At 46.1% G+C, this 115,343-nt stretch carries 79 protein-coding genes, 2 tRNA genes, 1 other RNA gene and 1 riboswitch (1 of these 83 only partly in view); of the genes, 41 read left to right on the top strand and 41 right to left on the bottom strand.

The genetic code is table 11. The features are described 5' to 3' along the window. Positions 1–829 precede the first annotated feature (829 nt). The 8 genes from HMPREF1254_RS02945 to HMPREF1254_RS02910 all read right to left on the bottom strand — a co-directional run bounded on the left by HMPREF1254_RS02945 (position 830) and on the right by HMPREF1254_RS02910 (position 12,237). Positions 830–1,492: a thiamine diphosphokinase gene (locus tag HMPREF1254_RS02945; RefSeq protein ID WP_023057085.1), complete on the bottom strand. Its 663-nt coding sequence runs from the start codon at positions 1,490–1,492 to the stop codon at positions 830–832. Then, a complete protein-coding gene (gene pnuC / locus HMPREF1254_RS02940; protein ID WP_023057157.1) occupies positions 1,489–2,073 on the bottom strand; it encodes a nicotinamide riboside transporter PnuC in 585 nt (194 codons plus the stop codon). Before pnuC ends, HMPREF1254_RS02945 begins: the two co-directional genes overlap by 4 nt. A 309-nt stretch (positions 2,074–2,382) precedes the next feature. Continuing rightward, a complete protein-coding gene (locus HMPREF1254_RS02935; RefSeq protein ID WP_023057066.1) occupies positions 2,383–4,689 on the bottom strand; it encodes a TonB-dependent receptor in 2,307 nt (768 codons plus the stop codon). Between the two features lie 79 nt (positions 4,690–4,768). Beyond that, positions 4,769–4,868, bottom strand: a riboswitch (TPP riboswitch). Positions 4,869–5,062: 194 nt separating this feature from the next. Next, entirely contained in the window at positions 5,063–6,475 is a 1,413-nt protein-coding gene (gene dnaA, locus HMPREF1254_RS02930; RefSeq protein WP_023057175.1) for a chromosomal replication initiator protein DnaA, read from the bottom strand. A gap of 427 nt (positions 6,476–6,902) precedes the next feature. Next, entirely contained in the window at positions 6,903–7,805 is a 903-nt protein-coding gene (locus tag HMPREF1254_RS02925) for an MlaD family protein (RefSeq protein ID WP_023057168.1), read from the bottom strand. 26 nt (positions 7,806–7,831) lie between these two features. Beyond that, the gene (locus HMPREF1254_RS02920) at positions 7,832–9,217 is read right to left on the bottom strand and encodes an N-acetylmuramoyl-L-alanine amidase family protein (protein WP_023057005.1); all 1,386 of its coding nucleotides are present in this window, start codon (positions 9,215–9,217) and stop codon (positions 7,832–7,834) included. Positions 9,218–9,261: 44 nt separating this feature from the next. Continuing rightward, the gene (gene folB / locus HMPREF1254_RS02915) at positions 9,262–9,642 is read right to left on the bottom strand and encodes a dihydroneopterin aldolase (protein WP_023057026.1); all 381 of its coding nucleotides are present in this window, start codon (positions 9,640–9,642) and stop codon (positions 9,262–9,264) included. 9 nt (positions 9,643–9,651) lie between these two features. Further along, complete coding sequence (locus HMPREF1254_RS02910) at positions 9,652–12,237, bottom strand: adenosylcobalamin-dependent ribonucleoside-diphosphate reductase (protein WP_023057079.1); 2,586 nt, start codon at positions 12,235–12,237, stop codon at positions 9,652–9,654. Positions 12,238–12,444: 207 nt separating this feature from the next. On the opposite strand from HMPREF1254_RS02910, the gene HMPREF1254_RS02905 reads away from it, so the two are divergent. The 3 genes from HMPREF1254_RS02905 to HMPREF1254_RS02890 all read left to right on the top strand — a co-directional run bounded on the left by HMPREF1254_RS02905 (position 12,445) and on the right by HMPREF1254_RS02890 (position 17,364). Further along, a complete protein-coding gene (locus HMPREF1254_RS02905; protein WP_023057038.1) occupies positions 12,445–13,182 on the top strand; it encodes a nitroreductase family protein in 738 nt (245 codons plus the stop codon). An 845-nt stretch (positions 13,183–14,027) separates the two neighbouring features. After that, positions 14,028–16,409, top strand: coding sequence for an outer membrane beta-barrel protein (locus HMPREF1254_RS02895; protein ID WP_023057121.1), 2,382 nt, complete (start codon positions 14,028–14,030; stop codon positions 16,407–16,409). Positions 16,410–16,419: 10 nt separating this feature from the next. Continuing rightward, on the top strand, positions 16,420–17,364 hold the full coding sequence (locus tag HMPREF1254_RS02890; RefSeq protein ID WP_023057019.1) for an OmpA family protein: 945 nt from the start codon (positions 16,420–16,422) through the stop codon (positions 17,362–17,364). Between the two features lie 399 nt (positions 17,365–17,763). Here HMPREF1254_RS02890 and HMPREF1254_RS02885 read toward each other — a convergent pair whose 3' ends face one another. The 6 genes from HMPREF1254_RS02885 to HMPREF1254_RS02860 form a co-directional block, all read right to left on the bottom strand. Continuing rightward, positions 17,764–18,543, bottom strand: coding sequence for a hypothetical protein (locus HMPREF1254_RS02885; RefSeq protein ID WP_231385791.1), 780 nt, complete (start codon positions 18,541–18,543; stop codon positions 17,764–17,766). Between the two features lie 236 nt (positions 18,544–18,779). Then, positions 18,780–19,352 (bottom strand): hypothetical protein, encoded by a 573-nt coding sequence (locus HMPREF1254_RS02880; RefSeq protein ID WP_023057143.1) that lies wholly within the window; start codon positions 19,350–19,352, stop codon positions 18,780–18,782. 22 nt (positions 19,353–19,374) lie between these two features. Then, a complete protein-coding gene (locus HMPREF1254_RS02875) occupies positions 19,375–22,845 on the bottom strand; it encodes a hypothetical protein (protein ID WP_023057080.1) in 3,471 nt (1,156 codons plus the stop codon). A gap of 30 nt (positions 22,846–22,875) precedes the next feature. After that, complete coding sequence (locus HMPREF1254_RS02870) at positions 22,876–24,360, bottom strand: hypothetical protein (RefSeq protein ID WP_196806282.1); 1,485 nt, start codon at positions 24,358–24,360, stop codon at positions 22,876–22,878. Between the two features lie 105 nt (positions 24,361–24,465). After that, positions 24,466–24,912, bottom strand: a complete 447-nt coding sequence (locus tag HMPREF1254_RS02865; protein WP_023057162.1) for a hypothetical protein — start codon at positions 24,910–24,912, stop codon at positions 24,466–24,468. Between the two features lie 67 nt (positions 24,913–24,979). Next, the gene (locus tag HMPREF1254_RS02860; protein ID WP_036890880.1) at positions 24,980–26,473 is read right to left on the bottom strand and encodes a hypothetical protein; all 1,494 of its coding nucleotides are present in this window, start codon (positions 26,471–26,473) and stop codon (positions 24,980–24,982) included. Positions 26,474–27,633: 1,160 nt separating this feature from the next. On the opposite strand from HMPREF1254_RS02860, the gene HMPREF1254_RS02850 reads away from it, so the two are divergent. Then, positions 27,634–29,064 carry a type II restriction endonuclease Alw26I/Eco31I/Esp3I family gene (locus HMPREF1254_RS02850; protein ID WP_023057055.1) on the top strand — a complete coding sequence of 477 codons (1,431 nt, stop codon included), beginning with the start codon at positions 27,634–27,636 and terminating at the stop codon, positions 29,062–29,064. A 59-nt stretch (positions 29,065–29,123) separates the two neighbouring features. Here the strand turns inward: HMPREF1254_RS02850 and dcm are convergent, their stop codons facing one another. The 16 genes from dcm to rlmN all read right to left on the bottom strand — a co-directional run bounded on the left by dcm (position 29,124) and on the right by rlmN (position 47,676). After that, on the bottom strand, positions 29,124–30,296 hold the full coding sequence (dcm, locus tag HMPREF1254_RS02845; RefSeq protein ID WP_023057086.1) for a DNA (cytosine-5-)-methyltransferase: 1,173 nt from the start codon (positions 30,294–30,296) through the stop codon (positions 29,124–29,126). Then, on the bottom strand, positions 30,283–32,172 hold the full coding sequence (locus tag HMPREF1254_RS02840) for an SAM-dependent methyltransferase (RefSeq protein WP_036890877.1): 1,890 nt from the start codon (positions 32,170–32,172) through the stop codon (positions 30,283–30,285). The genes dcm and HMPREF1254_RS02840 overlap by 14 nt, the downstream gene beginning before the upstream one ends. Next, positions 32,165–32,383 carry a helix-turn-helix domain-containing protein gene (locus tag HMPREF1254_RS02835; protein ID WP_036873461.1) on the bottom strand — a complete coding sequence of 73 codons (219 nt, stop codon included), beginning with the start codon at positions 32,381–32,383 and terminating at the stop codon, positions 32,165–32,167. The genes HMPREF1254_RS02840 and HMPREF1254_RS02835 overlap by 8 nt, the downstream gene beginning before the upstream one ends. A gap of 280 nt (positions 32,384–32,663) precedes the next feature. Further along, entirely contained in the window at positions 32,664–34,994 is a 2,331-nt protein-coding gene (locus HMPREF1254_RS02830; protein WP_023057011.1) for a GH92 family glycosyl hydrolase, read from the bottom strand. A gap of 452 nt (positions 34,995–35,446) precedes the next feature. Further along, positions 35,447–36,340: a glycosyltransferase family 2 protein gene (locus tag HMPREF1254_RS02825; RefSeq protein ID WP_023057042.1), complete on the bottom strand. Its 894-nt coding sequence runs from the start codon at positions 36,338–36,340 to the stop codon at positions 35,447–35,449. A gap of 567 nt (positions 36,341–36,907) precedes the next feature. Further along, positions 36,908–37,351: a lytic transglycosylase domain-containing protein gene (locus HMPREF1254_RS02820; RefSeq protein WP_023057070.1), complete on the bottom strand. Its 444-nt coding sequence runs from the start codon at positions 37,349–37,351 to the stop codon at positions 36,908–36,910. A 405-nt stretch (positions 37,352–37,756) separates the two neighbouring features. Further along, positions 37,757–39,394, bottom strand: coding sequence for a leucine-rich repeat domain-containing protein (locus HMPREF1254_RS02815; RefSeq protein WP_155945413.1), 1,638 nt, complete (start codon positions 39,392–39,394; stop codon positions 37,757–37,759). Positions 39,395–40,174: 780 nt separating this feature from the next. Then, positions 40,175–40,250 (bottom strand) — tRNA-His (locus HMPREF1254_RS02810). Positions 40,251–40,346: 96 nt separating this feature from the next. Further along, positions 40,347–40,757, bottom strand: a complete 411-nt coding sequence (secG, locus tag HMPREF1254_RS02805; RefSeq protein WP_196806281.1) for a preprotein translocase subunit SecG — start codon at positions 40,755–40,757, stop codon at positions 40,347–40,349. A 7-nt stretch (positions 40,758–40,764) separates the two neighbouring features. Continuing rightward, positions 40,765–41,517, bottom strand: a complete 753-nt coding sequence (locus HMPREF1254_RS02800; protein ID WP_023057113.1) for a hypothetical protein — start codon at positions 41,515–41,517, stop codon at positions 40,765–40,767. Positions 41,518–41,541: 24 nt separating this feature from the next. After that, positions 41,542–42,009, bottom strand: coding sequence for an LptE family protein (locus HMPREF1254_RS02795; protein ID WP_408939361.1), 468 nt, complete (start codon positions 42,007–42,009; stop codon positions 41,542–41,544). 67 nt (positions 42,010–42,076) lie between these two features. Next, entirely contained in the window at positions 42,077–43,342 is a 1,266-nt protein-coding gene (locus tag HMPREF1254_RS02790) for a sigma-54 interaction domain-containing protein (protein ID WP_023057182.1), read from the bottom strand. A gap of 116 nt (positions 43,343–43,458) precedes the next feature. After that, positions 43,459–44,523, bottom strand: coding sequence for a lysylphosphatidylglycerol synthase transmembrane domain-containing protein (locus HMPREF1254_RS02785; protein ID WP_023056994.1), 1,065 nt, complete (start codon positions 44,521–44,523; stop codon positions 43,459–43,461). Continuing rightward, a complete protein-coding gene (locus tag HMPREF1254_RS02780; protein WP_023057108.1) occupies positions 44,513–45,637 on the bottom strand; it encodes a PdxA family dehydrogenase in 1,125 nt (374 codons plus the stop codon). The genes HMPREF1254_RS02785 and HMPREF1254_RS02780 overlap by 11 nt, the downstream gene beginning before the upstream one ends. Positions 45,638–45,706: 69 nt before the next feature. Beyond that, a complete protein-coding gene (locus HMPREF1254_RS02775) occupies positions 45,707–46,648 on the bottom strand; it encodes a DUF4837 family protein (protein WP_023056998.1) in 942 nt (313 codons plus the stop codon). Beyond that, positions 46,645–47,676, bottom strand: a complete 1,032-nt coding sequence (rlmN, locus tag HMPREF1254_RS02770) for a 23S rRNA (adenine(2503)-C(2))-methyltransferase RlmN (protein WP_023057131.1) — start codon at positions 47,674–47,676, stop codon at positions 46,645–46,647. Before rlmN ends, HMPREF1254_RS02775 begins: the two co-directional genes overlap by 4 nt. Before the next feature lie 950 nt (positions 47,677–48,626). Here rlmN and HMPREF1254_RS11630 point away from each other — a divergent pair. The 12 genes from HMPREF1254_RS11630 (at position 48,627) to buk (ending at position 69,529) form a co-directional block, all read left to right on the top strand. After that, on the top strand, positions 48,627–52,421 hold the full coding sequence (locus HMPREF1254_RS11630) for a DUF4922 domain-containing protein (protein ID WP_023057144.1): 3,795 nt from the start codon (positions 48,627–48,629) through the stop codon (positions 52,419–52,421). Between the two features lie 232 nt (positions 52,422–52,653). Continuing rightward, entirely contained in the window at positions 52,654–53,982 is a 1,329-nt protein-coding gene (locus tag HMPREF1254_RS02760) for a membrane protein (RefSeq protein ID WP_023057133.1), read from the top strand. A gap of 151 nt (positions 53,983–54,133) precedes the next feature. Then, positions 54,134–54,685 carry an RNA polymerase sigma-70 factor gene (locus tag HMPREF1254_RS02755; protein WP_023057150.1) on the top strand — a complete coding sequence of 184 codons (552 nt, stop codon included), beginning with the start codon at positions 54,134–54,136 and terminating at the stop codon, positions 54,683–54,685. Positions 54,686–54,720: 35 nt separating this feature from the next. Continuing rightward, a complete protein-coding gene (locus tag HMPREF1254_RS02750; RefSeq protein ID WP_023057063.1) occupies positions 54,721–55,704 on the top strand; it encodes a FecR family protein in 984 nt (327 codons plus the stop codon). Positions 55,705–56,487: 783 nt separating this feature from the next. Beyond that, complete coding sequence (locus HMPREF1254_RS02745) at positions 56,488–59,805, top strand: SusC/RagA family TonB-linked outer membrane protein (protein ID WP_155945417.1); 3,318 nt, start codon at positions 56,488–56,490, stop codon at positions 59,803–59,805. A gap of 15 nt (positions 59,806–59,820) precedes the next feature. Then, a complete protein-coding gene (locus tag HMPREF1254_RS02740; protein ID WP_023057148.1) occupies positions 59,821–61,599 on the top strand; it encodes a SusD/RagB family nutrient-binding outer membrane lipoprotein in 1,779 nt (592 codons plus the stop codon). A 34-nt stretch (positions 61,600–61,633) separates the two neighbouring features. Then, positions 61,634–62,653 carry a glycoside hydrolase family 18 gene (locus HMPREF1254_RS02735; protein WP_023057071.1) on the top strand — a complete coding sequence of 340 codons (1,020 nt, stop codon included), beginning with the start codon at positions 61,634–61,636 and terminating at the stop codon, positions 62,651–62,653. Next, complete coding sequence (locus tag HMPREF1254_RS02730) at positions 62,650–63,849, top strand: DUF1735 and LamG domain-containing protein (RefSeq protein WP_231385790.1); 1,200 nt, start codon at positions 62,650–62,652, stop codon at positions 63,847–63,849. The genes HMPREF1254_RS02735 and HMPREF1254_RS02730 overlap by 4 nt, the downstream gene beginning before the upstream one ends. 443 nt (positions 63,850–64,292) lie before the next feature. Then, on the top strand, positions 64,293–66,473 hold the full coding sequence (locus HMPREF1254_RS02725; RefSeq protein WP_023057025.1) for an alpha-galactosidase: 2,181 nt from the start codon (positions 64,293–64,295) through the stop codon (positions 66,471–66,473). A 46-nt stretch (positions 66,474–66,519) separates the two neighbouring features. Continuing rightward, complete coding sequence (locus tag HMPREF1254_RS02720) at positions 66,520–67,419, top strand: FimB/Mfa2 family fimbrial subunit (protein ID WP_023057106.1); 900 nt, start codon at positions 66,520–66,522, stop codon at positions 67,417–67,419. 97 nt (positions 67,420–67,516) lie between these two features. Continuing rightward, the gene (locus HMPREF1254_RS02715) at positions 67,517–68,425 is read left to right on the top strand and encodes a phosphate acyltransferase (RefSeq protein ID WP_023057129.1); all 909 of its coding nucleotides are present in this window, start codon (positions 67,517–67,519) and stop codon (positions 68,423–68,425) included. 39 nt (positions 68,426–68,464) lie between these two features. After that, complete coding sequence (gene buk, locus HMPREF1254_RS02710) at positions 68,465–69,529, top strand: butyrate kinase (protein ID WP_023057067.1); 1,065 nt, start codon at positions 68,465–68,467, stop codon at positions 69,527–69,529. A 148-nt stretch (positions 69,530–69,677) separates the two neighbouring features. Here buk and ssrA read toward each other — a convergent pair. Further along, positions 69,678–70,076, bottom strand: a transfer-messenger RNA (tmRNA) gene (gene ssrA, locus HMPREF1254_RS11625). Between the two features lie 189 nt (positions 70,077–70,265). On the opposite strand from ssrA, the gene HMPREF1254_RS02705 reads away from it, so the two are divergent. Further along, positions 70,266–71,114, top strand: a complete 849-nt coding sequence (locus tag HMPREF1254_RS02705; protein ID WP_023057128.1) for an alpha/beta hydrolase — start codon at positions 70,266–70,268, stop codon at positions 71,112–71,114. Positions 71,115–71,431: 317 nt separating this feature from the next. On the opposite strand, the gene HMPREF1254_RS02700 is transcribed toward HMPREF1254_RS02705, so the two are convergent. After that, positions 71,432–72,454: a family 43 glycosylhydrolase gene (locus HMPREF1254_RS02700; RefSeq protein WP_023057048.1), complete on the bottom strand. Its 1,023-nt coding sequence runs from the start codon at positions 72,452–72,454 to the stop codon at positions 71,432–71,434. 5 nt (positions 72,455–72,459) lie between these two features. After that, on the bottom strand, positions 72,460–72,696 hold the full coding sequence (locus HMPREF1254_RS11430; RefSeq protein ID WP_023057089.1) for a hypothetical protein: 237 nt from the start codon (positions 72,694–72,696) through the stop codon (positions 72,460–72,462). 235 nt (positions 72,697–72,931) lie between these two features. Between HMPREF1254_RS11430 and HMPREF1254_RS02690 the strand changes: the two genes are divergently transcribed. The 15 genes from HMPREF1254_RS02690 (at position 72,932) to aspA (ending at position 92,749) form a co-directional block, all read left to right on the top strand. Further along, the gene (locus tag HMPREF1254_RS02690; RefSeq protein WP_231385789.1) at positions 72,932–74,137 is read left to right on the top strand and encodes an FN3 domain-containing metallophosphoesterase family protein; all 1,206 of its coding nucleotides are present in this window, start codon (positions 72,932–72,934) and stop codon (positions 74,135–74,137) included. A gap of 929 nt (positions 74,138–75,066) precedes the next feature. Beyond that, positions 75,067–77,679, top strand: a complete 2,613-nt coding sequence (locus HMPREF1254_RS02685; RefSeq protein ID WP_036890875.1) for an SLBB domain-containing protein — start codon at positions 75,067–75,069, stop codon at positions 77,677–77,679. Positions 77,680–77,731: 52 nt separating this feature from the next. After that, positions 77,732–78,763, top strand: coding sequence for a chain-length determining protein (locus tag HMPREF1254_RS02680; protein ID WP_231385788.1), 1,032 nt, complete (start codon positions 77,732–77,734; stop codon positions 78,761–78,763). 17 nt (positions 78,764–78,780) lie between these two features. Next, the gene (locus tag HMPREF1254_RS02675) at positions 78,781–80,334 is read left to right on the top strand and encodes a lipopolysaccharide biosynthesis protein (protein ID WP_023056999.1); all 1,554 of its coding nucleotides are present in this window, start codon (positions 78,781–78,783) and stop codon (positions 80,332–80,334) included. Next, positions 80,331–81,095 (top strand): glycosyltransferase family 2 protein, encoded by a 765-nt coding sequence (locus tag HMPREF1254_RS02670; RefSeq protein WP_023057132.1) that lies wholly within the window; start codon positions 80,331–80,333, stop codon positions 81,093–81,095. The genes HMPREF1254_RS02675 and HMPREF1254_RS02670 overlap by 4 nt, the downstream gene beginning before the upstream one ends. 5 nt (positions 81,096–81,100) lie before the next feature. Then, positions 81,101–82,345, top strand: a complete 1,245-nt coding sequence (locus tag HMPREF1254_RS02665) for an O-antigen ligase family protein (RefSeq protein ID WP_023057149.1) — start codon at positions 81,101–81,103, stop codon at positions 82,343–82,345. Position 82,346: 1 nt separating this feature from the next. Then, positions 82,347–83,405: a glycosyltransferase gene (locus tag HMPREF1254_RS02660; RefSeq protein ID WP_023057045.1), complete on the top strand. Its 1,059-nt coding sequence runs from the start codon at positions 82,347–82,349 to the stop codon at positions 83,403–83,405. Between the two features lie 422 nt (positions 83,406–83,827). After that, a complete protein-coding gene (locus HMPREF1254_RS02655; RefSeq protein ID WP_023057029.1) occupies positions 83,828–84,637 on the top strand; it encodes a glycosyltransferase family 2 protein in 810 nt (269 codons plus the stop codon). An 80-nt stretch (positions 84,638–84,717) separates the two neighbouring features. Next, entirely contained in the window at positions 84,718–85,473 is a 756-nt protein-coding gene (locus tag HMPREF1254_RS02650; protein WP_023057130.1) for a glycosyltransferase family 2 protein, read from the top strand. A gap of 18 nt (positions 85,474–85,491) precedes the next feature. After that, a complete protein-coding gene (locus tag HMPREF1254_RS02645) occupies positions 85,492–86,355 on the top strand; it encodes a LicD family protein (protein ID WP_023057012.1) in 864 nt (287 codons plus the stop codon). A 289-nt stretch (positions 86,356–86,644) separates the two neighbouring features. Continuing rightward, positions 86,645–87,238, top strand: coding sequence for a sugar transferase (locus HMPREF1254_RS02640; RefSeq protein WP_155945416.1), 594 nt, complete (start codon positions 86,645–86,647; stop codon positions 87,236–87,238). Positions 87,239–87,562: 324 nt separating this feature from the next. Continuing rightward, positions 87,563–88,909 carry an anaerobic C4-dicarboxylate transporter family protein gene (locus HMPREF1254_RS02635; RefSeq protein WP_023057109.1) on the top strand — a complete coding sequence of 449 codons (1,347 nt, stop codon included), beginning with the start codon at positions 87,563–87,565 and terminating at the stop codon, positions 88,907–88,909. A gap of 32 nt (positions 88,910–88,941) precedes the next feature. After that, positions 88,942–89,994, top strand: coding sequence for an L-asparaginase 2 (ansB, locus tag HMPREF1254_RS02630; RefSeq protein WP_023057068.1), 1,053 nt, complete (start codon positions 88,942–88,944; stop codon positions 89,992–89,994). Positions 89,995–90,030: 36 nt separating this feature from the next. Continuing rightward, positions 90,031–91,224 (top strand): porin, encoded by a 1,194-nt coding sequence (locus HMPREF1254_RS02625; protein ID WP_023057064.1) that lies wholly within the window; start codon positions 90,031–90,033, stop codon positions 91,222–91,224. Positions 91,225–91,339: 115 nt separating this feature from the next. Further along, positions 91,340–92,749 carry an aspartate ammonia-lyase gene (gene aspA, locus HMPREF1254_RS02620; RefSeq protein WP_023057111.1) on the top strand — a complete coding sequence of 470 codons (1,410 nt, stop codon included), beginning with the start codon at positions 91,340–91,342 and terminating at the stop codon, positions 92,747–92,749. A gap of 507 nt (positions 92,750–93,256) precedes the next feature. Here aspA and HMPREF1254_RS02615 read toward each other — a convergent pair. The 4 genes from HMPREF1254_RS02615 to HMPREF1254_RS02600 all read right to left on the bottom strand — a co-directional run bounded on the left by HMPREF1254_RS02615 (position 93,257) and on the right by HMPREF1254_RS02600 (position 98,601). Then, a complete protein-coding gene (locus tag HMPREF1254_RS02615) occupies positions 93,257–93,499 on the bottom strand; it encodes a hypothetical protein (protein WP_023057059.1) in 243 nt (80 codons plus the stop codon). Between the two features lies 1 nt (position 93,500). Next, positions 93,501–95,828 carry a leucine-rich repeat domain-containing protein gene (locus HMPREF1254_RS11425; protein ID WP_023057156.1) on the bottom strand — a complete coding sequence of 776 codons (2,328 nt, stop codon included), beginning with the start codon at positions 95,826–95,828 and terminating at the stop codon, positions 93,501–93,503. Between the two features lie 750 nt (positions 95,829–96,578). Further along, on the bottom strand, positions 96,579–97,019 hold the full coding sequence (locus HMPREF1254_RS02605) for a lipocalin-like domain-containing protein (protein ID WP_023057033.1): 441 nt from the start codon (positions 97,017–97,019) through the stop codon (positions 96,579–96,581). Positions 97,020–97,032: 13 nt separating this feature from the next. After that, positions 97,033–98,601 (bottom strand): capsule assembly Wzi family protein, encoded by a 1,569-nt coding sequence (locus HMPREF1254_RS02600; protein ID WP_023057118.1) that lies wholly within the window; start codon positions 98,599–98,601, stop codon positions 97,033–97,035. Between the two features lie 1,243 nt (positions 98,602–99,844). Between HMPREF1254_RS02600 and HMPREF1254_RS02595 the strand changes: the two genes are divergently transcribed. Next, positions 99,845–100,903: a hypothetical protein gene (locus tag HMPREF1254_RS02595; protein ID WP_023057000.1), complete on the top strand. Its 1,059-nt coding sequence runs from the start codon at positions 99,845–99,847 to the stop codon at positions 100,901–100,903. Between the two features lie 43 nt (positions 100,904–100,946). Here HMPREF1254_RS02595 and HMPREF1254_RS02590 read toward each other — a convergent pair whose 3' ends face one another. Next, on the bottom strand, positions 100,947–101,456 hold the full coding sequence (locus HMPREF1254_RS02590; protein WP_036890871.1) for a histidine phosphatase family protein: 510 nt from the start codon (positions 101,454–101,456) through the stop codon (positions 100,947–100,949). Positions 101,457–101,542: 86 nt separating this feature from the next. Here HMPREF1254_RS02590 and HMPREF1254_RS02585 point away from each other — a divergent pair, with 86 nt between their 5' ends. The 3 genes from HMPREF1254_RS02585 to HMPREF1254_RS02575 all read left to right on the top strand — a co-directional run bounded on the left by HMPREF1254_RS02585 (position 101,543) and on the right by HMPREF1254_RS02575 (position 104,802). Then, positions 101,543–102,253 (top strand): HdeD family acid-resistance protein, encoded by a 711-nt coding sequence (locus HMPREF1254_RS02585; protein ID WP_023057176.1) that lies wholly within the window; start codon positions 101,543–101,545, stop codon positions 102,251–102,253. A gap of 39 nt (positions 102,254–102,292) precedes the next feature. After that, entirely contained in the window at positions 102,293–103,591 is a 1,299-nt protein-coding gene (locus tag HMPREF1254_RS02580) for an MFS transporter (RefSeq protein ID WP_023057152.1), read from the top strand. Between the two features lie 212 nt (positions 103,592–103,803). Then, the gene (locus HMPREF1254_RS02575; protein WP_023057032.1) at positions 103,804–104,802 is read left to right on the top strand and encodes a glycoside hydrolase family 130 protein; all 999 of its coding nucleotides are present in this window, start codon (positions 103,804–103,806) and stop codon (positions 104,800–104,802) included. Between the two features lie 137 nt (positions 104,803–104,939). Here the strand turns inward: HMPREF1254_RS02575 and HMPREF1254_RS02570 are convergent, their stop codons facing one another. Next, the gene (locus HMPREF1254_RS02570; protein WP_023057122.1) at positions 104,940–106,025 is read right to left on the bottom strand and encodes a TlpA disulfide reductase family protein; all 1,086 of its coding nucleotides are present in this window, start codon (positions 106,023–106,025) and stop codon (positions 104,940–104,942) included. Between the two features lie 228 nt (positions 106,026–106,253). On the opposite strand from HMPREF1254_RS02570, the gene HMPREF1254_RS02565 reads away from it, so the two are divergent. Genes HMPREF1254_RS02565 through HMPREF1254_RS02555 form a run of 3 tightly spaced genes read left to right on the top strand, consistent with a single transcriptional unit; the run spans position 106,254 to position 109,666 of the window. After that, on the top strand, positions 106,254–106,943 hold the full coding sequence (locus HMPREF1254_RS02565; RefSeq protein ID WP_023057097.1) for a queuosine precursor transporter: 690 nt from the start codon (positions 106,254–106,256) through the stop codon (positions 106,941–106,943). Between the two features lie 20 nt (positions 106,944–106,963). Further along, positions 106,964–107,422 carry a preQ(1) synthase gene (gene queF / locus HMPREF1254_RS02560; protein ID WP_023057049.1) on the top strand — a complete coding sequence of 153 codons (459 nt, stop codon included), beginning with the start codon at positions 106,964–106,966 and terminating at the stop codon, positions 107,420–107,422. Positions 107,423–107,443: 21 nt separating this feature from the next. Further along, on the top strand, positions 107,444–109,666 hold the full coding sequence (locus HMPREF1254_RS02555; protein ID WP_036877956.1) for a patatin-like phospholipase family protein: 2,223 nt from the start codon (positions 107,444–107,446) through the stop codon (positions 109,664–109,666). 92 nt (positions 109,667–109,758) lie between these two features. Here HMPREF1254_RS02555 and asnA read toward each other — a convergent pair whose 3' ends face one another. Next, positions 109,759–110,796 (bottom strand): aspartate--ammonia ligase, encoded by a 1,038-nt coding sequence (gene asnA / locus HMPREF1254_RS02550; protein WP_036878002.1) that lies wholly within the window; start codon positions 110,794–110,796, stop codon positions 109,759–109,761. Between the two features lie 834 nt (positions 110,797–111,630). Then, positions 111,631–113,859 (bottom strand): glycoside hydrolase family 3 C-terminal domain-containing protein, encoded by a 2,229-nt coding sequence (locus HMPREF1254_RS02545; RefSeq protein ID WP_036877954.1) that lies wholly within the window; start codon positions 113,857–113,859, stop codon positions 111,631–111,633. 319 nt (positions 113,860–114,178) lie between these two features. Here HMPREF1254_RS02545 and HMPREF1254_RS02540 point away from each other — a divergent pair. After that, a tRNA-Arg gene (locus HMPREF1254_RS02540) sits at positions 114,179–114,252 on the top strand. A gap of 37 nt (positions 114,253–114,289) precedes the next feature. Beyond that, on the top strand, positions 114,290–115,343 hold the 5' portion of the coding sequence (gene pepT / locus HMPREF1254_RS02535; RefSeq protein WP_023057146.1) for a peptidase T. Its footprint extends 170 nt past the window's final position; 1,054 of the gene's 1,224 nt are visible here — the first part of the coding sequence; it begins with the start codon at positions 114,290–114,292; its stop codon lies beyond the right edge, outside the window.

The raw sequence follows: 115,343 nt of genomic DNA, 5'->3' as shown, positions 1-115,343 counted from the left end.
ACGGTTTTCATTAGGTTAGGTTTAATTTTAAAAAAGTACAGTTCGTATTGAACCGTGACAAAGGTAAATATATATTTAAGAATAACCAAATAAATAATTATATTTATATGTCTTTTTAATTATAAAATATTTAATAATTATTTGTAGGTTATTTAATAAGTTATTTTATTTAATCATATATTTATTATTATAATGTTTATCGTTCAGACAGCAAAAGTACAGGCTGAATGGGTTCAACGTTGTGCAACCGGAAGACTGCTGTCTACAACCACAGCTCTTTTAATGAAGAATTATAATTTGCATTTTTTAGTTCAAACAGAAATTTCTTCGTTAAGTTTTCTTCTGCTGCAACGTCTTTTTTAACACAAATGCCGAACGTTTTTTCAAGCAGCTTGTTCATGTCACGGAAATACATGAAATATGAGAGAGTTTGGATTATCAAGTTGATTATTAGCAGGTTATGTCTTTTTTGAATCTAAAACGTACTCAAAAAGACCATGTGTTTGGGACAAAATCTCCTTATTTCATGCAAAAATAGCCTGCTATATGATACATATTGGGCAGGTAAAGCATGCCAATTGGAAGGCAAAAGCATACATATTGGACGGCAAAAGCATGATGATAGCCGCTTTGTTGTATGTGAATGTGGTAAAAGATGATGCTTTTAAGGTTTTGAACTCCTTAAAAATCCCCTTGTATTATCTATTTTGCAATTTTATTTTGTCAAATAAAAAGAATCGGTTTAACAAACAAAAGGTTTGTTAACATATACAAGTGTCGTTGCTTGAAAGCTAAGAAGTACGCATTGCTACTGTATAGAAGCACGGGGTTATCGCACGGCCGATTTCGCCTCGTGGGTTCGGTAAACCAGGTAACGGCCGTCAGCATGGAGGGTAAAGACATCGGCGAGCGCCTCGTTGAGCGTGCCTTGCCACCAACTTTGATAGGCGTACGATTGCCAGCGCAAGCCCTCACTTTCGATACGACGGCATGAAATATTAAAAATACTTACTTGCTGTTTGGCAAACGACTCGAAGGTGCAATCGCCATGGCAAGGCACAAACGTGCCGTAATCGGTGACCATGACAGGCTGCACACCGTAGGTTTGAAAATAACGCAGCATGAGGGAGATGTTTCCCAAGGTATGATCCTCGCGCTTGCCCGTCGCTCCCAAATAAGCAATACGGTTGTAGTTGCGGCTGACACAATAGCGGGTAGCCTTGGTAAGGTCGTTGTCTGCCTGCTCATGCTCAATATGCAGCACGTCATGAAATTGCAGTTTGGCTGCATCAGACATCGAATCACCGTCGCCAACAACGGCTTCCACCTTATTATATAGCGAGGGATGCAGCAACTCGATGGCACTGTCGCAACACACGATGCGTGGTGCTTGCTGCAGGATTTGAGTGGGAACGGCATGCTGCGGATAATCTCCGCTCGCTAAAACCACCACGTCAAAATTGGTTGATGAGTTGATGAGCTGATAGTTCATGACGTTGCTTGTTTCATCATCGACTTCCACTTAAAGTACCCTAACACGGCAATAACGACATAAAGTCCGTACAGTCCTGCCTTGAAAGGAATGCCTTTGTACACATACAGAGCGGTGCAAACCACGTCGACCGCAATCCAAAAGAGCCATTGCTCCACATACTTGCGTGCCAAAGCCCATAAGCCGACGAAGCTGAGTGCATTGGTGAAGCTGTCAAGCAGGGGCACATTGCTATTGGTAAAGCGCACCAACACATAATAAGTGGCGCACCATGCCAAGGCGAAAAACAAGAAAACAGGCAGATAACGCTTGCCGGGCATGTGCGTAATGGGCAGTTCTTGCTTTTTTTGATTGAAGAGTTTGCTGCCCCACTTCCACGCAATATATCCGTAAATGGCTGCCAATGTGTAATACACCGCCATGCCCGCATCGCCGTACAAACCGTATCTCCAATACAAAAACACGTCCATGGCAGGCATCACAATGCCCACTATCCACAGCCAAATGCTGGCTTTATATTCCAAATAGATATAGACAAGTCCCAAAATGGTAGTGACTATATCCAACCAATCGAATGTCATGTTGTTATTTGTTAGAATGGGAGTTAAAGGGAGTAAATGGGGAATTAGGTCAGGAGTTAATGAAGATTAAGTAAGGAGTTAATAGGAGTTAATAGGAGTTATGCAAGGAGTTAACAGACATTACCATATTTATAGAGAGGGAAAGATTCGACTTATTTCTTTCATTGCAAAGCATTTGTCCGATAACTCCCATTAACTCCTTAACTAACTCCCATTAACTCCTTAACTAACTCCCCTTAACTCCTAATCAACTTCCCTTTTCTCCCTTATAACTTCCATAAACTCCAACTCCTCTTCCGTCAACTTTTATCAGAACGTCAATGACAAGTTTGCCATGAAGTTGATAGGAGCCTGTGGCGCAAAGCCAGCCATATACTGTCCTTTACCAGCATCGGTAGCTACGACGTTGCCTTGTGCATCCTTCTTAAAACCAGGTGCTGCCCAACCGTTATTGTCGTATTTGGCACTGAAAAGGTTGTAGACGGTACAGCCAACGGTAGCCTCTTTCAAGCCCAACTTGTGACAGGCAAAGGTGTAAGCCACGTTGAGGTTGGTGGTAAAGATGCTGCCCAACATCATGCTCACGTCTATATCTTGACCTTTGGCGTCTTTGGTTTGATAGTTTTTCAGACCTGTATTGGTGAGATACTGCTCACCAATGTACTGCGTATGAACATTGGCTGATAAACCTTTGTAGTTGAATGAGAAGATGTTGTTGAAGATAAGTTCTGGAGAAAAACTGGTAGGTGTGTCGCCCAAAGAAACGTTCTTCTTATCGTCCAACTTCACCATCCAGTCCTTAACACGGTTCTTGCTGAAGGTAGCATTGACGTTCCAAGTGAACCAATCGACAGGTTGCCAAGCCGATTCCAACTCAATACCCATGCGATAGCTGCGACCTACATTCTTTGTCTTCATCTCACCGATGGCATCCAGTTCGCCAGTGAGCACAAATTCGTTGCTATAATTCATATAATATAGGTTGACACCTGCACTGTACTTGGCACTGGCAAACTGATAACCTATTTCCAAATCGCCTAATTTCTCTGCCTCCAACTTGGTGTCAAGGTTTTGTTCAAAACTGTTACGGGTAGGCTCTTTGTGCGCAATGGCATACGATGCATACACGCGGTTGTTGTCATCAGCCTGATAATTGAGTCCAAACTTAGGATTAAAGAAATTGAACTTTTGGTCGAGATTGAAGACAATCTGCTTGTTATTATCGTCCCATGCGTCGGAAGGACCCGTCATCTTAACGCCCACATGACGATATTGTAAGTCGGCAAAGGCACTCAAACCCTTTACAAACTCCCAGTTTACCTTTCCGTAAACGTTGCCGTCCACCTTCTTGGTATCGTTGTTGTAATACTCGTTATCAGGCTCCAATGTGGAGGGTCCCATTTGATACACCTTCTTCTTTTTGCCGTTGGCATCTTCTATCTGATAGAAAGGAGCACCCGTCCAAATAACTTTTCCAAAGTGACCCCCCACATATTTGTTCCAACCGCCACCGATGTTGGCTGTCAAACCGCTGTTGTTGTCATAGTTAATGGAACCTACAGCACCATAAAAATCGTTGTCCATCTTCTTTTGGCGAACCAAGTCGCCCAACAACTTGGTGTCTTTAGACAGATGATATTGGTACCAATTGCCTTTTCCCTTGTACTGTTCGTAGTAGCCGGCACCCTTGGTATAGTGCAAGGCAACGTTGAGTTTCCATTGGTCACCAAGCAGTTGACTCCAATGCAGCTGGTAGTTTTGCTGGTGATAGTTATCCGTTTGTCCATCGTAATATTTCACTTTGCCCTTGGCATCTTTATACTTACCGGCCGAATTGTAGGTGCGCCCGTACAAACTTTGCTCGTATTTGGAAGCGTAGTACCATGCGTGATAAGTACGCTCCACGCCATTGAAGGTGACAAACTTCACCATGGTGTTGTCCGAGAAATAGCCAGCTTGGATGAAATACGAATTGAGTTTGGTGGAAGCACGGTCCAGATAGCCGTCGCTACCGATGTTGGAAAGGCGTCCTTGTATGCCCCAATGCCCCCCAATGAGCCCTGTTCCGAAGCGCAAAGTCTCCTTGTGCGAACCGTAACTACCGCCCGAAAGGTCGATGCCGAAGAATGGTTTGGTACCGATGTTCTCGGTCTGCATGTTCAAGGTAGCACCAAAAGCACCCGCACCATTGGTAGACGTACCTGCTCCTCGTTGCAGCTGCATGCTCTGCAAGCTCGAGGCAAAGTCGCTCATGTTCACCCAAAAGAGGGTTGCACTCTCGGCATCGTTCTGGGGAATGCCGTTCACCGTGATGTTGACGCGCGAGGGATCTACGCCACGCACACGCAGCGAGGTGTACCCAATACCATTACCCGCATCGGAAGTAAGGGTAATCGACGGCAACGTAGAGAGCAAGAACGGAATGTCCTTGCCGTAGTTCATCTGCTTGATTTGCTTTTGTGTCAAGTCCGAATGCGCCATAGGCGTTTTCTTGTTGGCACGGGTAGAAATTACTTGTACATCCTGTAACTCGTAAGTATGCAAGGTGTCAATAGGTTGCACCGCATACACATTGGCGGCAGTCATCGCAAACACTGCCCATAAAAACTTTTTCATTGTTTTTTTATATATCAAAAAAAATACATAAATAAGGGAGAGAGCAAGTGCGAAGTTATGCTGTTGAAGAACTTCGCCCACTTGGCTTCTTGGTCAATTCCTACGCTGGTATTACCCAGATCAGGTCAGAAGGTTTGTTCTCAGCCCACAAATAAAAGTGAGCACCCTTAGCTTACTGTTTGTAAACCGACGGCAAAGGTATGACTTTTCAACAAGACCAGCAAAGAATATCCGCAAAAACTATCCTACGTCAAGCAATTCGATGGAAATGGAATCAAGGCAAAAAAAAGTCCAAAGCTCAAGGGCCTTGGACACGATGTCTATTTCATTCTAAATATTAAAGTGGATGACAAACGGGGATTGATACAGCCTGTTATTGCTTCAGCTTGAACGAATTTTCAATGCTCATCACCTCATTGGAGAACATGGAGTCCAGCTTCAGGCGCTGTTCGATGCGCGTACAGCTATGAATAACGGTGGAGTGATCGCGCCCTCCCACCAGTTTTCCAATGCGAGAGGCAGGCATCTTGGTGTACTTCTGCGCCAGATACATGGACAATTGACGAGCCGTTACCAACTCTTGTTTGCGACTCTTGCTGTTCACTTCCGATACAGTGACGTTGAAATGTCGGCAAACGGTATCGAGAATCTCATCGATGGTGAGCGGTTTGTCATCGATCTTCACGGCACGCTGTATGACTCTTTGGGCCAAACGCATATCCACCACGCTGTTGTAAACCACCGAATAGGCCAGCAACGAGTTGATGACTCCTTGCAAATCGCGCACGCTTCCATTGGCCGTCTGTGCGATATACTGTACCACGTCGTCGGGAATTTGAAGACCATCGCGCTGTATCTTACTGTTCAGGATGTCGATGCAAAGCTGCAAGTTGGGCTTCTCCAACTCGGCAATCAGTCCGCATGCGAACCGTGTCAGCAACCGTTCGTTCATTCCTTTCAAGTCAACAGGTGGTCGATCACTGGCCAAGATGATGCGCTTACCATTGCGGAACAGGTGGTTGAAGATATGGAAAAAGGTGTCTTGGGTCTTCGTTGCCGTCATCCACTCTTGTATATCATCGACTATCAACAAGTCAATGGTCTGGTAAAAGTTGATGAAGTCGTTCACAGAGTTCTGCAAAACGGCATTGGTGTACTGCACCTGAAACAACCGCGCGCTGACGTACAGCACCCTTTTCTGCGGGTAGAGCTGCTTGGAGAGCATGCCGATGGCGTTGATCAAATGGGTCTTTCCACAGCCCGACGGACCGTAGATGAACATGGGATTGAACTGTGTTTTGTTGGGATGTTCGGCAATAGACATGCCAACCGAGCGCGGCAACTTGTTGCTGTCGCCTTCAATATAATTATTAAAAGTAAGGTGTGGATTCAAATTTGGGTCCAACTGTTGCGGCTGGGCAGCGTCAAGTGCCGACGGAGGTTGATTGGCACGAGTTTTCTTCTGTGGCTTAACGCCAGTCACATCGGTTTGTTCTGCCTCTACATCCTGTGTCAGATGATGCTCCTGATCGGTGACAATACGGTATTTCAAACGAATGTTGTCGCAAAAAGAACGCCTGAGTACCTTGCTCAATAAGTCGATATAATTCTCTTCCAAGTACTCATACACAAAAGGACTGGGTACCTGTATCAACAACGTGCGGGTCGTTTCGTCGAACGACTCGTAGGTGATGGGCTGAAACCAAGTATCATATTGTTGCTTGGAAACATTCTCACGGATGAGCGCAAGGGCTTGGCCCCAAGCTTGATTAGGACTTACATTCATTGAATCAGGTAGTATTTTACTTATGTCTTTCGATCAATTCGATGATCAATCGACTGCAAATTTATAAAAGAAAACTTGATTGAGCAAATGCATGTTTCTATGTTTCAATAGGAGAAAAATCGTAAGTACCTAACTACCCGCATATTAGCAACTTTCTTAAAGAAATCTCATTGCTTTTGATGTTGCTTGTTCATAAAGCTCTGAGAACAAGAAAGTTAAGATGAATACCATCAAGATACTTACTTGAACGGTGAAACATGAATGAAATATCTATTATCGGCTATGCTGTTAATGCATTATGCCATTTCGGTCAATGTGAAACAGTCTATTTTCTTATTTATACCAATTTTAATTAAAGGCACATCGCATTCGACAGATGATGATTGTTCATAAATAGCGTCATCGCAGTCATGTGATGTACGACACCTTACTTATCTTTCCTCCCGAAGATAGAGAAATGGACGTAACGTTTAGGATGTTGACGGATGTTGACCATGAGAGAATCAGCACTACGCACAGTGGTATTGAGCTGATTGTAAAGAGATGGGTCGCGCATCAACAATCCCAGCGTACCCTCATTGCTGTTGATTTTGGCCGTTACCGCCTTGACATCAGCCATAGCCTCATCCACTTTTCGCATGGTCGTGGCCACGTCTACCTGTGAAAGATTGGCCGTGAACGTTTCAGAATGATCCAAAATGCGATTTGTTTTCGTCACCACACCCGGAATTTCACGGTTTAATTTTGCAACGACGGCGTTCAGTTCGTGAGAGGATTTGGTGAGATTGGCCGTCATGTCCTGCACATTGTGTACGGAACTTGCGATGGCTGGGTCGGCCAAAAGCTGATTAAGGCTTAGCAAAATGGAATCTAATTTAGGCAACATCTGCTTCACCGAGGGTATCATGGACGCCACTTCACCCATGGGTCCTCTATCGATATCTCCCGGAATGAGACCGCCTTCCTTGATAAACTCGCCTCTATTGGGGGCGATGTTCAAAGTTACTTTGATGTTACCCAGCACGTCACTGCTGATAAAGGCCGTGGTTCCCGTTGGGATTTTCATCTGCTTATCCATCTCTGCAATAACCTTGGTCTTGTTCTTATGGCTATAATCGAAAATGATATCCTTAACCAATCCCACCTGATAACCAGAGGCGTAGATAGGACTCGACTTGGTCAAACCGCTGATATCATCGAAAGCAAAACAGTAAGTCTTGCTGCCTGTGAACAGATGTGTGCCCTTCAGAAAGTTCATTCCGATGAACAAAGCCACGATACCAGCGACCGCGACGAGGGCAATTTTTATTTCATTTCTTACTTTTATCATATCCGTTGGAACTTAAAAAAACAACCTTATTTCTTATTATTCTGCAAAAACGTGCGAATCGCCTCGTTCACATCCATGCGCTGTCCATTCTTGAATGCAATGATGAAGGCATCAGGGAAACGATCGATGATTTCTTTTCGAAGTCGACGTATCTCATTGTAATCGACCGACGAACCGTAAGTGTATTTCAAATCACCACCAGCTTCGTACCACTCGCACCCTTTGAGCCCTTTCAAAGCAGCATCCGTTAATGCCAGTTTTCGATGGGTCGTCAAGATTTGAATCTTGAACACGGGAACATCCTGAGCGGCGTTTGCAACGGGGGATGTTGGGGTTTGAGCGGACGTGCGAACCTCATTTTTCGCATTAGGAGTCGCTTCAGCCTGTTGAGGCATGGCTGGAGTCGACTGTGTACCAGGCAGATTGGCTGTCATCTGAGGCGTTTGCTGATTGGTGGATGTGGCTTCTGTCACCTTAGGTTGTGGCACGTTGGCGGCAAAAGACGCCTCATTTGCCTTGACATTTTTCGCAGATACAGCTTTTTGACTCTGCTCCTTGTAGACCTCTGGAACAATTTTAGGCACCTGTGGCTCTGGCACAGCCGGAGCTTTGTAAGGCACAACCAGTCCTTGATGATATTTGTTCTTGTATTGTACGAATGCGTTGAAGATGCCACGGGCATACATATCGGCTACTCCGGCGGCATTCATGAAGTTTTCTTCCTCGGGGGTTGAGATGAAACCCAATTCCAATAAGCATCCCGGCATGGACGACAGCCGCAACACTGCCAAATTGTTTTGATGCGCACCCATATCATTCAACCCCGTGGCAGCACAAATATGGCGCTGCATGTAACGCGCCAATTCCACGCTCTGCTGCATGTTCTTGTCTTGAATGAACTCAAACATGATGTTGCTTTCGGGCGAAGAGGGGTCAAAACCTTGATACTTTTGTTTATAATCTTTCTCCAAAAAGATGACCGAGTTCTCGCGTTTGGCCACCTCCAAGTTTTCCATAATGCCTTTTTTACCAGTGTTCTGTCCCCGTCCGAGGGTATAAGTCTGCACACCTCTCACCCTGCGTCCACCCGACAAGGCATTGATGTGAACAGAGATAAACAAGTCGGCACGATTCTTATTGGCGATTTCAGCGCGTCTGGCCAGCGGGATAAAGACATCAGTCTTACGCGTATAGATGACCTTGACGTCGGGACAATTGCGTTCAACCATTTGCCCAAAAGCCAGCGCAAACTTCAGAACAAGATCTTTTTCCTTTGAATAAACGCCTGCCGCACCATGGTCTCTACCGCCATGTCCTGGGTCGATGACCAGCGTAAACTTTTTGTTTGCAGCCAAACCCACTGACGCAAACAGCAAGAAACAAAGCAAACAGTGCCAGACCTTCTTATTCATATAGTTGCAAAAGTAATGCTTTTAGATGGAAAAGCCTTTATCTTTCAATCGGTTTTTTCATTTATTAAGTGTATTTCCACACCAGCACCGTCGCAATCGGCACCCATGGGGGGATTAACCTTGGTGAGTTTTAAGTCGATAGCCTTAATCAACGGGAATTCCGCCAGCAAGCGCTTCCCTATCCTACCCGCCACATGTTCGAGCAAGTTGGAAGGCTGTTGCATTTCCTGTTGAACGAGTTGATACACGTCGGCATAACTCAAGGTGTCGGCCACATCGTCGGTTTCCATGGCTTTACCAAAGTCGTAAGCCAGCCGAATGTTCACAATGAAGTCGTTGCCTTCAACGCGTTCCTGCGGTAACACGCCGTGATAGGCGCGAAACCGCAGGTTGCTTAAATAAATATAACTTGATTGTTTAATCATAAAGGTCGATTATCCACAACGGCTGGCACCGCAGTTTTTGCAGATCAAACAGCCCTCTTGATACACAAGGGTTTCATGTCCGCACACCGGACACTTCTTTCCTTTGGCTTCGGTGCCGTCGTCTACGTATTTCTTTAAGGCGCGCTCCACACCATTCTTCCAGGTGTTGATGCTCTCGTCTTTCAACTGTAATGAACTAACCAGATTAATAACGCGGTCGATGGGCATGCGATAGCGCAGCACACCACTGATGAGTTTGGCGTAGTTCCAATACTCTGGGTTGAACTTCTCACTAAGTCCCTCCACTGTAGTCTTATAGCCACGCTTGTTTTCAAACTGGAAGTCGTATCTACTGGGGCCGTCATCCTGTTTCTGTTTGATGATTTTTCCCTTGACAACCGACTTGGGCAGTACGATTCCCTCATCGTCATCTTGCAAACCAGTGAAGATTTCGTAAGGATAGCCATCAAGCAATCCAACCAATGCCACCCACTTCTCCTTATTGTTTTGGAAGCGAACCACATCGCACTCCAGCACCTTTGGCCTTACCTCAATCACCTCAGGCTGCTTGCAGAGTGGCAGTGCGTTCTTGTCAATGGTATTATCCTTGGCTTGCTCCTTGCCTTTCTGGGCCTTGTCACTCTTAGAAACAGAAATCATAACGCCTGCTCTGGACCCGTCTCGATAGATGGTGCAGCCCTTGCAACCGCTCTTCCATGCCTCTACATACAAGCAATTAACCAAGGCCTCATCCACGTCGTTGGGCAGATTGACGGTCACACTGATACTATGGTCCACCCATTTTTGGATGGCACCTTGCATTTTAACCTTCTCCAACCAGTCAACATCATTGGCCGTAGCTTTATAATATGGTGACTGTTCCACCAACTTATCAATCTCTTCCTGGGTATATTTCTTAGTAGAATCAATGCCGTTGATGTTCATCCACTCCAGGAATTTCTTGTGGTACACGATGTATTCTTCAAAGCTGTCACCCACCTCGTCCACAAAGTCTACATGCACGTCGGCATCACCAGGGTTTACCTTGCGGCGACGCTTATACACCGGCATGAACACGGGTTCGATACCACTGGTGGTTTGCGTCATCAGCGAAGTGGTTCCCGTAGGCGCAATCGTCAGACAAGCGATGTTGCGACGACCATACTTCTGCATGTCGGCATACAACTGTTCGTCAGCCTCCTTGATGCGGAGCAAGAAGGGATTGTTCTTCTCGCGACTGGCATCAAACACGGCGAAAGCACCGCGTTCTTTCGCCATGGTTACAGAAGAGCGGTAGGCGCTCAACGCTAAATTCTTGTGAACGTTGACAGAAAACTCGGTTGCTTCTGGCGTTCCATAGCGCAATCCCATGGCTGCAATCATGTCACCTTCGGCCGTAATGCCGACACCTGTACGGCGTCCCTGGCTGCTCTTATGTTTAATTTTCTCCCAAAGATGATATTCTGCTTCTTTGACCTCATCACTTTGCGGATCTTCTTGTATCTTCTGCAAGATGCGTTCAATCTTCTCCAGCTCCAAATCAACGATATCATCCATGATGCGCTGTGCTATTTGAACATGCTTTCTGAACTTCTCCATGTCAAAATAGGCATCCTTGGTAAACGGATGAACCACATAAGAATAGAGGTTGATGCTCAACAACCGGCACGAGTCATAAGGGCACAAAGGTATTTCGCCGCATGGATTGGTGCTCACGGTGCGGAAACCCAAGTCGGCATAACAGTCGGGAATGCTTTCACGGATGATGGTATCCCAGAACAGTACTCCTGGCTCTGCACTCTTCCAGGCATTGTGAACAATCTTTCCCCAGAGAGCCTTGGCGGAGATTTCTCGTTTCACAAGCGGCTCATCACTGTCCACAGGGAACTGCTGTACATAAGGCTTGTCGCTGGTAGCTGCCTCCATGAAAGCGTCGTCAATCTTGACCGATACATTGGCCCCGGTGACCTTTCCCTCGGTCATCTTGGCATCAATGAACGCTTCGCTGTCGGGATGCTTGATGCTCACACTCAACATCAGTGCGCCACGGCGCCCATCCTGCGCCACCTCGCGGGTGGAGTTGCTGTAACGCTCCATGAAAGGCACCAGGCCGGTGCTGGTGAGTGCCGAGTTGTTTACCGGTGAACCCTTGGGGCGGATGTGGCTCAGGTCGTGTCCAACGCCTCCTCTACGCTTCATCAGCTGCACCTGCTCTTCGTCAATGCGCATGATGGCACCGTATGAATCGGCATCACCATCCAGCCCAATCACAAAGCAGTTGCTCAAACTGGCCACCTGATAGTTGTTGCCAATGCCGGTCATCGGACTGCCTGCCGGTATGATATACTTGAAATGATCCAACAGATCGAAGATTTCGCGCGCAGTCATCGGGTTCTTGTACTTTTTCTCAATGCGCGCAATTTCATTGGCGATGCGCCAATGCATGTCCTCGGGTGACTTTTCATAGATATTCCCGAAACTGTCTTTCATGGAATATTTGTTCACCCATACTCGTGCAGCCAATTCGTCACCTGCAAAGTATTTCAAGGCCTCTTCGAAAGCTTCCTCGAAAGCGTAGCTTTTTGATTGCTCCATTTTTTAGTCTAAAAAAATGTTATATGGTTGCGACTTAATATCCAGTATTATTTGCACAATTATCAGTGAATGATGATTGTTTTGCAAATCTACAACTTATTTTCGATAAAAGAAAAATATTTTTGGGTTATTTATTTGAAAAACTTGGAGCATAAAATATTTCTTTTTGAAAATATTTATATCTTTGTGAAACAATAAATTTCCAAAATGAAAACAATCAACACACGCAGGAGCATTCGCAAATATCAATGCAAAGAGGTAAACAACGAACTGATAAACAGATTATTATCAGAATCTGAACGCACGCAGACCATGGGCAACTTGCAACTTTACTCAGTCGTTATCACGCACAGCGATGAACAAAAAAGAAAACTGGCACCAGCTCATTTCCATCAACCCATGGTGACACAAGCACCTGTGGTGCTGACCTTTTGTGCCGATTTTAGGCGAACCAGCTCATGGGCGGAATGCAGAAAAGCGCAACCTGGCTATGACAATTTCTTGAGTTTCATCAACGCTGCCACCGACACCTTATTATATTGTCAAACCTTCTGCAACCTCGCCGAAGAAGCAGGGCTGGGTTTGTGCTTCCTGGGCACAACGCTGTACAACCCCAAGAGCATTATCGACACGCTCCAACTGCCCCGACTGGTGATGCCCGTAGCCACCATCACTCTGGGATGGCCCGACGAAACTCCTGACCTTACTGACCGTCTTCCTCTCTCGGCCATCGTACATGACGAAACTTACCACGACTACACACCCGAGCGGATAGACCAATTTTACCTCGAAAAAGAAAGCCTGCCCGAGAACATCCACTACTGCCAAGTAAATGAGAAAGAAACTTTGGCACAAGTTTTCACAGACATACGATACACCAAAAAGGACAACGAAGCCATGTCTAAAAACCTGTTAGACGCACTCAAGCAACAAGGATTTTTGTAGAAGTCGATGTTGAAGACTTTTTTAACACGTCGGCAAGGGGCGGAAAGTGAGTAAAAACGGTCCGTCTGAACAGCGTGTTCAAGCTGGCCAAGCTTTCTGAATTTTCTTGACAACACATCCCTTCATATTTGGCGTATTTTCAAACAGCCATGCTGCTGGTCGCAAATACGCCAAGCATGCATTATTTCCGTATATTATTGACACGCAACCTATTACCTCTTTATACATACCATCATACGTCTGTTTCTCAAACTTATCTGGCCAATAGCAATGCTTTAAGCTACTAATAGGCATGCTTTTGCCGTGCAATGTCATGCATTTTGACCCCGAAAGTGATACATCTGAGCACATAAAAGCGTCACTTTGAGGCAAAAATTTGCTTTTTATGCCATCATTAACTCAAATTTGAACCCTGCAAGCCTATCGTTTTTTTCCAGATTAAAAGTTTTGAAGTGCCATTTTAGGGGCCATAATTTGTCAAAATATCAAACAACTCATGAGGCTACGACCCTTTCCCATCATAGGGTCACACCCTTACAATTTTTGCAGATTTTTCGTTTACGTTGAACGGAAGGTGATGACTGCACCCTCAACGACATTCATCACTTCTAAGGAGTGAAGAGCAATATTAATATTGTAAAAAATACAAGAAAAATTCCCATATCTAAAAAAAAATCGCTATCTTTGTAAAAATTTTATAAGATTCTTAAAAGTTTATTGGCTCGTACGAGTTAGAAACTAAACGTAATATAATATAATAGATGCGCATTGACATAAAGCGCTGCACTTATTTACGTAGATTCTTTTTATTAACATAAATAAATAATTCAACAATGAAAAAAAACATGACGAAAACACTTTCCATCATAGGCTTATTGCTATTGGGAAGTCTAAAGTCCACGGCACAGGTACATGACGTGTCGTTCATCGTATCTCCCGCCGCAGAGTACATCTGGTGGGACAAAGATATTTCCATCGACAACATGCCGCTGTACGGAGGAAAGCTGGGATTCGGCTTTGGTCCACTCTTCGAACTGCACGCATTCTACTTGCGCGGTGACAATGTGAACGCAAAAGTACGCGGCCAGAACTGGCTTACAGATGAAGGATGGGCCGGCCACATAAGAGACACCAAAATGGATCTGACCAAATATGGTGGTGAGATGAGGCTTAACTTAGGCAAGAACAGCTACTTCGCTCCTTTCCTCACAGCTGGTGCTGGTGTACAGCAAATGAAGTACAACAGCTTCACCGGAGATGCAGAGATGAAGGAAGTTCCACTGAAAGACGAACAACTCTTTGTATCACTCGGTGTGGGCGCTAAGATTAACTTGAGCAGCCGTGCCGTGCTCTCACTCGAAGCAAAGAACACCATGTTCAATGCCAGCAAGGGCAGCTACCTGATGAGACCAGAATACAACAAGGAGGATGGCGGCAACCATTTGTACAATTGGGGAGCATCCGCTACACTCGACTTCTATCTGGGTGGCAGGGCTGAAAACAGCGACGACGCCATCAGCCGCGAATACCGCAAACTATTCTCTAGTGGTTTCAAGGGATTGAAGTTCGTGGTTGAACCTGCCATGGCCTATATGAATTTTGACAAGAATATGGCTTTGACCGACACCTATCTCGCCGGTGGAAGCGCAGGATTTGACTTGTCTTCACTCGTAGGTATACGCGGATTCTACTATCAGGCAACCAAAGACGCCGACAAGCTGTCGCTGTCGTTCAACAAGAACCTGGCTCTGTATGGTGGTAACATCATCACCCGCCTGAACTTCCCAAGAGGCATCAACCCCTACTTGCAACTCGGTGGAGGTTACATGCGCGTGGGTGATAAATATGCTGACAAGCATGGAAACACTGATGCAGAGAGTGCACCATTCGCATTCGGAGGTGCCGGCGTCGAGATTCCATTGTCGAGATATGTCGCACTCTTCGGTTCGGCAAACGCAGTATTCACCGCACAAAAGGGTATTGAAGAAGAAAACATCCAGAATCCTGACCACATCAATACCAGTGTGATGTACAATGCCGGTTTAAGATTCAATCTGGGTCTGGCTGCAAACGGTGAAAAGAAATACAAAAGGTATCTCAACCGCCGATTGGATGACGAACGTGAAGCCTCTAACGAAAGACTCAACGAGCTGAGATCAAAATACGACGAACGTATTTCTGACTACGACGATCAAATCGCAAGTTATGACGAGAAGATTGCTGACTACGATGATCAAATCGCAAAATACGATGAGCGCGTTAACAAGCTCAAAGCTGAATACGAAGCACGCATCGACAAACTGGACAAGGATTTGGACAAAGCTCTCAAGGCAAACGATACCATTCGCGTAGCTGAGATTGCACGATTGAAAGATCGTCATCAGCAAGAACTCGAAACGATAGAGAACGACGAGATGGCCATGAAGCGCAAGTTGGTGAACGAACTGGGCGAGAACAGCAGTAGCAACGTGAAGATGACTCGCAGTCAACTCAACGATTTAGTGAGTCGTATCACAAGGGAAGCTCGCCAAAGCGCACGCAGCTATGACGATGGCTATGACTACGACAATAACTACAACAACTACAATTACGAAATGCCACAACAGCCAACTCGTACCGTTGTGCCGATGCAGAGAATTCAACCAGCTCAGAATAACGCTGAAACAGAACAACTAAGAAGAGAACTCCGCATCATGAACGAGAAGTTGAACAAGGTTATCAGCCAACGCAACGCAGGCGAAACAACGGTTGTTTACGATACCAATGGTGCCATGGGCAACCAATATGTACCGGGAACAGCAGACGGTGAAACAGCCGGATACCATCCTACCACAGGCAAACGATTGAAGCTGAACCGTCTGGGATTCATCACAGGTCTGGGATTCGGCGACCTTACTGCATGGAATTTCGGTGTTCGCGGATACATGCAGATTGGTTCTTCCAATCTCGACTTTGTGCCAGAGCTTTACGCAGCAATGGCTAACGACAGCGGAATGGGCATCTCTGGAAACGTTATCTACAACTTCAAGAGCGACGCTTTGGGCAAGTTTGTACCATACGCAGGCCTTGGTCTTGGCGTATTCCATGGCAAAGACACCCACTTTGGCTCTAACATCATCGTTGGTGTAAGCGTAGATATGCTCAACGGAAAAGTATTCTTAGACTACTCCGCACGCAGCCTTACCAAGCAAAATCAGGTTGCCTTAGGCTATTCGTTCACATTCTAATCTAAAAAATATGTTGAAAAAGTACGGTCTGGCAACACTTGCCTTCCTAACACTACCTATCTCCTACACAGGTGCAGCGCCCATTTTGGGTGCGGCACCTGCAACGGATGACACCATCGTAGTTGACAGAAACGAACTGATGGAGGTGCTGAGAGGTGTGGCTGCCAGAGAAATGAGAAAACAATACAGACCGACCAGAAATGCCAGGCCACAGCGGAGAGGATACTACTACCGCCCATCCCCGCAGGGACAGACGGTACCTGTATACAACTCCTCGTCCAGAAGAGTGGAGTACATTCCTGTGTATGTTCCACAGAATGGCGCACACCCCATCTATCCGCCATATCCACCGGTACAAAATCTGAGGCCGGAGAACGCAGAATCGGAGAACTCAACACAAACTGAGCAATTGCAAGAACAGATTAATCAATTGCAAAAGCAAATTGAAACCTTGAGTACAACCGTTCAGGATCCAGCTGTTAGGCAACAGATAGACGCCATGGCACGACAGCTTAACAACCTCCGTGTGCAAAAAGACACGGTGATTATGGCTGCTCCTCTTGAGGAAACTGTCACAGAGAGTGTTCACAATCATGAACCGGTTCAGCCAGCACAGACAGTAAAAGTTGCTACTTTTGACACCAATATCAGACAGGTATTCTTTGAAATATCGTCGGATGCATTGTCAAAAGAGGCGAAGCACACGCTCGATGACTTGGCAAACGCACTGAAAAGTTACCGCAAACTGAAAGCCGAACTGACAGGATTTTCCAGTCCAGATGGGCCGAAGGCGTTCAATCGCGACCTTGCTATGCGCAGGATGAACAGCGTAAGAACCTACTTACTGAAGAATGGTGTTCATGCCAATCAAGTGTCTGTGCTATCTTACGGCATCGACAAACATTCGGAAATGAACACGTATGCACGTAGAGTTGAGGTGTGCGTATCACTCTAAAAGATAAACAAAACTGAATAGATAGTGTGGCGAGAATCAAACAGGTCTTGTTCCGATTGAGGAAACAAACACCTGATTCAGACCGTCACCAATATCACATAAACCAACAACCACTCGTGGTTTTGCACATATCGATAGTTAGGATGGATGAATCCAACTAACATCGACAACAAAAGAAGCAAAACTATGAGTGGTTGTTTTATTAGGAAGTCACGCACCCACATGGCGACTCCCGCATAGGTAATCAGCAGGTGCGAGTTCATGTAGCCCACTTAATCATCTCAGAAGCTACATGATCCGGCTATGTCAGATAAGAAATCAAATCTATGAAATCAGCACTCTCCCCTACTAAGATGAAACAGATGTGATAAAGTTGTACTGCGATGCAACGGCAACAGCCTACGGTTCTTTCTCCATGAGCATGCCGTTGCCGGCATCAATCTGCTGACGTTCGGTGTCAAGTCGGTAAACTGTGATATTGTTGGGATCGCCAAAATCGCAGACCAACCGTCTGTTTTCATAATAAAACGTTCCACTTACGGTCTCATCGCCAATGCTCTCCGTGATTTTTTTATCGTTGATGGTCAACTTGATGACCCCATAATCTGTTCCGTATGTCCATGTTCCTTGTATCCAACTGGGTGCTTTTCCAGGATGAACCTCTTCGAATGGGTCAACCTCTGCATGTGAAGATGGCACGTCATGCTCCTGATCAAGGCGGTATTCCGTATTATCATCGGCCAAGGAAGAGCTGTCCAACCGATCGGTGCGAGCTGATTTCCAACAACTTCTGACAGTCAACACCAGTACCAAAAGAATAACAAAGAACAGGAAGAAACATGAACGGAAGAAGCCACCTCGCTTTTGATTCTGCTCGTTGCCGGTGCCTTTCATGGGTGTATGATACGCTCCGGCAGACTTAGCAGAATGCGCATCTGCATGCTGCCAATCCAGATTTTCGGGGCTACTGGCAGGTCTTTCTGTTGAAGTGCCCATCTCTCCTACCGCATGAGTACCGGTTGGCGTGCCTGTGTGCGTTGCCTTAGCATCACTTGTCGCACCCTCACCATCCGTATTTTGATCGGATGTCGAGGGTTCAGTCTGCTCATTCGCAGCGTCCTCCATGAGATAAGTGAAAGGCTGTCCACATCTAGGACACACACAGGCTATCTCAGTCATACCGCTTGGGGCTGTGATGTCATATCGAAATCTACACTTGGGACATTTTACTTGCATATCAATGGGTTTACTTTTAAAATGAGTTTTCTAACTAATTGTGCATCAAGGAGTAACCAATAGCTATCTAATAGGAGTTCAATAGCTATGAGTTTGGCAAACAATTGCTATGAGTTTGGTGTCCAAAAGCAATGAGTTTGGCAACCAATAGCAAAGAGTTTGAAAAAACGAGTCAATAATTAATCAAATTTCACCACCGCCTTGTTCACCACACGCCATATTCCATTCTCGAACACGGCCGACCCTTCGTCAACCGTTTCGATAGACCGAGGATAGACACTGGCGTTGCCAACGACCTTGCACACCGGCTTAACAAACTGCGATACGCTAATCATGGCCGTGGCAATGGCATCCGGACTGTTCAACATGATGAACGTTCCGTTCACACCGTCTGTGGTTGTGAGCTGATAGATGCTTTTGCCAATCTGCTCGGTAGGCGATGCATTGTCGAAACAACCGTCACTGCTTGGCGCCGGCAAATAGCAGACACGACTGGCTGAGGTTGAGGATGTGCCCATCTGGTGGGGTTGTGCGCGCTGAAGCTCTACACCTGTCTGTAGTTCCAACGAATCGGCGGTGTCACGTTCGGTCGTGGACTTTTGCTCCTGCTGTTCCTGCATTTGTTGCAGTGCAGTGGTCAGCTGTTTTACCTGATCCCGCAACGCAACAAGGTGCTTCTCCAACTTTGCGATGCGCTCCTCGTATGGTTCGAGTTGCTGTTGTATCTGCCGTTCAATCTGTCCTTCAAACATAAGCCTTTACCTTCCCGCGTTTTTATAGGTTCTCTATCAAATTATCCCGAATGCTGCCAATAATCGGATAGAAGAACAAAGTGTCCTCAATGGGGTCACTACCGTTCTTGTCATCTTGATTCTTGTTAACGAAGTTCCAGCCATTCACCAAGTGATGCATCAAGTCTTTGTTAACCAATTGCTTGAACAGTTGCAGACTATGGTTGTCAACCAACAACCGGTCTACCACATGAATGTCGTCGCAGAGCTGACAGAAGAAGTCATTGAATTGGCGCACCTGCTCAACGATAGCGGCACAAACTTCCTCTTTGTCCATGTCTTCGTAGCGCAGCGTTTCCTGACTGAGCATGGTGTAATTGTACTTCACGGAGCTGTCAAAGCTGTCCAGCAGTCGGTTCAATTGGTGAACATGTTCGCAACCGGTGCTGTCAGCCACTTGCATCAAGGCACCCCGGCAGGTAATTTGTTTCGGTTCTTTCTTCTCCATGACGATGTTGAACCCATCCTCATCGTACTTTTGGCCATACACTCGCTCGATGACCGTCTGTGCAATGAGGTCAAGGTCGCGCTGCGTGCCAACGATGTCCAACACCTTCGAACCCGTACCAGAGAACATGATGCTGCGAGGCATGTCGAGATTGCGGTGCTTCATCATCTTGGCCACATAGTAAATGAGCGTCACGAAGAAGTAAATGAAGATGATTTTTCGCTGTCCATCTTCGTTGAGTCGCATGTTGTAGGAGAATACATCGTTGTCACCAACCACCTTATTATTAATCACCGAGAACAAGAATACGTTGATATCTTCAGACTTTCGCTTGGCCGTGATGTCGTCCAAGATACCGTTCAACTCGCCATACTTGTCGTCATCGGCATCAAACAAGCGTTTGAAATAATCAACATATTTCACGAGCATGGGGTTGGTATCACCGTGAGGAACATCCGAGAAGCCGTCACCGAAGAGTACGTTGGCTGCAAACCTGAACGATGTGAGAATAGTAGGTTGCTGTGCATTGCTCGCATAAACCACCACATCGCTGGATCCACCACCGATGTCAATGCTGGCTACGGTGCTGGCTGCACCTTTGAACTGACTTGAACTTTTGTAGAAATAATAGGGTGCCACGCTCTCGGGCATCTGTATCAGATTGTCTTCTGTCACGGGGATACCAAAAACTTCACTGAAAGTTTTGGCCCACATCTCGCCCAATTTGCGCACGTTGCCCACCTTCATGGACAGCGGATAGAACCAAACCAGGCGCGTCTTGGCCATGTCGCCGTTTTCCAAGAACACCTTGGTGCGCATCAGTAAGACCAACTCCATCAGGTAAGCGCGCACCCGTTTGCTATTAGCCACCTCTGTAGACCATTTCAGGTTGGGCACAATTCGGTTGCCATAGCCGATAGATTCCTTCTCATAGATAAAGGGAATGTTGGCATCACCCAACGCCACGATTCGGTCGACATTGATGGCATCAAGGCGTTCACACTCGGACAAGACGGTGCGTTGTGGGAATCCATAGTTCTCACCGATGACTTTTGGCAGGAACTCCTGCTTCATAATCACGTCATACAAGATGCTCTCTCCGTTATACGAAGTGGCCAACAGCCGTTCACGCGCAGAAGCACTGACACCCAAAGGCTCGGGCATATCGCCGTTTTTCATCGACTCAACGTGCGTGTTGGTCGTACCAAAGTCTACGGAGAACGTAAAGGCCTCGTTGCCTTGGACGTGCGCCGGCCATCGTGGACACAGCACTCCTTCGGCCGCCAGGTTACCATGATCGTCGGTAAGGGTGACGTTGAGGTAATCGAAATCATCCTGCAAGCGATAATATTTGGACCCTACTCGCTTCTCTGCCTTGAGGGATCGGTCACGCATGACCACGTCATCGGGGTTCATCCCATTGCGATAGCCATCGTGATAGAATGACAAATCGATGCGGAAGTTCTCCAACATGCCCAGCGCACGGTCAACCAACTGCACGTTATATTGTTTCAATCCCGGCGTACGCATGAACGGGAAAATGCTCAATGCGAAAGGTACGGTGACGAAATAGCCATGGTCGTTTGTCCTATCATAAGCCAAATCGACATTTCTACTCGACACATAGGTGCGCTGCAGCGTGATATAATGGCGCTCTTTCTGCACAGGAATGCGCAGCGTGGCGGTCAATGTTTCGACATTTCCCCTCATGCCATGCGTCATTTCGAAGCGTGGTCTGCCATTGATGGTACCCCACAAGTCGCTAACATTGAAATACTTGAAGTAAAGAGGTTTCAAGGGTAAGATGAAGTTGTGGTCATCGGCATCGCGCGATGCACTGGTGAGATTGCCGTCAAAGAAGCAATCACGGTCGAGGGTATAATCGAGTTTAATCAACGCAGGTTGGAAAAAATCATCGTCAGTCAGCCACGGATACTGGTGCGTGGTGGCTGGTAAGATGCGCTTTTCCGGCTCTACGGAATAATCATCCGGCCTGATTACGGTGTTGTCATCCCATGTTCCGGTGATGTAAGTGAAGGTGTCCGTCTGTGTCGCATTGAGATGATTCTGCAGCACCAGCGGCACGATGCCATCGACAGGTCGTGAGGGTTTCATCCTAAAGTCACTGGCTGCAATGGCCGCCAGAACGTCTTCAGGGCGGGCACCGTAGAAGGGAACGCCCAACGCCTGTACGCCTTCTTCCATCTGCATGAAGTTGGTTTCGAGGAAAGCGCGTGCCCGGTCAGCGTTTGCCAGGTCCATGGCGGCAGGATTTCCTATCTCTTTCAGGATGTCATTCTGCAGCGTAGTGGGCAACAAAGGCAGATTGGCGATGAGGTAACTGTTCACCTCACCGCAACGACGCTTCAACTCTGGATAGGCCGTGAACAAGGCATAGATGTACTTAACGAAGCGTTCGCTGCGCATATACAACGGGCGCCACAGGCTAAAGAGCTGAACATTCTGCTCCACGGGGATGTCGCAAATCCCTTCTTGCGCATTGGGTGATGCCATGAAGAGCGTGATTGGCGAGGTAGAACCAATGACCTGGTTGCCATAAACCAAAAAATATAAGCGATCCAACTGGTCAAAATTGAAGGCTTCTTGGTCTTGATGCAAGAACATCTCGATGGTTTCGCCCAACAAACTGTGCTGTGGTGAGTCTTTCAACTTCTCCAACTCGGTGGCTCGATTCCATTCCACAATCTGCAATTGATTGCGCAATTCAGAGTAATTAAAGAACAATTGGGCGATGTCCAACGCATTGGAAACCAGCTTTTCGTCCATCACTTCGCCTTGCAGACGGGCATTCATGGACAGTCGTTTGAAAGCGTTTTTCACCAAATCCATCTGTGCGAACGGAGAAGGAATGGCCGTACGAGGCTGTTGTGACAACCCCGCATTGGGGTCAGCGATCATCTCTATCTCATCAGCGTTATATTGACTGCTCAACGGAATCCAATCTTCACCGGATGTTTTCTTATTATAGGATAATATCTTTGACATGAATTGACTTTGTATTTACGTTCAACAATGCTAAACCACCGAGTTGTATTTTTCTTCAACCAGCTTGTCCAGCGTCTCATCCAGCAGGTTCATCAGCTTGTAAGCCACGCGGTCGGTGCCGTATTTCTGCGTCTTGACAGCCTGCTGACTCATTTTGTTGAGGGAAGAAAGCAAAGACTTATAGTCGATGGTTGACTTGAACAAGCCGCTCTTGGGCGCGATGCCGTTCAACGCATCAGACAGCTTGTCGGTTGTCAGATGGAAGGGTTCAAAACTGCGCTGATTGAGTTTGAGTTCCTTCAGCCAGGTAAGATAAGCCACATAGAAATCGCTTGTCAGCGTGTGGAAGAAGCTTGTGGAGAGGAAACCGCTGGTTATTTCCGGTTTGTCCTCGGTGTAACCTCGTCCCACATCGCTCTTCAATTGATTGGTGATGTACAGGTATGCTAAGTGAAACTTCGACAGTTGCTTGTTGACATGCAAACGTGTTGACGTGCCAAAGTCTTTCAGTGACAGCGTCATCTTGTCGTTGGCCAACCCATATTCCTTGTAGATGGGGTTCACGGCGTTGCCGTTATCCGTGTGCAACTGGTCGTCTGGAATCTGAAGAAAATCAAGAACTGCCAGCGCACCTACATATTCCACGACATGTGCATCGTTGCGCTGTCCGTTGCCACCCGGGTCGTTGAAGTAAGGATTGCTGGGTATTTCGTCCCCCAGATAATAGCAAGCGTTTACTTTCGACATGGGCAAGTCTACCCCATTCTGTCGAATTCCCGTAAGATTGTCATGATAATAGAACAAGGCCGACTTGGTTTTTGAAATGAAATCGGCCCGCGAAATCGGACTGTTCTCATCCTGTTGGATGTTGAAATAAGGCAACACGGTGAGCGCACCAATCCTTGCATCGCGCAAATCGCCACGGTTGTTGATTTGGATGTTGTTGCCAGCATTGCGAATATTCTTCACGATGATGGGATAGCCGGCAGCTCCCGTTCCGCCAAAAATACTGCTGACAACAAAGATGCGGTCGTTCTTTTGAAACACATTGGAGAACTGCTTGAACTCTTCCGAATCCTTAAACTGGTTCAATGCGACCGACCCTATGTTAGGTGATCCCACAAAACCGATGTCCATCTTGGTATCAAGTTGATCCTTGGAAAACATCATTGAGCACAGGGCTTGATTGCCTGTATCCAACGTGGAATAAGAGATGAAATCGCTGAACTTCTTCGATGCGATGGAACCCATGTTGAAGAGGAACGTATCACTCAGGTTACTGCCATTGGGCAGGATGTCACTCAGGGTAGATATCTTGACCGAAAAGAATCCTTTGGTCACGTCCATACGGTCGCCATACAGTGCTTGTCGTATCTGCTTATACCACCGCAACAGGTTGCTGGTGCGCTTCAGGTCCTCGTTGGCCTTGTGGGGATCCACGATGATAGGCACCACTTCAAGCGGCTTGGGCTGTCCCGCTTCGTCCAAAGGATGAATGCCAGCAGCAAACTGCATGATGAGTGGTCGCATGACACGCGAACCTGTTCCGCCCACTAAAAATAAGAATAGTCTCACTATGGTAATGTTCTAATGATTCTTGATAATGCAATATTCACCACCCTACTCTGGGATTGGCGTGTGTCGGCAGTTGGATGACCACCAACGAATGGAGAAACTGGCAATGACAAACAGCACGGCCGTCACCGCAACGTCAACTAGACAGAAGCTGAAGAGCTGCGCACTGAAGTCGAGTCCATCTGCCGAAAACAAACCACTGGGATAGGTGTAGTTGATGACAGGAGCCACGATCATGGCAGCAAACAGCACAATGAGCCAATGGTACCACCGGGAGAAGCTCACCGAGTTGATGACATAATAGTAAATACCGGCAAAAGCCCAGGCTATCAGGGCTGTCACAATGGCTACAATGAAATAAAGATTGGCCGAATACATCTCATTGGAGAACTCTCTTTCATAGAACAGTGACTCAAACAAAGATGTGGCAAAAATGATGAACAGCAGGGTAATCACGGCACCTGCCAGCAACAATATCGTATTTTTTTTCATAACGTGGTTCTATCGTCATGCCGCACAAAGGCTGCAACCAAGCCGGTTAGCATTCGTGCGAAGCATGCTATTTGCTAAACTTCAATTCCATTTCAAAATAATAAGGTTCTCCATCCGAATTCTTCCGGTAGCTATTGTAGATGCCTCGCAGCAGATATTTCAACCCAAAAGTAGTACTGCCGTCCACCTTAGTGTCGTTGTCATTAGATGAAGCCTCAATCCATCGAGGCATCCTATTGAGCAACTTGATTTCAACTTCTTGGTCGTGTTTCAGCTCATTCGCAGACAACACGAACAGATGGGTGGCCGATTGAATGTATTTTCTTTCAGCCGGTGTGACGTCCGACTTGTTGATAGGACGAATCTCCTTGATAGTAACCGCATCGTCAGCGTCAACCACATAGTTGTTCACATCCGTGAGATATTCGTCCGCAATGAGCATCTTGCTCAGGTCTACCGCCAATACCAGCCTGATATCTCCACTGTTGCGATCCTGCTTGAGGCCTTCCAACTTCGTCACCTGCGTACCCTGTCCGCGTTCAGGTTGGAACCTTCCGCGTATCTGGGGATGACTCAACAGCAAAGAATAATAAGGTTCGTACACATCATCTGTCTCGAAGAGATACATGTTCTCATAGCCCCGCAGCTGTGACAGGTGGGCAAATGCCTCATAGTTTTCATCCTGCGTCAGTCGGGCGATGTTCTCATTGTTGCCCACTATCACAATGTAATAGGGTCGCTTGCCGTTGTAAGGCACCCCTTTACTGGGTGAATTGTATGGATAATACAGGCCGTTGTACGAACCCATCATCTTCACAATGAGCATCGACTTCTTCTTCACCTCACTCTTGAAAACCGAGTTGGTCATGCCTTGCGCTTCAGCAAACACCTTCTGTGGATTGACACCTGTCATGTCCTTGGTAGAATAAATCATGTCGGTCACCAAGATACTCAGCTCATCATCCTTGGTATTGTTCAGGATTTTGTCGAAGATGGAACCGAAATCTGTAAAGCTCGGATTACCAATTCCTTTGGTAGCCTCGAAGATGTTGCTGTCTTTCACAAACTGGTCGAACCCTTTGGGATAGGCGTTTATCGAGTTGTTAACCACATAAATCTTATGATCCGCATTGTTTCCCGGCAGGTTGTTCAGCATCTGAACAATGGCTGCCTTGAACGAACCGTCACCGGCTGGCGAGTCGTAGGCGATCATTGAACCCGAACGCTCAAGGTAAAAATTCACTTTGAGCGGCTCAACAGCCATACCCGAGAAGTCAATTTTCTTGGCATCACGGCGATGACTGAAAAAATCTTCGATGTATTCGCGCACCTCATCGGGGTCAAGTTTTCCATCATCATAGAACTCTGGGAAGTTTGCCTTCTGTCCATCCAAATAGTTTTCGAGGGTCATCCAGTCATCGTGGTCGATGGTGTAATCTGTTCCCGCCAGCTCCATGAGCAGGTGGTTCAAATCTTTTTTGGCCCTGTTGCCACAGCTGCTCACAAAGAAGGCAATGAGCATCAAAGCGATTAAAAAAGGGTTTCCAAATATTTTTTTCATTCCATTAAGACGTTTTATGGGCCGAGATAGTTGCAATGCCCTACCGTTGAGCCGATAAGCATGCAACATTTTTGATACATCAGATAGCCTACCACACAGCCAACCACGCAGTGAAGCTAATTGATTGTCTTTGTTTTCATTTCGCTCTCTATCTCTTGCAAAGATAATGTAAAGCGGTGGGAACGACAAATAAATTAAGTCTTTTTTGCCGTTCCCAAGCCCCTGGTTGACTTGACATAGGCCATATCACCATGGTATTCCATCCCTGATGTAGGTGAACTTTCATCACAGCCGGCCCAGAAAGACACGGCGCACATAGCATTCATCATCATTAACGATTGTTAGATGTTCATCTCCAACAACACCTCATGGTGATGAATTTTCTTGACATCCAACCTCTTCATAGCTGGCGAATTTGCGAACAACGATACATCTTGCGGCAAATACGCCAAGCATTTGATTCTTTTGTATTCAACTGATAAACAAAATATTACATATTTCTCATGCTGTTTTGTAGCTATTTTCAACTCCATTTTTCGTCAAAAGCATTGAGTTAAGAGCTCAATATGCATGCTTTAATGGTGCAATAGCATGTTGATTGTCCACTAATAGCATACATCTAAGAGCGTTATCTCCATGCTTTTGCGGTAAAATCCAATTTTTGTGGCTAACCAATCTCCTATTTGCTCCGCATCTGCCTATTGATTTTTTCTAGATTGAAAGCTTTCATGTACCGTTTTAAGGGCTAAAAACAGACGAAATATTTTACAAATACATAGTGGCGTGATTCATCATATTACCTATCTTGATCTAAAAATTCATATAGGTTTTGTCAGAATGGATATAATTTGTATTTTTGTATTTGGTAAAACCGAATAACAATTCACTTAGTATTAACATAAATAAGAAAAATTTCAAAGAAAAGATTATAATTTGAGTTAGGGCATCCTTGACTCGACTGAAATCTCAGAATTAGCACTTCAAAAACGTATCAGTTCGGCCAGGACAATGGATGTTTACGCTCCTTTATATGGGCGTGGGCAGGATGATTGTTGTCTGATACGGGCAGTGCTAAGCCCTGAGGTTAATCAACTTCCACGCCTTTTTTTCTCTGGAAAAGAGGGCTTTTTGCTCTCATAGTTCTTAAAAAGAAAAAGACTATGAGCGGAATGGAATACCATCCAAATTTTGACAAATATGTTGAGATGATTGTTCGTCATCCCAACTACAAAGGCTTGTATTATGATCGAGGAAAAGACGGAAGGGTAAACTGGGTCGTAACGGGAAAATCGCAGAAAGGCCAGCTTAGACAAGCATGGTGGGATGCCAAATGTAAAGAACTTGGTGTATCTATCCAAAAAGGATGCTATGCTAAAGTAGCAAGACTAATACATCCAACAGGTAAACATGTCTGTCAATGTTGCGGAAAAGAGCGTAGCATCTTTTACGAGTATCCCACACTAAGAACTTTGTCAAAGATAAATGCACTCTTTGGTACACATTTTGGACAAGCAGACTATACGATTAAGGAAATACTAATACGCTTCTGTGAAAATCCAAAAGACTTAAATGACATAGCTGCAATATTACATTTGTCCAAACCTAAAGACAAGACTGATTTAATAGAAACTATATATAGAGAATTGGTTCGCAAGGAAAGTAAATATCTTTCTCCTGGAGTAATGTGTAATCCGCCTGATCGGTTTAATGGCTTTCATTCCTATGCTTTATGCTGTAGAAAAGTGAAAGACAGAGGAAGGCATGATGACAACATGAAAACTTATACTCAAGATCGTAGGGCTTACGAAAACTGGTCTGACGGTGATTATAATCTTGCAAACCGTTTAATGGGCGAATTTCATAAGCAACCTGAAATGCAATGTCCACTGTGTGGGAAAGTTGAACGTATGACAGCTGACCATATAGGCCCTGTATCTTTGGGGTTTTGTCATAGTAAATATTTAACTCCGTTATGTAGCGGTTGTAACAGTGCAAAGAACAATAGATTTACTAAATTTGATGTCGACAGATTGGTTGCTTTGGAAAAACAAGGAGAAATTGTCATTAGTTGGCATTCTAAATATATTTGGGATTTATTGAAAACGAAAATCAATAATGACATAGATGCAAAAAAGGCAAGTTCTGTTATGGCAAAATGTCATCAAAATGTGCTATATATACTTTCTTTAATCTATAAATATACAGGAAGAGATTTTTTATTGCGTTATTTGCATCCGGAATACTCGATGGTGGACTATCGTTTTGAGAATATTGACATAAGTCATCTTGACAGACTTAAAATCATAGCAAAGCCTCTTGACAGTAAGAACAAACGGAAAAACCAAGAAAGATATTTAAGAATTGCTTTTGATAGCCTATCTGATTTTGGAGTAAAAGAAAACAGAAAAAATTATTTCCTGATAGATGAAAATTCACAAGACTTAATGGATGTTGTTAAATCAATCAAAGAAAAAAAATATGAAGAAGCACACAACAAACTATATATCCTCATAAATGTTGTGTCACAAGAGATATATGAGATAGAATATGAACAAAAAAGATATTCTACAAAACTCAATTTCGATTCTTAAATGGCGGCTGAGCCAAATGATATTTAAACATGCCCAAGAGGAGGGAATAACAATAGTCGTTATTCTCTCCACTTTTTTTTATTACACATCATGTTATAAAACTCATCAAATCTTATTTTTCTTTGCATAAGCAAATCATAAGGAGTTGGGTTCAACAATTCCCATTCCATTTCAACATGGCCTCCACCGTCAGAAATCTTAGGCAGACTACCAATGGCATCACGTACGGTTACTGGCTCTGGTAAGAACATATCATGATAATCAAATAATGGTTCAGGTTGTTCTATTTTTATATTTTCGTCTAATGATCCAATGATAAAGACTCGTTTGCGTTTCTGAGGGACACCAAACCACATGGCATTGAGTTTTAATGGTGCTCCTATATTATATCCTTCATCTTTAAAAGCATGGATAATGTCTTTAATTGTCTCACCATCTCTCATTGTTAAAATACCTAGTACATTCTCCATGACAAAGAATTTTGGTTTTAAGACTCTAACAATAGAAACAAATTCTCTAAAAAGTTGATTGCGCTTATCTTTTGGATCACGCCATCCTGCGTACGAGAACCCCTGACATGGAGGACCACCCAATATAACATCAATTTGCTTCCCCTTACATGCATCTATTATGTTGTCTTTGGTTTCTTGTTGAGTGATGTCTCCAAGAATAAATTTATCGGCACTTGCATACTTTGAATGATTCAATATATTTGTTTGTATGATGTTTTTATCTAATTCATTAGCTGCAACAAGATTATAGCCATTCATTAAAAAGCCTTCAGACAAGCCTCCACATCCAGCAAATAAATCAACAAAGTTGTAACTGTTTAAATGAGGTTTAATTAGCATTGACACCATTCTTGCAAGCAAAGGAGGAACTGCATTTCCTATTTGCTTGTATTGAGATGCCTTGGAACCAACAAATATAAAATCATCTGGGAAAGACTGTAATCTTGCAGCCTCTCTAGTTGACATTACTCGCAATTGGCTTGGGTGGAGATTACATCCATTTCCTACACGATTGAAATATGTCGCAATCGTGTAGCTCGGTGCATTCCATTTTAATCTTCCATAGTAGGTTGTGCGTCCACCAGTCGCTCGTATTCCTTCCAATCTTTTGTCTGTAACAGACAAGGGAATGTCCTTCCAGTTACCGCCCTCTGGAATATAACTTGCGACTTCTTTTTCGTGCGGTCCTAATTTATAGGCTACATGATTATATAGTATCATAATATTTGTTCACAATGTAATTCGTTTCGTTTATATCTAAACCGTATAATCTGCAAATAGCTTTATCACGACTAATAGGATCACTTTCCATGATTGACGTGGATAACTTATCAATATCAATGATGGGAAGTTCACCTAATTCATAATTATTGATATGGTTATTTGTGCTTGTTATCTTGAATCTCCAATTCAGCAGGGCACTATTTAGTAATACATAAACCTTGTTGAGTAACGCATCTGGTACTGTAATGTAATTGCACGAATTCCCTAAGATATCGTTTTTCTGGCATATTACAAACTTCAACCGAACTTTCTGAGCTTGATTGGATATTTGTTGGCATATCAACCTTCGATGTCCATAGTCATGTTTCAAGTATTCAGAAGATTTCTTAGACAAAAACTCCCTGGAAACATACTCGTGATTTTTATCAACTATACCATCGACAGTTATCATATTTCCTCGAACTAAACGTAAATCAGTTTGGGATAATGTAATATACTCTTTATAAAGCGTCAAATCAAGTTCACCTCTTTTATTACGTATATATGAGCATTCTTTCAACTTGCTTAAAGATGCAATTTTTGATAAAATATCCCATTCTATTTTATCGATAGCGGGAATCTCCCAATTGTCAGGAAACAACTTTTTTACAGAAGAAAATGAAATGTTATATTTCTTTCCATTCTGCTCAATTGCAATTGTATTTGTTTTTCCGTTTTTCGTCAAATTAAAAATGCAAGTGGCCTGCGTCACATTATCAAATAAAGAATCATCTTCAGAGAAGTATTTAATAAATGAAACCTTATGTTTTGACAACAAATGCTTTCTAAGTTTAGCAGCTGATATGTCTGCGAACAAAGTAGAAGGGCAGATTATCCCCATCTCTCCATTGACTTTTAACATACCTATCATTGACTCTATAGATAGCTGATAAAGATTAAGCATTCCTTCTATGGCATATTTATAGAAATTTGAGTTTCTAAAATATTTAGCCATGTAATTAATCTTATCAACGGACTCCTTTGTCAGCTTGTTCTTATTAGGTTTTAAAACGAGATAAGGAGGATTAGAAACTATAGCATCGAATCCACTGAAAAACAAGTCATTACAATCTTCTTTTGATATGGCTTCTACATCATCAAAAGGTTGCTCACGAATCAAAGCATTTTTGCAAATGATGTTATTGCATATTGTTAAAAGATGAGAAATGGACTTGTTGTTCAATTTTGAAAAAGCAATAAGTCTACTAATTGTTACTGCAATAGGGTCTATGTCTACCCCATAAACATGGTGTAGAATAGCGTCATCGTTAGAAATTCCGCATTCTTCTTCAAATAAGGTAAGTATTTGTCTGTAAAATCGTCCTGTACCTATTGCAAAATCAAGGATCTTAAAATTTTCAAGATCCCTTTTCTTTAATTTGCTTAATGTGTATTTTACAATAAAATAAGCTATGCTATCTTGAGTATAAATAGCTCCATTTTGAATCAAATGCTTTTTTGACTTTATTTGTCTGACTATATTGTTACGTAGAACAGTTTCTGAATTCAGATAATTAATATGTAGCTGCTCACATAAATCAGGAATTAACTGGATTTCATTAACGCTTATACTAATGTCAACAGGTGTATAGGAGCCAATTATAATGTCGGGGATTGTTTCAGGCGTAAAGTCTGTACAAGTATGCTTGACATACAATAAGACTAATGAGTTTAAAACATCAAAATGAACAGATTTACTGATTAAATCAAGTTCGCAATTGGACATAGTGAAACTACCTGATTTTTTTGTCTCCGTTCCAGATATGTATTGCGATATAAGTTTAATCTCTAAATCACTAAATGTTCCTACAAGTTCTTTTGTTGATTTATTCATTGCAAATATCCCTTTCATCTGCATCAGAAATTAAGTCTTTTAAATCAACTTCTAGAATTTGAGATATATGCAACAATGTTTCCAAATTTGGTTGACTTCTATTGCATACATAAGCATTTACTGTATTGAAACTTTTATCTAATTTCTTTGACAACCATGTCTGAGAAATACCTTTATCGTCAAGGACCTTCTTTATTCTATTTAATCTCATTGTTTTACACAATAATTTTGTGTAAAAATACTACATCTTTCTGTGTATTTTAGGTAATTCACGTTATTTCACCAAACATTAACATGTTTTAAACCGCTATGATTTTATGGTGTATAAGTCAAATTGCTTGATATTCTGACCTGTATTTAAGTTGCCCCATACATGGATGGAGCTGCATGTAAATTTAAAAGGTCGGCTCTAACCCATTATGCGGTTAGAGCCAGCCTTTAAATTTATCTTCTCAATCAACGCCTCTCGGGTGATGAATGTTCATCCTCGCTTATCTGCGACGTCTGCTTTTCTTACTTTTCATGCTTTTCGTTCCAGTCAGTTCTTTCGTGAACGAATAAGGAGCGTCACTGTCACTGATGCCTCGCTGTTTGTTGGGGGTACTACCCATGACATAATGGATGTTACCGCCCTGCATCAACTGGTCGTGCGTGAAGAAGTTTTTAGTGGAAGGCGTACCGTTGATGCTCAACGACTGAATATATTTGTTGTCTTGATTACAGTTTTGCGCCGTGATGGTCATGGTTTTGCCGTTCTCCAAATGCAGTGTCATCTTGTCAAAGTAAGGTGTGCCGATGACATACTGGTTGGTGCCGGGACACACAGGATAGAAGCCCATGGCCGAGAAGACGTACCAAGCAGAAGTTTGCCCGTTGTCCTCATCACCGCAATAGCCGTCGGCTTGAGGTGTGTAGAGCTTGTCCATCACCTCGCGAATCCAGTATTGAGCTTTCCAGGACTGTCCGGCATAGTCGTACATGTAAATCATGTGCTGGATGGGTTGGTTGCCATGAGCATAGTTACCCATGTTCATAATTTGCATTTCGCGTATCTCATGGATGACACCTCCATAGTAACTGTCATCGAACAAAGGCGGAACATTGAAGACAGAATCGAGCATTTGAACGAAGGTTTGCTTGCCTCCCATGAGGTTGATCAAGCCCTGTGGGTCGTGGAACACTGACCAAGAGTAATGCCAGGAATTGCCCTCCGTAAAGGCATCACCCCACTTCAAGGGACTGAACGGTGTCTGGAACTTGCCATCCTGGTTGCGACCGCGCATCAAGTTGGTTTCCTTATCGAATACGTTCTTATAATTCATGGCGTTCTTCTTGTACTGAGCCAGTTCTTTTTCAGACTTACCCAGCGACTTACCAAACTGATAGATGCACCAGTCATCGTAGGCATACTCCAGAGTACGAGCCACGTTCTCATTAATCTTCACATCGTAAGGCACATAACCCAATTTGTTGTAATACTCCCATCCCAAGCGACCCGTTGAGCTAACCTTCGGGTGAACCGCATTGGCACCGTGCGTCACGGCTTTCCACAATGTTTCAGCATCGTAACCACGCAGCCCTTTCAGGTAAGCGTCTGCCACAACTGATGCCGAGTTGTTGCCCACCATGCAGCCCCGATGGCCAGGACTGGCCCACTCTGGCAGGAAGCCACTTTCGAGATAGGCATTGGCCAAACCTTCTTGCATCTTGACGTTCATGGACGGATACATGAGGTTGAGCATGGGGAACAAACAACGGAACGTGTCCCAGAAGCCTGTGTCGGTAAACATGTAGCCTGGCAACACCTTGCCGTTGTACGGACTGTAATGGACGATTTTTCCATTGGCATCTTTCTCGTAGAAACTGCGAGGGAACAATACAGAGCGGTAAAGACACGAGTAGAAGGTACGCAGATGGTCCACATTTTTATCTTCTACCTCAATACGGCTCAACGTCTTGTTCCAGGTCTGTCTGCCCTGTGCCTTGATTTGTTCGAACGACAGGTTGCCCATCTCCTGCAAGTTGAGTTCTGCTTGCTCAGGACTGATGAAAGAAGAGGCGATGCGGGCATGCACTTGCTCGCCTCGTTTGGTCTTGAAGCCGATGATGGCACCAGCATGATTGACCGTTGCCTCGGTGGTACCTTGTTTGATTTGACCATCAGCCACTGCAGCTTTGTACGTGAAAGGCTTGTCAAACTTGATGACAAAATAATTCTTGAAATTGTCGGGTACACCTCCACTGTTGCGTGTAGTATATCCTATAATCTTGTTTTCTGAAGGAATAATCTTCACAGACGAGCCGCGGTCAAGGGCATCCACCACCACATACGAATGATTGGTTTCGGGGAATGTGAACCTGAACATGACGGCGCGCTCTGTCGGAGTCAATTCCGTCACCACGTCGTGGTCAGCCAGATAAACGCGATAGTAATAGGGTTTGGCCACTTCGGCCTTGTGTGAGAACCAACTGGCACGTTCGTCTTCATTGAATACCGGCTTGCCGGTGATGGGCATGATGGCAAACTGTCCGTAGTCGTTAATCCATGGACTGGGTTGATGCGTCTGCTTGAATCCGCGAAGTTTGTCGGCTGTATAAACGTAAGCCCATCCATCTCCCATCTTACCTGTTTGAGGCATCCAGAAGTTCATGCCCCAAGGCAGGGCGATGGCAGGATAGGTATTACCCGTTGAGAGGGAAACCTTGGACAGGGTACCCACCAAAGGGTTCACATAGTCTACGGGGGCTAGTTTATCAAGTGCACTTGCGTTCATGGCAGTAACCAGTGCGAGTGCAGACAGACACGTTTTAATGATGTTCATATTATTTATTTAGTTAGTGTTATTAGTATGGCAAATTTACAATAAAAAACAAGAACAGGCAAATGCGTTATCATTTATTCACTTCTACGTTGGATGTGCCCAACCGGAACCATTCATTGCCTATCCGTCATCAAGCGCAACGAACATGCCGTTGCGATCGATCTGTCTATTCTGCATCAAGAAAGATTTTATGAAACCTGCCCTGCGTGGGTTGATTTAATTAGTCTTTTTGTGAGGAGCGGAACCTAATTCATCACGTTCTACAGAATTATAAAATATGTTATCTGTTTTTTGACCCTTAAAACGGCTCTTGAAAACTTTCAACATAGAAATTTGCCGCAAAATGCATCGTTGATGGTAAATTCGCCAATTATAAAAAGGTTCGATGTCAAGAAAATTCATCATCACCGTGTATCTTGTTCTTCACTCAGTCAACAGATAGAGCTGCCGTTTTACAGCATCTGGTGCAGGCAGCGATGTAACATGCACAGTCGTCTCATGCCAAAAAGACGTAGCAACTTTAATTTCAGGGTGCCATAAAAGGGAAGTGTGGGAAGTTGGATATCGTTCACATCGCCCGTCAATTCGTAGGTATGCAACTGGACATTCAACACATGGGCATAGTAAGCGCCAAAGCCTTCGCAGGCTTGAAGGGACGTGTTTTCCAACACGTTGAGATGCGCTTGCAACAGATCTTTCCATTCGTTGCCTTGCGCCCGAGCCGTTATACCGTTCTTATTATAGGTATATTGGTAAAACCCGATAGGAGTGGTACGAACACAGCTAACCTTACCTAACAACTGTGGAAGCACAAAGACGTCCTCAAATTTACGGCCAACGGGAAACTGGATGGTGTCAAACAGGGTTCGTTTGAATATTTTATTACAGGCGAAACCATGCAGATAAGCCTTGGCTTCAAACCAATAGCGCCACACATCGTGATAACACTTATCATGAAGGGTATGCGTTTCCACGCTCTTTCCATCGTCTCTGACAAACGAATATTCCAACAAATCGATATCGTCATCCGCCTGTAATACCTTCATCAGCGAGGCATAGAGGTCAGCATCCAGGTAATCATCCGAGTCAACAAAAGTGACATACCTACCTTGTGCCACAGTTAACCCCGTGTTTCGTGCAGCAGAGAGCCCCGCATTAGCCTGATGGATAACAGTGACGTTCTTTGTGTTGCGGTAAGTATCACAGAGAACAGCCGATCCATCTTTCGACCCATCATCCACCAAGATGATTTCGATATCAGGCACATCCTGAGCCAACACACTCTGCACACACCTTTCAAGAGTGTGTGCTACATTGTAAACGGGAATGATGACAGACAGCAACATCTTCTTTAATCAGGTCTGATGAATTAATTTTTAATACCTATTTTCACATTCCAGGACAGGGCCTGAGCTACAAAGTGAGTCATGTTATATCTACAATATTCCCTCTTGTACAGCATAAGTCGGCGGAAGGGAAATTATTATTCGTCATTCTGGAGAGCTTTTCGGCCAATTCTTTTGCAACGTTTGGCAAAAGTAAGCAATATCCTTGATAATCAAGAAAGAAAAGTTTTATACTTCTTGTTGCCACATTCGCCAAGCGCACAACCGTGTGAACAAACAAACGTTCCAAGCAATTGGGAACGATAAGAAAAACGAATGCCGGGCCACCTTAACGAGTCCCTCGGTTAGATAATCGTTCTATCTACATACGACATTGTAGAACGTAATTCATCATGATTCGTCTCATCAAATGGGAAAATAGGAAAATAGGAGAATGAGCATCACTCCAAATCATCGACATACACGTAATGTAGAAAGACAAAAATCCAACTGCCAGCATCCTGTTTCAGATTTCTAACAGTTGGATCTCTATAAGTCTTAAATCGGTAAAAAAGCGAAACCCTCTAATTATCCTCTCAGCGCTTTCATCACCTTCCTGAAGTAATGATGCGTACTACGCTTACTGTAGTTAGGTCCACCGTTCCATGAACGGATTGCTTTCTCAACGTTGTTATTCGGATTATACACCGATTGAATCAATAGAAACATCTCTTTAGACTTTGCCACGCTTAGGCGGTCTGACAGCTTGTAGCGTTTTTTGCTATTACGTCTTTTCAAGATTTGATTGCATTCTGCGACGAGTATCGGCGTGATCTGCATCACACCAACCGAGTTTCCGCTCCTCGCATTGACATCTCCACGACTCTCTACATGAATGATTGCCTCCATCACTGGAGCCCAATCGAAATTGCTTCTTGCACTGGCGCCTTTCTTTTGTCCTGCCAAGGCAAAACCGGGAAGAAAGAGCAAGATTACCCATGTTACAAAAACAATCTTTTTTATTCTCTCCATATTTACTTGTTTATGGAGCCTGGACTTGACAACGCTCTTGTCAAACATGCCCGGGATGGCAGCTATGTGAGAATGATTTTTCTGCTCATCCAGCTCCGTTAGATACTTAGTAGATGGCCTGCTTATAATCACTACAAAATGCCATCTCTATTTTTATCGGGTGCAAAGGTATGCAAAAAAAGGCGAACTGACAAATTATTCAATCTTTTTAAGTCTTATTCTCAAAATGTAAGACATTGATTTGTTGACAGTTACCTTTCCACCACCGTCTATTCATGGGCATTTTGGGATGATTGAAACACGATTGACGTGGTGACTGTGAAAATGCAAAACGCCCTCCGATTATCTCAACCGGAAGGCGTTATTCATTGTTTTTAGCACCGTTTGCTGGTGTGAGCGACGTGCTTATTTCGTCACTTTGCGCACGGTAGTTGTGCCATTGCTTCTCACCTCTTTAATAAGGTACAAGCCATGGGTAGGTTCGGCATTGAGCAGTTGGCCGCTGAGATTGTAATACAAGTAGCGCACAACATCGCTTGAACCTTGTGGAAGCAAACGGTTAATGCCCGATGTGATTTTCGCGGTTACCTTCCAACCTTTCTTCTCCGCCTCAGCCTTATGCACGTCGGTACTGTTCTGACAAGAGTACACCAGCTGATCGCTCCACGTCACGCCTTGGATGGGCTTCTTGCCGTTGATGTCGGGCAAAGCTGCGATGATCTTGTTCAACTCCGCGTCGGCGATGGCATTGTCCTGAATGAAGAGGCCCCGCAGACTTTTCTTGCCCTGAAGGTCGAGCGTGGTGAGTTTATTATGTTCGGCTGCTACCAGATGGAGGTATTGGTTAGCCGACAAATCCAGGCTGGCAATCTCATTGCTGTCGCAACGGAGGTAATACATGCTCGGGTTCTTAGAGATGTCGAGGGTCGTCAGTTGGTTATTGCCAATATTGAAATCAAACAGGTAAGAGTTGTTGCTCACATCAATGTTGGTAAGCCGGTTGTGCTCAGCATAAAGCGTGTTGACCATCTTATTGGTTGTGATGTCCAGCTCAGAGAGGTTGTTGTAAGAAATGCGTAACAAGGCCAACTGCGGCTGAGACTTGGTGCTGAATTTAGACAGGTTGTTGTGTTCCACATTGATCCACCGCAGGTTGCGATTGGGGGTCAAGTCCAGTTCCGTCAATTTGTTGTTGTACAGGTACAAGCCAGTGAGTTGAAACAAGGGCACCAGGTTGATGCTCTCCAGCTGATTGAAACTCAGGTTGAGCAAATCCAGCTTGTTATCCCGCGGGAACACGATATTTTTGATCTCATTGTGGTCGGCATACAGTTTATTCAAGGCAGGAAGACCGGTAAGGTCGATTGTTTGAAGTTTGTTTCCTGAGCAAGAAAGCTCGTCGAGTTTTTTCAAACCCGTAACGTCAATGTCAGTCAACTCGTTGTTATCACAGTTTACATCTACCAGAACAGTGTTCTCATCCTTGGGCAGCAATAACTTAGTGAGGCGATTGCCAGACACGTCAATCTTCGAAAGGTTCTTCATGCCGCTGCAATCCATCTTGCCTGGAATCTTGTTGTCACTGAGGTCGATTACCTTCAAGTCGTTGCAGCCGGAGAAATCCATCTCGTTTTCAATTTTATTTTTTGCAGCGTACAGTCCGGTCATCTTCGTCATGTGCGACACATTCAGATGTTTGATGTTGTTTTCATAGATTTTAAGTAGCAGAATGTTCGGACAACCGCTCAAATCCATCTCCTCTATCTCTTGTGCGACGGCGGTAATTTGCTTAAAATCGCCATACAGCTTCACCTGCTTTCCTTTCACGGTTTCGACGTAAAACTGCGTTTTGTCATACTTTTTGAGAACGCCGTCGCCCCAATCTACCGAAAAGCTGCCAGTTGCTGCCAGTCCCACTTTCACAGGTTTGTTCACATGTGCCTCGTTATAGGTAAACACTGCAGCTGGCTTGTCGGTGTCAGCTGCCATGACCGACCAGGATGCACAGGTAAAAAGTGCAATCATGAGTAAAATTTTCTTCATACTTTCTCTCATTTTTAAATAATTTTTAAACATCAGTTAGCATTCAATTTTCAGTTTGGACAGGAAATGCATACAACTTGCTTCGCAAACGCATTGAGTTTAGTGTGCAAACGCATTGAGTTTAGTACTCAAACTCATAGAGATTGGAGTGCAAACCCATAGAGTTTGGAGTGGCATCGACACCAAGTGCCCATTACGCATCAATAACATCTCTCATCAAGCATGTGCGAAGGCAGAACCTGATGAATCACGCCCCTACAGATACGTCCATGAGTAGTCATGTTCATTTGGTATTTTGCAAGATGCACGCTGTTACGACAACAAAAGTACAAAAATATTACAAACAAAAGCAATAATTTGTAAGTTTTTTATTAAAATCGTCTACAAAACATCATAAGAACTCTCCCATTTGAGCCATGTCGTCATGTTGATCCATTCATCAAGAAAAAAGTGTCAGTCAACTTATTGTGGCGAAAATGGGGTTAAATAAAAATATGACGAAGCATTTTTAATTTTAAAGAAAAGACAATCGGTTTATTGTTACAAAAAAGGTATGAGAAAAAGAACAGCCGTCCATATGGTGAACAGCTCATGAATACACATAGCATCCGTTCGCATGGACTGGAAAGAGCCTCCTACGCTCATGTGGAGACGACTCAAAGAGTTCATTTTTATTTATGAATTCAGCGAACCTTAGAAAGACGACAGAAAGTTTTTGTATACAAAAAAGCAATAAGCGGAAAGCCTTTACTTATCGGGCTTTCCGCTTATTAGTGGGATGGGTGGCAGGTGGGACTCGAACCCACGACATTCAGAACCACAATCTGACGCTCTAACCAACTGAACTACGGCCACCATGTATAAAAGACTTGCTTCCTCACTTGGAAGCGATTGCAAAGATAAGGGATTTATTTAATCCAGCCAAACAAATCCCTTATTTTTTATCTATTTTCTACTTTGCCGGTGTTGCCGGAGCTTTCGGAGCTGTAGGTGCCGACTGTGTTCCCTGTGTTGCAGGTGTTGCTTGTCCGCCAGCTGCCGGAGCTTGTTGCTGACTGGCACCAAATCCAGGCGTTGTGTTCGGGTTGGTGGTCTGTGTCTCCGTAGCGGTCTTCTCCAATACACTCTGACTGCTGGCTGAGCGAGGAGCCACATAGGCGCATGCTACGCTCAAGACGACCATGGCGATGGCCAAGCCCCAGGTAGCTTTTTCGATGACGTCGGTCGTTTTTCTAACGCCCATGATAGCGTTTGAAGATGAGAAGTTGGAAGCCAAACCGCCTCCTTTTGACTCTTGGATCAATACGATTCCCACCATCAACAAGGACGCAAGAACGATGAGTCCAACGAATAATGTGTACATCATTTTCTTATTTGTTTATTTTATTGTTTAATATTAATTTCTCTAAAAAACGTAATTGGTCTGCAAAGTAACTATTTTTTTTTGGATAATTCAAATTTAATCGCTGAATTATTTCCATTGCCTGTTCATATCTCCCCTGCTTGATGTATATTTTGGCCAGTGTCTCGGTGAAGTATCCCTCATCCGGTTCACTGTTTTCGTTTTCCTCTTGCAGTTCCGGAAGATATTCGGGCGTATCGCTCAATTGGATGCGCCCATCGCCGCTTTTCTCTATGAAGCTGTCGATGAGTTCCTGCCCTTTGAGGTGTAGTGAGGGTGACGAATCCTGCTGTTCCTCGCTGTTTTCCACTTCCATGAGGTAAGCCACATAGTCAACGGCAGCATCGGCTGGTGTTGGCTTGCGCTTCTTGCTGGCCTCTTCTTCCTCGGCAGGAATGGTTTCCAGGAAGTTGTCAATCAATGAGATAGTACGGTCGTCATCCACAGGTTGATTTTGTGGATTCTGTTTATCTTTGTCCGCCCGTTTGAGTTGGTAGTGAGCCGCCTCGATGAGATTGAAGAGAACCTTCCGATCGGTGAGATAGATGGCGGCTCGCCGCAGTTCTTCATCAAACGAAGGATCATGCAGAAGATACTGGTTTTGCAACATCAGCAACCTTGCCGTCTGATAATACGGGTGCAGAGCAAGCAGGCTTCTAAGGTCATAGAGCGTCTCCTTGTCCATCGTTTCAGGATGTTGTATCAGTCGAGTCAGATCCATCTGTAGGTTATTGATTGCTTGAAGTTACCAGTTGGCTACGGTCGCATTGAAAATTTGGTCCGCAAGATCTTTCACCATTTGCGATACCAATTCTTCTTGTACCGAGTTCAGGTTCTGCGTTGTTTCGTACGACTTAGCGGATGAGAACTGTCTTTCAAAGTCTTCCGCATGGTTGACGTTGTTGGTAAAGCGCACGTTCACCGTGAGAGTCAGTTCGGTTTGCGCCGAATGTCCTTCGCTGGAAACCGACTTGTTGCGCTGCGTGTACGACACAATCTCGCCTTCTATCTTCAGGTCACCATTACGCCTCACCTGCTGTAGACGGGTGTGGTTGGCGAAAACGTCTTTCAGTTCGTTGTTGAACATCGGCCCCATCGGTCCCCACACATAACTACTTCGTATGGGAAAGTCGACGATTTGGATGGTCTTGGTCTGGGTGTAGTCGATGCTGGCACCATTAAACTTATAGCTGATTGAGCAAGCCATGAGCATACAGCTCACGACAAGGCTGATAATAAGGTTGCCACATGCGTGGTGATACCTTCCTGCTGCCATACCATCAACTCTTGTCCAGTCCATATTGTTTAATTCTTCTATACAGCGTACGGTCAGATATACCGAGTTCCTGTGCGGCTTTCTTGCGGTTGCCACCATTACGTTCGAGGGCCTTCTCCACCATTTTTCGGCCGAGGTCGTTCAAGTTCAGACTCTCTGGTTCGGTCAATTCCTCTACGATGGCATCCTCTGTATCGGCCGATGGCCGTACGGTTGCGTGCGGTGCAGCTACCTGGGGGTGCTGGGGAATATTGGTGTATCCCGCCAGCTTGTCATCCAACGCATGCACCTGTCCTTGATAAGCCACACCAACACTGTGCTGTTGCGCTTCGTCAAGTTGCTTTCTGAGGCTGTTCAAATCACGTCGTAAGTCACTCACATTGCCCCTCAGCTCGTATAATATTTTATACAATATCTCGCGCTCGCTTTCGTAGCTGTGCGATCCTTGTGGCGAGATGGGTGCCAACTGCGTGCTTTCGGGATCGCGTGGGATGAACTGCTGCAACAGCTGTGCGTTAATCTCCCTGTCTTTCACCAACACCGACATCTGCTCGGTGATGTTCTTCAGCTGTCGAACGTTGCCCGGCCACTTGTAATTCAACATCAGTTGCTTGGCGTCTTCGGTGAGACTAATCTTTGGCAGACGGTATTTCTCGGCCATCTGCATCGAGAACAAGCGGAACAGCAAGAGCACGTCTTCCCCACGATCGCGTAGAGGAGGCATCTTGATGGGGATGGTGTTAAGACGATAATACAAGTCTTCTCTAAACCGTCCCTCACTGATAGCTTTAGGCATGTTCACGTTGGTGGCTGCCACAATGCGCACATCGGTTTTGCGAACCTCTTGTCCGCCCACGCGAATATATTCGCCGGTTTCCAGCACACGCAGCAAGCGAGCCTGCGTGGCCAGTGGCAATTCGCCTACCTCATCCATGAAGATGGTGCCTTTGTTGGCTATGCCGAAATAACCTTCGCTCTCGCCAATGGCGCCAGTGAACGCCCCTTTCTCGTGTCCGAACAATTCACTGTCGATGGTTCCTTCAGGGATAGAACCACAGTTGATTGCAAAATACCGCTCTCGTCTTCGTGGTGAATGGTCGTGAATGACACGCGGAACGATTTCTTTTCCTACGCCACTCTCCCCAATGATCAAGACCGACAGGTCAGTGGGTGCGACCTGAAGGGCCACATCCAGCGCATGGTTCAACCCGTCGGAGTTGCCAACAATGCTGTAACGCTGCTTTACTTTCTGCAATTCTGATGTGTTCATTGGTTGACAAAATTAAACAATTTATTCGAGATAGCCGCAAGGATGGCTGAGTTTTTATGCGCGGCATTCCACCTTATTATATAGCAATCATCCATCTATCCTTCCCTTCAGGTGGGTTAAGGATTGCCTTTCTCCTGAGCCTGCCCCTTCCGTTCGTTGATCTTGATGAGCAACAGTCCAATACCCGTCCACACCAATTCACGTAATCTGACCAGCAGAGCCACGAAGATACCCGCGCTGGCCGTCATGCCCAGTGCCGATACCGACATCAGGAAGCCACCCTCGCGCCCGCCCAATTGCAGGGGCATGAAGAACAACAGATTGGCAAACAACGACGTAAACGCCAACACCAGCACACAATGTAGATAGTCTACATGTGGCATGAGCACCATCAAAATGAACATCACCTCCAGTGCTGACAAGAACCTGCATGCCATCTCCAACGCTACGGCCGACAAAAAAGTCTTGGGATTTTGCTGATGCAAGGCCGCAATTTGCCGGTCCACGGTGTCCAGCTGCTGCCTGTTTTTCTCCACGAAAGGCTGTGCCCACTTCTTGACAAACGGTATGTGGCGCAGCACATTCATCATGCGCACCGCCAATCCCTTTTGATAACCCACCAGAAAGAACCAAATACCCAGCCCGCAAAACACAGCCGCGGCAGCCAACAATAGCCCCATCTTGACGGACATAGGCTGCGTGAGTAGGTACAACACGATACAGACAGCCCAGAAACAAAAATGGGTAAAGATGTGTGTCATCACATAAAGAATCACCGATGACGACGCTCGCTCGGCTCCTATTCGTGGCGACAACTCCATGATGCGATACGGCTCGCCACCCATCAATCCGCCAGGAGTGGCGTAATTGAGTGCAAACCCTGACACGGTAATCTTGTAGAGCCACCAAAAACCCACCTTCCCCTCTGGCTTCTCAGCTGCGTCTGCGTCACCATTAGTCAATTCTTGCGACGGATGAACAGGCTCACTGCTTCGGATAATCAGATACCAAGCTGCGGTGTTGAATATATACAACACTGCCCATAAGGCAACAATAGCAAAAAACCAATAGCCAGCATGGGCCAACCCATTCCACACTTCGGTGAAATTGAGTTGGGTAAGCATGATAATTAGTATGACTAACCCAAAAATGAAAAAGCCATTCTGATATTTACTTTTCATCTTTCTTTGGCTGACTGGCCTGCTGCTCGCCCTTCATCTGACGTTTGGGCGCATTGAAGCGACCCTTGCCACGGTCCTCACGGCGTTCATGATAAAGCTTGGGCAGCGGATTTTTCATCGGCTCATCATAGTTGAAGCGGTTGCGATAGATGTCGATGGCCAGATAAACGGCTTGCCGCAGTGGGTTCTCATTGATAACACCCTGACCGGCCACCTCGAACATTGGCGTATAATTGGTTTTGGTACAGACGATGGGCAGATTGGCGATGGTGCTCACACCCTCTTCCAGCGACAGCGTCTTAAAAGGCAACATGGCCTGGTCGTGATACATCGCTAAGATACCATCAAACGCATCATAATCGTTGGAACCAAAGAACGTCTCGGCCGCATAAGGACCAAAAGCGCACATGCCTGCATCCGAGAGCTTGGCAACAGCTGGACGGATGATTTCCTGCTCCTCTGTCCCATCAGCCTTCGGATTGAGCCCCAGCACTGCAATGCGCGGGTTGGCGACACGCAGGTCACGCTTCAAGGTGAGGTACAGGATAGCAGCCTTGTGAACGATGTTTTCCAACGTGACGCTCTCCATGGCCGCTTTCAGGGGTTGATCGTCGGCCACCATGGCCACATGCATGAAGTCGTTCAGGTACAATGTGGTGGTTTGCTTCCCCTCTCCCAAGCAAGTCTGTAGGTAATTTTCCAAACTATCGAATGTGAGGTTGCCAAACTTAATGCCATCGGCACTCATGGGAGCCGCCACCAGCACGTCGTAAACCCCTTCCCGATAATCGGTCATGGCACGGTCGAGGGCACGCACTGCCGCCTGTCCCGACTCTTCCGTAGCGATTCCCAACTCCACTTTCACCTCGTCATCAAAGCAGGTCATCAGGTTGATGCGACCGTCGCACACCTCATCAGCCGTATTGATGATGCTGAAGTTGGCCTGGATGTCCAGCGCCTTTCGGTGGTAAGCAGCAATTTTGGGCGACCCATAGATGATGGGCGTGCAGAGCTCTAACATCTCTGGAGCTGCGAAAGTTTTAAAAATCAGTTCATATCCGATACCATTCGTATCACCGTGTGTAAGAGCCACACGAATTTTTCTGTTGTTCATAAGAGAATTTGTTTATATGTCACGGAGGTCATGAGTGACGGCTGTGGCCTGTCCTCGCTCCCCCTATCTTTATTTTCGTTTCACGGTCAGCAGTACCGCTTCCATCTCACGCATCTTGTTGCGCTTACCCATTTCGGGCGCATAGACGAAGGCATCGAGTACCAGTGACTTACCTGCTACGCTGTCTTTGACGACGCGTCTCACCAACGGACCGCCCATAGCGTCGCCCACCATCTCCCACAGTCCACGCTGCAGTCGGCACGACTGTCCGCCGAATCTGACGTTTTCTTGTGTCATGGAGCGGGCCACAGTGCGCAAGTACATGCGGTCGGTCTCGCCTTTCATGTTCGCTCTCAGCACACTGTCCATGCGTTCGGCTGACTGGTCATCCATTCCGCTTAGGGTGTAGACACACAAGTTCTGCATGCTCTGCGCCGCATTGTTGGACACCCAGAGGAAGTCTTTGCCCACCTTGTGGTAGGTCATATCCGCAGGCAGCAGCACGGTATAGTGGAACATCGAGTCGATGAGCCTTCCGCTTCCCACGGAATGCTTTCGCTGGAGCTGGAGAATGGCCGACAGATATTCGTTGGTCACCAGCAGCTGCCTCACTCGATGTTGGTTCGTGGCGATGAATCGCTTCAGCTCGTTGGCCGACCCCACGTCAACATATACCATCAATTGCGGATGCGCATGGCGGTCACGTTCGATGTGGAGCGAAGGCTTGCCAAGCCATTTTCGGTTCCACCTCACCACCACGACATTGCGCGTCAGCAACAACTTTCTCTTGAACCGAGCAGGCTCAACCTGCCGAACGTCGAACATCGGCTCGCGTTGCGGCAGTGACGCCATCGGCACCGACAACATGTGGCTCACCAAACTGTCGGCATCGCCAACCACCAAAACCTCGTAAGGGTTCGCCAAGGCAGCGGGCAGCGGGCGTTGTTGCCGCCCACAGGCTGTCAAGAGCAGCATGGCAGCAAGGGCAACTACCCAACTAAGCCTGCTCATGCGCCAGCTTTTTTAGCCGTACTCAACAGGCCACAGGCTGCGAAGATGTCCTGCCCACGACTGGCTCGGATGGTGGTGAAAACACCATGCGACGTGAGGTAGTTGCGAAAGTTTTCCATCTGATGCTCGTCGGCACCTTTCAATGGCACGTTCGGAATCTGATGGAAGCGTATCAAGTTGACGCGGCAGTCCAGCCCATGCAGCAGGTCGATGATTCTGCGGGCGTGCATCGGCGTGTCGTTCAGTCCGCCAAAGACGATGTATTCGAACGACAACCGGCGTTGGTGAGCAAAGTCGTAGCCGCGCAATAGGTCAACAATCTGCTCGATGGGCATACCTTTCTCAGCGGGCATCAGCATGCTGCGCTGCTCGGTCAGGGCCGAATGCAGACTGATGGCCACATGGCAATCGCTCTCATCCAGAAAGCGTTTGAGCTTGCCTTTCACGCCCACGCTGCTCACAGTGATGCGCTTGGGACTCCAGGCATAGCCGTAATCGGCGGTCATCACCTGCGTTACCCTCAGCACATTGTCCAAATTATCCATCGGCTCACCCTGACCCATGAACACAATGTTGGTCAGCCTGTCACGTTCGGGCAGTGAGTACACCTGGTTGAGGATATCGGCATAGGTCAGATTACCTTCAAAGCCCTGCTTGCCAGTCTGACAGAACAGGCAGTTCATCTTGCATCCCACCTGACAGGACACGCACAGGGTGGCACGGTCGTCATCGGGGATGAACACGGTCTCGACAAACTTTCCCGAGGCGGTTGGAAACAGATATTTGATGGTTCCGTCTTTCGAATACTGCGCATCGATGTGCGCCATGCAGCCAATTTCATATTCTTTGGCCAGCCGTTCACGGTTCGACTTAGAGATGTTCGTCATCTCGTCAATACTCGTCACCTGCCGCTGGTAGAGCCATTTAGCCATCTGTCCGCCTGCGAACGAAGGCATTCCCAACGTCTGAGCTACCTCTTTGAGTTCGCTCAGCGTCATTCCCAACAGCTTTTTCTTACCAGTTTCCATTTTTGATCTTGTTTGTTAAATCGCCACCTGCACTTTGCTGAAGACAGGCTTCGCCGCTGCAAAGTAAGTAATACTTGCTTTGCTTTCTGCTCGCACTATCTTTGCAAAGGTACACAAAAAGCCTGGAACATCCTACACCTAATATATAAAAACGAAAATTACAACCCAGATTCACGCAAAAAATCTGCTGTTTCTGCGAATTTTGCGTGACTAAACAGCCAAAGAATAAATTCTGCCAAAGATGAAAAAGCGAAGATGGCAGATGTTGGATGATTATGCCACCCTACAAATGAAACCTTTATTTGCGTGGAAAGCGATATATCACAACCCTACAAATTGTCCTTATTTTTTATCAAATTTATGGTCAAAATCGCCCCATAAAAAAGCACATTCTAGAAAAAATCAATAGGCTTACCAGGCACAAAAGAACGATTTGAGAGGCCTGAAAAAATCGTTTTCAACTTCAAAAGGAGCATTTTATCGGCTAAAAAACATTTTTATAGACGCACAACAAGCATGCTATTGAGGTACAAAAGCATGTGAATTGAATGCCAATAGCTTTGCTTTTGTCGAAAAAGTGCGTGAAAAGCGGAGGACGAACTGCAATAAATAAACATAAGAACCTGATTGTCAATAACATCCCAAAATCGCTCATATTTTTCGTATTTGCGCCTTACTAACCGTCTGGTGGCAAAAACGCAAAATATGGAAGGGTTGCTTGTCAAGATTATTCACCATCCAACACGATGATGATTGGTATATTCTCGACGCCAACTTATCACTTCTTTGATAGTCAGAAAGGCGGACGATAAAAAAGTAGGTTGTTCATTTCTTTTTGTGGGCTTTTTGCACTATCTTTGCATAAAACAGGCTGCGCCTCAACAATTACAAACAAGAGCACAAGCTTATCTCGCTCAGAAACCAAATCCGTTCATGTAAAAACCAAAATAATGAGAGAAAAAATAGACTGCTTCCTACCGTGCGACGACATCGCCGTGATGGAGAACACCCTTCACGACTTGCGACAAAGCAAGTGTGTACGACAAATTTATCTGATGGTTTCGGAACAGTTCACGAAGGAAAACGAAGTTCCTCACGACTGTTCCTTAGTCCGCATTGACCGCCTCACGTCATCCGAGACGATGAGGAAAATGGCTCAATTGGCTACTGCCGATTATATCCTGCTCAGCAGGAAGGCCACACCATTCACGCTGGGATTTCATGCCATGGACCGGTGGCTGCGCGTGGCGGTCGACGCTGATGCCACCTGCGTGTACAGCGACCACTACATCAGTGTGGGCGGAAAGCGGCTGCCGCACCCCGTGATTGATTATCAGGAGGGGAGCATCCGAGATGATTTTGATTTCGGACAGCTGCTGTTGCTGAAGACAGAAACCTGCAAGGCATTCGCAGATCAAGCCGACAGGGACGATTACTTGTATGCCGGATTCTACGACCTGCGCCTCTTTCTCAGCACGCAAGGTAACATCTTCCACCTCGACGAAATGCTTTATACCGAGCAACAGGTAGACAACCGACTGAGCGGAGAAAAGCAGTTTGACTATGTGGACCCGAACAATCGGGAGGCACAAACGGAGATGGAAAGAGCAGCCACGGCACACCTGACCACCTTGGGTGCCAAGATAGACACCACGGCATATAACCGACCTGATTTTGAAGAGCAGGACTTCGAGTTTGAAGCTTCGGTAATTATCCCTGTTTTCAACCGCGAAAAGACAATTGCCGATGCTATCAAGTCGGCATTCGCACAACAAACGACATTTCCTTTCAACGTAATATTGGTAGACAACCATTCAACAGATGACACCACCCGTATCGTAGAGGAATTGACTCACACCCACCAACGACTGATTCATCTCATCCCCGAGCGTACCGACCTGGGCATTGGCGGCTGCTGGAACATGGCCGTGAACGACGAACGCTGCGGACAATTTGCCGTTCAGTTGGACAGCGACGACCTCTATTCGTCGCCCCAAACGCTGCAACGCTTGATAAACGCCTTCTATGAGCAAGGAGCCGCCATGATGATAGGCAGCTACCGCCTATGCGACTTTAATCTGCAAACAATACCACCAGGCCTTATCAGTCATAGCGAATGGACAGATGAGAATGGTCCAAACAATGCTCTTCGCATTAATGGACTTGGAGCTCCCAGAGCCTTTTTCACCCCCCTGCTGCGACAGATACAGGTACCCAACACCAGCTATGGCGAAGACTATGCGCTGGGACTGCTCTTCTCACGCAAATACAAGATAGGGCGTATCTTCGAAGAGTTGTATCTCTGTCGGCGATGGAATGGCAACAGCGACCATGACTTGAGCGTGGAGAAACAGAATAGGAACAACCAATACAAAGACCGACTGCGCACATTGGAGATTCAGGCACGACGCCAAATGGTGAGCGGAAAGAGTGAAAGCATAGTGGAGAGCCAGTTGCACCGGTTCACCAACCGCCAACTGGAGGTTTGGGAAAGTGCCCATCAGCGGTTCAGAGAACTCAAACAAGTGGAAACCCGACAGCTGCTTTTGGGCGACAACAGCTTCACTATTCAGTTCAATCCAGCACGAATGGTGTCAACGGGTGCCAAGATTGACCACAAATCGTTGGCCGCCCGCCCTTGCTTCCTCTGCGAGAAAAACCGACCGGAAGTGCAGATGACGAAGACGATTGACAAGGATTTTGAACTTCTTATCAATCCTTTCCCCATCCTACCCGAACATTACACCATCCCACTTCGGAGGCATGAACCCCAACAAATAGCCCCGCATTATGCGGAAATATACAAGCTATTGGATTACTTTCCCGAGCTGATGGTGTTCTACAACGGTCCTCGATGTGGTGCATCTGCCCCCGATCACGCTCATTTCCAAGGCGGCAGCAGCGGCATCCTGCCTCTTCAGCAGGCATGGCAAAGGCTTTCACACTCCTTAGAGCCTGTGATATCGCTGAGTGAAGACGACCAGCTGACTGTGGTGAAGGCATATCCGTGCCACGCCTTCGCCATCAAGTGCCGCTCAGCCAAGGCAGGTGAAAAGCTCTTCCGCGAACTGTATCGGGCCCTTCCCCTGCACGAAGGTGACACGGAACCCATGATGAACATCGTGGCTTGGCGACAGGATGACGACTACATTTCGGTGGTATTCCCCAGAAAGAAGCACCGCCCCGACTGCTACTTCGCTGAGGGGGCAGACCAAATGCTCATCAGTCCCGGTGCCTTAGACATGGCCGGACTGATTATCACCCCTCGGAAAGAAGACTTTGAACGGCTCACGACCGGACAACTCGAACACATTCTGTGCGAGATGAGCATCTCCCAGCAGGACATGCAACAGGTGTTAGACCACCTGGCGAAAGCCTCAAGCGCAAAACAGCCCACCTTCGCAACCATTGAGAATCATCAAGAACCCAGCGTGTCGGTAGGAATCGTCAGTGCAGAGGAGATACGCTTCACGCTGAACAAGCCTTATCTGGCCAAAGGTGAGGTGGTGTCGGGCGAACAAACGGTGCGCTTCCACGAGGGTGGCATCGGTTGGAACGGCAATACCTACCGTGAGTTGACATTCACGCCCCATCAAGCTGACGCATCGTTCACACTGGACGACGTGACCATCGGCATCAACTTCCACTGGGAACGCAAAGAGTCGCAGACCTTCCCAGGCGTGCTGCGCCTCATCGTGGACAGCGAAAAGATATGCGCCATCAACGAGCTACCGGTAGAAACCTACCTCGAGAGTGTCATCTCCAGCGAGATGAGCGCCACGGCCTCGCTTGAACTACTGAAGGCACATGCCGTCATCTCACGCAGCTGGCTGCTGGCTCAAATGGAGAAACGCCGTAACCTGAAGGAGTCGGCGAACAGCTTCTTCTCGTTCATTCGGAAAGATGACGAGCTGATTAAGTGGTACGACCGAGAAGATCACACGCTCTTCGACGTGTGCGCAGACGACCACTGTCAGCGATATCAGGGCGTCACGAAGGAGACAAGTCCCAACGTGGCCACCGCCATCCGCCGCACACGAGGACAGATTCTACTGTCGGAGGGCGAGATATGCGACGCTCGCTTTAGCAAATGTTGTGGCGGCATCAGCGAAGAATACGAATATTGCTGGGAAGATGAGCATAAACCTTATCTGGAAGCCATACGCGACAACCGTCAACAACTGGAAGGTAAAGCCGAGCCTCTCCTCGACCTGACGGTGGAGAAGAATGCCGAAGAATGGATACGCTCGGCGCCCGAAGCCTTCTGTCACACCACTGACAAAAAGATTCTCTCGCAGGTATTGAACGATTATGACCAAGAGACTGCCGACTTCTATCGATGGAAAGTGAGCTACACCCAAACGGAACTGAAAGCCCTCATCGAGCAGAAGACGAACATGACCTTTGGCGATATTCTGGACTTGGTGCCGCTGAAGCGAGGCAAGAGCGGACGTATATCCCGCCTAAAAATCGTTGGCAGCGAGCTGACCTTCACCATCGGCAAGGAATTGGAGATAAGAAGAACACTGTCAGAATCGCACTTGTACAGTTCAGCCTTCGTGGTTGACAAGGAGGATGTGGTTGATGGCGTACCACAAAGGTTTGTCCTCACCGGAGCTGGATGGGGTCACGGCGTTGGACTTTGTCAAATCGGTGCCGCCGTGATGGGTGAAGATGGATATGGCTACGATCAAATCTTGACTCACTATTACCACCACGCCATCATCGAAAAACTGTACGAATGACATGGAGTAAACGGGAGTGAATGGAGGTAATCCGGAGTTAATAGGAGTTAGTGGGAGTTAATTGGGGTTAGCAGACAAATATCTGTTTAGTAGGGAAACATCACTATCCCCCCCCCCCGCTGCATCAGCCTATATAATATAGGTAACGTCCGATAACTCCTGCTAACTCCTATCAACTCCCAATAACTCCCAATAACTACTACCAGATACAAATAGCTCCAATCAACTCGGGATGAAAATGATTAGCCATCACCTATTCAACTCACCCTTGGACCTCAACCACGAAGTCAAGGTTCCTTGGAAGTGGATGCCAACGTTGTACCTCTTCAAGGGGCTCACGTTTGTGATGCTTTTTATCTTTCCTCTCGTGATTTTCAAGCGAATGGGAGTCGACAACGGAGCGGCAACTTTCTTCATTGCCTGGTTGATGTTGCCCGTCGCCATGCGTCCCGTGCTGTCCATCTTCGTGCAGACGGGCCATCGCAACCGTCTATGGATACTGCTTTCTGAGGCTCTGATTGTCCTCTCCATGGCTGGCATGGCACACGCCCTAAATGGTACGTGGTGGTTGGAAGGCAGTCTCATGTGCCTCGGGGTGATGGCCTTTGCGCATGTTTTTCACGACATCGCCATCGACAAATTCAGTCTACAGGCCATCAAGCATCACCGCACTTCGTCCCTTCGTCTCTTCAAACTGACGTTCTACCTACTGGCCATGCTGGTGGTGTTGGGCATCATCGTGATGATAGGCGGCAACCTCGAGGTGATAACTCGGAACATACGCAGTTCATGGAGCACGGCATGTTACTGCCTCAGCGGTTTCCTTGCCGTCGTTTTGCTGTGGCACATCTTCATGATACCGCAGTCGGGTGCCGATGACAGAGAGCGAAAGATACGGGTATCCGACATGTTCTACGCCTGCCTCAACACCAGTGCCGACCTCATCCGAACCCCGAGTTCGTGGCCAGGCATCCTCTTCCTGAGTGTGTTTCTGCTGCCCTGTACGTTGCTCACGCCCGTTTCCATTCAGTTCATGCTCGACTTAGGAAGCAGCGGCGGACTGGCACTGTCGCCGCAAGAGTTTGGCTATGTACAAGGAACGGTGAGTGTCTTCGGACTCATCATCGGTGGCATGCTGGGCATCTGGTTTCTTCGGAAGGCTGGATTCAGCAATGTACTACCGATCATGACGTTTGCCACATGCATTCCACCACTCTTCTACATTTATCTCAGCTATGCTCTACCCGCGAATATTGGTTGGATAGCATGCTGCGCATTCATCACCCAAGTGGCCTGCGGCCTCGGCACATGCGCCTACCTGCATTACCTCGTGTATAACAGCGAGGTGAAACGAGTGTCCACCTACGCCCTGTGCATGTCGCTGGCCACGGTGTCTTCCATGATTCCCATGATGCTGTCCGGCTCGCTTCAGCAAGCCCTTGGCTATCGTCGCTTTTTCATCCTCACCACCCTTTTGGGCATCTGTACTCTCATTACATCGGCTCTGGTGATAGTGGATAAGGAACTGACGGAGGAGGAAAACAAGCAAATAGAAGAGTGAACCATTCGGCAATGAGTACCTGATACGATATTTTCCGAACACAAACATTGTAAGAACAGAAAAAACAAGTAAGTTTGCACCAACTTCTTGTGCCATTGAGGTTGGTTCGAGAAAATAAACTTGTCTACACTGACGTAATCTAACGTATGAAATGACATTATCTGAATACCGCTTATATTTCAGACAGTTTTACCCGTCGTTGCTACTCTACGCCACGCGACTATTGGTTAATGGCGACATGGAGGACGTTGTTCAGGATGCATTTGTTGACCTGTGGCACCGACGCAATGCGATGGACGATGCGGCCCATATCAAGTCGTTCCTCTATCGGGCCGTATACACCAAGTCGCTCAATGTCATCAAGCACAGACATGTGGTGAGCGGCTATGCTGCTGAGTGTAGTGCCTTGGAGATGATGCGACTTACATATTACGATCCAGACAACAATCCCGTCGACATGTATCTGGAGAACCAAGAGCTACGGGAGAAGATTGACGCAGCCATCAACGAGCTGCCCGACAAACGAAGGCAGATATTCAAGATGAGCTATCTGCACGGCATGAGCAACAAGGAGATAGCCCAGATCATGGACATCTCAGTTCGTACGGTCGAAGCCCAGCTCTACAAAGCCTTGAAGTTTCTACGTCATCGTTTGGAGAATCTCATGCTGTTGTTATTGATGTTAATATTTGTTTATGGGTAAGTTGTTTTAGCTGCTCAGTTGTATTATATATAGGAATGGAAGAAATAAGCAACAAACTTCTCAAGAATTATCTCCTTGGCAAGTGCTCGCCAAAGGAGATGGAGCGGCTCACCACATGGGCACGCGAGTCAGACGAGCATGCTCGGTGGCTGTTCAGGATGACTGATGCGTACCACGCCTACCGCGCGTCACACCAAATTGACGAGGCTCATGTGCAGCGGGCCGAGCTGGACTTGCTGAATCGCATAGCTAAAGAAGAGAAGGTAAGAAAACATAAAAACGTTTTGAGGTGGACAATGTATGTCGCTGCCGCGGTTCTTACTGCTTTGTTCGTCATGACTGGCCTGCACTATTGGGGTGACCGAGAGCAAATGGTACAAGTTGTGGCCCTCAACAATGTGCGACATGTGCTGCTGCCAGATAGCAGTGAGGTGTGGCTCAATGCCCATTCCACTCTTCGATACCCCAAGCATTTCAATGACGATGGTCGGCAACTGGAGCTGGATGGCGAGGCTTACTTTGAGGTGAAGCCTGATGCCAGCAGACCGTTTGTGGTGAAAAATGAGTTCCTGACCACCAGTGTACTGGGAACAAGGTTCAACTTCAGTACCCGTACCACGGACAACACGGCCGAAGTGACCTTGCTGTCGGGAAAGGTGAAGGTGAGTGGCAACCATGGCGAGGGAATGATTACCCTGCGTCCCGACCAGCGAGTTGTACTCGATAAAGCCAGCCGCAGCATGGAGATTATGCAGACCTACGCGCCCGTATCGGCTGCATGGCACAACAAAGTCATTCCCTTTACGAACATGCGCATTGACGAGATTGTCAAGGCACTTGAGGAATACTATGACGTGCGCATCGACATCTCGCCCCGCCTGCAGAACAGGTCTACCTATACGGGCGTCATCAATTGCCGCCCAACGATCGACTCGGTACTGGCCGACCTGTCGTACTCTGTTCCATTCGCATTCCACCGAAAGGACGGACGCTTGGTTCTCATAGCGAAACAACCTTGACCGCCAGTGTCTTCCCGGCACAGGCAAATAATTAAACCAATCAATATCAAGAAGCAAGGAGAATGGCGTGCCGTTCTCCTTGTTCGCGCAAATGCACGGCACTTTCATATCAACCTTGATAAAGACATCTGATGCTTTTGTCCTGTAATTTTACCTTAAAACAACCATTGATAATCAGCAAAATAGAAAAAATCGATAGGCTAGCAGTATGTAAAAGTACGTTGATTTTAACAAATCAGACTTCTTTTAGAACCGAAAAGTCGATTTAACGGTCTTAGAAACACCTTGTAGAGGCGCAATCAACATGCCATTGCAACATTAAAGCATACATATTCGATGCTAATAACAATGCTTTTGCCGACAAAAAATGATAAAAATAAGAACAAAAAGAGAAGAGTTGAGCATAACATGTTCAATGACAACAAATTATCAACATTGCTCATCTAGGGCGTTTTTACCACCAACAGTGACGCTTGTTGTCTACAAGAGAAATATGAGAGTCATTTTGTCAAGAAAAATCAGCAATTATCTTCCTGCTATGCAGCATGTCATCTAATTTTATAAACGCTGTTTGGGGAAAGTATTTCTCGTTGCAAAAATATCGTTCTTAAATGAAAGTGTCGTGATACAGATAAAGTTTTTTTGTGCTGGAGTAAGTACTTTGAAAACTTCAGTTGTAATAGTAACGTAACAACAATCAAATTGGGCAAGGCTTTGGAAGCCAGCCTAAGTCTTAATTCTAATCAATTTATAATGAACAAACATTGCTATGAAAGAGGATCCATGCTACGCAGGATTGTCTTATCCGCGGTTCTCTTAGGCTTGCCGCTGCAATGGGCAAGCGCACAGATTAACCTGACTTCTGAGCGAACGAAGTTGGAGAATGTCGTGAAGAGAATCAAGTCACAATCAAAGTACCGTTTCTTCTACAACGATTCGCTCGGCTCGGTTCGGGTGAATGCCGTTAAGCTGAGCAACGTCCCCTTGGCAACCGCCTTGGACAAGTTGTTCGCTGGTACGGGCGTGAAGTACCACATCTCGGGAGACGTCATCTATCTGACGCTTCAACAGAAGCCCCTCAAGGCCAAACCAGCACCAGCCAATGCCAAGCCCCATGTCATTTCGGGCGTGGTGACCGATGCCAATGGTGAGCCACTTATCGGCGTGAGCGTTCTTGAGAAGGGCACAGGCCAGGGTGTGGTGACCGACATCAACGGTCACTATTCATTCGAGTCGAAGAGCGACCAACCTCTACTCGAGTTTTCGTACATAGGCTATGCCTCACAAACCGTCAAGCCTGGCGACCGCTCCAGCATCAACGTGCAGATGATGGAAGCTGGCCAGGAACTCAATGAGGTCGTGGTGACCGCCTTGGGTATCAAGCGCGAGGAGAAGGCACTGAGCTACAACGTGCAAAAACTGGGCGGCTCAGACTTCGCCTTGAAGGAGGCCAGCGTAGCCAATGCCCTGAACGGTAAAGTGGCAGGTGTGGTTATCTCGCAGTCGGCATCGGGTATTGGTGGTTCCACCAAGGTGGTGATGCGAGGCGACAAGTCGGTCAATCCAGATGGCAACAACAATGCGCTTTATGTATTGGACGGCATTCCGCTTCCAGACCTCTTTCCGCGTAAAGGCTCAGCATCCAATGCTCAGTATGGCGGTATGGACGACGGCGATGGAATTTCCAACATCAACATGGAGGACATTGCCGAAGTCACCGTGTTGACAGGTCCGTCGGCGGCTGCCCTGTATGGTGGTCAGGCTGCCAATGGCGTGGTGATGCTGACAACCAAGAGAGGCGGACTGAAAGATGGCAAGCCGCGCATCAGCTTCTCCAATTTCACCGACTGCTACCGGCCTTTCCTACTTCCAAAGCTTCAGAATCGTTATGGAAGTCGCAGCAACGAGTTCAGCAGCTGGGGACCACGCTTACAGAATGAGGCCAACTACAACCCTGCCGATTTCTTTCAGACAGGAGCCAGCGTTTCGAACACTGTTGGCATACAGTTCGGTAACGAGAAAAACAGTACCTATTTGTCGCTGTCAGCCTATAACGCTCATGGAGTGATACATAACAACAAGATGAACCGCTACAACGTTTCGTACAATGGTATGTATTCCATCGGTGACAAGCTGAGCCTTGGTGCCACGCTGATGTACATTGATAAAACAGCACAGAACATGCTCTCGCAGGGTGAGTATTACAACCCTATCGTTCCCATCTACCTCTTTCCACGAGGCGACCAGATAGAAAAGTACAGGTCGTATGAGCGTTACGATGCCAGCAGGGGCTTCCCCTTGCAGTTCTGGCCTTACGGAGATCAGAAACGGTCTATTCAGAATCCTTATTGGATTACCCACCGCAATTTCAACATCAACCACAACGAACGTATCATATTAGGTGGAAGCCTTAAATACGATATCCTTGACTGGCTCAATGCAACGGTACGGTTCAGGACCGACCGCAACACCAAGGTCAATGAAATCAAGAACTACGCTTCGACACTTCCTTTGCTTACATCGGCATCTGACAAGGGTTCTTACCTGTTGGCCACCGATAAGTCTACGCAGGATTATGGTGACCTGATTGTCAATCTTCATAAAAACTTCAATCATTGGGGGATGGTGATCAATGCCGGTGGCAGTTTTAAGAACACCAGTTTCAACTATACAGCCAACTCCAACAAACTTGAGTTTGGTGCGCCCTTGGCCACTGTTCCCAACAAGTTTACCCTGAACAACCTTACCCCAGAGCCTCAATACCAGGAGGGAAAATCCATCAAGACACAGGCTTTGTTTGTGAGTGCATCGTTCGATTACAAGCGTTGCATATTCTTGGATGTCACGGGGCGCAACGAATGGACTTCGTTGTTGGCCAACACCTCCAGCAAGAGCATATTCTATCCATCGGTGGGTATGTCGTTCATCCTGACCGAATGGCTCAAGGCACCCAAGTCGGTACTGTCGTTCTCCAAGTTACGCATGTCGTATGCCAAGGTGGGTAACGTGCCAGTTTCATTGGCAGGCATCACCGTACCGTCCTATCCCATCAGTCCTGGCGGAGGCGTGAGCATCAATCCAGATTTGCCCATCAACAACCTGAAGTTCGAACAGACCAAGTCGTTCGAGATTGGTCTTAACTCACGTTTCCTGAACAACAAGGTAGGTGTGGACATCACTTGGTATCATGCCAACACATACGACCAGCTCTTCAAGTTCAGAGCGCCCGAGAGCAGTGGCTACAGCAACTTCTATGTAAATGCCGGAAAGGTGAGCAACCGCGGTATTGAGGCGATGATAGATGCCGACCTCTCGTTTGGAAAACTCTTGTACAAGCCCGTGCTGACCTTTACCTTCAACCGTAACCGTATCGAGGAGTTGGTGCGCAACGTGTCCAATCCTATCACGGGCGAACCCATGAACGTAGACCATTTTGACTTGGGCGGTTTGTCCTCTTTCAGAAACTACATCAATGAGGGCGGCTCGATCGGTGACTTTTATGTGAATCATCTGGTCAAAGACCTGAACGGATATACCTATGTCAATCCCAACAACATGCAGATGGCTATCGACAACACCAATCTGATATATGGCGGCAACACGTCTCCCCGGTATTCCGTGAGCCTGCGTAACAGCTTCCAATACGAGGGTTTCAACCTCTCGTTCTTGATTGACGGTCGCATAGGAGGCAGGGTGGTGTCGGTTACGCAAGCCGTACTCGACGCTTATGGCGCATCCGAGCGCAGTGCCTTGGCAAGAGATCGCGGCGGTGTAAGCGTGAATGGCATGATGATGGATGCAGAAACCTACTATCGGCAGATAGGAGGAGGATCGGGCGTGTTGTCCAACTATGTGTACGATGCCACCAACATCCGTCTGAGAGAGGTATCGCTGGGCTATACCTTCTCCAACAAATGGTTTGGCAATGTCATCAAAGACCTCACGGTTTCGGTGACAGGTCGCAATCTCTGGATGATCTACAACAAAGCACCTTTTGACCCACAACTCACATCATCGGTCGGAACGTTCTATCAGGGAGTTGACTATTTCCTGATGCCGAGTTTGAGAAGTTTCGGCGCCAGCATTAAATTTTCTTTATAAAAACAAGCAACAACTATGTATAATTTCAATATAAGTGCAAAGAACACATGGACATCGCTTCTGTTGTCCGTTGTGATGCTCTCCTCTTGCACAAGCGATTTCCTGTCTACCAACACAGACCCCAATGCGGCAAACGAGGAAGATTTGCTGCATGACAATTTGGGCATGGGGTCGCTGATCACACAGATGGAGTATCAGATTTACCCCTGTGTCACAAAAGCACAGAACGTGGATGTGAACAATTACCAGAAGATGTATTCATTGGCTGGTGACATATTCTCGGGATTCATGGGCGTTTCCAATACGTTTGACAACAGCGGAATGAACAACGCCACCTACAAGATGGAACCACGGTGGTGCAATGCGGCTTACAGCGTGGCTTACCAGAATTACATGATACCATGGTACAGGCTGTCCTTGAAGAAAGAGCTCGTGCCCACCACCTTTGCCGTAGGGCAGATATTGAAAGTGCTGGGCATGCACCGCATAACCGACATGTACGGACCGATACCATACAAGGACTTCAAGCCTTCGTCAGATGTTGCTTTCACGGCACAGAACGAGATATATGACCTCTTTTTCAATGAGCTGGACGAGGCAGCCGCAATCCTTGCAGATTTCGTGAAGACCAACCCAGACGCACGTCCGTTGGCAGCCTACGACAAGGTATATGCAGGCGACTTCACCAAATGGATCAAGTTGGCTCATTCCCTAAAACTTCGCTTGGCCATGCGCATTGTATATGCCGATGCTACCAAAGCTCAGGCCAAGGCAGAAGAAGCCATACGGGCTGGCGTCATGGAAGGAAACGATGACAATGCCTTGATTCGCGTGAACGGTGCCTCTACCGTCAATCCCCTGTACATGATTTGCCATTCGTACAACGACAGTAGGTTGGGTGCCACGTTGGAAACTTACCTGAAAGGGTACAAAGATCCACGCCTCGGGTTACTGTTCGAGCCGTCAGAGGTATCTGGCGCTAAAGACTACAACGGAGTGAGGACTGGTATCTACATGACCGGTAACGAATACAAGGTATGTTCCAAGCTAAATGTCACGGCATCAACGCCCATTCAGCTCATGACAGCCGCTGAGGTGTACTTCCTGAAGGCCGAGGCTGCCTTGCGTGGATGGCAGGCTGGTGGCAGCGCACAGCAGCTGTATGAGCAAGGCGTTCGCACAGCTTTTGACCAGCCTTTGGGAGCATCACAGGCAAAGGCTGGCAGTGCCGATGAGTACCTCAAGGGTACAACCACGCCTGTTCCCTACAAAGACTTGTTGGACTCATACAACAGTGTTGCCACTTTTGGACATTGCTCCGTGGCTTGGAACCATCAGGTTCAGATTGATGACAATGATGATGACGATGAAGGAGGCGACGATCCTGGTGACTATCCAGATGATGGTGGTAATCCGGATGACGGTGATGATGATGGTGGCATAGACGATGGCGGTGAGATAACGCCAGCCATGTTGCCATTCGGAGGAGCCGACAGCGAGGAGCTACTGGAGAAAATCATCACACAGAAATACATCGCCCTTTATCCTGATGGACAGGAGGCTTGGAGCGAATTCAGGCGGACGGGCTATCCGCGGGTGATTCCAGTAGAAATGAACATGAGCATGGGCAGTATCGACACCAAGAAACAGGTGGCCAGGTTGCCCTATCCAGTGAACATCAAGAGCGACTTCCCTGCCTCTTACCAACATGGATTGTCCTTGCTACAGGGTGCCGACAATGGCGGAACCAAGTTGTGGTGGGACAAGAAAGCGGATAAGAAATATCAAAAATAAGGAACATCCATCAACATCGTAAATTATTCAAAAAATGAAAATAAAAAGTTTTATTGGCATCTTGGCTTCATTGTTCTGCCTGGTGGCATGTGAGGAATGGACTGATCCAGAACCGAAAGCGTTGGACGATACATCCTTCCACTCGCTGACACCCGAGCAGGAGAAAGACCTGATTGCGTACAAGAATTCTGACCATAAGATTTTCTTTGCATGGTACAATTACTCACCAGCCACGCCATCAATGCAGACACGGCTGACGGGCATTCCCGACAGTATCGACATCGTGTCGTTCTTTACGGGGTATGTGAACAACGAACAAAACAGGAATGACGTAAAGTTCCTGCAAGAGCATAGAGGAACAAAGGTGCTGGTCACCATGTGGCCAGAACATTATTTCAGTAGGACTGGGGAGGGAGCGGACAACTTGGACTCCATGAAGATTTATGCTAAGAACCTGGCTGACTCCATCTTTCATTGGGAACTTGATGGATTTGACCTCGACTATGAACCATGGTTTGGCGGTGACCAGTACAGCACGGAAATGATGCGTACCTTTATAGATGTGCTGAGCCAGTATCTTGGCCCCAAGTGCAAGGAGCAGTACAAGGTGAACGGTAAGCACAAGCTATTGGTGGTTGACGGTCAATGGCTGGACGAGGAATATGCTGACAGGTTCGATTATTTCATTGGACAGGCCTACAATGCCTCTTCTCCTGAAATATTAAAAAGTCGACTCAAGGGAAAGGCGAATGATTATGGAAAAGGGTTTCCAAACAACAAACGCATCTTGTGCGAATGGACCAGTCAGGCCGGAAACTCATTTGGACAAGGTGGCATTGATTTCTATGATGGCGAAAAGACGATACCAAGCTTGTGGGGAATGGCCAAGTTTGCCGTTGACAACAATCTGGCTGGCTGTGGTGTATATGTATTACAGTTTGCCTACGCTGAGGGCAATCATCTCAATAAACCTGTACCGCCCAACAATTACTTCTATGTAAGAGAGGCTATCCAAATTATGAACGGTAACAAAAACAATAAAAAACAAGAATGATGAGACATACGATAAAAACAATCTGCTTTCTGTCTACAATCTGTTTGATGGGTTTGATGGCCTGTACAGATGACGTAGACGTAGACGCTGTTTACATTACGGCAGCAGAAAAGACACCCGTCACCACTTTCTCAGTGAAACAACAGGGCGATGCCATGGGACTGACCATATCGAGTGCCTTGAAGGTGGAAGAAGATGTTAGTACAGAACTGGCAATAGACAACAGCTTGGTGGAGACATACAACAGCATGCACGGTGACAATTACCAACCATTGCCAGAGGGAACGTTTGCCTTGTCGCAAACAACGCTGACCATCAAGAAAGGTGGCTACCGTTCTGAAAGCACCAATCTGCAAGTAAGCAAGCTGGAGAACCTGAAGAAAGGTATGAACTACTTGCTACCTGTGAGGATGACAAGCAAGAACAAACGCTACCCACAACTTCCTGGCAGTGACGTACTGTATGTTGTTGTGAACAGGACGCTCCTGATGAATGTACCGAGACTCAATGGAAGTAATTGTTTCAAGGTGACTTTCAAGGACAATGATGTCAGCAGACTTCAGAACCTGGATGCCTTTACGCTCGAGGCTCGAGTGTGCTTGTGGGAGATGCCAAAATACTATGGCGGCAACTTGATGGGCATCCTGGGCTTCCCCGAAAACTCGGACGATGGGAAAAGCGCATGGCTGTTCGTGGATGGAACGCCCGACCGTGTCGGTGGCGAGGGCAATGTGCCAGTGTTCATGTTTGGCTTGAAGCAATGGGCTGTTTATGCAGGGCGTTTGGGTTTCAATATCGCCAAGAACGAGTGGTATCACATCGCAGGCGTGTTTGCCAACAACAAACTGTCGCTCTATATAGACGGAATCCTCTTTGCCGAGGCCGACTACGCCAAGAAAGTGTCGTTTACCAACAACTTCTATATCGGTGCCGCACCTGGCGTACAGAATGGTTTCTATCTCAAAGGATCGGTGAATGAATGTAGGTTCTGGACTCGAGCTTTAACGCCGCAAGAACTGAAAAACCCATTGCATCAGTGTTTCGTGGAAACCAACAGCAAGGGATTGGAAGGTTATTGGAAACTGGACGATGGTACAGACGAGTGCAAAGACTACACTGGCCACGGACACACCGCCCACAAGGATGGTTATGGCGAGATAACTTGGCAGAAAGAGGTGCCATGCCCCTTTCATTGATAGGCTGAAAGAAGAAAACTGAAAAGAGAGGCGACTGCATTTGTGCAGCTTGCCTCTTTTTTCTTCGAGTTGATGCAAAGCAGACGAAACGAGTTTGGTTTAACTGCAAGAGAATGAGAGATAAAGTCCAAGGCGAAAAGAAAAAAACTGGACGACGACGTGGGTAACTGTTTTCGATGCATAAAAAAATTTTGAAGTTATTCTTTTTTGTCGTAACTTAGCGCTTGATAATAACATCCAACAATATAACCAACTCACATTAAACTACCAACCATGAAGAAAACGATGAAGATGCAGGAACTGCCCTGTTGCAGTCTGCCATCTTGAAGATGAAGATAAAAAATCAAAGTGCAAGATGGAGTGTTTTCGACAAAAAAATTTTGAAATCACTCTTTTTTATAGTACCTTAGCACCTGAAAACACCGAAATAACATGAAAACAATATGAAAAGGGTAATTTTCCTCCTATGCATACTGCTGACGGGGACAAGTACAGGGTTTGCAAAAATCAACTTATCCATTGCTACCCGCAACGTGCAACTGGTGTTGCAAGTTAAAGACGACGGTAGACTATACCAAACCTATCTGGGCGAAAAACTGTCGGATGCAGTAGATTTAGAGTTACTGGACATGCCCCGCGCGCAAACCACTTCAAGTTTGATCAAAGGCAATGAGGCCTATCCTGTTTTGGGAACAGAAGACTTTTATGATGCTGCATTCGAGATTCGACATGCTGATGGTAATCCAACGTCGGTACTCAAATATGTTTCTCACGAAACGAAAATCACGGATGGCGGACAAGAAACTATCGTGAGGTTGCGCGATGAAGTGTATCCGGTACAGGTCGACTTGCATTACATCGCCTACCCCGAGGAGGATGTCATCAAACAGTTTGCTGAGATATCACATAAAGAGCGAGGACAAGTCTACATCAGTCGATATGCCTCATCGATGCTTTATTTTGAAGCCAACCAATATTTTCTAACAGAGTTTGGCAGTGATTGGGCCAAAGAAATGAAGATGTCCGAGGCCCCACTGCTATATGGTAAAAAGGTCATCGACACCCGATTGGGTTCACGCGCATCAATGTTCACCCCACCTTTCTTCCAAATTGGGTTGGGAACACCGGTGCAAGAAAACCAGGGCACAGTGCTGATGGGTACGATAGCCTGGACCGGCAACTTCAGATTTACCTTTGAAGTGGATCAAGACAACGAACTGCGCGTCATCAGTGGTGTCAATCCAGACGCTTCACGTTATTTACTCAAACAAGGAGAAGTATTCCGCACACCAGAATTTATCTTCACCTTGAGTCAGCAGGGTGCAGGTGAAGGAAGCCGCAACTTCCAGCGGTGGGCGCTCAAACATCAGATATTTAAGGGCAAAGAAGACCGCATGACGTTACTCAACAACTGGGAGAACACCTTCTTCGATTTTGATGAAGCCAAGCTGACCACCCTGTTCCATGAGGCCAAGGATTTGGGTGTAGATTTGTTTTTGCTTGACGATGGATGGTTCGGCAACAAGTATCCGCGCAAGAACGACAAGGCTGGATTGGGAGATTGGCAAGTAACAAAAGACAAACTGCCAAACGGTGTGCCTTTTTTAGTTAAAAATGCTCGTGCTGCGGGGGTTGAGTTTGGTATTTGGGTGGAACCTGAAATGGTGAATCCCAAGAGCGAATTGGCTGAAAAACACCCCGACTGGATTTTGAAACTCCCCAACCGAGAAACCTATTATTTCCGTAATCAGCTGGTTTTGGATTTGACAAATCCCAAGGTGCAAGATTATGTCTTTGGGGTGATAGACCAGTTGATGCAAGAAAATCCAAAGCTCAAATTCTTCAAATGGGATTGCAATTCGCCCATCACCAACTGCTATTCGCCTTACTTGAAGGCGAATCAAGGCAACCTGTATGTTGACTTCGTGCGAGGCTTGTACAAGGTGTTGGCAAGAATACAGCACAAATATCCTGACCTGCGCATGATGATGTGTTCGGGCGGAGGGGGCCGATGTGATTTCGAAGGCTTGAAATACTTTACTGAGTTTTGGTGCTCAGACAACACCGATCCTGTCGAACGCCTATTCATCCAGTGGGGATTCTCCCAATTCATGCCTTCAAAAGTGATGTGCGCCCATGTCACCAATTGGAACCGAAAGGCCAGTATCAAGTTTAGGGTAGACGTGGCTTTCTCTTGCAAGTTAGGCTTTGACATCGATCTCAAGACTTTGAAAGAGGACGAGTTAGCTTACTGCAAACAGGCCATCCGCGAATTCAATCGCTTGAAACCCGTCATTTTTTCTCCCAACCTGTATCGACTGGTTTCACCCTATGAAACGGAACATTGTGCGTTCATGCGCATTAACGATGCCAAAGACCACGCCCTCTTGTTCACTTACGACATTCATCCACGCTACAAGGAGATAATTTTACCCATCCGCTTGCAAGGCCTGGATGCACAAGCCCGCTATCGCATCAAAGAAATCATGACAGTTCCCGGACAGCCATCTGCCCTTCCATCCTACGAAAAGGTTTACACAGGCGATTATCTCATGAAGGTGGGAATTCGTGCGTTGACAGATCAAGATATGCACAGCCGCATCATCGAAATAACCAAGGAATAATTTATAACGCCCAACGATATAAGTAACTCACATTAAACTACCTACCATGAAGAAAACGATGAAGATGTTGGCAACCGCCCTGTTGCTATCCGCCATCTGCTTGTCAGCATGCGAAAAGCCATCCCTGACAGAGGAGACGGACACCGAAGAACAAGAAGCAAAAGACTTGTTCCATCTGACTTTCCATGTCGCTCAATTCGAACACATCCCCTTCAACCAAGCCGTAGACATGTCGCGCGCCACCGATGTCAAGCAGGTTTGCACACGTATCAGCTTGGCCCTGTTCAAGGATGGCGTGAAAGTAAAGAACATTCACCAAGACACGAAGGATGCCCACTTCGGTAAGATTGATGTCACACTGCCCGCAGGAGCATACCAAGTCATCGCTATTGCCCACAGTGGCAGCGGGTCGGCCACCATCAAATCGCCCGAAGAGATTTCATTTTCCAAGAACAAGATAACCGACACCTTTTATTATTGTCAAGAGGTGACGGTTGGAGGCAATGCGTCTTACCAACTCGAAATGAAGCGTGCCGTAGCCATGTTCAGACTGGCAACCACCGATGCCATACCAACAGCCGTCAAAACCATGAAGTTCTATTATACGGGCGGCAGCTCAACATTCAACGCAGTAACAGGCGTTGGTGCGAAAAACTCGCGCCAGACCGAAGAACGCACCGTGACCGATGCACAGCATACTGGGTCTGGTCAGTTTGACATATACACCTTTCCGCATACGCCGTCGGATGTTTTGAAAATCACGGTATCTGCACTAAACGCATCTGGCGATGTCATTGCCGAACGCACTTTTGAAGAGGTTCCCGTCAAAGTGAATGAGATTACGCAATACACAGGCTCGTTCTTCCAAGGTACCACACCAGCAGATGCCAATATTTTTTCCTTTCTCGTCCAAGACGAATGGACGAAAAAAGAACACCCTTATTAATTGATACCTTGCAAGAATGATATTTTTATAGCTCAACCAAACAGGTTTTTGGAAAGATTTTTCTACCTTTGGCCCAGCTTTCCAAAAAGAAGATACTATGTCGTTTATTCGAAATTTCAAAGACATGGCCAGTCAGCTGGCCCAAAAAGGTATACGAAAAAGAACAGCGGTTATCTGTGCAACCGACGAATCAACTCAGCAATCGGTCGCCATGGCCATTCAGCAAGGATGGATGGAAGCGGTCATGATTGGCTGCATCGACCAGGTAAGAAAAAGCCAACCCTTGATGGCGTGCTCGCAACATCTATCGTTAATAGAAACTGCGAATGATCAAGAAGCAGCCGAAAAGGCCGTCGCGATGGTCAAAGAAGGCACGGTTGACATCATCATGAAAGGCCTCATCAGCACGGATGTTGTCATCCGAGCCATCCTCGACAAAGAGAAAGGCATCCTACCCGCTGGAAACGTGCTCACCCATGTAACCGCCGCATCCATTCCCGACTATCACAAACTGCTGTTCTTCACCGATGCTGCGGTGATACCCTACCCTACACAAGAACAGCGTTTCATGCAAATCAAGTACATTACTCGACTTTGTCACCAGTTTGGCATCAGTCAACCCAAGGTAGCTCTGATACACTGCTCAGAGAAAGTCAACGCCAAACATTTTCCATTCACTGCTGGTTACAACAGTTTGATAGAGCAAGCGAAAGCCGGAGCCTTTGGTCCTTGCATCGTAGACGGGCCACTCGATTTGAAGGTGGCCTGCAACTTACACAGCATGCAGGTTAAACGCATCGACTCACCCATACAGGGTTCCGCCGATGCGTTGGTTTTCCCGGATATTGAAGCTGGCAACTTGTTCTACAAAGCAATTACCCTGTTTGCCCATGGCGAAACGGCTTGCATGCTGCAAGGCACCCAATGCCACGTTGTCCTCCCGTCAAGAGGCGATGATGTCATGTCCAAATTCAACAGTCTGGCGCTGGCCTGCCTCCATTGTTAGTGCGCCATTGCACCTGATTTCTACAGAAATAATCAATTTATGTTCCACATATTAAGCATCAACCCCGGCTCCACATCTACCAAGATAGCCGTTTTTGAAGATGAACAGATGCTGTTCACCCGTAATATTCAACACTCTGTTGCCGAATTGAGTCATTTTGACCAGCCCATGGACCAGCTGGAATATCGTCGGCAACTGGTTATAGACACCCTCAAGCAGATGGAGGTTCCGTTCAATTTCAACGCCGTCATCGGTCGCGGTGGCTTAGCCAAACCTGTAGAGAGTGGGGTCTATGAGGTAAACGAACGCATGCTCGAGCTGACACGCAACGCCCTACACCAGCATGCGTGCGACCTAGGATGCCTCATTGCTTACGACATTGCGAAGGCCATTCCCGGCTGTCTGCCCTTGATTGCCGACCCTGGCGTAGTGGACGAGTTGTCGCCTTTGGCCAAGATTAGCGGCTCTCCCCTCTTACCACGCTATTGTATCTGGCACGCACTGAACCAGAAAGCCATCGCCCGACGATATGCACGAGACATCGGTAAACGCTATGAAGACCTCAATCTCATCATCTGCCACCTGGGGGGCGGCATCTCCATCGCAGCCCACGACCATGGCCGAGCCATCGATGCCAACAACGCCTTGGGGGGCGAGGGACCTTTCTCTCCCGAGCGAGCCGGATCACTACCGGTGGCCGACCTGATACGCTTGTGCTTTAGCGGCAAGTACACCATGGAGCAACTCATTAAGAACGTCACGACAGAAACGGGACTTAGGGCGCATCTGGGCACCAATGACGTGAAAGAAATCCTACAGCGCATCGAGCAGGGCGACCAGCATGCCCAGCTCATTCTCGATGCCATGCTTTTCCACACGGCCAAAGCCATCGCCTCAGAGGCAGCCGTGCTGTACGGTAAAGTAGATGCCATCCTGCTCACCGGAGGCATCGCTTATTCTGATTATGTGGTGAACAAACTGAAAGAGCGCATAGACTTTCTGGCACCCGTCATCACCTATCCCGGCGAAAACGAGATGCAGGCCATGAGCAACAACGCCCTTGCCGTGCTGCGGGGAGAGCTGAAGACGAAAGAATACCATTAAAGCTGGTTCTATAAATTAGCTTTGTTAGATTTTGAATTTACATTTTGACCACCAAAAACAGCCTCGCAATCTGACAAAGCTAATTTATAGAAACGCCCAAAACGCAAAAAGACTGGCAGCCATCAAAGCAGCTGCCAGTCTTTATTTTCAGTGGACTTGCGGAGATTCGAACTCCGGTCCGCACAAGGAAACCATACGTTTTCTACATGCTTATTTCAGCCTTCGATTTTCGTGCCACAGCAAGACCTGAACCACCAACTGTGACCTTATCCTCTAAATTTCACCAATGCACCGAGGCGTACACGAGCTATTTCCGATTTACCTGCACCGCTTGACCCTCAGATTCGGAACAACATCCTTGGAGCAGTGTCTCGTTCCATCATCTAATGACGGAATAAAGCTAATAATCTACTATACTTCGATTAAGCAGCGAGAGCGTAATTATTTTCGCCAATTAATTCTTTGATAACTGAGATTTAGGAGCCAGCCACCGAAGCTCCGCATGCTTACATACCATTTCGACTTGCCGTCAAATCCATACAAGCCCAGGATGTATAATGCAAAGATACATCTTTTTTCTTTACTTCATTCACTTTCCCGCAAAAAGTTTTTCCTTGACGGAGAGAAAACTTTTACATTTTTCACCACAATTCCGTCTGCGATTCACAAAAACAATGTACCTTTGTGGAAATTAACCACTTCGTGAACATAACGACAACAATCAAATAACAATACAATGAACAAACTTTTTTCATTTTTTCTGTTCACCTTCCTGGCTCTCAACGCATGGGCCGGCAAGATAGTAACCGACAGTATTCACAGCAACGTGCTGGATAGTACGATGACCTACAATGTCTATTTGCCCACAGGATATGAACTATCATCACAAAAGTACCCCATTGTTTACTTGCTGCATGGGCTGTATGGCACTTATAAAGATTGGGCTTCGAAGGCAAACGTGAAAGAAGTAGCCGACGAATTGATAGAGTCTCAGGAGGCTGTACCCATGGTGATTATTATGCCCAATGCAGGAAATCCCGATGTAAGGAATCAATGGAATGGCTATTTCAACATGCCTGGCTGGAACTACGAAACGTTCTTCTTTACCGAACTGATGCCTGCCGTGGAGAAGAAATATCGCGCCATAGGCGATAAAGCCCACCGCGCCATCATGGGACTCTCAATGGGTGGAGGCGGCAGTACGGTGTATTGCCAACGCCATACTGAGCTTTTCTCGTCATGCTATGCCATGAGTGCTTGGTTAGACAATAAAGAACCAGAGGTTGCCCCACATGGGAAGGACAAATTGTACTATGTCTCTAAATCGGTACGCGACCATTCGGCAATTGATTTCATTACGAACGCTGACGAAACCACGAAACAACAGCTGCGCTCTGTTCGCTGGTTTTTCGATTGTGGAGATGATGATTATTTGGTAGAACTATCCTTTAAGATTCACCAACTCTATGCCAAAGCAGGCATCAAGAGCGAGCTTCGTATCAGAAATGGCGTACACAACTGGGAATATTGGCATGGCTGTCTGCGCACGGCCTTACCGTTCGCCTCCATCGACTTCCGCAGATAACTGGCAAACAAGAAGGGGATGAAACGCACAACACCCCCTTTTTCGCATTCTGATATATAAAAGTTCCCGTCAGCAATTCATAACTTTTAAGCACTGCACGATAGCGGAACATGATGACGAGTTGATGAGCCCAGCGAATAATCAAGCCCCCTACAAGAAACAACACACGCAGTTACAATGTAGGGAACATGGGTTGTCACGTTCTGCTACAAGCGCATACAACAATTGACCGAACAGCGTGCACAACACAAAAGAATGGTGTATCAATGAAGATACTCTTTTTGAAGTAACACATCCTATCGTTATATACCAATGGGTTATTTAAAATAAGGCCTGTTATGTTCCTTGGAGGGCGAATCAGTATCAACATAAGGCCATCCGTCTTTCCACTTTAATTGATCCATCATGAGCACACGTCCCCTGCCAATGTCCGACCGCAGGAAAGAATGATAAATCATCCAATCGTCACCATGATCATCAGTTATGATTTCGGCATTATGCCCCGTACCCACAAACTGATTATTGGCATGCAGCACCACTTCGTACTGATTATCCAGCAACTGTTTACCTTGCTTATTGACATAAGGGCCAAACAAATGCTCAGAACGGCCAACGGTAATGCGATAAGTACTATTGGCACCGTCGCAGCATGAACCGGACGAGCCAAACATATAATAATAATCGCCACGACGATGAATGCATACCGCCTCCATGAAACTGCCCGCCACCTTTTTTCTTTCAGCACCAGGAAGCACCGACAGGCCATCAGCCGACAATTCAATGGCGTAGATACCATGAAAACTACCCCAGAAAAGGTAATGTCGTCCATTTTCTGTAAAGCAATATCCGTCAATGCTGTTTTGCACACCAATCCCCAAACTGGTCAGTATCTTCCCACAATCCTTAAAGGGACCCTCTGGCCGATCAGCAACGGCAGCACCGATACCAGCCTGCAATTCGCCACCCCAAGTAGACATGGCATAATATAAAACATATTGACCGTTGATATAATTGATGTCAGGAGCCCAAATGCCCCCGCCTTTTACCAATTTTGGTCGGCTGCTGTTGGTGAAAGCAGTGCCCAAATATGCCCAATGCACCAAATCACCCGACCTGTAAATAGGGGTATTGCGGATATCTTCAGTGGCATAAAGATAAAATTTTCCATCACTGGCACGAATGACAGTTGGATCGGGCAAACTGGTGTTGATGATGGGATTGTGATACACTTTTTCTTTTTTCTGTGGCTTTTCTTGTTCCACTCTTGTCGGCTCATTGTGTGACGAACAACCTAATAGAAGCGCGGAAAACAAAAGGATGTATAAGCTGCTTTTCTTCATATTTATTATTGTTTAAATTTCGGAACGATATCGTCTTCACTTAGTCGTAGGTTAACTTCATGATCGTAAGTTGCCGTTGTGATGTACATGAGGCGTGGATGAATGTATGCTCCATCGTGATGAGCGTGGGAGGCGTAGCGTAACACACCTTCTTTCTCTTTGAACAGAGTGCCATGTCCGAGCCCCACCAAACCCGAAGGATTTTGCAATATAGGGTTGTACAGGGACTTGCCCCAAGCCATTCTATGTTATCAGTAACGGCACAACCCACATCATATTGTGAACTTTCATAACTATTTTCAAAATAAAGAGGTAATACTTTACTTGATGCTCGTACACTAACACGCCCTCTGTCACCCTTGTCCAAACATCTTCCCACTTTTAAAAACATGAAAATATGACTGATACACAACGTTTTTTACCTTTAATGCAGATGGATTGAGAAGGATTTTCTACCTTTGCAAAAAGTTCATTCAAATGAGAAATACAAACATCATCATGACAAAACATTTCATTCATTCAGCCATCATTTTCATGACACTCATGCTATGTCCAACGCTTGGTTGGGCTGAGGGCATCAAACTCCTACATGGTCCCTATCTGGACATGGTTCAGGAAAACAACGCCACCATCGTTTGGGTGGCAGACAAGCCTTCTGTAGGATGGGTAGAGATGGCACCCGACGACGGCACTGACTTCTATTCGGTGGCACGTCCCAAGTTCCACGACACAAACATCGGCATCAAACGCACAAGTCTAATCCACTCTGTGAAGTTGACCAACCTAAAGCCAGGCACTCGATACCGCTACCGCGTATATGCCCAAGAAGTGCTGAGCCACAAGGGAGCGAAAGTACGATACGGCGATGTTGTGGCGACCGACGTGTACAACAAGAAGCCGCTGTGCTTCCAGACCAACGACAGACGACAGACGGAAACATCGTTTTTGGTACTCAACGACATTCACGAACGCAACGACGTTTTGGAAAAATTGTTGAAAAACAGTTCGTATAAAGACAAAGACATGATTTTCTATGCGGGCGACATGATTTCGCACTTCACCCATGACACCACGGTCTTCAAGGGGTTCATGGACACGAGCATCAAACTTTTCGCACAACAGAAGTCGTGGTACTTTGTACGCGGAAACCACGAAACGCGTGGCGAATGGGCCAACCGATTCCAAGAATACTTCTGCACTCAACAACCGCATCTGTACTTTACCGTGCGTCAGGGGCCGATACTCTTCATCTGTTTGGACACAGGGGAGGATAAAGCTGATACCGATATCGAATATGCGGGCATCACCGATTATGACAACTATCGAACGGAACAAGCAAGATGGCTCAAAGAGGTGGTGGCCTCCAACGAGTTCAAAGAGGCGAAATACCGAGTGGTGATTGCCCACATGCCTCCCGCTGACACCCAAGACGCATGGCATGGGCAGCGAGAAGTGACGAACAAGTTGTTGCCTCCTTTGAACAAAGCTGGCATCAACCTGATGATTTGCGGACACATGCACGAACATCAATACATTGAACCCAATGACAGTCACGACTACCCCATTCTCGTCAATTCAAACAACAGTAGCGTGACAGCCCAAACAAAGAATGGACAACTGGATGTCAAGGTTCTTGACTTGAACGGAAAAACCACTTTCCACAAAACCTATTCCGAACGCTGAATTAGGTGGTTCCTGCGATGATGTCGTGACTTATTTCGCATTATCGCAGGATACTTAACCCTCATACTGAGGTAAACGATAACAGCACAAAGACACGAGCAAGCCAGCATGGGCGGAATTGGAACAACAAGACCTCATGCATCGCTACCTCGCCGCATGAATCTTGCAACTCTGTTCTTTCATTGAAGAAAGGTTGTTCGTTGTAAATGAAACTATCATATCCATCTATATTAACAACGAGCGTAATGAATACAACTACCACTTACAACACGATGCATAAATAGTGTTGCATGACAACAGTGCCATTATCTTTGTTAACAAACCCTTCATTTGTTAAACCGATTCATTTTCTTTGACAAAATAAAATCGAGAAATAGACAAAAAAGAGGGAATATTTTAGGCGTTCAAAGCTTTCGAATCATCATCTTGTACGCTATTAACATGGAGTTAATGTGTAATTAGCAAGCTTTTGCAGTCCAATGTACATGCCTTAACCGCTCTATTTTCATCATATTGAAGGGCATTTTGCATCAAAAAAAGGGATTTTCAGCCCCAAACACATTGTTTTTAATTTCGCACCAATCTTTAAAATCCCATAAGTCGTTAATAAACAAACGGATAACGAATACCTCTCATGACGAGCATATTTACGATACATGAACAAGTTGGTTGAAAAAACGCCCAGCATTTGTGTTAAAAAGATGTTGCGACAGAAGATATTTCATTGAAAAATGTTCGGTTTGATCTAAAACCGAAAAGCATCATTCTTAAACAAAAGAGCCGTGTGCTTGCAACAACAAAGCAACAGCTGCATGGTGGATAAATAGTCGGAGAATATAACCATACAAAAATAAATATCGCTATCTTTGCAACAAATTAACGAAAAACGAGTTAATAAAAGAAAGAGAAAAAGAGATTTTACCCACGATATGAAAAAAATCATTCTATATATTCTGCTACTCATGCTGTGTCCGCTGACCATCACGGCACAATCTTCCATGTCAGACGAACAGGTTCTTGAATTCGTCATGAAAGAGAACGCCGCAGGCACCTCACAGGCTCAAATTGTGACCAAGCTGATGCAGCGCGGCGTGAACATTCAACAAATCAGGAGAATAAAGGATAAATACGAACGACAGACCAAGCGCAAAGGACTGGGAAACATCGCTGACCAAACCGTAGACAAGACAGAAACACGCATGCGGCAGGCCAATGGCAATTCGAAAGAAGCGAGGGCGAAGTACAACACCATCAAGGAGCAAAAGAGAGACGCGAAGCAAGTTTCCACCAACAGACTGCAACCGCAGATACAGTGGCAGGACCAATATGATGAAGACAGCGAAGAGTTCAAAATGATGCAGCAAGAACTTAACTACCTAACGCCCACCGACTCCATTAAATGGCTCAAGCAGATACTGAAACAGCAGGCAGAAAATAAGAAGAAAGTTTTCGGCAGGGACATCTTCAACAACAAGGATCTGACCTTTGAACCCAGCATGAACATCGCCACGCCGCAAAGCTATCGACTTGGACCGGGAGACGCCGTGTTTGTCGATATCTATGGCGCGTCACAAAAGTCTATCCAGTCGACAGTATCACCCGACGGTGACATCAATATCGAAGGCTTTGGCCCCATCCAGGTGAGCGGACTGACTATCGCGCAAGCCAACCAACGACTACGTGCGCAATTGGGTGCGCGATACAGCAGCAGCAAGGTGCGCCTCACGCTGGGACAGAGCCGCACCATCACCGTCAACGTGATGGGCGAAGTGCGGGCACCTGGTACTTATACCGTATCAGCCTTCGCATCTGTTTTTCATGCGCTGTACATGGCTGGAGGAACCAACGACTTGGGAACACTGCGCAACATCAAGATTTATCGCAACAACCGCCTCATCTCTCAAGCCGACGTTTACGACTATATTCTTAACGGCAAGATGACGGGCAACGTGCGTCTGACGGATGGTGACGTAATCTACGTGGGACCCTACAACTGCCTGGTGAACATCACAGGAAAGGTGAAACGCCCCATGTACTATGAAATGAAGAGCAATGAGAGCGTGGGTACGCTGCTGAAATACGCAGGAGGCTTCACGGGCGACGCATACAAAAAGGCCGTACGCTTGGTTCGCAAGACGGGTCGCGAATTTGCGGTATTCAATGTTTCCGAATTCGACATGAACACCTTTCACATTGCCGATGGTGACTCGGTATCGGTCGACTCGATTATTCAACGCTATAATAATACGGTAGAAATAAAAGGAGCCGTATTCCGTCCGGGCTTGTATCAACTGAGCAACGACATCAACAGCGTGCGCACCCTGGTACAACATGCCGAAGGACTGAAGGAAGAAGCCTTCACCTCCCGCGGTGTCATCCATCGTATGAAGGAAGACCGCACCCTGGAAGTAGTGGCGGTCGACGTGGCGGGCATCATGAACGGCACCGTGGCCGACATACCCTTGAAGGAGAACGACGTGCTCTTCATCCCCACGAAACGCGAGATGATGCAACAGCAAACCATCACCATCCATGGTGAGGTACAATATCCCGGCGTGTACAAATATGCAGACAACGAGTCCTTGGAGGACTTCGTGCTGCAAGCGGGCGGACTTAAAGAAACTGCATCTACCGTAAAAGTAGATGTTGCCCGCCGCATCGTCAACTCCAAAGCACTCACCACCGACTCTATCATAGCGAAGACATACACCTTTGCTTTGAAGGACGGCTTCGTGATTGACGGCGAACCCGGTTTTGTACTAAAACCCTACGACGAAGTGTATGTGCGCAAGAGTCCGGGATACAGTACACAGAAGAATGTAAGCGTAGAGGGTGAGGTAATGTTTGGTGGCACCTACACGTTGTCCAAGCGCAACATGCGATTGACCGACCTGCTGCAAGCTGCTGGTGGCGTGACCGACTTAGCATACATCAAGGGCGCACGGTTGGAGCGCATTCCCAATGCCATGGAAAGATCCAGAATGGAGACAGCCCTGAAGATGCAGCAAGAAGAGATGCAACGGCAGCTGCTACAGCTGGCTACCAGCAGCAACAACGCAAGTGCCATACAGCAGTTGGGACAAAACACGTCGACTGCCCAACTGAAGAAATTTGAAATTCCCGCCACTTTTCCCGTAGGTATCGAACTGGACAAAGCCATCGCCAACCCCAATAGCGATGCCAACATCGTGTTGCGTGAGGGCGACCGCCTCATCCTGCCGCAATACACTGCCACCGTCAAGGTTAACGGAGCCGTGATGTATCCCAACACCGTGGCCTATAAAAAAGGAAAGAAAGCCAAGTATTACATCAATGCAGCTGGTGGATTTGCGCAAAACGCCCGCAAGAGCAACGCTTACATCATCTACATGAACGGCATGGTAGGTAAGGTGAGCGAGGGAGCCAAGGTAAATCCTGGCTGCGAGATTGTTATTCCCACAAAGCTGTCCCGCAAAATGAACGCTGCCGAAACCATGAGTCTTGGTAGCAGTATGGCCAGTATCGCCGCCATGATAGCCACGATTGCGAATATGGTGAAATAGAGAATTTTGGAGAAAGTGCCCTATAAAATGAGGCATCATAATGAGTAGTCAAATGAAAGAAACAAACGAACAGATTAACATATCCGAGATTATCAAACGAGTCATTCAAAAGAAATGGACATACGCCCTTATACTATCCATTACCTTTGCAGTGGCATGTGGCCTGATACTTCCTGTACCAAGATACTACAAAAGCGGCGTGTCGCTGGCACCCGAATTAGGAAACATCAATGAGGGAGGCGGGCTTGCAGACATTGCGGCATCCATGGGCTTTAACCTCAACAACACGATGTTGTCAGATGCCATCTCGCCCGAGCTTTACCCAGAGTTGTTGAAATCGAATCGATTTATCTCACAACTAATCGAAATCCGTGTGAAAAGTATTGATGGAGCCACCAATACCACCTATTATAATTATTTGGACAAGCATCAGAAGCAAAACCCGTTGATGATTCCATTATATGTTTTGAAGAACCTCTTTAAGAAAAAAGCAGCACCAACACCCAAAGGACATCACATCAATTATTTCCAATTAACAAAAAGAGAGTATGAAATTTTCAGTGCCATCCGCAACAAAGTAACTTGCAGAGTGGACAAAAAAACAAATCTCATCTCTATAGAAGTAGAGGATCAAGATCCATTGATTTCAGCCACCATGGCCGACTCGGTAAGATACAAGCTGCAGGAATTTATCACAGAATACCGAACCAGCAAGGCACGCCATGACATGAACTACTACAAAGAACTTACCGCAAAAGCCAAACATACTTACGAGAAAGCTCGGCAAGCATACGGAAGCTATGCTGATGCCAACATGGAAATCATGCTGGAAAGCTTCAAATCGAAGAAAGATGATTTGGAAAACGATATGCAACTGAAATTCAATGCTTACAGTACACTGAACACACAATTGCAGGCTGCCATAGCCAAAGTTCAAGAAAAAACGCCCGTGTTTACCGTTGTGACCAACGCCACTGTTCCACTGAAGCCTGCGGGTCCCAAGCGAATGATGTTTGTGGCAGGTATGCTATTCTTGGCATTCATCATAACAACCGTCTATGTCTCAAGGGATTTAATTTTCTAAGGCTTCCTAATATAAAGATGACAACCTATCAAGCCAACAATAAGAGGATAGCAAAAAATACGATATTCTTATATATCAGGATGTTTTTTGTATTGCTGGCCAACCTGTATATCTCACGTATATTGTTAGACACACTTGGCGTTGTTGACTATGGCATATATATGGTTGTTGCTGGTCTGGTGTCTCTATTTGGCTTTTTCAACACAACACTTGCGTCTACCCTGCAACGCTATTACAACTATGAGGGCACTCACAAACGGGAACAAGGCATTCAAGATATTTTTGCAACAGGCTGTATTATCAATCTACTGGTAGCAGTGCTTACCTTCATCTTATTGGAATCGGTTGGCTTATGGTATCTCAATCACTATTTAGTGGTGCCTGCCGACCGCATAGAGGCTGCTAAAATACTATTTCATGCCTCTACCCTTTCGTTGGTTTTGATTATCCTTCAAATCCCAGCCACAGGACTTATCCTTGCCAAAGAGAGAATGGGATTTTACGCAGCGGGTAGTATGATTGACGTCAGCCTAAAGGTAGCAGCAGCTATGGCATTACCTTACATCGGTGGCGAACATATCTCAGTGTACGCATATTTCTTGCTTGGAATTGCCTTCTTTGATTTTTTGCTGTATCATGGATATGCCAAAATGTCTTTCCGTTATATTCACCTAAGTAGAAAGATAAACTGGCAAACCGCCCGTTCGTTGTTGGCATTTACGGGATGGAACATGATGGGCACGCTGGCATTCATGCTTAGAGGACAAGGTATCAGTCTGTTGTTGAATAATTTCTTCGGTCCTATCGTTAATGCCGCACGTGGAATCTCAATGCAAGTAAGCAGTGCAGTGGGACAGTTCTCCTCTAATGTGTCAATTGCTTTTGCACCTCAAATATCTAATTCGGTAGCTGCACAAGACCATAGAAGGGCACAATACTTGATGTTTACAGAATCCAAGATATGTTATGCGCTCATGCTGATTCTGGCTACTCCGTTATGTTTGGAGATTGACTATATCCTCAACTTATGGCTTGGTCATCATATTCCGTCCAATACCAACATCTTTTGCGTCTTAATACTTATCGATGCGTTGATTTGTACGCTTAACACTCCCTGCACACAGATTACATTGGCAACAGGAAAGATAAAACTTTACGAGATTGTAAGTACCACCATTAATCTCTGTCTCATTCCTGTGTGCTATATCTTTCTTAAAATAGGGTATGGAGCAGTGAGTTCTTTTGTTATTACCATTGTCTTTTCAATCATCCTTCAGACGGCATGCCTCATCATCACTCATCAACAATTTAATTTCAAATACGTCAACTACCTTAAGGAGGTACTTTTTCCTTGTCTCGGCATGACGTTCCTACTGCCCGTCATCCCTACGCTTATAAAGATAAATATGCACACATCTTTTCTTAGGCTCACCGTGGTCTTCATTATCGCTTTATTGACTTGCATTCCTATGGTATATTGTATACTCTTAAATCAAAAAGAAAAGATATTGGCCAAAACGTATGTATTGAAATTGATACAGAGAAATCATAATAACAGAATGAACCTATGAAAGTTTCGATTATCACCGTGACATACAACAGCAGAAAGACAGTGGACAGAACCATTGAGTCGGTTCTGCAACAATCATACCCAGACATAGAGTACTGGGTGATAGACGGCAACTCTACAGATGACACAGTTGACAAGTTGAAACAATATGAGAGCAAATTCGAAAGAAGACCCCATGGAAAGTTTCATTGGATATCTGAGCCAGATAACGGCATCTATGATGCGATGAACAAAGGAATAGAAAGGAGTACTGGTGATATTGTTGGTATCTTAAACTCTGACGACTGGTTCACCACAAATGACGTAGTTGAAAAGATAGTAAAAGCATTTACAGATGACATAGATGCGGTGTACGGTGATATACACACTGTTCAAAAAGAGACACCAGATGTATGTTCCTATCGTTGCAAAGGCAGAATTTTTCATCCATATCTCCTAAAATTTGGTTGGGCTCCACCACATCCCTCATTCTACGTTAGGCGGTCGATCATCAAGACATACGGGGCTTATGACCCCACATACAAAATAGCTGGTGACTTTGAACTCATTGCGCGTTATATTCACCGACATCACATACATACAAAATATATTCCCATGGATTTTGTCACCATGACTTCTGGCGGCGCAAGCACCAAAGACGCACAAGCGTATAAAGATGGAATCAGGGAAGTGTGCCAGGCTTGTAAAGAGCTGGGTATTCACACCAATGGTCTGAAACTTTCCATGAAACGCTTCATTTCCATGGTTGCTAACAGAATATAATAAACATGCAGCTAAAACGGTTAAGATTTATCCAAGTAGACCTCTACATTTGTACAAGCATCCTCTGCTTGTACTTTGCTGCATTTGCAAGCCTTTATTCACCCACGGCGAACAAGGTTGGACTCTATGTTGCCATTCCATTGGCTGTGCTATTATGCACACTTATCAATAAAGGCTTTAAAACAAACCTATATGAAAAGATTTTGTACGCCTTGCTACTTTGGGATTGTATCGCTTATTTTTGGGCGGATGACAAGGATTTAGCAGCAAACGAAGTACACCAGGTTTTGGGAGCAGCTATGATGGTCTATGTAGTTTCTATTCTTTCTCGTTATTCCAAATACCAAAAATTTATTTACTTCACCTACATCATTCTCTACCTCAGCGCATGGAATTACGCCATTAACAACATCTTCACAATGATGGTCGATGACAGCGACCGACTAAATGATGAGGTACTAAATGCCAATACCATGGCATATTATACTTTTTTTGTCACTTTTTTGTCGTTTATGCTCTGGCAGATAACAAAAAATAGATGGATAAAGCGATTATGGGCTTTTTCCTTTTGGCTGATGCTTCCAGTTTCGTTTGGCGTTTCACTACTTACAGCATCTCGACAGATTATCATTATACAAGTTCCACTTTATGGAATGCTTTTATATGAACGTTACATAAGAGGCGTACGATTGAAAAAGAAAATCCAGTTTTCTATAGCAGCAGCACTTGTCATTGTGGCTCTTTCAGGACAAATTCTCAATATCTATGAAAATAGTTTCCTGAAACAACGAGCTGAAACAGACGTAACAGAAGATAGTCGAATGATGTTGGTATATGACGCCACGAATGTTGCACTGCGAAACATGCCTCTTGGGGTTGGAAGTGGCAATTATCAAGGAGTATCGTGCTTTAGGCAAATTTCTCATAATTCTTATTTGGAAGCGTTCGTCAATTTGGGTTTTATTGGTTTGGCTTTATATATTGCACTCATGGCTGTTTTCACTCTCCGCCAATGGCGCAGATACAAAATCCACCATCATAAAATGTATTTTTACTTTTTCACTTTTGGAGTCATTTATTCTTTTTATGGTGTATTCTTCGTATTTTATAATGCTATTTGGCTTATATCCTTTTTCATGCTCGTTGCGGCACACAGCGAAACATATTACGCTGAACATCATAAAGAATTAAATAAAAGCAGTAGAGAAGAACTTTCAACCCATTGCGGGACACAAGAACAAATGCTATAAAATGAAGAAGATTCTTTTAGTTGATACCAAATATAAAGAAGGTGGACCAAAAACCGTTCATCAAAACATCTTGAACTCCTACCTCTCGAAGAAGTACGAGATTAAAGAAATAGGCATCAGCGACCGTGTGCTACATTTCAACCCTATCAAAGGTATGAAGTTCGTACGCTCTTATTGGAAACTTATCAATGCAGAGCATGCCGATGTAGCTCTCGTGCGGGCCTTGCAATATATTGGCTTTTTAATGGTTTTGGCTGCAAAACTTTCAAATGTCAAAAAGATAATTGTTTGTGTCCACGGATCCGACTGGGATGTACCAGAAAGAACCTTCAGGAAAATAATTCTTAAATACATTATAGAACCCTTGGAAATAAGAATGGCTGATAGCATTTTTACGGTTTGCCAAGCAGAACAGAAAATTGTAAAACCTTTAAAGCTCGCTAAGGCTGGAGCTAACAAAGGTGTAATTTACAATACTTTCCCTAATGTTGACATCAATAAAATTAGCTCAGGAAAGCTTAGAAAAGAACTGAATATTCCTGAAAATAAAATCATAGTCATCTCTGTTGGGCGTGTCGTAATTAGAAAAGGACATCAATATATTATTGAGACTCTCAAAAATTTCAAAGACTCTGCCTTTGTTTTTGTCATTGTTGGAAGTGGCGATTATCTTCATCACTACGAAGAGCAGTGTAAAGAAGAAATTGCCGAAAAACGTTTATTTCTCCTCGGAAATAGAACTGACGTCTACGAGCTTCTCAAAGATAGTGACATATTCCTTTTTCCTACACTCAATGAAAATCACTCCATGGCTCTGCTTGAAGCTATTAACATGCACTGCGCAGCCATCGTAACCAACGTGGGAGGCAATACTGAGACTATAAAAGACGGTGAGACAGGAATTGTTATCAGACCTAAACACATAGCAGATATTGTACATGCACTTTATCGGATGAAAGATAAAGATGTACGGAAAATATATTGTAACGAAGCCTTCCGCTACGCCAAAGAAAAATTTTCTATAATGAACACTTTGGGAAAGCTCGAAGAACTATTTTGAAAATTATTTTAACAAAACCGTAAGCAGATAGAGATTACAAGATGTAGGAACATTATTATTCGTCCCCTCCTTTCCACCCTATTTTAAATTTACTGACAAATGCCATCTGATTTAAAATAGGTGTTGAATAAAGTTGTGCCAGCATGATGAAAACTACAAAACAAAAAAGTCATATTGCAAAGAAAACAGATAACCAAGCTCACATTGCTATCCTTGTAGCGTGCCCTCTGTACAACACTTTCAAATGAATACTATCCTTAATCAAAAAAATATAATTATCTTTGTAATAAGAAAAATAAAATTAGCTAAACAGATAAAGTAAACAACAGCACGCAATAAGTATTTGTCATAACTGATAGCGTTACAAAATTCAGAGGTGTACAAATAAAGACAACTCGTTGGAATTATAAAATAAACCACTTATGAACACCGATTTAATTTCTGTCATCATACCCTCTTACAAACCAGGCAACTATATTTACAGATGCTTAGAGAGTGTTGCCAGACAGGATATAGACAAACAACGCTACGAAGTTATTATAGTACTGAATGGATGCAATGAACCTTATCACACTGACATTAAGTTGTTTTTGCAACAAAAGTTTCAGGGAATCAAAACCTTGCTTTTGCAAACTGACGTTGCAGGCGTATCGAATGCTCGCAACATAGGCTTGGACAATGCACGAGGAGAATACATCACTTTTATTGACGACGATGATTGGGTGTCGAATAATTATCTAAGAGGATTATTAGAAGTAGCAAATCCCGACCATATAATGATTTCTAACGTAATACAAATAGAAGAAAAAACTCAAAAGCAACTACCATACTATCTTCATGCTACTTATCTAAATTTAAAAGACATCAATCATGTATCAAAATTTAAAGTGCGCAGTTTTTTGTCTACAGCTTGTGTAAAATTGATACCAAAAGCAATTATTGAAAACAGACGATTTAATAATCAGCTTTCAATAGGAGAAGATGCTCTCTTTATGTTTCTTATTTCAGATAAGATTAATGGATTCTCCTTTGCAAAATCAGACGTTATCTATTATAGAGTAAAGCGTGATAATTCTGCAACCTATACAGAAAGGAATTTCGAACAAAGATTAGAAATTGCACGGAAATTAATATGCGCATACGGCCACGCTTATCTTCCTCATATAAGTAAATATAATCCATTGCTTTTTATCTCGCGTATTGTAGCAACTATTAGAAATTTGATGGCATAACTTAATAAGTAATACCGCAAATGAGTATTTATGATTTCCTATTCAAAAACAACTCTTTGGACTTATAGAACAAACTACTTATGAACACCGATTTAGTTTCTGTCATCATCCCCTGTTATAACTCTGGTATTTATATTAAAGAGTGTGTAGACAGCATCTTGCAACAAACGTATCAAAATTTTGAGATTTTGATTACAGATGATGGATCTACTGACACATCAACCATTAAACTCTTACAACAAATAGAGCAATGCGACAAACGTATCAAGGTGTTTTATGTAGATGGAAACAATGGTCCTGCTGCAGCACGCAACAACTCCATAAAACATGCTAAAGGACGGTACATCGCCTTTTGTGATAGTGATGATAAATGGCTTCCCAACAAGCTGTCTGACCAGATACCATTATTCGACAACAAAGATGTTGCTATCGTATATTCTGATTATGAAAAAATGGATGCGCAAGGCAAGCGAAATAACAGGATTGTACATGCGCCTAAAAGCCTTACATACGCCAAGTACCTTAAAGGGAACACAATAGGAAATCTTACTGGCATTTACGATACTCAAAAGGTGGGAAAAGTGATGCAGAAGAACATTCACCATGAAGACTATGTGTTATGGTTGGATATTTTAAGACGTGGGTGGACTGCCCTCAATACAAATACGGTAACTGCTGTCTATCGTATACATTCTAATTCCATAACAGCCAACAAATTAAAACTATGTACATGGCAATGGTATATATACAGACACCATGAACACTTAGGTTTAATTTCCTCTATGTATTATTATTTACATTACGCATATAGAGCATTCGTTAAGTTTCTAATTTAAATTTTAATATATTTGAGTATGGATTCTCAATTAAACAATAGCTTACTTACCCTTTTCAAGGCGTTTATAGCTTTTTGTGATGAACACCACCTTATTTATTATGCCGCATACGGTACGGCATTAGGAGCAGTAAGGCATAAAGGCATGATACCTTGGGATGATGATATAGACGTATGGATGCCACGAAAGGATTACGATAAACTGTTATCTCTGAGAAGTTCACTAAATGGAACAAACTACGAAATAATTGATGATAAAGATAAGGGATATTACCTATACTTTGCTAAATTTTGCGACCGCAACTCTACTATCATTGAGCGTGAGGGCGAGGCATTAATGGGATTATATTTAGATATTTTCCCTTTGGATAATTACGATAACCATAAGGGAAAGTTTCTGAAAAGAATAAATTGGATATATAGGATACTGTGGCTCGTGTATGGACGGAGTTACAGAACCTATTCTTCAATCGAGGTGCGCACACATCTAAAGAAATGTGAAGTTAGCTTTTTGCCAAAGTTGCTGTTTTACAACATCCTTAAGCCGTTTAGGGGTATTGCCAAGATGGGTATTAAGAAGATACAAGGAGTTTTGCTTTCTATTCCAGAAACAAATAAGATATGGACTTATGACGTAAAAAGTAGTCTAAGTGTGATATTTTCTAAAGACTGGTTTGGAGACGGAATAAAATTAGCTTTTGAGGATTTGGAAATAACTGTACCCTCAAACTATGACAAAGTTTTGAAAACATACTATGGCGACTACATGACTCCTCCCCCAGCCACACAACGCCAATCACAACACTACCGATATTTTATAGATTTAGAAAAAAGATACTCTCGAAAGGAGATTATGGAAAAGATGTTTGGCAAAAGAATGTAACGAAAAGGAACTATAATACGCTCAATAGGGGTTTGTTTGAAAGAACGCAACTTGTCTGCCGAAAGAAATAAGGTGAAGTATCGGTAGCTTGTTAGCTGATTGAATGTTATTACAGTTGCATCGTAGTACGTTTACTTGTTGGAATTCACCTCATTCAAAAATATGAAGCATTGTACATAATAAGCCAAGTAAAGCTGCGTTATATGATAAAAGTTACAAGGTGAAGACAATCCCGCCCTACATCAAATACAACGACGACATCGATAACCCCCGGTACATCCCCGACGGTATGAACGAGCTGGAGCGTAACGTCAAGCGCGCCGCCGACTTCTTGATTGCCATCCTTGCACTGATTGTTTTCTCGCCCTTGTTTCTGCTTTGTTATTGCTTGGTTAAGCGTGAAGACAGCGGACCCGTGATCTTCAAACAGGAACGAATTGGACGCTTCGGCCGACCTTTCACCATTTACAAGTTCCGCAGCATGTGCATCGACGCAGAGAAAGATGGACCGCAACTATACAGGCACCAACACGACAAGCGCATGACCAAGATAGGCAGATATCTGCGCACACATCACTTGGACGAACTACCGCAACTGTGGAACGTGGTTAAAGGGGACATGGCCTTCATCGGACCACGGCCGGAACGAAAGTTTTACATCGACCAAATCATGAAGCACGATTCCAGGTACGCCTACCTTTACCAAATCCGTCCTGGTGTCACCTCGTATGCAACCCTATACAACGGCTACACGGACACCATGGAGAAAATGTTGAAACGACTGGATCTCGACTTGTATTACCTGGAACATCGGTCATGGTGGTTCGATATGAAAATACTAACCAAAACCTTCATCAACATCGCATTCGGTAAAGTTTTCTAACCCGACCTTGTTCGCACCTCTCGTATGGAGAGAACAGGCTTCTCAATCTGAAGTCTAACTACCCAGACAATATCCACAAGCATATTATCACATGTTTGACGACAAAGATGATGCGAGTTGATATCGGATTCATTGTTTTTGATAGCAAATGGCGCACAGATATTGCACTAAAATAAACCAATACAGGTAACAAAAAGAAACACAACAGCCCTCATATCGGTTAATTAGTGTTAACTATTACATTTATTAACATAAAAACACGATTACCCTATTATGATTTTCTTTACTTTGCGGTCGCATTACTAAAACTGCAAGTAAAAACAAATGGCTACTACACTCATCATCTTACAATTACTCATTGTATTTGGGTTCATCTTCATTGGTGCTCGCGTAGGCGGCATCGGCATGGGTATCTACGGCATGGTAGGTACTTTCCTATTGGTTTTTGCCTTCGGTCTGGCACCGGGAAAAGCACCCATCGATGTGATGATGATTATTGTTTCGGTTATTGTAGCAGCCTCATCCCTACAAGCTACGGGAGGTTTAGACTATCTGGTGGGTGTCACGGGCAAGTTCTTGCGCAAGCATCCCAGTCAAATCACCTATTACGGTCCGTTGGCATGCTGGATGTTCTGTCTGTTGGCAGGCACGGCGCACACCTGTTATTCCCTGCTTCCCATCATTTCTGAAATAGCCCAGGCCAACAAAATTAGACCCGAAAGACCGATGAGCGTCAGCGTCATCGCTGCTTCGCTGGGCATCACCGGTAGTCCTGTGAGTGCCGCTACGGCAGCCATCATCAGTACAGATATTCTGGGCTTGAAAGGCATCGACCTGGCAGATGTGATGTTCGTGTGCATTCCTGCCTCTTTCGTAGCCATCCTCGTGGCAGCGTTTGTGCAGAACCGAATAGGCAAAGAGTTGGAAGACGACCCCATCTACCAAGCCAAGGTGGCTTCTGGTGAAATCAATCCGGAAGAAGAGCAGAAACGCATGCAGCAAATAAACGCCAACCCCAACCCACGCGCAAAATACTCCGTGTATGCTTTCTTGCTGGGTGTTGCGCTGGTGGTAACATTCGGTTTGTTCCCTCAACTGAAGCCTCATCACATGGTAGACGGCGTGATGACGCCGATAGCTACCTCCGAGATGATCGAGATTGTGATGATGTCGGCAGCTGCGTTGATTTTACTTGTGGGCAAAGGCAATGTGGCCACAGCTGCCAAGGGAACTGTCTTTGCTGCCGGCATGAACGCCATGGTGAGCATCTTCGGTATTGCCTGGATGGGCGACACCTTTTTCAATGGCAACAAAGACTTTTTCGTAACTCACCTGGCCGATTGGGTTCAGGCAGCTCCGTTCTTGTTCGCCGTCATCCTCTTCATCATGAGCATCATGCTGTTCTCACAGGCAGCCACCGTGCGTACCATCTATCCACTGGGTGTGTTGCTGGGCATCAACCCGCTATACCTGCTGGCGATGTTCCCTGCCTGCAACGGTTATTTCTTCATGCCCAACTACCCCACCGAGGTGGCAGCCATCAATTTTGACCGAACCGGCACCACACGCATCGGTCGGTACGTCATCAATCACAGTTTCCAGTTGTCAGGATTCATCACAACCATCGTGTCCATCGCACTGGCTTTCTTGATCACGCAATTATTTTATTGATATCATATTTAATCACTTAAAAACAATTTATTATGAAACATTTACGTATCAACATCCTGGTGATTGTTGCATTGTTCGTTACCGTTGGTCTATGTGCCAAACCTAAGGTTCGCATCCTGGCAACAGGTGGCACCATTGCTGGTGTATCCACAAGTTCTACATCATCTGCTTACAATGCCGGCCAACTGGGTGTGGAAACCTTGATTGCTGCCGTTCCGCAGATTAAAGACATTGCTGACGTATCAGGTGAGCAAATTTGCAACATCGGTAGTCAGGACATGAACGACCAAGTGTGGCTGAAACTGGCCAAACGAATCAACCAGCTGCTCAACCAAGAAGGTTACGACGGCGTGCTGATCACTCATGGAACCGACACCATGGAAGAGACTGCTTACTTCTTGAGCCTCACCGTACACAGCAACAAACCTGTCATCTTGGTAGGTGCCATGCGTTCGGCCACAGCCATCTCTGCCGACGGACCCGCCAACCTGTACAACGCAGTGGCTGCCATTGCTACACCCGAATCGCGCGACAAGGGCGTGATGGTTTGCATGAACGACCAACTGTTTGACGCCAAATCGGTCATCAAGACACATACCACCGACTGCGGTACGTTCAAGGGTGGCATCTATGGTCAAATTGGTAACGTGTTCAATGGCAAGGCTTACTATCTGCAAACACCAGCCTACAAACGTGGAACAGAATCAGTATTCAACGTGGACAACCTCAACAAGTTGCCACAGGTGGGCATCATTTACGGTTACTCCAACTGCTCTGACCTTCCTATCAAGGCATTCGTTGATGCCAAGTACGATGGCATTGTGTTGGCAGGTGTTGGCGATGGCAACTTCTACAAAGACGTTTTCGACGTGGCTATCAAAGCACAGAATAGTGGCATCCAAATCGTTCGTTCAAGCCGCGTACCCACAGGTCCTACCAACTTGAATGCTGAGGTAGATGACAACAAATATCATTTCGTGGCATCTCTCAACCTCAATCCTCAGAAGGCACGCGTATTGTTGATGCTGGCTTTGACGAAAACACACGACTGGCAGCAAATTCAGAAATACTACCAAGAATATTAATTCCTATAGTTTATTAAGGAAATAATCACAATGAATATGAAAAAAATAATGATGATTTGCGCCATGATGTCTTTGGCACTGGGCGCAAGCGCACAAGGTAACAATACAGGCATGGGTGGCGAAGATGGCAACTACGAGTCATTGGCAAGCCGTCTGTTCAAATTAGAGAAGAAAAGCGACGCAATCAACGTGTACTTCAACTATGCGTCTTCCTTCCAAGAGGCTTACAATGGCAACGACTGGGGTTCGTCTTTCAAGAACAAACAAGCCCGACTGGAAATCAAAGGTTCCTTCGGCAAACTCTCTTACCGCTTCCGTCACCGCTTGAACAAAGCCAATGGTGCACAGGGCGAGGACAACTTTGCCAAGGCTACCGACATCCTTTCGGTTGGTTATCAGGTCACCGACAAGCTCGGCATCACGGGTGGTAAGATGTGTCAAAACTGGGGTGGATTTGAATTTGATGAGAACCCCATGTACATCTACCAATACTCTGACATGGTTGACAATATGGATAACTTCATGGCCGGCGTAAACTTCGCATTCAAACCCGTGGAATCTCAGGAGTTCAACCTGAACATCACCAATGCTTACAACAACAAGTTGGCTCAAGAATACGGAGCTGACCTCAAAGTGATGAAAGAGAATGGAAAGACTGAAGCTGTGGAAGCTGCCAAACATCCATTGACCTATATCTTCTTGTGGAATGGTAATTTCTTTGGCGATAAGCTACAAACGCGTTGGTCAGTGGGCACACAGACACAGGCCAAGGAGCAGAGCAGCCAGATGGTGATGCTCGGTCAAAAGCTCAACTTGCCCACCTTCCAGTGGTATTTCGACTACATGGGTGCCTTTGACGACGTAGACCGTCTGGGCATTGCCACCAGCGACTTGGCACAATCCCGCGGAGAAGGCAACGTGCGCTACGGCAAGGTAAACTACAACTCGTTCATAACCAAAGTTAATTGGCAGTTCGTTCCTCAGTGGAACCTGATGCTCAAAGGTATGTACGAAACGGCAAGTGTCAGCAAGATAGAAGAACTTAAGAACTATCGTAAGTCTTTTGGTTACTTTGCCAGCTTAGAGTATTATCCTGTCAAGTCACAAGACTGCCGCCTATTCTTGTCATACATCGGTCGTAACTACAAGTTCACGGACAAGAGTAAATTGGCTGACTACAACACCAATCGCATCGAACTGGGCTTCATGTACAGAATCAAGGCATTCTAACAACAACCCTTTAACACCAAGATGAACGTGAGACACCCCTCGTGTCCACGTTCGTCTGTTATGACGAACCATGACAAACACAGAAAAACAACTACAAAAATCAATAGTAAACACAATGGAACAAAACGAAAAATACAGAGTAGAGTCTGATCTCTTGGGCGAATTACAAGTGCCAGCAGACGCTTATTATGGTGTTCAAACGCAGCGCGCCATCAACAATTATCGCATTTCCAATACCAAGATGTGCGATTATCCCCAGTTTATCATGGCCATCGCATACGTCAAGAAGGCAGCTGCCGCAGCCAACGCTGAGTTGGGTGCCCTTGACAAAAACATTGCAGAACACATCTGTCAAGCTGCCGATGATATCATCGGAGGCAAGCTGTGGGACAACTTCTGCATTGACATGATGCAGGGTGGAGCCGGCACGTCCGTGAACATGAACGCCAACGAGGTGATTGCTAACCGCGCATTGGAGTTGATGGGATATGAGAAAGGTGACTATGTGCACTGCTACCCCAACGACCATGTCAACTGCGGACAGTCTACCAACGACGCTTATCCTACGGCTTTACGCTATGCGGCCTACCGCATGAACAAAGACTTGTTGAAGAGCTTGAAAGCACTTGTAGACTGCTTGCGCGTCAAGGCCAACGAGTTTAAAGACGCGGTGAAGATGGGTCGCACCCAACTGCAAGACGCTGTGCCTATGACATCGGGACAAGAGTTCGCCGCTTTTGCCAACACATTGGAAGACGAGCTTGAGTACATCGAATACAATGCGAAGAAACTGCTCACCATCAACATGGGGGCCACAGCCATTGGCACAGGACTGAACGCCGTACCAGGTTATGCTGATTTGGTGACCGAGTATCTCACCAAGTTCACTGGCGACGAGTTTGTGAAGGCCAAAGACATGATTGAGGCCACACCAGACGCCGGCGATTATGTAAGCTACTCAGGAGCATTGAAGCGATTGGCGGTCAAGTTATCCAAGATTTGCAACGACCTCCGCCTCATGGCTTCAGGTCCTCGCTGCGGCTTGCACGAAATCAATCTGCCCGCCATGGCACCAGGTTCTTCCATCATGCCGGGTAAGGTGAATCCCGTCATACCGGAAGTGACCAATCAAGTGTGCTTCAAGGTCATCGGTAACGACATGGCCATCACCATGGCTGCCGAGGCAGGACAGCTGCAACTCAACGTCATGGAGCCTGTCATCGTGGAGTGTATGTTTGAAAGCATCACCTGGATGACCAACGTCATGAACACCTTCAGGGAGAAATGCGTGAGCGGCATCACCTTGAACGAGAAGCACAACCTCGATATGGTGAAACATTCCATCGGCATTGTCACGGCGCTGAACCCATACATCGGGTACAAAAACAGCACCAAGGTAGCCAAGGAATCATTGGAGACTGGTAAGAGCCTACACGAGATTGTGGTGGAGAAGAAACTCATGAGTGCCGAAGAGGTTGACAAGATTCTCGACCCAAAGGCCATGTTGCAATCACACAACCTATAAGCATAGGGCGAAAGCCCTGATAACATGATAGGGGGATGCATCATCGTTTTGATGCACCCCCTTTTCTTTTTGTTTTAACAACGAATGAACATGAGTGTTGTTGAACAACGAATGAAACAAATGAAACGAATCAACTAAACAACTCAATGAACTAAACAAGACCATGAACGCAAGCGTTCTGCTAATGAAACAAATTCTGCCAACATAACCATGTCGTATGCCTTTGCCAAATTCGTTTGATACGGTGAACGCCAGCGTTCATTGATTTCCAACAATCGGATTTGTTTTATTGGTTCAATTCGTTGTTAAAACAAAAAAATGATTGTTGTTGGCAACATACTTTCTATATGAAAGAGTTGTTCCACACCACCAGCAGGATGATGTTGGATGTTACAACCTGGTGAGCGGCTATCAAACACGAAGTGGGAGGGAAACCCATTGGTTCCCTCCCACTTTATTTCATGTCATGAGTAGTTGCAGGACTATTCTCGGCACGCATGCCGAGGGTTACCACATGCTTCCCCATTCTTCTTTTTCGTAGTTGCCAACCTCTTCGTCCGACAAGTCAAAGTCGCCCTGCCACTTCTTTCCATAGGCTTCATCGGTGGGTTCCTCTTTCCTTGGTATTTTTAAGGTTTCGCTTACCGCTATAAAGTTAATCGTACCTATTTTGATGATTTCGGTGCGTGGCGACAGGTAGGTGTGCCTGTCGCTGGCAGCGTTGCTTATATTTTTATCTTTAGTGTTCATCTTATTTCGTCTTTAATGTTTTCTTACCCTTCATGATATACATGCCCGATGGCAGACTGTCGAAGTTGGTGCCTACATAGCGCCCGTCGATGGTGTAAATGCGCTGTGCGCCTTGCTGTGCGTCAGTGTTTCCTGTTACATCGTTGATGCCCGTCGTTTCGCTGTCTGTAGTGAGTAACACAAACTGCTTAGCAGCGGTAGTCCCCAGTACACCCATGATAAATCCGCGGAAAGGAGGCAACAATTTCGGTGAAGCGTAGTTTTTCCCTGGTAATCTTTTCCAAAGATCATTTCCTTCTTTATCGTGTCCCAACGTATGAGGACTTATTGAAAGAGACACGTTTTCATCTTCATTCCAGTAACGTGGACTCATTTCGGTACTACCATAGAAACAGAAACTTTGGTCAGACGCGGCAGGAACGAATCCACTTGGCTTAAGCCTTCCTGATGTTGAATACTTGTCTTTGCCGGACGCAGCTATTTTCACGGGAGTGTCAACCGCCTTGAACTCCTGCGAGGTGTGGCTATTTCCGTCGGTGATACGCAACAGGTAGGGTCTGTTTCCCTTGAGCGTACTACCGTCAGGGATTGACTTAAACACATACTTTTCAATATCGCCTTCTTTAGTCAAATAGTTCAAATCGTATGCGCGTATACCGTCTGGTAATGTCACTGCGTATGGCAGGAAGATGGTGAAACAGTTCTTACCAGAGGCAAAGGCAGAGAAGTCGCGGTATAAAGTTAGGGATTGGTCGCTTTCATAGTGTTTGAGTGTCAATTCCGTATTGTTTCCACGCTTGATAGTAACATCTTTAATCGTCATGTTGCATTTGTTGTAAACCACCTCGTTGGCTCTGATGGCATAAGGGAACTCGTATTCCATGCCATCCTGCAAGCTCAGCTTGGTGCATGTGCCATCGCTCTTAACAAAGTTTACGTCCTGACCTGCTGCAAAGGAGATGTCCTGCGCATCGGGAAGGTAAACGACGGTGTGGGTAGGCAAACCTGCCGTGATTGAACCCGAATTAAATTCACGTGACAAATTCTTTAGTTTGCTTTTGACATCTGCGCTGCTCACATTACGTAAGTCTATATATTCCAATTCTGGGCAACCTTCAAGAATTCCCGCACCAATCTTGCAGTTAGCAGTACCTTTCAAGGTAAACCCTGCCAGTTGAACGTTTCCAGCAAATGCACCATCACCTACTTCCTCAACTTGCTCTTCAATCACAAAGTCGCCTGACATAACGCCATTTTCGAAAGCCCTTGCGCCTATTACCTTTACCTTAGACAAGTCGTTAAAACTTTTGATACCTGTATTTGCGAAAGCTCTTTCTTCTATAGAAGTCACAGAAAGGGGAATCTCAAATTTATATAGATCCTTAAACGCTTTTTCAAACATACCTGTAGGAATCGTCTTTGGACCACTTGCCAATTTTACACTGCCACCGAATTCTGCAAAGGATTCCACACCCGAACGTTGGTCTGTGCCTGCGGGCAAGTTTTTATACATCGCCTTTATAACATCATCCGTGGGAGCTTCGCCAATCTTTGCCGAAGCAGGAACACTCGTAAATTTAAAAGAATTGGCACCCTTGAAAGCCTGATAGCCCACAAATGTTATTTTTGGACATTTAACAGTAGCTTTTGAAAAGCTTCCCTCAAAGGCTTGAGGTCCAATAGCGGTTGCACCTGAAATATCGATAGATGTGGGGGATGCCTTATAAAGTGTACCTTTACTATGTTGCTGCTCTTTAATCTTAATAGGAGTCAAATTAGTTTTATAGAAAGCGCGCCAACCTATGTACTTCAGGTTTTTCGGGAAATCTATGCGTTTGACACTGCATTGATAAAAGGCGGCATCCTCAATGGCTTCTATCGTCTTAGGAAGATTCATTTTATAAATTCCCCTTTCGTTGATGAATGCATAGGCTCCAATAGCTACCACTTTCCATGTCGTGCTATTATGGCTTACTGTTTCAGGTATTTTTATAACATTTATATCATGAGTTTCAAATGATCTGTCCTTACCTTCTTTTTCCTTTTCTTGTGTTAGATTCCCGTTGTAGGCTTTCCACTCGTCAGGGATGTTTGTCGTTTCATCCTTTAACTCCTGCTGTCTGGCTTCTGCTGTTGCCGCCTTTTTGTTTTTGTATGTTACTTTCACAGTATGCTTTGCAGCATCTACCACCTCATAGCAATAGCCATTGACCTCAAATCTGGTTCCTGCATTCTGCGCGGAGATAGGCAGCGCCGTTATCATCAGCAGCACAAGCGCAAACCATGCGCTGCGAAGCTTTGTCTTGTTGTTGTAATTTTGTTTCATCATTCTAAATAATATTTAATTGTTGTTTTATATCTTATATCGCCGAATGGATACTCATAAGAATGGGTGCTCTCAATAAGGATTGTTTAATATCTACTTTTGATATAATTCCATAATTCGATACAAAGGTACACAAAAGCATCGGTTGTAACAAATACAATGCGCTTTTTTTCATACATTTAACGAAAATGTCATAGCAACGGAATGGCACGGACAATAATCCGTGTAAATCCGTGAAACTCCGATGCGAACACGGCTCTTTCACCTAAGCCCAATGTTGTTGAACAACGAATGAAACAAAAAAAACGAATCAACTAAACAAGACAATGAACGCAAGCGTTCTGCGAATGAAACAAATCTGACGACATCAACATGTCGCGTGGCTTTGCCAAATTCGTTTGATTTGGTGAACGCCGGCGTTCATTGATTCCAACAAAAGGATTCGTTAAATGCGTTAAATTCGTTGTTAAAACTAAAATTAACCATGTCGTGTACTTTTGCCAAATTCGCTTGATTCGGTGAACGCCGGCGTTCATTGATTCCAACAAAAGGATTCGTTAAATTCGTTAAATTCGTTGTTAAAACTAAAATTAACCATGTCGTGTACTTTTGCCAAATTCGTTTGATTCGGTGAACGCCTGCGTTCATTGATTCCAACAAAAGGATTCGTTAAATGCGTTAAATTCGTTGTTAAAACAAAAAATAAGGTTGACGACAAACGACCTTTTGTTGTGAACGGGCTATCCGTTGCATTTAAAATTTGGTGAACACCAACCGAAGCTGCTCACTGCGCAATATCATACGCGAACCATCTAACCTTTCTACCTCAAACTGCTCGTCGAGCCGCCGAATGCCGTATGGATAGAGAATCTTCACATCGTCTATCACCGGGTCGCCCTTGGTGCGATCTGAGATCAATGGCTTGTGCAACGTCAGACGCTGGTCACGGTGTTCAAACTCCATCACACACTCGGGATAGCGGTAATCCAAATCGTTGAGCATGAGAATTTTGCCTTGAACCGACCAAAACAATCGTTGCGCATAGAGGTCGGCCGTTCCCTTGGTTTGCAAGGTATCTACTTGTTGCAAACGCCAATAACCGTCTAAAGCCCCGTTGTTGGACGTTTCCAGTTCGCACGAAGTCCACGTTGCGAGCATCAGGAGGGTGAGGAGGATATAAGATACTTTTTTCATTTCAATGACTTGTTTACAGGTTGAACACTCCATGTTTGCCGATGGTGAGCTGTACGCCTTGGTTGTTGCCAAGGATTCGGCCGAAATCGCCCCCATAACTCCCTCGGATATTCCAGCCATGTTTCAGCTGGCAGCCAACCTCCAGCATCACGCTAACGTTGTGCTGTTTGGCTGGGAAGGGTATTTTATAGGTTCCCAGTCCCTCTTGCCAAGTGGTCAACAGGCGATAGCTCACGCCGTTCCATGGCTCGCCCGACACGCCCAGGTGGAAAGCCTTGAACCGATTGTTCTGAACGTTGATACGTCCATCTTCGTTATAGAGCGGCGAACGATACAGCGGGTTACCCATCACTTCACCCCAATGCTGCCACCCGGGGTAAATGTAGTGATTGTAAAAATCATCGATTCCCGAGATATGGTGACTCATGTTCTGCGTGTGGTCATGATACACGGGGCCACTCTGATACTTGGTATACAGATATTCAAACACCACGTTGCGCACCAGGTCGTTGTATTTCAGATTGAGTTCCACGCCCAGCATCATGTCCTTGAAATCGTAGACAAAGAACTTTCTTTTCTTCTTGACGTTCCATTCGTCACCCGTTCCGTACCCGTCGTAGTCGAGTTGGAACATGGACGAGTGATCCTCGAAAAACTTTTCACCATACAGACCTACTCGCCAGGTGTCCGCGTCATAGTTCATCCGTATGAGCCAGCTGCCCAGTTGGTCGCCTTCCACATTCTGATAAACAATACCCTCTTCAGGTGCGTCGTATCCACCAGGCATGAAAGCATTCCAAAAAGCCCTGAAGCCCGTTTGACTACGAATCACGTTGACCGTCCCATCAGACTTGGGTTGATAGCCCGTTCCACCGAAAAGTGTGGCCATCTCCAATCCCATTTCGAGCGACAGCGGACAGAAGCGGTCTTCATTGCCTATCTTCAGATAGCCTGCCTTGCTGTGATACAGCACGTTGTCGGCATACTTAGACTGGCGCTGGGTAAAACTGTGCTGCCAGTTGTCGTCCGTCATCTTGCCGTAGGCGACATGTCCTTTCACGTGCAACCACCTGTTGCCAAAGGGCAACATCCAGTAATCGGGCAAGGCCAAGCGCACCTGCGGAACCGGACGGGCATTGATACCTAACGTTTGCGAACCGCTGCTCAACTGGTTGTTCTTCAACTCCATGGGATATTCCTTGCTCCCTACAGAGAGCGCGCCATGCAACCATCGCAGCTCGACAAAGGCCTGTTGAACCATCATCTTGCTGGTATGATTCACACCCGCCGTCACGTCCAGGCCATAGCCTATCCCCCATTTGCGTGCCGAGTCGGTACGCAAGGGTCTGATCATGGCCGCACGCAGATAACCGTTGTTCTTTTCCAACGAGCTCAAGCCATGCCGGTTGGAATGGAGCCACAAGGGCGTTTTGCCATCAGCGAACGAACTTTGTAACTCTACCTGATAATGAATGTTCTCACCGATGTTCCACGGCGATGCGTTTTCTGCTTCGAAATCGGCCTGGGCATGCCCCACTCCAGTGGCGAACAGCAGAACGGACAGTAATATATGACGTTTCATGCTTTATAGAATCGTGCTTTTTAACGATAACGAGAAATCGTAACGATTATTATATATTCATCGTTGTGGACCCACGGCATTTTCATCGAAAGGCAATGTTGTTGAACAACGAATGACACAAATGACACGAATCAACGAAACTAGACAATGAACGCAAGCGTTCTGCGAATGGAACAAAAGAAAATAATTATTTTTTAACAACGAATGAAACGAATGAAACGAATCAACTAAACTATACAATGAATTCATTGATTCCAACAAAATAATTCGTGTCTTTTGTTAAATTCGTTGTTGAAACAAAAGATATGATTGTTGTTGATGACAAATAACCTTTGTAAATGAAAGGGGCATGGACGTGGCGAAATGAGAAATATGAGGAATATTATTTGTGAATTTTCTTGACAACAAGGTGCTCCATATTTCGCTTATTCGCCAACAAAGAAACCAATGGTCGCAAATTCGCCCAAAATAAACTACTTTTCAAATTGCGCTGACTACCAACATATTACAAGCAACCATCTGCATCAAGAACCTGCTTTTCGAGCTTTTGTGAGCCAAAAGCATTGCTATAAAGGTGAAATCTACATGCTTTTACATGCCTAACCCATGCTAATAGGCCATCAAAACGATGCTTCTACGACGAGAAAAGTCGACATTTTTAAGGTAAAACTCGAGTTTTCGGGCCAAAAAACCTCCTGCTTGCTCCCTGTTTGCCTATTGATTTTTTCCAGATGGCACTATTTCAAGTGCCGTTTTAGGGGCACCAAACAGACAAAATATTTAACAAATTTCCTACTGCGAAGCAGCGTTTTTTAACAACGAAAAGCGCGAAAGAAGCAAAAAAACGTTGCTGCAAACAATATTCACGGAAGAACGCACAGCGAATTACCACAAAAGTTTATGATGAAATACCACAAAAGTTTATGATGAAACACCACAAAAGTTTATGATGAAACACCACAAAAGTTTATGATGAAATACCACAAAAGTTTATGATGAAACACCACAAATAATGGTTTTTGCCAACTAATCACCTCATTTTAATGAAAGACTCGTGCGGCGATAGGGATTTTCCCCTCACGGTTTAGGGAAAAACCTTTTCATCCATGCGTGATAATCGTTACATTTGCGATGTGATGAAGAATGAGAAACGGATGGACGGAAACAATGCATCGTTAATGTTCTGTTATCCACACGGACATCACAAGGACGTATATATTCACAACATTAAAAATATTTCATGATGAAAAAGCTGATTATTTCCCTGGTTTCACTGTTTGTACTCACGGTATCAGCCAACGCCATGAGTTACAACCAAGCGCGTCAGCAGGCCCTTTTCCTGACGGACAAGATGGCATACGAACTCAACCTCACCGATGACCAATATGAGGCTGCATACGAAATTAACCTCGACTACCTGATGAGCATCGACAACTACGATGACCTGTACGGCCTCTATTGGGAGCGCCGCAACCTGGACTTGAGTTACATTCTGCTCGATTGGCAGTACCGCATGTACTGCGATGCCAGTTATTTCTATCGCCCGCTCTACTGGAACGCAGGCTATTGGCACTTCGGTGTGTACGCCCGCTATCCATACCGTGACTACTTCTATTTCGGTACACCACGCTTCTACGCCGTGTACCGCGGAGGCCACAGCTGGCACCGCAACGGCAACCGATCGTGGTACTATGGACGCGACTACGGTCCCAGACGAGGCTATGATGAGATAGGCATGCGCGATGGATTCAACCGCGGATATTATAACAACGGCAGTCGCTCGTTCGGCAACGGCCCCCGTCGCATTATCTCAACCTACGACAGTCCGTCAAGAAGCAATGGCTCGAGTGATAACCGCAGATATAACTCCGCGCCCAACCGCAGCGGCAGCAGCTTTGGCAACCGACAGAGCAGCACGCGTACCACGGTTACCCAACCGGGTTCGTTCGGCAACGGCAGTAGAAGTGGAGGCAGCTTTGGCCGTGACGAATCGACAGGCGTTAGGTCGACCGTACCGAATCGTACGTTCACGCCCGACCCATCTACCCCATCCAGAAGCTCTTCACCAAGCCGGTCATACAGCTCACCATCGAGAAGCTACAGCCCACCATCAAGGAGCTACTCTTCACCAAGTCGTTCGTATAGCTCACCATCGAGAAGTTATAGTCCACCATCAAGAAGCTATTCTTCACCCAGTCGTTCCTACAGTTCGCCATCAAGAAGCTATAGTCCACCATCAAGATCAGGTGGCAATTCGACGGGAACACAAGGTGGCGGCAGAAGTTTTGGAGGTCGCAGGTGATTGATTCCTTCCACAAAGACGTGATTATTCGCTGGGTTCTTACTTATTGAAGGTTCAGCACTCTCACCTCAGCGTTTTCCATTCTCTCGATTTCCTTCATGGGTCGATGATGGAACACGCTCTGTATCGCCTTGTTGATGATGCCATGACCTACAGCTAACACCGTTTGATGGGGGTAACGGCTGCTCATCTCTTCGAGAAACTGTCGGGCGCGATGCTTCATCTCTTCCAACGACTCTACATTGTCGGGAAAGGGCAAGTCTTGCAAATCGGGAATGTATCTGCCCGTAAAGTCACCCCAGTCGCGCTCGCGCAGCAGCGGTGTTGTCTGCACCTTGATGCCATGCGGTGCGGCTATCACCTCACATGTTTCTATGGCCCGACGCAAATCACTGGACACAAACGCATCGACATGCAACTGCCGGAACCGTTCGCGCAGTTCTTCGGCCTGCCTGAGGCCAACCGCATTGAGCCTGCCCTGCGTCTGTCCCTGCATGAGATGGGCGGCATTGTCCACCGTTTCACCATGTCTGACCAAATACAATGTTGTCATAGAATGGAATATTAGGATACAAAAATACGAAAAGTATTGCATTTGTGGGAGATAGTTCGTACATTTGTAAACATATTACAAATCGTATGAAAACTGTACAAAACACATTCATCCGTGCGCTAGTGTCCATCATCATAGGCGTACTGCTCATCCGCTACCGCGAAGATACCGTTACATGGCTCACCATCCTCATTGGTGTGCTATTCTTGATTACCGGACTCATATCGTGCATCACCTACCTCATTGACCGCAAGCACCGCGACGACACCGTGGTGTTTGACGCCAATGGTCGGCAAATCTCCGGCTTCCGCCCCACCTTCCCCATCGTGGGCATCGGCAGTATGGTGCTGGGAGCCGTACTGGCTCTGATGCCTACCGTCTTTACAACTGGATTGGTGTACATCATCGCCGCCGTGCTTATATTGGGAGCCATCAATCAGTTTGTGGTGTTGGCTGCCATCAACCGCATCATCCGCGTGCACATCATCTTCTGGCTGCTGCCCTGCGTGGTGCTTTTCATCGGTGGCATCGCCATCATAAAACCCCAATGGATAGCCCAGGCGCCGCTCTTCGTTATTGGCTGGACGCTCGTATTGTATGGTGTCATCGAGTGCATCGATGCCTTTAAGGTGATGTCGGTGAACCGAAAATACAAGCAAGCACCGACCAGTCCCACTGCAACAGATGCCGTTGAAACGACAGCCGAGCCCGTTGAATCTGCTGAATCTGTTGATGAAACAGCTGCCTCCATGGACAAACCTACACTGCCAACCGATACTGAACAAAAAAACTTATAAGGCATCCGTTATACGATGCACACATTGTTGTATTAAAAAATGAAAGAAGAACTAACCTACACGCACCCGAGAAAGACGAGTCCCATTGCATGGGTGCCTACATTGTATTTCGCCATGGGGATGCCCTTTGTGGTGCTCAACATGGTGACGTCGCTGATGTACAAAGGCATGGGTATCTCTGACACGCAAATCACCTTTTGGACAGGATTGATTATGCTGCCTTGGACATTAAAGCCTATCTGGAGTCCGTTCCTTGAAATCTACAAGACCAAGAAGTTTTTTGTGGTGCTTACCCAATTGCTTTGTGGCTTGATGTTTGCCTTGTTGGCATTTGCCTTGAACCTCTCCGACTTCTTTGCCATCACCATTGGCATCCTGGCCGTGATTGCCATGAGCGGTGCCACACACGACATCGCAGCCGATGGAACGTATATGTCGGTACTGTCTACCGAAGAACAAGCCAGATGGATAGGTTGGCAAGGTGCCTTCTACAACGTTGCGAAGATATTTGCCACGGGTGGATTGGTGTATCTGGCGGGAATATTCATCAAGAGTTACGGTGTGACCAAGGCGTGGATGTTCATCATGCTCATCGTTGGCGTGACCATGCTGGCTTTGGGATGCTATCATTTTTTCATCCTTCCTACCGATGGCAAAGCTGCCCAGCACAAGAAGAGTGCCCGTGAAGTATGGACGGAGTTGTGGGCGGTGTTTGCAGAGTTCTTCCAGAAGAAACACATTATCTATTATATATGCTTCATCATTCTCTATAGGTTTGCCGAAGGGTTTGTGATGAAGATTGTGCCGCTCTTCCTCAAAGCACCGGTTTCGGAGCAAGGTTTGGGCATGACAGAACAACAGATTGGCCTGTGCTATGGCACCGTGGGTGCTGCCGCCTTTGTGATTGGTTCTATCTTGGGCGGCTACTATATCGCACATCGGGGATTGAAAAAGAGTCTGTTTTCGTTGGCCTTGGTGTTCAACGTTCCGTTTGTGGCATATAACCTGTTGGCCATTTACCAACCACAAGATCTTGTCTTCATAGGCAGCGCCATTGGACTGGAGTACTTTGGCTACGGATTCGGATTCGTGGGACTGACGCTCTTCATGATGCAGCAGATTGCGCCAGGCAAGCATAAGATGTCGCACTATGCCTTTGCCAGTGGCATTATGAACCTTGGCGTGATGTTACCTGGCATGATGAGTGGTGCCGTGAGTGATGCATTGGGCTACCGACACTTCTTCGTATTTGTGTTGCTATGCACCATTCCCGCCTTACTCATCACTTGGTTTGTGCCGTTTGGAGCCTCCCCTAACCCCTCCCAAGGAGGGGAATAGATAGCCGAGAACATTGAACTTTGAACTTTGAACTTTGAACTTTGAACTTTGAACTTTTTGTTTAGACAAACTATCAACTGGTGAACTGGTAAACTATGGACTCGTCAACTAAAACTATCAACTGGTGAACTCGTAAACTATAGACTCGTCAACTAAAACTATCAACTCGTGAACTTGTAAACTAAAAACTCGTAAACTGAAATAACATTTCTATGTCCAAATTAATCATTCAAGGGCAACCTTTGCCCAACATGCCGTGGGAAGACCGTGCGGCAGATTGTAAAGAAGTCATGTGGCGTTGTTCGGCGAATCCCATTATTCCAAGGAATTTGCTACCAACCTCCAACAGTATTTTCAATAGTGCCGTAGTACCTTTCAAAGACGGCTACGCTGGTGTGTTCCGCTGTGATGATACCAACCGACGCATGGTATTGCACGTTGGTTTCAGTGACGACGGCGTGAAATGGAACATCAACGAAGAGCCGCTGCGTTTTGAATGCGACAATAAAGAGATTGGTGAATGGGTGTATGGTTACGACCCTCGCGTGTGCTTTATCGACGACCGCTACTACGTCACTTGGTGTAACGGCTATCACGGACCTACCATTGGCGTGGCATACACATTTGATTTCAAGACCTTCCACCAATTGGAAAATGCGTTCCTGCCCTACAATCGCAACGGCGTGATGTTCCCTAAGAAGATCAATGGCAACTTTGCCATGCTCAGTCGCCCGAGCGATACGGGACACACTCCTTTCGGAGACATCTTCTACAGCGAATCTCCCGACTTGGTATACTGGGGCAAGCATCGCCATGTGATGTCGCCTGCCGCCTTTGAAGTAAGTGCATGGCAGTGCATGAAGATAGGCGCAGGTCCTATACCCATTGAGACATCCGAGGGTTGGCTGATGTTCTATCATGGTGTGTTGCGCTCGTGCAATGGCTATGTGTACAGCTTTGGCTCTGCCCTACTCGACTTAGAACAGCCGTGGAAGCCTATCTATCGTTCAGGTCCTTATCTCATCTCACCACAAACACAGTATGAACTGACTGGCGACGTGCCTAACGTTTGTTTCCCCTGTGCCGAGGTACACGACCCCGCCACGGGTCGCGTAGCCGTTTACTATGGCTGTGCCGACACCGTCACCGGCCTGGCTTTCGGCTATATCCCAGAGATTATTGAATTCACCAAGCGCACCAGCATTATTTAATAAAGACGAAAGATAAAATGGGAAAGATGAAATAGGAAAGGCGCATAGCCTTCTCATTTCATCTTTCCCATTTCACTTTTTCCTCTAACAAGCGAAGGGCACGACGAATCATGCCCTATACTTGCAAGATTGATACTTTAGTATCCGAAGATTTCCTTCAACTTTTCGGCCAGCTTAGAACCACGCAAGTCGTGCGCAATAATCTGTCCAGATGGATCAACCAGGATGTTCGACGGAATGGAATTGACACCATAAACCTGGGCGGCAGCACACTTCCAGCCTTTCAAGTCGGAGATGTTGTGCCAAGGTAGTTGCAAGTCAGCGATGCCTTTCTTCCAAGCATCAGCCTTTGAGTCGAACGACACGCCAACCACGTCGAATCCCTTTGCTGCATGATAGCGCTTGTAAGCATCCACCACGTTGGGCATCTCTTGTCGGCACGGGCCACACCAGCTTGCCCAAAAGTCAACCAACACATAGTTGCCCTTGCCCACCCATTGGCTCAGTTTGGCAGGTTTGCCCTGTATATCGTGCATAGCAAAGTCGGTAAATTGCAAGCCCGGCCGACGCTTGCCCAGCGAAACGAGCTGTCGTTTAGGACCTTCCATCATGGGGTGGTTGTAATAAGCGCAGGTGTTGTCGAGGATGGACACCAGGTCGTTGTACGACAGCGAATAAAACATCTGTCCTAAAAAGTATGCCGGAGCCACACTGGTTTTGTGTGTATTGGTAAATTTCAAGATGTCTTGCACCTGTTGTTCCTGCAATTGTTCCATCTGTTTCTCAAACGTAGCCTTCTTGGTCTGTCCTTCGATGGTCATGTCAGCTGCTATCTCTTGGTATTTCTTGTAGATGTCCATCATTTTCTCATCCTGCTTGCTCTGTTGCTTTTGCAAGGCAACGAACTGAACATTCTGTGCCGATCCAGTGACGCTCTGGTTGTTCAAGTTTACCGTGATGGGCGTACGGTCGTTAATGACGGTGATGCTATGGCTTGCATCGGTTGCCACAGTGATGAAGGTGTTCAGCGGTTTTGTTCCGTTAAGCTGAAATTTACCGTTGCTGACTGTTGTGCTGTCAGTTTTCCTGAACTGTCCATTGTCGTAATAATAAACCATTTTTGCGTTTGCCGGAGCAGTACCGGTAATGACATATTCCGCATTTTGGGCTTGCATGGCAGTGGCTAACAGAGCAACTGCTGCTGTGAATAAGTACTTTTTCATTGTGTTCTATACTATTGTTTATTTGAGGCAAAAATAATCGTTTTTTCCTTAAAAACAGCTCGATATCGGCAAAATTATGTAACTTTGCAGAAATTCAACAACAATTCAGTGTTTCCAAATGAACCAGATGAGGGTCTGATGAAGGATAATCAGGGCGCTCAAGACATTTGGACATTACATTTTTATTCATCATAGAGTGCTTGATAAACCTCTTAAAAAACAAGAATTATGGAACAAAAAACTCAGCACGTTAGTGTGCTATTCATGCTTTTCAGCATCCTTTTTTGTGTTTGCCTGATTACGGCAAACGTGTTAGAAACCAAGCAAATTGCCGTAGGTCCCATCTCGTTGACCGGCGGACTCATCGTTTTTCCCATCTCGTACATCATCAACGACTGCGTGTGTGAGGTGTGGGGTTATCGCAAAGCCCGCTTACTCATCTGGACAGGTTTTGCCATGAACTTCTTCTTTGTGATGATGGCGGCACTGTGCGACTTGATTCCCGGAGCCAGCTACTGGACGCTTGGACAGAGCTTCCACGACATCTTCGGACTGGCACCGCGCATTGCTTTCGCCTCATTCATAGCCTTTTTGTGTGGTTCGTTCGTCAATGCTTATGTGATGAGCCGCATGAAAATCTCATCACAAGGAAAGAATTTCTCTGCCCGCGCCATCCTGAGTACCATCTTTGGTGAGAGTGTCGACTCGCTTATCTTTTTCCCCTTGGCCTTTTTCGGGGTGATACCTACCGCCGAAATCTTACCCTTGATGTTCTGGCAGGTTTTGCTCAAGACTGCTTACGAGATTCTGGTGTTGCCCGTCACCATCCGCGTTGTCCATACTTTGAAGGCACACGAGGGTGAAGATGTGTACGATGAAGGGATTGACTACAACGTGCTACGCATCTTCAACATATAATATAAATAAGGTATTGGCTTATGGAAAGTACAAGAAAAGAGGATGGCTTAAAGGCTTTGGGAGCGAAAACCAAGTATCAGATGGATTACGCACCCGAGGTGTTGGAAACCTTTCAGAACAAACATCCCATGAACGATTATTGGGTACAGTTCAACTGTCCCGAGTTCACATCGCTGTGTCCCATCACCGGGCAGCCCGACTTTGCCGAAATACGCATCGCCTACATCCCCGGCGAGCGCATGGTGGAGAGTAAGAGTCTGAAGCTGTACCTGTTCTCTTTTCGCAATCATGGCGACTTTCATGAAGACTGCGTGAACATCATCATGAAAGACCTCATCAAGCTGATGCAGCCTAAATACATTGAGGTGACAGGCCTCTTTACTCCACGAGGCGGCATCAGCATCTACCCTTATGCCAACTATGGACAGCCAGGGACCAAGTACGAAGCCTTGGCCAAGCAACGCTTTGCGAACCATTAAATAACACAAATACATACAGCTATGAGGAAAACACTAATTCTCTGTATGCTGCTCTTCTTCGGTCTGGTAGCACAGGCCCAGCCCCACCACGCCCGCAAGAAGGTGGCTGTGGTGCTGAGTGGCGGCGGAGCCAAGGGCATGGCGCACATCGGGGCACTGAAGGTGATAGAAGAAGCAGGCATCCCAGTGGACATCGTGACAGGAACATCGATGGGAAGTATCATAGGTGGACTGTACTGCATAGGCTACGATGCACATTGTATGGACTCTATCGTCAGGCTGCAAGACTGGTCGCTCGTGCTGTCGGACAAGGTTGACGTGAGAAACCTCAACCTGAACAAAAGGAAAAAAGAAAATACTTATATGCTGAGCCGTGACATCCGGCTTGGCAAAAACAACCGCACACGTCAGGGAGGTCTGATACAAGGGAAGAATCTTTCAAAGCTGTTTGCCCGGCTGGCCTTCAACTACCGCGACTCCATTGATTTCAACGACCTGCCCATCCCCTTTGCCTGCGTTGCCACGAACATCATAGACAACACCGAATACGTTTTCCACCGAGGTTCACTCACCGAGGCCATGCGCGCCAGCATGTCCATCCCAGGGGCATTCACGCCCATCAGGAAGGGCGACATGGTGTTGATTGACGGTGGACTGCGCAACAACTACCCGGCAGACATCGCCCGCGAAATGGGAGCCGACATCGTGATTGGCGTCACCGTCCAGGAGCCTCCAAAGACGGCAAGCGACTTCGACAAGGGTGCCAGTGTGATTGGACAGATTGTTGACATCAACTGTAAGAACAAGTATGATGAAAACATTGCCAAGACGGATATCCTCATCAGCACCGATACGAAAGGCTATGGTGCGGCCTCATTCTCAACCGCCGCCATCGACACCCTGATTAGGCGAGGCGAGGAGGCGGCCATGAAGCAATGGCCAAAGCTGGAGAAATTGAGAAAAGAATTGGGCATCGCACCCGGACAGGAACCAGAACACCTGGTCAAGAACAAGGTTGAGATTCAGCCCGACAAGGTGAAAATAGCCGACATCGTGTACGAGGATGTCGACGAAGCTGATCAAAGATACATCGCACACAAGTTCAAGCTGAACAAGCGTGACAGCATACAAGTGAACCTATTAGACCAGATATCCAACACGATGCGCGCCGACCTGTACTACAATGATGCCGACTGCTACATCACACCAACGGAAAATGGCGAGCGTCTACACATTGCCTCCAAGGGACAGAAAGACGCCAAAGCAAGTCTGGGACTGCGGTTTGACACGGAAGAGTTGGTGGCCTTACAGGCCAACCTGGGACTGTTTGTGCGGAGCAAGGCCATCCCCATGGCAGCCAACTTTACCCTGCGACTGGGCAAACGCACCATGGCTAATGCCGACTTTGCACTGTATCCCAGCTCCTGGGGAAAAGTTAACGTATCCTATCAGTTCCGTCATCAGGACATCAACATCTATAGCGAGGGAACAAGAGACGTCAACCTGATTTACAACCAGCACACCGTGAGGGTGGTTCCGTTCGACTTCAACATCCGCAACTTCAACTTTCGCCTGGGTGGACGCTATGACTTTTATCACCACGATGCCGTACTGCAGGATGTAAAACGCGAGCGGTGGAATACAGATTTGAAGAACCTGCACCTCATTAGTTACCAGGGCGAGATAACCTTCAACTCGGAAAACCATTGGAATTTTCCATCCAAGGGAGCCAAGTTTGAGGCGGGTTACGGCTATTACACCGACAATTTCGTGGGCTACGACGACCATAGCGGATTGAGCATCGTGAACGCCATGTGGCGCATCTCGTTTCCACTGAACAACAGACTCACACTGCAGCCGATGCTCTATGGTCGACTGATTGAGGGTACCAATGCACCATACGTTTTGCAAAACATCATCGGAGGCGACCGGTTCCATTACTTTTCTGACAGTCAGCACATGCCTTTTGCCGGCGTGGCCTACGTGGAACAGGTGAAAGATAAGTTTGTAGCGGCACAACTGAGGCTTCAGCAGCGCATCTTAGACAACAACTATGTCATCGCAAAGATATCAGGTTACCTGTCAGACGACAAGTTCGATGACCTGTTTGACCATGGTCCAAAGATTGGTTGTCAGGCAGCTTACTACTATAACAGTGTGTTGGGGCCGATTGGAGGCTCGATAGGATGGTCGAGTAAGACCAAGACACCCAATTACTACATCAATCTTGGATTTGTTTTCTAAGTGAGGTACGATTTAAAAAGCCAGCCATCGGTCGCCGATGGCTGGCTTTTTTCATTTATCCATGTCTGTAGAGCAGCCCAACTGGCGGACTGCTAAATGAGCCGCATGTCCAGCTTGTCACACGCCTCGCGCATGTCTTCGGGCCAAATGCTGGCCTGAATCTCGCCGATATGGGCTTTCTGCAAAAGCACCATGCACAACCTGCTTTGCCCAATGCCGCCGCCAATACTCAATGGCAACTTGTCGTTGAGCAACTGCTGATGGAAGTAAAGTTGCTGCCGCTCTTCCTGCCCCGAAAGCCGTAGCTGTCGCAGCAGACTTTCCTTATCCACACGAATTCCCATGGAAGAGAGTTCGATGGAACGCTCCAACACAGGATACCAGATGAGGATGTCACCATTGAGTCCCGCCTGACCGCCATTGGTCACGGTAGACCAATCGTCGTAGTCAGGGGCGCGCCCGTCGTGTTTCTCACCGTTGCTGAGCGTGCTTCCGATGCCAATGATAAACACCGCGCCATACTTTTCACAGATGGCATCTTCACGCTCTTTGGGTGAAAGGTCGGGATATTGCCGCAACAAGTCCTCGCTATGGATGAAGTGAATTTGCTCGGGGAGGAAAGGTTTGAGCTGCGGGTAGGTCTCGCAAGTGAGGTATTCGGTGCGAAGCAGCGCGGCATAGATGCGCTCCACCACATTTTTAAGGAACGAGAGCGTGCGTTGTTCGGGGGTAATAACCGCCTCCCAGTCCCACTGATCGACGTACAATGAATGCAGGTTGTCCAGCTCCTCGTCGGCTCTGATGGCGTTCATGTCGGTGTAGATGCCATGGCCGGGCTGAATATTGTACTCGGCCAGCGTCAGTCTTTTCCACTTAGCCAACGAGTGAACCACCTCTGCCTCGGCGTCTCCGAGGTCCTTGATGGGAAAACTTACCGGCCGCTCCACACCATTGAGGTCGTCGTTTATGCCCAGTCCTTTGAGAACGAACAAGGGGGCGGTGACGCGCCTCAAGCGCAATTCGGTGGAAAGGTTTTGTTGAAAAAAGTCTTTTATCTGTTTAATGCCCCGCTCTGTCTGCTTCATGTCCAATAATGCATGATAGTGGGGTGGTTTTATCAATTTGCTCATCGTTGTATTTTCTAAAACATCATATTCGGTTTGGCACGCCACCTCTTGATTGCTGACGTGTCTGCAAAGATAGACGTTATATCAATCATACGCAAGTATTCAGGACAACAATAACACCAAAAGATACTATTTACGCATTTTTAATGACTATTTGCACACACCAAGAGGATGAGGGTCACGATGGTAGCCACAAATGATTTTTCTTGACATCCAACCTCTCCATATTTCGTTTATTTTCAACGAACCAGTCACACGGACGCAAATTCGCCCAAAATAAGAAAACAACGCATCTCTCTAACAATCAATGATTTACATTTAACTTACAGCACAACCAGTCTATTTTTCAAGTCTTATTTACTCAAAAGCATTGCATTAAGGGTGATACATGCATGACTTTGGCTGGTTAATGCATGGGAATAGTCCACCAAAATGATGCTTTTAAGCACGAAAAGTGCAGCTTTTGGGGTAAAATTTGAGTTTTTCTTACCCTGTTTTCACTTATTTGTCGCCTGCTTGCCTATTGATTTTTTCTAGATTGAACATTTACATGTGCCGTTTTAAGGGCGATATTTGGTAAAAAAAGTCAACGTTTTATCTTACTTCCCACTTATTGACATCTACTTGACTCCGTTCCGCCAGCTGCTAATATTCGGGGTACTGGAGTACCGTGGCCACACAAAAATCCTCCACGTTTCCATGGAGGTGAACGTGGAGGATTTGATGCGTAAAACAGTGTAAGCCCAAGACAAATCAATGAGTTTGAATTGCTGTGACGTAATCTGCTTGATTCAAAAACCGTTTCCGTTGATGGCAATCATCAACACCGAGGCGGCTTTATTGTAATCTAAACTTGGCTTTGAGCGGAAGATGGTCGGAAGCGTTGCCCACCAACACCTCAAAATCACCAGGCTCGGCCACCCACTTTTGTTGCTTGTCATGATAGAAACTCAAGGCAGAGCGGTCGATGGTAATGTCTACATCCTTGGTTTCTCCCGAAGCGAGATACACCTTCTTGAAGCCTTTGAGTTCTTTTTGGGGGCGAGGCAACGACGATTTCAGGTCGCTGACATACAGTTGAACCACCTCAGCACCTGCACGGCGGCCTGTATTCTTGACCGTGACGGTGGCCGTGAGTTGGTCGTTTTCCGTCATCTTCTTCTGACTCAATCGCAAATTGGAAAGGTCAAAGGAGGTGTAGCTCAGTCCATGTCCGAAGGCGAAGAGCGGCTTCGTCTTATCCTTGTCAACCCACCTGTAGCCAACGAAAATGCCTTCCTTGTAGGTTTCGTCTATCACCTTCTTGTCGGCACGCCACGTTCCGGGATAGCTGTTCAGTCGGTGAGCTGGCACGTCGTTCAAGGTCTTGAACCAGGTGTATGGCAGTTTGCCCGACGGATTGGCATCACCCACGAGCACAGAAGCCAATGCCACACCGGCCTGTGAGCCGATAAACCAGCCCTGCACGATGGCCGGAACCTGCTTCACCCACGGCATTTCAACGGCATTACCAGAAATATTGACATAGATAAAGTTTTTGTTGACCTTGGCCAAGGCGGTAATTACGCGGTCTTGTTGGTAGGGCAAGCCGTATGATTTGCGGTCGTGTCCCTCACAGTCTTGATAGTCGCTCTTGTTCAAGCCACCGAAGAATATCACATAGTCGGCCTCTTTAGCCTTGGAAACCGCTTCGGCAATCAGCTCGTCAGCCGACCTCTTTTCAGACAAGTCCTGTCCCGTTGTTACGCCATTGTAATTGCCAGTGACATCACCCACATAGCCTCGGGCATAGTCTACGGTTGCTTTTCCTGCCAATCTTGCCTTCAGTCCATCAAGCGGAGAAATCTCGCGTTGCACTTTCAAGGACGAGCTTCCTCCGCCAACGGTCATCATCTTGATGGCGTTCTCGCCCACTACAAGCACCCGTTTGGCCTGATGGAGATCAATGGGCAGCACGTTTCCTTGGTTTTTCAATAGCACGATGCCTTCTTCTGCAATCTTCTGGGCTGCCTCATAGTGGGCGTCAGAGCATAAGAAACCCTGCTTGTACGTCTGATCCATCGTTGTACGATAAAACAAACGCAGCACCCTGCGCACCTTTTCATCCAGTTCGCGGGTCGTGAACTTCCCTTCTTGGATTAACTTCAAATAAGGTCTTGCCAGGTAATAATTGTCGTAAGCATTGGTGGCTCCCATGGTGAGTCCATCGGTCCAGGTGCCAAATTCCATGTCAAGTCCGTTCTTCACAGCCTGTTCGGTATCGTGTGCACCGCCCCAATCGCTCACCACCACACCGTCAAATCCCCAATCGCGCTTGAGGATGTCGTTGAGCAGATACTGATTATGGCAGTTGTGCTGATTCTTATACAGGTTGTATGCCCCCATGATGCCCCATGCCTTACCTTCCTGCACGGCGGCTTTGAAGGCGGGAAGGTAAATCTCATGCAAGGCTCTGTCGTCCACAATGACGTTGACCTGATGCCGGTATTCCTCGTCATTGTTCAGGGCATAGTGCTTCACACAGGCTGCCACGCCAATCGATTGCAGTCCCTGAACATAAGGAACCACCATGCGGGAGGCCAGAAATGGGTCTTCGCCCATGTACTCAAAGTTACGCCCGTTCAGCGGAGTGCGGTTGATATTCACGCCAGGACCGAGTATCATGTTCTTCCCTCTATAGCGAGCTTCCTCGCCTAAGCTCTTTCCATAGAGCATGCCCAACTGTGGATTCCAGGAGGCAGTCAGACAGGTCAGCGCCGGAAAGGCCACACACGAGTCGTTGGTTTGCCCAGCCTGTTCCCACTCATCCCACAGTACGTCTGGTCTGACACCGTGAGGACCATCGTCTGTCCAAAAGTCAGGAAACCCCAATCGGGGTACGCCTGCCGACGAAAATTTGCTTTGTGCGTGAATCACTCTAATCTTTTCGGCCAGCGTCATGCGTTGCAATGCATCTTCAATGCGTTCTTCCACGTTTTTAGTTGGATCAAGATACACGGGCAACGATTGTGCCTTGGCCATACAAGTCATCCCCAACAGGATGCAGGATAAAATAATTTTTCTCATTTTTATTGGGTGGTTTAGGTTATTATTCAACAAACTTCTTCCTTTCATCCGCATCGATTCACCTTATTTATAGATGTTGTAAGTCTGTCTTTTGCAAAGACAGTGCGAACCGAATGCAATCAAGCTTGCTTGGAATTGCTGAGGTGAAGCCTGTCTTATGCAAAGGTATTGATTTTTTGATGAACACGAAAGGCTGGAATGTAAAATATGACCAAAAGAGTTCTTATACCACATAGTGGCCACAATACGGAAAAAAGAAAAATAAGAAGGCATGTTTTGTCGGTATCAACTTTTTTCTTTATATTTGCACACACATTATGGCTCCGTAGTTCAGCTGAATAGAATGCAGGATTCCGGTTCCTGAGATCGCGGGTTTGAATCCCGCCGGAGTCACCCTTACTAGTGAAATCACACTTAATTCTAAAAGTACATGGACATTACAGAGAGATTTATCAACTATACCAAGTTTGATACCCAGTCGTCCGAAGACTCACAGACAGTCCCCAGTACATCAAAACAACTCGTTTTCGCCAAGTACCTCAAAGAGGAGTTGGAACGTGAAGGATTCTCGGATGTAGAGATGGATGAAAAAGGCTACATCTATGCCACGCTGAAGGCAAACACCAAAAAAGACATACCCACCATCGGTTTCATCTCACATTATGACACCAGTCCTGATGCCAGCGGAGCTAACATCAAGGCGCGCATTGTAAACAATTATGACGGCGGTGACATCATCCTTTCAGAGGGTATCGTGTCTTCTCCCGGGAAATTTCCCGAACTGAAGACGCACGTCGGCGAGGATCTTATCGTGACAGATGGACACACCTTGCTGGGTGCAGACGACAAAGCGGGTATCGCAGAAATAGTAGATGCCATGTGCTACCTACGCGATCACGATGAAATTGAGCATGGTGACATACGCATGGGGTTCAATCCTGATGAGGAAATAGGACTTGGCGCACACCATTTTGACGTGGAAAAGTTTGGATGCAGCTGGGCTTACACCATGGATGGTGGTGACATTGGCGACCTGGAGTACGAGAACTTCAACGCTGCCAGCGTCAAAATCATAATCAAAGGGGTGAGCGTTCATACAGGATATGCAAAAGACAAGATGATCAATGCCAATCGGTTGGCATGCGAATTTAACGCCATGATTCCCGACACAGACATCCCAGAGAACACCGAGGGTTATCAAGGATTCTATCATCTGCTGGGCATGGAGACCCGAACGGAAGAGGCTAAGATGAGTTATCTCATTCGAGATCACGACCGTGAGAAGTTCGAAGACCGCAAGGACTTTATGGAAGACTGCGCGCAAAAGATGAACGAAAAGTATGGTGAGGGTACGGTTGAGATTGTCATCAAGGACCAGTACTACAACATGAAGGAGAAAATTGAACCGAACATGCACGTCATCGACATCGTTTTGCAAGCCATGCAAGAAACCGGTGTGGCCCCGAAAGTGGAGCCTATCCGTG

This window comes from Prevotella sp. BV3P1, assembly GCF_000479005.1.
Classification (GTDB): Bacteria; Bacteroidota; Bacteroidia; order Bacteroidales; family Bacteroidaceae; genus Prevotella.
The sequence above is the reverse complement of the archived record's forward strand: the minus strand, read 5'-3'. Positions and strand labels throughout refer to the sequence as shown.

Coding starts and splice junctions, on each gene's coding strand:
- HMPREF1254_RS02945 (WP_023057085.1), bottom strand. CDS start 1,492: ATGAACTATCAGCTCATCAACTCATCAACCAATTTTGACGTGGTGGTT.
- pnuC (WP_023057157.1), bottom strand. CDS start 2,073: ATGACATTCGATTGGTTGGATATAGTCACTACCATTTTGGGACTTGTC.
- HMPREF1254_RS02935 (WP_023057066.1), bottom strand. CDS start 4,689: ATGAAAAAGTTTTTATGGGCAGTGTTTGCGATGACTGCCGCCAATGTG.
- dnaA (WP_023057175.1), bottom strand. CDS start 6,475: ATGAATGTAAGTCCTAATCAAGCTTGGGGCCAAGCCCTTGCGCTCATC.
- HMPREF1254_RS02925 (WP_023057168.1), bottom strand. CDS start 7,805: ATGATAAAAGTAAGAAATGAAATAAAAATTGCCCTCGTCGCGGTCGCT.
- HMPREF1254_RS02920 (WP_023057005.1), bottom strand. CDS start 9,217: ATGAATAAGAAGGTCTGGCACTGTTTGCTTTGTTTCTTGCTGTTTGCG.
- folB (WP_023057026.1), bottom strand. CDS start 9,642: ATGATTAAACAATCAAGTTATATTTATTTAAGCAACCTGCGGTTTCGC.
- HMPREF1254_RS02910 (WP_023057079.1), bottom strand. CDS start 12,237: ATGGAGCAATCAAAAAGCTACGCTTTCGAGGAAGCTTTCGAAGAGGCC.
- HMPREF1254_RS02905 (WP_023057038.1), top strand. CDS start 12,445: ATGAAAACAATCAACACACGCAGGAGCATTCGCAAATATCAATGCAAA.
- HMPREF1254_RS02895 (WP_023057121.1), top strand. CDS start 14,028: ATGACGAAAACACTTTCCATCATAGGCTTATTGCTATTGGGAAGTCTA.
- HMPREF1254_RS02890 (WP_023057019.1), top strand. CDS start 16,420: ATGTTGAAAAAGTACGGTCTGGCAACACTTGCCTTCCTAACACTACCT.
- HMPREF1254_RS02885 (WP_231385791.1), bottom strand. CDS start 18,543: ATGACTGAGATAGCCTGTGTGTGTCCTAGATGTGGACAGCCTTTCACT.
- HMPREF1254_RS02880 (WP_023057143.1), bottom strand. CDS start 19,352: ATGTTTGAAGGACAGATTGAACGGCAGATACAACAGCAACTCGAACCA.
- HMPREF1254_RS02875 (WP_023057080.1), bottom strand. CDS start 22,845: ATGTCAAAGATATTATCCTATAATAAGAAAACATCCGGTGAAGATTGG.
- HMPREF1254_RS02870 (WP_196806282.1), bottom strand. CDS start 24,360: ATGCAGTTTGCTGCTGGCATTCATCCTTTGGACGAAGCGGGACAGCCC.
- HMPREF1254_RS02865 (WP_023057162.1), bottom strand. CDS start 24,912: ATGAAAAAAAATACGATATTGTTGCTGGCAGGTGCCGTGATTACCCTG.
- HMPREF1254_RS02860 (WP_036890880.1), bottom strand. CDS start 26,473: ATGAAAAAAATATTTGGAAACCCTTTTTTAATCGCTTTGATGCTCATT.
- HMPREF1254_RS02850 (WP_023057055.1), top strand. CDS start 27,634: ATGAGCGGAATGGAATACCATCCAAATTTTGACAAATATGTTGAGATG.
- dcm (WP_023057086.1), bottom strand. CDS start 30,296: ATGATACTATATAATCATGTAGCCTATAAATTAGGACCGCACGAAAAA.
- HMPREF1254_RS02840 (WP_036890877.1), bottom strand. CDS start 32,172: ATGAATAAATCAACAAAAGAACTTGTAGGAACATTTAGTGATTTAGAG.
- HMPREF1254_RS02835 (WP_036873461.1), bottom strand. CDS start 32,383: ATGAGATTAAATAGAATAAAGAAGGTCCTTGACGATAAAGGTATTTCT.
- HMPREF1254_RS02830 (WP_023057011.1), bottom strand. CDS start 34,994: ATGAACATCATTAAAACGTGTCTGTCTGCACTCGCACTGGTTACTGCC.
- HMPREF1254_RS02825 (WP_023057042.1), bottom strand. CDS start 36,340: ATGTTGCTGTCTGTCATCATTCCCGTTTACAATGTAGCACACACTCTT.
- HMPREF1254_RS02820 (WP_023057070.1), bottom strand. CDS start 37,351: ATGGAGAGAATAAAAAAGATTGTTTTTGTAACATGGGTAATCTTGCTC.
- HMPREF1254_RS02815 (WP_155945413.1), bottom strand. CDS start 39,394: ATGAAGAAAATTTTACTCATGATTGCACTTTTTACCTGTGCATCCTGG.
- secG (WP_196806281.1), bottom strand. CDS start 40,757: ATGTACACATTATTCGTTGGACTCATCGTTCTTGCGTCCTTGTTGATG.
- HMPREF1254_RS02800 (WP_023057113.1), bottom strand. CDS start 41,517: ATGGATCTGACTCGACTGATACAACATCCTGAAACGATGGACAAGGAG.
- HMPREF1254_RS02795 (WP_408939361.1), bottom strand. CDS start 42,009: ATGCTCATGGCTTGCTCAATCAGCTATAAGTTTAATGGTGCCAGCATC.
- HMPREF1254_RS02790 (WP_023057182.1), bottom strand. CDS start 43,342: ATGAACACATCAGAATTGCAGAAAGTAAAGCAGCGTTACAGCATTGTT.
- HMPREF1254_RS02785 (WP_023056994.1), bottom strand. CDS start 44,523: ATGAAAAGTAAATATCAGAATGGCTTTTTCATTTTTGGGTTAGTCATA.
- HMPREF1254_RS02780 (WP_023057108.1), bottom strand. CDS start 45,637: ATGAACAACAGAAAAATTCGTGTGGCTCTTACACACGGTGATACGAAT.
- HMPREF1254_RS02775 (WP_023056998.1), bottom strand. CDS start 46,648: ATGAGCAGGCTTAGTTGGGTAGTTGCCCTTGCTGCCATGCTGCTCTTG.
- rlmN (WP_023057131.1), bottom strand. CDS start 47,676: ATGGAAACTGGTAAGAAAAAGCTGTTGGGAATGACGCTGAGCGAACTC.
- HMPREF1254_RS11630 (WP_023057144.1), top strand. CDS start 48,627: ATGAGAGAAAAAATAGACTGCTTCCTACCGTGCGACGACATCGCCGTG.
- HMPREF1254_RS02760 (WP_023057133.1), top strand. CDS start 52,654: ATGAAAATGATTAGCCATCACCTATTCAACTCACCCTTGGACCTCAAC.
- HMPREF1254_RS02755 (WP_023057150.1), top strand. CDS start 54,134: ATGACATTATCTGAATACCGCTTATATTTCAGACAGTTTTACCCGTCG.
- HMPREF1254_RS02750 (WP_023057063.1), top strand. CDS start 54,721: ATGGAAGAAATAAGCAACAAACTTCTCAAGAATTATCTCCTTGGCAAG.
- HMPREF1254_RS02745 (WP_155945417.1), top strand. CDS start 56,488: ATGCTACGCAGGATTGTCTTATCCGCGGTTCTCTTAGGCTTGCCGCTG.
- HMPREF1254_RS02740 (WP_023057148.1), top strand. CDS start 59,821: ATGTATAATTTCAATATAAGTGCAAAGAACACATGGACATCGCTTCTG.
- HMPREF1254_RS02735 (WP_023057071.1), top strand. CDS start 61,634: ATGAAAATAAAAAGTTTTATTGGCATCTTGGCTTCATTGTTCTGCCTG.
- HMPREF1254_RS02730 (WP_231385790.1), top strand. CDS start 62,650: ATGATGAGACATACGATAAAAACAATCTGCTTTCTGTCTACAATCTGT.
- HMPREF1254_RS02725 (WP_023057025.1), top strand. CDS start 64,293: ATGAAAAGGGTAATTTTCCTCCTATGCATACTGCTGACGGGGACAAGT.
- HMPREF1254_RS02720 (WP_023057106.1), top strand. CDS start 66,520: ATGAAGAAAACGATGAAGATGTTGGCAACCGCCCTGTTGCTATCCGCC.
- HMPREF1254_RS02715 (WP_023057129.1), top strand. CDS start 67,517: ATGTCGTTTATTCGAAATTTCAAAGACATGGCCAGTCAGCTGGCCCAA.
- buk (WP_023057067.1), top strand. CDS start 68,465: ATGTTCCACATATTAAGCATCAACCCCGGCTCCACATCTACCAAGATA.
- HMPREF1254_RS02705 (WP_023057128.1), top strand. CDS start 70,266: ATGAACAAACTTTTTTCATTTTTTCTGTTCACCTTCCTGGCTCTCAAC.
- HMPREF1254_RS02700 (WP_023057048.1), bottom strand. CDS start 72,454: ATGAAGAAAAGCAGCTTATACATCCTTTTGTTTTCCGCGCTTCTATTA.
- HMPREF1254_RS11430 (WP_023057089.1), bottom strand. CDS start 72,696: ATGGCTTGGGGCAAGTCCCTGTACAACCCTATATTGCAAAATCCTTCG.
- HMPREF1254_RS02690 (WP_231385789.1), top strand. CDS start 72,932: ATGAGAAATACAAACATCATCATGACAAAACATTTCATTCATTCAGCC.
- HMPREF1254_RS02685 (WP_036890875.1), top strand. CDS start 75,067: ATGAAAAAAATCATTCTATATATTCTGCTACTCATGCTGTGTCCGCTG.
- HMPREF1254_RS02680 (WP_231385788.1), top strand. CDS start 77,732: ATGAAAGAAACAAACGAACAGATTAACATATCCGAGATTATCAAACGA.
- HMPREF1254_RS02675 (WP_023056999.1), top strand. CDS start 78,781: ATGACAACCTATCAAGCCAACAATAAGAGGATAGCAAAAAATACGATA.
- HMPREF1254_RS02670 (WP_023057132.1), top strand. CDS start 80,331: ATGAAAGTTTCGATTATCACCGTGACATACAACAGCAGAAAGACAGTG.
- HMPREF1254_RS02665 (WP_023057149.1), top strand. CDS start 81,101: ATGCAGCTAAAACGGTTAAGATTTATCCAAGTAGACCTCTACATTTGT.
- HMPREF1254_RS02660 (WP_023057045.1), top strand. CDS start 82,347: ATGAAGAAGATTCTTTTAGTTGATACCAAATATAAAGAAGGTGGACCA.
- HMPREF1254_RS02655 (WP_023057029.1), top strand. CDS start 83,828: ATGAACACCGATTTAATTTCTGTCATCATACCCTCTTACAAACCAGGC.
- HMPREF1254_RS02650 (WP_023057130.1), top strand. CDS start 84,718: ATGAACACCGATTTAGTTTCTGTCATCATCCCCTGTTATAACTCTGGT.
- HMPREF1254_RS02645 (WP_023057012.1), top strand. CDS start 85,492: ATGGATTCTCAATTAAACAATAGCTTACTTACCCTTTTCAAGGCGTTT.
- HMPREF1254_RS02640 (WP_155945416.1), top strand. CDS start 86,645: ATGAACGAGCTGGAGCGTAACGTCAAGCGCGCCGCCGACTTCTTGATT.
- HMPREF1254_RS02635 (WP_023057109.1), top strand. CDS start 87,563: ATGGCTACTACACTCATCATCTTACAATTACTCATTGTATTTGGGTTC.
- ansB (WP_023057068.1), top strand. CDS start 88,942: ATGAAACATTTACGTATCAACATCCTGGTGATTGTTGCATTGTTCGTT.
- HMPREF1254_RS02625 (WP_023057064.1), top strand. CDS start 90,031: ATGAAAAAAATAATGATGATTTGCGCCATGATGTCTTTGGCACTGGGC.
- aspA (WP_023057111.1), top strand. CDS start 91,340: ATGGAACAAAACGAAAAATACAGAGTAGAGTCTGATCTCTTGGGCGAA.
- HMPREF1254_RS02615 (WP_023057059.1), bottom strand. CDS start 93,499: ATGAACACTAAAGATAAAAATATAAGCAACGCTGCCAGCGACAGGCAC.
- HMPREF1254_RS11425 (WP_023057156.1), bottom strand. CDS start 95,828: ATGATGAAACAAAATTACAACAACAAGACAAAGCTTCGCAGCGCATGG.
- HMPREF1254_RS02605 (WP_023057033.1), bottom strand. CDS start 97,019: ATGAAAAAAGTATCTTATATCCTCCTCACCCTCCTGATGCTCGCAACG.
- HMPREF1254_RS02600 (WP_023057118.1), bottom strand. CDS start 98,601: ATGAAACGTCATATATTACTGTCCGTTCTGCTGTTCGCCACTGGAGTG.
- HMPREF1254_RS02595 (WP_023057000.1), top strand. CDS start 99,845: ATGAAAAAGCTGATTATTTCCCTGGTTTCACTGTTTGTACTCACGGTA.
- HMPREF1254_RS02590 (WP_036890871.1), bottom strand. CDS start 101,456: ATGACAACATTGTATTTGGTCAGACATGGTGAAACGGTGGACAATGCC.
- HMPREF1254_RS02585 (WP_023057176.1), top strand. CDS start 101,543: ATGAAAACTGTACAAAACACATTCATCCGTGCGCTAGTGTCCATCATC.
- HMPREF1254_RS02580 (WP_023057152.1), top strand. CDS start 102,293: ATGAAAGAAGAACTAACCTACACGCACCCGAGAAAGACGAGTCCCATT.
- HMPREF1254_RS02575 (WP_023057032.1), top strand. CDS start 103,804: ATGTCCAAATTAATCATTCAAGGGCAACCTTTGCCCAACATGCCGTGG.
- HMPREF1254_RS02570 (WP_023057122.1), bottom strand. CDS start 106,025: ATGAAAAAGTACTTATTCACAGCAGCAGTTGCTCTGTTAGCCACTGCC.
- HMPREF1254_RS02565 (WP_023057097.1), top strand. CDS start 106,254: ATGGAACAAAAAACTCAGCACGTTAGTGTGCTATTCATGCTTTTCAGC.
- queF (WP_023057049.1), top strand. CDS start 106,964: ATGGAAAGTACAAGAAAAGAGGATGGCTTAAAGGCTTTGGGAGCGAAA.
- HMPREF1254_RS02555 (WP_036877956.1), top strand. CDS start 107,444: ATGAGGAAAACACTAATTCTCTGTATGCTGCTCTTCTTCGGTCTGGTA.
- asnA (WP_036878002.1), bottom strand. CDS start 110,796: ATGAGCAAATTGATAAAACCACCCCACTATCATGCATTATTGGACATG.
- HMPREF1254_RS02545 (WP_036877954.1), bottom strand. CDS start 113,859: ATGAGAAAAATTATTTTATCCTGCATCCTGTTGGGGATGACTTGTATG.